This window comes from Streptococcus sanguinis SK1 = NCTC 7863 (assembly GCF_000194945.1).
In the GTDB taxonomy this organism is placed as follows: Bacteria; Bacillota; Bacilli; order Lactobacillales; family Streptococcaceae; genus Streptococcus; species Streptococcus sanguinis.
Map to the genome: position 1 here is coordinate 1,215,767 of NZ_GL878507.1, position 115,343 is coordinate 1,331,109.

Sequence of the window (115,343 nt, forward strand, 5' to 3'; positions counted from 1 at the left end):
GAAATAGCCCTGCTCCATCAGCTCCAGCACCTTAGGGAAAATATGCCGGTAAGCGATAATGCCCTTAAGCGATTTCTCTTGAATGGCAAATTCATTTGGATTAATGTTAGCTTCTCGTTCCCAGATAGAAACTACCATACATTCTCCAGCCTTGTGGACAGCAGCCAAAGCATGTCCCAGCACAACCGGCACCCCAGTCACTTCATAAGACACATCTGCCCCGCCACCAGTTAAACGCTGAATAGCAGCTACCACGTCTTCGCCTTCTTCTGGTCGCACAATGATGGCCCCAAGCTCCTCAGCCTTGGCTTGGCGCTCTGGAGATAACTCAACACCATAAATCTTAGAGGCACCGGCTGCCCGCAAAGCCTCAACTATCAAGAGCCCGATTGGCCCCAAACCGAAGACCACCGCAGTATCGCCCGTCTTAAGAGCTGACTGACGGACCGCGTAAACAGCCACAGCAGCTGGTTCTGTCAAGGCCGCCTGCTCATAGCTAAGACTGTCTGGAACTTTGTGAACAATGTCTCCGTCCAAAACACAGTATTTGGCAAAACCACCGTCTGCCGCCAAACCGACAAAGTTTAGATTGGGGTCCAGATTATAATCACCGACAAGATTATGCTTAGCCAAAATGGGCTCAACTGTCACCCGATCGCCAACCTTGACTCGTGTCACAGCACTGCCGACCTCAACAATTTCCCCAGCAAACTCATGTCCTAAAGTTACAGGCGCTTTCTGGCCAGAGTAGACATGCTCTGTTTCTGTCGGAATAAAAATCGGTCCGTCCAGATATTCATGCAAGTCAGTTCCACATATTCCTGTGAACTTGACCGCAATCTTGACTTGATGCGGTTTGACTTCTGGTACATCCACTTCTTCAATACGAACATCTTTAGCGCCATACCAACGCGCAGCATTCATTTTTGCCATAAACATACCTCACTTTATAATTTATTAGTTTCATTGTAAACCCTTTCAGAAATCTTGTCAAAAGATTAACAGAATCTCAGAAAAAAATTTTAATTTTAAAAATTTGATGCTTCTAATTATATCACTTTGTTTGTTATAGCATAGAAGAAAAAAATCAGTCACTTCTGACCGATTTTTTCTATGATTTAGAAACTGTTAAATTCCGCTCCTGCTGCAATTTTGGAATATTAACCCTCTATTTCAAGAAGTAAATAAGGTAAGCCTAAGATAGTCCCAAGAATTCCTAGCATAGCACGAATTCCAGAAGCTTTTACAAGTACTTTTTGGCCATTTTTTACTTGAATTTTATGAGACTTCATAAAACTTTGTCCAACCTGTAGCTCAATACTATCTCCCTCACATGACAGAGTTTTGCTTTCATTATTTGAAAGTTTATGTACAAGTTCACCATTAAGATATACCGCTACTTTTTGAGCAACGCCAACCATACCCGTATCACGCGTAATTGTAATTTCCGACATAACTAACTCCTTTGTTTTTATCTATCTTATTATATCAAATATCTAAATAAAATACAAAAACCAGCCTCACGACTGGTTTTCTACTTATTTCTATAATTTCTCCAACTCTTCATTAAGCAGTTTTTGCGCTACTTGTGGGTTGGCTTGCCCCTTAGTAGCCTTCATCAATTGACCGATCAGGGATTTAGCCGCATTCTTATTGCCGCCCTTATAGTCATTAATAGCTTTTTCATTGTTGGCAAATACTTCTTGGATGATTGGCAGAAGCTGGGCAGGGTCTGAGATTTGAATCAGGCCTGCTTTCTGTACATATTCCTTGGCAGAGCCACCATTTTTAGCCAGATGGACAAAGACCTTCTTAGCAATCTTAGAAGAAATCGTTCCGTCTGCAATCAGAGCAATCATTTCAGTCAGGTTCTCAGGTGTCAGCTCAATCTCAGAGATGGTCTTGCCTTCGGCATTGAGGTATTGAGCCACTTCCCCTTGGAGCCAGTTAGAGACAGCCTTGGCGTCACCGCCTGCTGCAAGAGCTGCTTCAAAGAAGTCTGACACAGCCTTCGTCGCTGTCAGCTGCTTGGCATCGTAGTCAGACAGACCGTAGTCGCCCACATACTTAGCCCGGCGCTCTTTTGGAAAGGCAGGCAGACTACTGCGTACTTGCTCAATCCAAGCATCCTCAATCTCAAAGATTGGCAGATCAGGCTCTGGGAAGTAACGGTAGTCCGCTGAACCTTCCTTCACCCGCATGAGCAAGGTTTCGCCAGTCGCTTCGTCATAACGACGGGTTTCCTGACGGATTTGACCACCGCTACGTAGAATTTCAGCCTGGCGTTTTTCCTCAAATGCTAGACCCTTGCGGACAAAGTTGAAGGAGTTGAGGTTTTTCAGCTCAGTCTTGGTACCAAACTCTTCCTGACCGTAAGGACGGATGGAAATATTGGCATCGACCCGCATGGAGCCCTCTTCCATCTTGACATCAGAAATGCCCGTGTACTGGATGATTTCCTTGAGGGCAGTCAGGTAGGCATAGGCCTCTTCTGGACTACGCATATCCGCTTCAGACACAATCTCAATCAGAGGCACCCCTTGACGGTTGAGGTCCACATAAGAGTAGCCATCGCTGCCGTGGGTATTCTTTCCAGCATCTTCTTCCAAGTGGGCTCGCTCGATACGGATTTTCTTGGTCGTGCCATCTTCTAGCTCAATCTCAATCCAGCCATTATAGCCAATCGGCTCATCAAACTGAGAAATTTGATAGGCTTTTGGATTGTCCGGATAGAAGTAATTCTTGCGGTCAAAGTGCATCTTCTGGTGAATATCCATGTTCAAAGCCAGAGCAGCCTTGATACCATAGTCGATAACACCTTTATTCATAACAGGCAGAACACCTGGGAAGGACCAGTCAATGATATTGGTGTTGGCATTGGGATCTTCACCGAAGTGAGCTGGAGCCGGTGAGAAAATTTTTGAATTGGTCTTCAATTCAACATGGACTTCCAGTCCGATAACTGTTTCAAAGTTCATTATTTTTCACCTCCAAAGATAACTGGCTGCTGTTTGTGGTAGTCAGTCGTTGCTTCAAATGCTGCGGCTGTCTGATAGATGGTCGCTTCATCGAAGTGGTTCCCAATCAGCTGCAGGCCAACAGGAAGACCATCTACAAAGCCAGCTGGGATTGAAATACCTGGCAGGCCAGCCAGATTGACTGGAATAGTCAACAGGTCAGCCAGATACATGGCCACTGGATCTTGGTTTTGACTGCCCAAGTCATAAGCTACAGTTGGTGCAGTTGGACCTAAGATCAAGTCGTATTTTTCAAAAACCTTAGCAAAATCTTGCATAATCAAGGTCCGAACCTGACCAGCTTTCTTGAAGTAAGCATCATAGTAACCAGATGACAAACTGAAAGTTCCCAGCATAATCCGACGTTTCACCTCTTCACCAAAACCTTCGCTGCGAGATTTGACATAGACATCTTCTAGATTTTCAATGCCTTCTGCGCGGTAGCCATAGCGAATACCGTCAAAACGCTGCAGGTTAGAGCTAGCTTCAGAAGAAGCAATGATATAGTAGACAGCCACGCCGTACTTACTATGAGGCAGGCTGACTTCTTCAACGATAGCTCCTAGGCTTTCCAAGTGCTTCGCCGCTGCCAGAATCGTTTCCTTGACCTTGCTGTCAATTCCCTCACCCATGTATTCCTTAGGCAGGGCAATCTTCATCCCCTTGATGTCTTGGCCAATCTTGCTGGTAAAGTCTGGCACTTCCTCTTGTGATGATGTAGAATCCTTAGGATCATTACCAGAAATAACATTCAGAAGCTGGGCATTTTCCTTCACTGTCTGAGAGAAAGGCCCAATCTGGTCTAAAGAAGAACCAAAAGCAATGAGACCAAAACGGGAAACCCGGCCGTAGGTTGGCTTGAGGCCGACTACGCCGTTAAAGGAAGCGGGCTGGCGAATAGAACCACCCGTATCTGAACCCAGTGATAGACGAACCTGACCAGAAGCAACAGCTGTCGCTGAACCACCAGATGAGCCACCAGGAACCTTGCTGCTGTCCCAAGCATTCTTAGTCGTCTTAAAGTAAGAATTTTCACTGGATCCACCCATGGCGAACTCGTCCATGTTGGTCTTCCCGACGATAATCATGTCCTTACCGTAAAGCTTCTCCACGCTGGTCGCATCGAAAATCGGTTTGTAATTGTAGAGTATCTTGGAGGCAGCCGTCGTCAAGATTCCCTTGGTTGAGATATTGTCCTTGACCGCAAGCGGAATCCCGCTCATAAGATTGTCAGCATCAATGCCCTTAGCATCCAGAACCGCAGCCTGAGCCAAAGCCTCCTCTTCGCTGACAGTAATGAAGCTGTCCACAGCTGCTTCACGTTCTTTGATGTCTGCCAAAGTTGCCTGAGTTAACTCTACCGCAGAAATTTCTTTCTTGACCAGCAAGTCATGCAGTTCTTCAATGGTCTTGTGATTAAAAGTCATTAGGCATCTCCTCCGTCATCTAGGATGGCAGGCACTTTGATGTAGCCCCGCTCTTTTTCAGGTACATTTTGGAAAAGCTCTTCCCGGTTCCAACCTGGCTGAGCCACATCTTCTCGCATATAGTTGATATTAGCAGCTACATTAGAAGTGAAAGGCACACCCTCCGTGTCCACTTCATTGAGCAATTCGACCATGTCGACAATCTTGGTTAAGGTCGTCGCAAACTCAGCAGTTTCTTCTGGTGAAAAAGCCAGTTTTGACAGCTTAGCAACGTGACTTACTTCTTCTTGAGTAATCTTCATCTCTGATTCCTTTCATAAGATATGTGAGCTTTAGCGACTAAAAATAACAATTTCTAGATGATATCTTTATTTCCAAGCTTCAGCTCACCTTTACTTTGACAAGCCAGGGACGCTGATTTATTTACCATCCGCTAGCTCTTTTCTTCAGCTTCTTCCTGCCATTCTTCAGGAATTCGCATCATTTCATTTTACCATATTTCAGGCTAATTCTTCAATTCCAAATGCAGTTCTTTGAGCTGTCTTTGGTCTACCAAACTCGGACTTTCCATCATAGGGTCAAAGCCAGTACCATTTTTCGGAAAGGCGATGACTTGCCGGATATTTTCTTCCCCAGCCAAAATCATAACCAAGCGATCTAAGCCCAGAGCCAAGCCGCCGTGTGGTGGGAAGCCGTATTCTAAGGCTTCCAGGAAGAAACCAAAGTCCCGTTCATAGTCTTCTTGGCTCATGCCTAAAAGCTCAAACATAGCTTCCTGAGCCTTCCGGTCATGAATCCGCAGACTCCCACCGCCAATCTCATAGCCGTTTAAGACGATGTCGTAAGCCTGGCTGCGGAATTGAGCTGGATCTTGGCCTTCTTCAAAGATTCCCTGGGTGAAAGGATGGTGCATGGCTTGATAGCGATTTTGGTCTTCATTCCACTCCAGCAGCGGCCAATCCACAACCCAGAGGAAATGAAGCAAACTCGGATTAATCAAATTCAAAGCTTTTGCGACTTCTATCCGCAGATGTCCCAAAGCTTCCTGAGCCCGACGCTGCTTAGCCATAACTAGCAGAATCAAATCTCCATCCTTGGCCTCAAAACGTTCCAGCAACTCCTGACTTTCAGCTTCAAAGGTACTAGCCAAATCACCAACTAACTGGCCATTTCCAACCTTTAGACTGGCGAAACGACTGCAGCCAAGTTCCTTCATTTCCTGGTAAAAATGACTGAGCTGTTTCTTGCTAAAAGCGCTAGCCGCATCGGGCACACAGATTCCCATCACTTCCTCTTGGTTGTCCAAAGCTTTCTTGATGAGAAGCGAATCATTGGACTGGCACAAATCTGTCAAACTCTTCAGCTCTAATCCAAAGCGTGTATCTGGCTTATCAGAGCCAAAACGGCTCATAGCCTCTTCATAGCTGATAGTTGGAAAAGCTTCTGTCAACTCTAAACCATGAGTTTTCTTAACAACAGCCTTGAGCATGGCTTCAACCAAAGCTCGGATTTCTTCCTCGCTGGCAAAACTCAGCTCTAAGTCCACCTGGGTAAACTCTGGCTGGCGATCGCCCCGCAGATCTTCGTCACGGAAGCAACGAACAATCTGATAATAGCGCTCGAGACCAGCTCCCATCAGTAACTGCTTGAGCATCTGCGGGCTCTGAGGCAGCGCATAGAATTGATTTTTAAAGACCCGACTAGGCACCAAGAAATCTCTAGCTCCTTCAGGAGTTGACTTAGTCAGATAAGGCGTCTCGACTTCCAAAAAGTCCAAACCATTCAAATATTCCCGAATGGTTGATGTGACCTGATGACGAAGTTTAAGGTTATGTGTCATCTTCTCACGGCGCAAGTCCAGATAGCGGTATTTCTGACGCAGGTCTTCCCCAGTATGAGCATGCTGGTCCAGCTCAAAAGGCAATGCCTTGCTGCTAGCAATAACCTCAATCTTCTCTGCCCTCAGCTCAACCTGACCAGACTTGATGGACTTATTGACAAAGCGTTCTTCCCGCTGAACGACTTGCCCCGTCACAGCAATGACATCCTCTTTGCCAATGTCTTCCAGCTTAGCAAAATCTTCAATCTCACCGCCAACGAAGACCTGAAGCAATCCCTCGCGGTCCCGCAATTCAATAAAGGCCAGCTTACCGTGATTGCGGATATTGGCCACCCAGCCAGTTGCGGTCATGGTCTGTCCGACCTGCTCTAAACCATAGTTTCCGATAAAAATTTCTTTCATGTTCTTTCCCTCTCAAATCAATTCGTAGCTCCACCCTGCTGTTCAGGATATTTGAAGCATTCTTCTACCATCTTCACTGGACCTACTGCAAAATAAAAAGCTTTCGTCTCTAAAACAGACGAAAGCCGTGGTACCACTGTTATTCACCGCCCTAAAAGGCAGCCTCTGAGCTCGTAACGTGAGCGACGTTTGTGCTTAATCACACAAAAGATTACGAAACATGTTTTTCGGTTTTTGCTTTCTTGGTGCTGCTCTCAGCTATCAGCACTCTCTGTGCAAGTCAGCAAGCCTACTCTGCTTCTCTTTTACTCTTAAATTGTATCTATTATAGTCGAACCCAGAACATTTTGCAAGTGGTTTAAGGCAAATTTGTGATTTTCCTCTGACAGAGAAGCCACAGCCGGTTCTACCACCTGAATCTGATAACCAAGATTATAGGCATCAATCGCTGTATGCAGGACGCAAATATCCGTCAAGACTCCAGTCAAAATGACCGTATCTACCTTTCTTTCCCGCAATCGAATATCTAAATCCGTACCGGAAAAGGCAGAATAATGGCGCTTATCCATCCAAAAGACTCGAGAGTCTGCTTGATGCTTCTCATAAAAATCAGCCAAAGGGCCATAAAGATTGCGACCGCTAGTTCCTTTGATATTATGAGGCGGAAACAGCTTGCTTTCTGGGTGAAAGGCATCATTATCATCATGGGCATCAATAGCAAAGAAGATATAATCACCTCGGTCAAAAACTGCCTTAGTTACTTGAGCAATGGCTTCAGAAATTGCCTGTGCTGGCGCTCCTGCTGTCAACTTGCCCTCATCTGCGACAAAATCAACTGTATAATCAATGGAAATCAGTGCTTTAGCCATTAGTAGTCCCTCTTTTTAATTTCATCAAAGACATCTGGAATCAGAACTTTCAGATAAGTTCCCTTCATTCCCAGTGAGCGGCTTTCAATAATCCCAGCACTTTCCAGCTTGCGCAAGGCATTAACAATCACTGAGCGGGTAATCCCGATACGGTCAGCAATGACAGATGCTGTCAGCTGGCCTTCATTGCCATTAAGCTCGCCCAAAATTGCTGAAACAGCTCTCAGTTCTGAGTAAGACAGAGTATTGACTGCCATGGTCACTGCCGTCCGGCGGCGGATATTTTTCTCATCCTCTTCCCTCTGGAAGTTAAGCAGCTGGATACCAACCACTGTGCTGGCAATCTCAACCAAAATCAGATCATCGTCCGCAAATTCCTTGTCATTACGCCAGATAATCAATGAGCCCAAACGAATCCCTGAAACATGAATGGGAGCAATGGTAGTCAGGCCATCTGGAAAATCATCCTTGGTCTCCACTGGGAAAATTGTCAAATCATGCGTAACCGGCAGATTAGCTTCCGTTTCATAAACCAGATTGGCTTCTTGGACATACTCCTCTGGGAAATTCTTATCTTGGAAAAAAGCTTCTACGCGGTCATTATTGGTCTTATAGCGCATGAAATAGCCTAGAAGACGTCCCTTGCTATTGATAATACAGGCATTGCAGTGGATAATATCAGCCAACTGACGCGTAATAGCATTATAGGGCAAATCTTCCTGCATCTGCTCCTCCGAGCGCTTCAGAATAGACGTAATTTTTCGTGTTTTTTCTAGTAAATCGGCCATATTTTTACCTCATATTTATTAGCTTCATTGTAACATAAAAGCCGTGAAATTTCAATAATTATCTGAAAATTTTTTATTGAAAAACAATTACATACAATTCTATAAAATAAAGAATTTTTCAAGTATATAACTTGATATATCAAGTTATATTAAACAAAAAACAGTCAAGAATTTGACTGTTTTTGATTGCTTTTGTTCTTTCTAATCAAGAGAACGTTTCTTGTAGAACAATTTCATAGCCATGAGCAGAAGCATTTGGCCTGCAAGAATGAGCCAAGAAGAGTTTTCCCCTGTCTTAGGCAAGGCATGACCTGAAGCAGCTACCTGCTTATGATTTCCAGGGCTAGCACTTCCAGCATTTCCAGTAGTTCCAAGAGCTGTATGCTGAGGATCTCCTACTTGTCCAGTAAGCGGAGAGCGAGCGAAGCGCTCCTCTGAGTGAGCCAAAACAGACTGATAATAACGAATATCTTCTTCCTTATTTTGCTCAGCATATGTTTGAGCTAGCAAGTCGTATGTCGCCTTAGCTTGTGCTTGAACCGCAGTTAAAACTGCTACTTTTGCTTCTTGATCTGTTTGAGCTGTAAGAGCTGCTTGGTAAGCAGCCTGAGCTGCGGCTAGTTTAGTTTTAGCCTGTTCCAAGTTTTCTTCTGCATTTTCAAGATTTGACAATGACTCTTTAGCCATTTGCAAAGCTGCTTCAGCATCTGTAACAGCTTTTTCAAGAGTAGTCTTTCTTTCTTTTGCTGCATTCAAAGCTGCGTCTAGCTGAGCCAACTTATCTGATTCAGTTTTTAGAGCTTCTTGAGCTGCGGCAACTGTCGCTTGAACAGCAGTCAGAGCTGCTTGGGCCTGAGTTAATTTCTCTGCTTTGGTCTTGTCATCCAAGTTTGAGTTTTGCAGGGCTGCTTGTGCTGCTGCTAAAGCCGCTTGATCAGCTGCCAACTTCTCTTGAGCTGCAGCAAGAGCTGCTTGGGCCTGAGCAGTTGCTGACTCACCTGCTTGAGCTTGTGCCTGAGCCAGTTGCTGATTGGCTTGCTCTAAGGCTGCAGCCTTCCGATTGTAAGTGGTTTGAGCAACTCCCTTAGACGCCAGAGCCAGTTGATTAGCCTTGAAGGCAGAGTCATAGGCAGTTTGAGCCTTAGCTACTTCCTGCGGATCTACTTTTGCTGTTGCAGCTTTGCCTGTAATCGGGCTGGCATTGAAGTTCTTTTTGCTGGCATATTTGACCTGATCTTCTGACACCATGGTGAAATGAGCCATAGTGATGTCGCTTTCCATTGAGAAATCAACACCCAGATAGTTTTTCTGGCGACCAGTATTGAGACCAGAGATAGAGGTAGCATGTAGCCATTCATAGCCATTAAACATGAATTCAACAACGGAATCATAGATTCGTCTCTTCATTTCAGCCACACTCATTTGGCCAGCTTTTTCTCTCCAAATATAAGCGTTTTCATAATACTGGAGACCTTTGCTCTCTTGCTCAGCACTTGTGGTCATTAAACCATATTCACGCGCTACGCGGTTAATTGCTTTAGCATCGTGATGGTATTTCTCCATCAAATCCCAGTTCCAGTTGTCTTTGCGATATTCTGTTGCCACCTTATCAGCGAAATCAATTGAAGATGGTGTTACAACTACTTCGCCTGTTCCCATCTGAGCACGCAGCTGGTTGATGAGTTCTGAAGCAAACTGTGAAAGTTCCTGACGAACATTCTGTGGAATATTGTTGGTATCAATCAAAGCTTTGCTATCTGTAGGATCTGCTACGTAACGATTGAGAGCCTTAGCATTGGCATTAAGTGCAGCCAGTCTATTTTGAATCTCATTAGTTTTTTGCTCTGATAAATTTGGTACGATTAGCTCTCTCAAGGCTGCAATGTATTCCGGAGTCATAGACACACGGTTTTTATTGCTAGAAGCTTCAGTAGTAATTTTTCCAGCTTGAGCCTTTTGCAAAGCCTGTTGAGCTTGGTTCAAGTCTGACTGTGTCTTCTCAGCCGCAGCAGTTTTTTCCTGCAAATTCTTCTGAGAAGCATCACGAGCCGTCTTAGCTTGAGTCTGGTTGGTCTGAGCTTTTGCAACCTCAGCCTGCTTCTGACTGTCAGTCTGACGAGCTGTAGCTACTTTTGCTTGAGCTGTTTCAACAGCAGACTGGTCAGCTGCCACCTTGTCTTGGGCTGCTTTCACATTTTTTTCTGCTTTAGCTGTAGCGTCCCCACTTAGGTTGGCCTGAGCTTCCTTCACGTCATTTTGAGCTTTAGCAAGACGTCCTTCTTGAGTTTTCGCTTGCTCTTGAGCGTCTTTAGTCTTGGCTGCCTGGGCATCGCGCTCAGCTTCAGCCGTCTTAGTTGCTTGGTCAGCTTTAGCCAATTCTGACTTGTTGCTGTCCACTTGAGCTTTTTGATTGCTCTCTTCTTGCTTAGCTGTTTCAATAGCTTCCGGACCAGCTTTATCAGCTGCCTCCTGTGCCCGGTTAGCTTCAGCTTGTGCTTGCTCGACCTGACTTTGAGCGGCAGCAGTATTTGCTTGAGCTTGAGCCAAATCAGCTTTCCCTTGTGCAACATTGCTGTCGGCTTCTTGTACAAGAGCCTGTGCAGCGTCTACCTGTTCTTTCGAAACAGATTCATCCTTCTGTGTGTTTTCTGCCTGTGGTTGGCTTTGACTAACGGGCGCATCAGAATAAGACTGATTATCAACTAATTGATCAGCCTGAACTCCTTCTGCGAGCACCAAAGACAATGCCGCTGCACTGACAGAAAAAGCACTAAGTGTCTTTTTCATTGTCAATATAATCTCCTCCACTTTTTCATCATTGTTAAAAACATTGACAAACACATTCTACCATGTTTATCTTCTGGAAGGAAGACGCTAACACATTTTTTTAAGCATTTTTGGACAGATACATAAAAAATGTTGGACAAATTCCTAAAAAATGTCGGTAAAAACGCCTATAATTTTTACCAACCGACCTCAAATTCGTTTTCCAGAGCATCTTGATTTTTTTATTTTTCAATTTAAAGACAGCCATAAGACTAAAAAATATGTAAGTTTGATAAGAAAAAGGCCGGAACCTTGTCCAGCCTTTTTGTAGCATCCGCTTATTAACGGCGATATTGGCGCAAGAAGCGCGTCATTTTTTCTTGGATTTGAGCTAGCTCATCTACTCGAGGCAGATAAACGATTCGAAAATGATCTGGGTCCTTCCAGTTAAAGCCTCGTCCATGGACGAGAAGGACTTTTTCCTGCTTGAGGAAATTGAGAACAAACTGCTCATCATCGTCAATGCGATACATGTTCCGGTCAATTTTCGGGAAAATATAGAGACCAGCTTTAGGTTTTACAGCTGACAGTCCTGGAATATCCTGAATAGCCTGATAGATGAAATTACGCTGCTCATAGATACGGCCACCTGGCAACAGCAGTTCATCCACAGATTGGTGACCGCCAAGTGAGGTTTGGACGACTTGCTGAGCCAAGACATTGGAGCACAGGCGCATGTTGGAGAGCATGTTTAACCCTTCGATATACCCCTTAACATGATGCTTAGGTCCAGATAGCACCATCCAGCCAACACGGAAGCCTGCAATGCGGTGCGACTTGGAAAGACCATTCATACTGACACAGAAAATATCAGGAGCCAGACTAGCCACAGACGTATGGACATTGCCGTCCATCACCATGCGGTCGTAGATTTCATCTGCAAAGATAATGAGATTGTTCTGGCGAGCAATTTCCACAATTTCCAGCAGAAGTTCCTTAGGATAAAGCGCTCCCGTTGGATTGTTTGGGTTGATAATAATGATAGCCTTGGTATTAGATGTGATTTTTGACTTGATATCGTCAATATCTGGATACCATTCTGCCTGCTCATCACAAACATAGTGAACAGCATTCCCACCAGCCAGACTGACTGCAGCCGTCCAGAGTGGGTAGTCTGGCATTGGTACCAGCACCTCGTCCCCATCATCCAGCAAGCCCTGCATGGACATGACAATCAGCTCGCTGACACCATTTCCCAGATAAATGTCATCAATATCTACATTAGGAAAATTCTTAAGCTGGCAGTACTGCATGATAGCCTTACGGGCTGAAAAAATCCCCTTGGAGTCAGAGTAACCCTCACTGTCACGCGCATTCATAATCAAATCATGAATGACCTCATCCGGAGCGGTGAAACCAAATTCAGCCGGATTCCCTGTATTAAGGCGGAGAATCTTTTCGCCATTGGCCCGCATGCGCATGGCTTCATCCAAAACTGGACCGCGAATATCATAGGCAACATGTTCCAGCTTGCTGGACTTGTCAAATTCTTTCATTCTTATTTTTCCTCTATTCATCAGAATGTTATCATTATACCACCAGAAAAAGCGATTGACAACAATAAAATAAACTCGCTTTTCATGTAATTAAAAAGAGAATTATAGGACAAAAAGTCCCATTCCTTTTCTAATCCCTCAAAGTAAAGGAATCTTTTTTGGCTTGCAATTTTCTGACAGCATTTCCATTTTATCTTTACTTTTTTTCTGAAAAGGGTTACAATAGAAACAAGAAAATAGTTGCAAATCACTCGGACGTTATGGACTGATTGATTTTTGTTCAGCCCAATCATTCTTTAAATGATGCGACGTCCTTTGCCGACCATTTTAGAGGAGGTAGCTCTATGACTCAGAAATATGAAAACATTATGGTTGCTGTAGATGGTTCTCACGAATCCGAACTAGCCTTTGAAAAAGGCGTTAACGTGGCTCTCCGAAACGGCTCTCGTCTCACCATCGCCCACGTCATTGACACCCGGGCTTTGCAAAGTGTCTCAACCTTTGATGCAGATGTCTACGAGGACTTGCAGGAAGATGCCAAAAAGCTGACAGCTGAGTTGAAAGAAAAAGCGCAAAAATCCGGTATCAAGTATGTTGATATTGTTATTGAGATGGGCAATCCCAAGACTCTCTTGGCTATAGATATCCCAGAAGAGCACAAGGTAGATTTGATTATGGTCGGTGCTACCGGTCTCAATGCCTTTGAACGGCTGCTAGTCGGCTCTTCATCTGAATACATCCTGCGCCACGCCAAGGTTGACTTACTAGTGGTCAGAGATCCAGAAAAGACTTTATAAAAACTAGAGCAGATGTGTAGTACACATCTGCTCTAGTTTTCTTCTTTCTGCTCTATGGTACGCTGGTAGGCCTGAATTTGTCGTTCCAGTTCTTCTTTGATTGCTCCTTCAGGAGCGTATTTATCTTCCCAGTCATCTGGTTTGAGGATTTTATGGGTGACGGGGTCAAAGTGAGCTTTTCCGTCTGGGAAAATTTTGCCCATATTGGCCCGATGGACAATATCGAACAGCTGCTCTGGATCTACTCCCATCAGGACAAAACTGCCATAAGTGAAGTATAGAGTATCAATCAGGGCATCTACCTGACCGACTAGAGAAACCTCAGCCTGACTCTTGGAGCGAACCTTGTCAGCAGCCTTGTCAAGCGCTTGATGGAGATAAGCTACAGAGCTATCAAAGTCTTCCTCTGAGTTACTAGCTGCTCGCAGAAACTCGACCAGCTCTTCTAGCTTAAAGCCTGCCCTATAGCGAGCGTCCTGAGGCGACCAAGCAATCGGCTCTTCCTGAGTGCTTTCATCCATGACACTATGGAACTCTTTTACCTTATTAAAGTGATGGTCGCTGCTGGTAAAGACCTTTTCCCTAGCTAGGATACCAAAATGCTCCAGAGCCTTGTGAATCCCATCCTGACTATTGCTGGTGGTTGTATGCTTGGCCACTTCCTTGACCGAGTTGGTTCCATTTCCCATAGCAATGGACAGGCCAACTCCCGATAACATTTCCAAGTCATTGTCAGAGTCACCAAAGGCCATGACCTGATGAATGTCAAAACCATATTCCTTGCCGACTCGGCGAATCCCCTCTAGCTTAGATGTATCTTTATTGATAATATCAACCGCATAGGGACTGCTGCGGGTAAATTTCAAATCAGGAAAGTCTGCTTCAATCTTACGGCTTTCTTCTGGGCTTGCCAAAATCAATGCTTGGTAAATCGGCTCCTGAATCAGCTGCAGGAGATCCTTTTCATGCTGGGGCAAGGCCTTGCTGATGACTTTATTAAAACCATGACTGACTGTTCTCGCCATTCTCTTAGGGATGAAGCGGCTAGTCCATTGGGAGAAAGGGCTCATTCCAAAGGACATAATCTTGGAGCCCAGCATAGCCTCAGCCGTCCCCAAGGAAATTTCTTTCCGATGCTTCTTAGCATAGGCGATTAAATCCCGCAAACTCTGCTTGTCAATAGGACTGGCAGAAATTACTCTGTCTCTTGAAAAAATATACTGGCCATTATAGGTCACAGCAAAGTCTAAGTCCAATTGCTCCATAAAAGGTTTGACAAAGAAAGGACCGCGGCCGGTTGCCAAACCGACCAATATTCCTTGCTCCTTTAAACTCTGAATAGCCTTTTCTGTAGATTTCAAAACCGTTCGACTGTCATTGACCAGTGTCCCATCGATATCGAAAAAGACGGCCTTTACTTCCATTGATTTTCTCATTCTTTCCTTTTATGATACAATAAATTATAACACAAAAACGACACACAATCACATGAATTTCAGAAAAGAAAAGCTGGAGTAAAATCTATGCAATAGAATTGAAAACTCTATGAAAATATAATGTAGTTTTTCAACTCTGCATTATGAGTACAAGGAGAAAAAGGATTTATGACAAAGAAAATCTTGGTCCTGCATACAGGAGGAACCATTTCCATGCAGGCTGACGGCTCTGGGGCTGTCGTTACCAATGCTGATAACCCTATGAACCATGTGACCGTTCCGCTTGAGGGGATAGAGACGGAAGTCATTGACTTTTTTAATATTCCCAGTCCTCATATCACGCCCCAGCACATGCTCAAGCTCTACCAGAAAATCAAAGCCAGTGCTGACCAATTTGACGGAGTGGTCATTACTCATGGGACAGATACTTTAGAAGAGACAGCTTACTTTCTAGATACTATGCAGCTGCCGAAGATTCCGGTCGTTCTGACCGGAGCTATGCGCAGTTCCAATGAGCTGGGGAGTGACGGAGTCTATAACTACCTGACAGCCCTACGGGTGGCTAGCGATGAAAAAGCTAGTGATAAAGGCGTACTTGTCGTTATGAATGACGAGGCACATGCTGCCAAGTATGTAACCAAAACCCACACGACCAATGTCAGCACCTTCCAGACGCCGACTCACGGACCGCTTGGCTTGATTATGAAGCAGGAAATTCTCTATTTTAAGACAGCGGAGCCTCGGGTCCGCTTTGACTTAAACAGCATCTCTGGTCTGGTGCCCATCATTTCAGCTTATGCTGGTATGAAGACAGAGCTTCTGGACATGCTGGATTTAGACAAGATAGACGGCCTCATCATAGAGGCATTCGGTGCTGGCAACCTCCCCAAGGAAGTAGCTGACAAACTGGCTTATATGATAGCTGACGGCTTGCCAGTTGCTCTGGTCTCTCGCTGCTTCAACGGAATTGCTGAGCCTGTCTATGCTTATGAAGGTGGCGGCGTTCAGCTACACCAGGCTGGCATCTTCTTTGTCAAAGAGCTCAATGCTCAAAAAGCCAGAATCAAACTGCTCATCGCCCTGAATGCTGGACTCAAAGGTCAAGAACTACGAGATTATATGGAAGGCTGAGAAAAAAATCCCTATTTATTTTCTTTAAATCAAAAAGTGCTAAGGTTGCTTAGCACTTTTTTGACTCATTCATATTCTAACACTGGGAAAACTTCATTGAATCGCTGGACTTAGAAGATAACCTCAAACAGAGACTCTAGAATTTCAAAAATATAATCACTTACCATAGGTCACCTTCATTTTCTGAGCTTGCTTAAATGTCTTCGGATAGTGGACTTTGATTGTAACTTTCATAGCTTTTACCTCGCTTATCATTCATTCTTTAAGAGCAAAAACGAAACTCTTGGAGTGTTTAGCTTCAAGTTTGGTATCTAATCTTTTTGTTCTTACTTGGATATAAGGATACAGCCCTAAACTTAAGAATCTCTTATAGATTTCTTAGGGAAAGCTTATAGTCAAAGAAATCCGGCAGCAATCCCTATCTACTATTTGAAACGAACAAGTCTTTTCAATTAAATACAAAAAAACTTCACCGATTGGGTGAAGCTTGTGATTGTTAGGAGATTTATGATGAAAAAATTCTAAATTATTCTTATTCTTTGAGTGGCTCATACCTCGCAAGTCTTCTAGTCTTCAAGCTTTGGTTACAGGATTTTAAGGGATGTTTACTTTGTCATTGGTCCTACCTCTTTCTTTGATTTGACAATAGTATAATCCCTCAAACTTAAAGCCTACTTATAAATAACTTGCAGGAAACTTAATCCAAAGAACTCTTAATCTAGGTAATCTCGCTTGTCCAAATGAAGAGCAATCAAGTGCCAACTAGGATCTGTCCGCCAGTTCGGATCAGCTGTAATCTGGCTGGCAACCTTTCTGGCTTCTTCTAAAATCGGATAATCTTCCACGATGTCTGCCACTTGAAACTCAGGAATACCAGACTGCCGAGTGCCAAAGATTTCTCCAGAGCCTCGCATTTTCAGATCCTCCTCAGCCAGCAGGAAACCATCAGTCGTCTCAGTCATGATTTTCATGCGGCGCTTGCCTGACTCCGTCTTAGGATTGGCAACCAAGACCGCATAAGACTGCTTGCTGCCTCGGCCGACGCGGCCTCTTAGCTGATGAAGCTGGCTGAGTCCAAAGCGGTCCGCATCCATGATGACCATCACCGTAGCATTGGGGACGTTGACTCCGACCTCAATGACCGTGGTAGAGACCAGAATATCAGTCCGTCCTTCCTTGAAGTCCTGCATAATCGCCTCTTTTTCCTCGCTCTTCATCTTGCCATGAAGCAGAGCCACTTGGGCCTGCTGACCAAAATAGGCTGTCAGTTCTTCTTCTAGGGCAATGGCATTCTTAAGATCCAGCGCCTCAGATTCCTCAATCAAAGGAGAAATAAAATAGGCCTGAGCTCCCTTATGAAGCTCTTTTTTAAGCCAGTCGAGGACGACTCCCAGCTGCTCATGCTTGACCCAGCGGGTGATGATAGGCTTGCGTCCTGCCGGCATCTGGTCAATGATGGAGACATCCATATCACCAAATGCTGTAATTGCAAGAGTTCTGGGAATAGGCGTCGCCGTCATCATGAGGACATCAGGATTGTCTCCCTTTTCCCGTAAAATCCGGCGTTGCTCCACCCCAAAGCGATGCTGCTCGTCAATAATGACCAAGCCCAATGCATGGTAACGGACTCCTTCCTGAATCAAGGCATGGGTTCCGACAATCATGTCCACCTGACCGTTTTCAATCGCTGCCAAGGTTTCCCGGCGCTCAGCTGCTTTCATCCCACCAGTTAGCAGGGCAAGCTTCAATTCTGGAAAAAGCTGAGCTAGGCTGTCAAAATGCTGCTCAGCCAAAATTTCTGTTGGAACCATCAGAGCTGACTGAAAGCCAGCTGTATAAACAGCATACATAGCCAAACCAGCGACTACTGTCTTTCCGCTTCCTACATCGCCCTGCAGCAGACGATTCATGTGTCCAGGCGACCGCAAATCCTGCAAAATCTCTGTCAGACTGCGCTCCTGAGCTGAAGTCAGTTCAAAAGGTAAGCTCTGCTTTTTCTCGGCCACAGCATCCAACTGCCAATCAATTTTTAATCCATTGCTGACAGCCTTGGTTTCTCTCTTTAAGACCTGCAGCTGCATTTGAAAATAAAAGAGTTCTTCAAATTTAACCCGCCGAAGAGCCTGCTTGTAGTCCGCCAAGTCCTTTGGAAAATGCATAGCCCGCACAGCCTCAACTCTGCTCACTAGCTGGTAGCGTTCCAGCAGGGACTGGGGCAGATTTTCCTCTAAGAGCAAGTCCAATCCCTGGTCAAAGGCTGTCTTAATCAGCTTGACCAGATTGGCCTGACTAATTCCCTGAGCCAGCCGATAGACAGGCTGCAAGTCGTCCTCTACCTGAGCCAGAAGTTTCATGCCAGTCAGACTAGCCTTGGCTTTGTCCCACTTGCCAAAGACGGCTATATTAGCTCCCACTTCAATCTTATCTGCCAAATAAGGCTGGTTAAAGAAATTAACTGCCAGAGCGACTTCTCCCTGCTTGATGGTAAAGCGCAGGCGATTGCGTTTGTAGCCATAATACTGGACATTGGCCGGAGTCACGACCTGACCAGAAACAACTGCCTTTTCTCCATCCTCCAAGTCTAGGACATTCTTACTCTTAAAATCCTCATAACGAAAAGGAAAATAAAGCAGCAAATCCTGCAAGGTTTCTAGACCCAGCTTGGTAAATTTTTCTGCTGATTTCGGTCCCACACCAGGCAGAACCGTCAAAGGTTGGTGTAAATTCATAATTCCTCTTTCAGTTCTGATACTGCTGCGATGCTAATATCGCAGACAGGGGGCCAAGCTAGAACATTATCAAATACTCCAAGCGGTTCCCTGCATTAATCTTCTTAGTCTTTATAGACCCTCGGTACACGGTCGCTAATTAAGCAAACCACCTCATAGTTAATGGTGCCACGTTTTTCTGCCACATCTGTCGCCGTAATGGTCTCCGCTCCGCTATTTCCAATCAACACAACCAACGTGCCAAGAGGATAAGCCTGAGGCAGACGCACTGTAATCTGGTCCATGGAAAGTCGGCCGACAATAGGGCAGCGCTGACCATCAATCAAGACATCAAAGCCCTGCATATCCCGTGTCCAACCATCCGCATAACCCAAAGGAATGGTACCAATCCACTCTTGAGACTGGCTAGTGTAGGTGGCTCCATAGCCAACATCTGCTCCAGCCTCAACTTCTTTGACATGCACCAATTCTGAGACCAGTGACAGAGCTGGCTTGAATTCGTAAGGAAGTTCTAAAACAGTTCCGCTAGGGTTGAGGCCATAAATGATGTCACCCAGCCGAACTGCATTTAGAACGGTCTCGCTGTGCCAGAGAGAGGTGGCGGAATTACTAGCGTGAACGAGAGGAGGCACACTGTCCAGCTCAGATAAGATTTGATGAAAACGAGCCAGCTGGGCTTCAAACTTATGGTGCTCCGCTTCATCTGCCGTTGCAAAGTGGGTAAAAATTCCCTCCGCGACAGCCCCAGCAGCCTGCAAGCGATGGATTGCCTCCTGAGCTTCCTGACTATCTCGAAAACCAATTCGCCCCATACCAGAGTCAATCTTGATATGAAAATTTAACCCAGTTAAATCTTCTTCAGCGTCTAAAGCTAGATCCAGCCATTCTAAACTGGCTACGGTCAGAGACACCTTTCCCTTTCTAGCTAGCGGAAGCGCAGCCAGATCTGATACTCCTAGCACCAGAATTTTTTTGCCAATGCCGGCTGAACGCAGCTCCAAAGCTTCATCGATATTAGACACACAAAAGCCATCTACAAGGGGCTCAATGTGCCTAGAAACCTCAATAGCTCCGTGGCCATAAGCATTTGCCTTGACGACAGCCCACTTCTCTGTCGTCTGAGGCAGATGGGCACTCAGTTGTCTAATATTAAAAGCAATGGCAGCTAAATCAATCACTGCCTTGCTAGGTCTATGCAGACTAGCTTTCATCATCTTCCTCCAAAATAACGCTGGCTGTAACTAGGCCAGCAGCATGGCTGAGCGAAATCCAAACCTTGCCAGTAAAAGGTGACCGGCTGAAATAAGGAGCTCCCTGACGATCATTTAAAATCTCCAAGTCCTGAAACCTGAGCTTACCGATGCCGGTTCCCCAAGCTTTAGAAAAAGCCTCCTTGGCAGCCCAACGACCAGCCAGAAATTCGATTTTCCGCTTGCCGGATAATTCCTCAAAACGAGAAAGCTCCGCCTCTGTCAGCACCTTCTTTGCAAAGCGGGCATTTTTCAGATAGGCTCGCTCAATGGCAGCCAACTCTTCTATATCAATTCCGTGTCCTTTTATCATATCATTCTCTGGAAAGGCGACAAAACTCAGCTGGGCCGCCAGCTGAGTTCGTCTTCACCCGACAGTTAGTCCTCTTTACAGGTCAAGACTGTCCCTTTCAATTTTCCTTATTTATCTAAAGTGTTGTAAATTTCTTCAATAAGCTGAACTGTATTGTCCCAGCCTAGGCAAGGGTCAGTGATGGATTTACCAAAGACTTCCGGCTCATTTTGCCGGCCGTCTTCCAGATAAGACTCAATCATAAAACCACGAACCGCTCTCTTAATCTTTTCGTTCCAATCCCGATTCAGCAAGGTCTGACGCACAATCCTAATCTGTTCCAGATATTGTTTGCCGGAGTTATCGTGATTGGTATCGATGACGATGAAAGGATTCTCCAAGCCCATTTTTTCATAGTAGGAAATGGCATCCAGCATATTTTCATAGTAGAAATTTGGAATGTTCTTACCGTATTCATTGGTCGCCCCACGCAGAATAACGTGAGCCAACGGATTCCCAGAGGTTTCTACTTCCTGACCGTGAAAAAGGAAAGTCTGCTTATTTTGTGCCGCATAGACAGCGTTAAACATAACCCCCAGATTGCCAGAAGTTGGATTTTTCATGCCGACTGGAGCGTCAATCCCAGACGCTACAAAGCGGTGCTCCTGGTCTTCAACTGAGCGGGCACCCACAGCATGATAACTGACCAAGTCGTCTACCAGCACAAGATTAGACGGATAGAGCATCTCATCAGCCGTCGTCAGACCAGTCTCTGTAATGACACGATAGTGCAACTGACGAACTGCCTGCAAACCATTGATAAGACTAGGAGCTTTAGAAGTATCCGGCTGGTGAACCAAGCCCTTATAGCCATCCCCATTGGTCCGCGGCTTAGCAGTATAGACGCGCATGACGATAAAAATCTTATCTGCGACCTTCTTCTGCAGCTCTGACAAACGGCGGGCATACTCCAGCACAGCCTCTTCATTGTCTGATGAGCAAGGACCAATCACCAAGAGAATACGCTCATCTTCCCCACTGAGAATCTCAGCTAGTTCTTGGTCTCGCTTGTTTTTATGAGTCAAGGCCTGACCAGTCAGTCTGGTTCTGGACTTAATCTGCTCAATGTCAATCTTCTGACCTTTTTCAATAAATGCCATACTATTTTCCTAATGTATCATAAATTTCACGAACCAGCTGTTCTGTATTTGCCCAGCCCAGACAAGGGTCAGTAATGGACTTGCCAAAGACTTCTGGTTCGTCCTGACGGCCGTCTTCCAGATAAGACTCGATCATAAAGCCCCGTACTGTAGCCTTAATCTTTTCATTCCAGTCCCGGTTAATCAGAGTCTGGCGAACGATACGAACCTGCTCCAGATACTGCTTACCAGAGTTATCATGATTAGTGTCAATGATGATAAAGGGATTTTCTAAGCCCATTTTTTCGTACTGGGCAATAGTATCCAGCAGGTTATCATAATAGTAGTTGGGAATGTTCTTACCGTATTCATTCAGAGCACCACGCAAGATGGCATGCGCCAAAGGGTTGCCAGACGTTTCAACTTCCTTACCAGCGAATAGGAAACTCTGCTTGTTCTGAGCTGCATAGATGCCGTTAAACATGACATTGAGATTACCAGAAGTCGGATTTTTCAATCCAGTCGGAAGATCCGCTCCACTAGCTACAAATCGGTGCTGCTGGTCTTCGACCGAGCGAGCTCCTACAGCCATGTAAGAAATTAAATCATCTACCAGAGGCAGATTTTCTGGATAGAGCATCTCATCAGCTGTGGTCATGCCTGTCTCGGAAATAACCCGATAGTGCAGATTGCGGACTGCCTTGATGCCGTTAATCAGACTTGGAGCGGCAGTCGCATTGGGCTGATGAATAAGCCCTTTATAGCCATCTCCGTTCGTCCGAGGCTTAGCAGTATAAACCCGCATGACCATGAAAATGCGGTCTTTTACTTCTTCTTGGAGAGCAGATAGACGCTTGGCATACTCTAGCACCGCTTCTTCGTTATCTGAAGAGCAGGGACCGATAACCAAGAGAATGCGGTCATCTTGACCACGCAGAATTGCTTCCAACTCTCGGTCACGCTTTTCCTTGCGAGCTAACATGTCGCCTTCTAGCTTAGCAAGTTGGCGAACTTCTGCCACATCAATGGGTTGACTAGTTGCTTTAAAGGTCATCTATTCTCCTTCTTTTATGTTTACTTTTTACGGCCGTGACAGTTCTTGAATTTCTTGCCAGAACCACATGGACAAGGGTCATTTCTCTTTACGTTAGACAGGTCTACATTCTCAGGCATATTTGGCGCCTTGGCAGAGATATTGCGGGTAGCTGTGGTATTGATAGCCCGATCTGTCCGAGGACGCTCTTGCTCATGAATCTGTGCTTTCATCATCAGACGAGTTACATCAAACTCAATAGAGCCAATCATGTCATTGAACATACGGAAGCTTTCTGCTTGGTATTCGACAACTGGATTGTTCTGAGCATAGCCACGCAGTCCAACAGCATTGCGCAGCTGGTCAAGGGCGTCGATATGGTCAGTCCACTTGCTGTCCACCACGCGCAGAATCAAGACCTTCTGGAATTCACGCACCGCTTCTTCATCTCGCAGCTTAGCAATCTGACTGTCGTAGACTTCCAATGCACGTTCAAACAGATAATCTTTGATTTCTTGGTCAGACTTGCCTTCCAAATCGCTATCAGAAATAGAATCTTCTGAAACCAAGTTATACTTAGCAAAGTTTAAAATTGCTTCAATCTTATCATCCTGATCAGAGTGGCTGCTTCCATCAACGATGCGGTTGATCGTCCGTTTAATCATAGCATGGATTTCAGGACTGAGGTCACGGTCAGCAGTAATGACATCGTGGCGCTCAGCATAAATAATTTCCCGCTGCTCACGCATCACGTCATCATACTGCAAGACTTGTTTCCGCGTATCGTAGTTATTTCCTTCGACACGCTTCTGAGCTGCCTCTACCTGACGGGTCAGCATGCCAGACTTGATAACAGAATCTTCGTCACTAAGGTTCATCCGATCCAAGAGGGCTTTAATGCGCTCTGAGCCAAAGCGACGCATCAGCTCATCTTCCAGTGACAGGTAGAATTGTGACTCACCTGGATCACCCTGACGGCCTGAACGTCCGCGCAGCTGATTGTCAATCCGGCGGCTTTCATGGCGTTCTGTACCGATAACGCAGAGACCGCCCAATTCGCGAACACCTTCACCCAACTTGATGTCGGTTCCCCGTCCGGCCATATTGGTCGCAATAGTAACCGCTCCACGTTGGCCGGCGTTCATGATAATTTGCGCCTCTTTATAGTGGTTTTTCGCATTAAGAACTTCGTGAGGAACCCCAGCTTCTACCAATTTCTTAGAAATATAATCACTGGTTTCAACCGCAACGGTACCAACCAGAACTGGCTGGCCTTTTTCATGACGCTCTTTAACATCCTGAACAACTGCCTTAAACTTAGAATCAATACTTGGGTAGAGCAGGTCAGAATGGTCAATACGTGCTACCGGACGGTTAGTTGGAATTGGGATAACACGAATGTTGTATGTTTCGCGAAACTCTTCTTCCTCCGTCTTAGCTGTACCTGTCATGCCAGACAGCTTCTTATACATACGGAAGAGGTTCTGATAAGTAATAGAAGCAGAAGTCTTTGTTTCTTCCTGAATCGGCACACCTTCTTTGGCTTCAATCGCTTGGTGGAGACCGTCAGAGTAGCGGCGGCCTTCCATTGTCCGACCAGTAAACTGATCGACAATCAGAATTTCCTGATCTTCACTGACCACATAGTCAATGTCAAGGAGCATGATGTAGTTAGCTCGCAGAGCATTGTCGATAAAGTGAGTCAGGGCAACATTTTCAATATCGTAGAGATTGTCCAGCTTGAAGTAGCTTTCTGCCTTGTCAATACCTGAATCAGACAGACCAATCGTCTTAGACTGAACATCGATGATGTAGTCGTCCTTATCCAGAGATTTGACATAGTGGTCAGCCATATGATAAAGCTGGTTGGTATCTGAAGAAACCGGTCCTGAAACAATCAGTGGTGTCCGAGCTTCGTCAATCAGGATTGAGTCCACCTCATCGACCAAGGCATAGTTGAGTGGGCGCTGTACCATGTTTTCAGCGCGGACTACCATGTTATCACGTAGGTAGTCAAAGCCGATCTCAGCATTGGTTGAATAGGTAATGTCGCAAGCATATGCTTCTTTCTTCTCAGATGGAGACTTAGCTGCCAGATTGATACCGACAGAAAGGCCAAGCCAAGAATAGAGTTCACCCATTTCAGTCGCATCACGCTCAGTCAGATATTCGTTGACTGTGACAACATGCACACCTTTTCCTGCAAGGGCATTTAGGTAAACTGGCATTGTCGCTGTCAAGGTTTTTCCTTCACCGGTACGCATCTCTGGAACGTCACCATGATGGAGAACGATCCCACCCATAACCTGTACCTTATAAGGGAAAAGACCTAACACACGCTTAGCTCCTTCACGGACAACCGCAAAAGCTTCAAATAAGAGCTGATCTAAACTTTCACCATCAGCATAGCGTTTCTTGAATTCTTCTGTTTTTGCCTGAAGTTCTTCATCAGACAAGGCCGCCATTTCGTCTTCATAAGCCAAGACTTTGTCAGCCATTTTTTCTAATTTTCTTAATTCACCTTTATCATTTTCAATGATAGTCTTTAAAATATTCGCCATTTTTTTCCTTACTATATAATAATCTTTCTGATTTTTAGAATGTTCTTTTCATTATAGCATGTTTTCCTATATCTTTCAAGAATGAAAAAAGCAAAAAAGCTTCATTAGACTGTGCTTACAGAACTGGAATATAACAGGAGATTAGAGGATAATTTGTGCATGATAAACTATGTGCTTTTCAATCTATATTTTCCCCTCTCAGTTTTGAGCAAACTTCAACACCTTAATTGTATCGCATTTGGATTTTTTAGGAGAATCTTCAATTTGCACCTGCATGGCGTGATTTATTGGCTAGAGTCTTATGGAACTAGACGGGCTGAAAGTTATATAAACGAAAACCAGCACCTAAAGTGTACCGACTCTAAAAAGCTAGATTTTTGTGTCTAACTTTTGTAGTGCAGTACAGAGGCACTGGTTTTTATATGGGGATACCATCCGTATTTCACTTCCCCTTAGTGGGGAATCAAACTATTGAATCCAATTGTTCAAACCTCCAACAAACTAGCCTTGCCAGTCAGCCGGATAGGTCACATAGATAAAGCGGGCCTTATCTCTGACAGAGAACTGAATGTCGCTGCCTTTAGGGATAAAGAGTACTTCGCCAGGGCCAGCTGTCATGACTTCGTCACCAACGATAATATCAAGACGCCCTTCAATAACATAGTCCACTTCATCATAGTCCAGATGCCAAGGGAAAGTTGTCTTTTCCATGGTCATCAGACCCAAGCCCAATCGTGGGCTTTCGTCTAAAGTCAGCAAGTCTCGTGTATAAACTTGATGACTCGCATCACCTGTATCCAAGCGATCTTCTGGACGAACATCTAGACCTGGCAGGGCGATAGAAGCCACTCCTGCCTTACTGACTTTCTTCCCGCCATCTTTAGTGGCTAATTCTTCCAATAAAATCTTACGAACCAATGTTTCTAGGTCAGAACGATTAATATCTGCCATACTTCATACCTCCAAGTCTAAGCTTCCTTTTTCGTTAAGAAGAAAGCCAGTAATACCGCTGTGATACCGCCGACAAATTTACCAATCATCATCGGCACAATCATTTCCGGTTTTTGACCAGCTGTGAAGCCTAGGTGATCTCCGATAACGAAGGAAGCAGATACGGCAAAGGCTACGTTGATAATCTTACCGCGTTTGTCCATATCCTTCATCATCTGGAACATGGCAATGTTATTAGCCAGAGAAGCTACCAAACCAGCTGCACCAACTTCGTTCATTCCTAGGGATTTTCCGATAGCAGAAAGCGGTTTGTTGGCTACCTTGGTAAAGACAGCTACCAGACCAAAGGCTCCAGCCAAGGTTACGGCAATCGTTCCGACAACTTCAAAGGCTTCCTTCAGTGTCTCAGCACCTTTTGGATAGAGGCTGATGAGCCATTCATTACCAGTCAGAAGCTGCGCTGCACCAAAGGCCAAACCAAGCGTTGCCAAGATAACAATAATCTGACCAAACACTTCAAAACCTTTAATCATGGCATTAGGTGCCAAAAGCAATCCTATGAAAATCAGAGCAGATACAATGATAATCGGGATAAGATTGACAACCAAGGTTCCAAAAGGCAGACCTGGTACGAAAAGTCCTCCGAGGAGACAGCCAATCGGAACAGTTACCAAACCGTATAGGATTCCGCGAGCCAAAAGCGGACGGTCATCTTTTTCGATAATACCCAAGGCAACTGGAATCGTAAAGACGATGGTTGGCCCCATCATAGAGCCCAGTACAAAGGCAGCAAAATTTCCTACCGCTGGATCCTGAGCCAGACTGAGAGCCAGAGGAGCTCCTCCCATATCATTGGCAATGAAGGTTGTCGCAAAAATAGACGGGTCAGCGCCCACCAAGCCATACAAAGGCACGACAATTGGTTTCAAGACATCCGCCAAGAGGGGAGCGATTACCATAATCCCAGCCATAGACAGAGCCAAAGCTCCCATAGCCATGATTCCTTCTTCAAATTTTTCACTTAGTCCTAGTTTGCCACCGATACATTTATCCACTGCACCGATCAGCATGAATAGCACCATGATATAAATGATAATTTCATTGATACTCATAACATTACCTTAGTTTCTAATATTCTTCATCACTGTGATAGTCAACCTTGTCAATGATAGCCACAACGACCATATCCACAGGGATATTCGTCTTATTTAGGCTCATCCGGGCAGAACTGCCAGTGGTTACCATTACTTGGTCTCCTTCGCCTGCACCGATGCAGTCGGCCACAATAAGCAGAGCTGGGTCACTTTGATGTTCATTTAGCTGCCGTTCGACCACTAAAAATTTCAAACCATTTAAATTTTCGTCTTTTCTAGTCGCCCAAAGGCTACCTTTTACTTTACCAACAAACATCTCTACCCACTCCTTTATTCTATGATTTCTATTTTTTGACGTTTTAGATAATCTCTCGCCAAGGCTGTCACAATCATTCCTTTTTCTATTTTAAAACTTCCATTTTCAGGTAAGCCCATCTCTCTCAGCCTCTTCTCTGTCAGCAAAACCGGCTTGCCCGGAGCCTTAGTCTTCGAGCTGACTTCTTCTGCCACCGCCCGTTTCACTTCCGGACGAGGCTCTTCAGCTTGATCACTTTCTAGGAGTGCTAAGAGTTGGCCTTCTTTATAAAATTGCAGACCGTAGCGAATCAGCTTTTCTCGCTGTCCCTGCAGTTCCTGATACAAGTACACTTTAGAAGATTGCTTGTACTGTTGAATAGCAAAGGCGTTGTCTGATACGAGGACTTTTTTGCCTTTCAAAAGACTCTTTAAAATGACTGCTTCCTCCACCGCTAAAGGGCAAAGGGATGAGAGTCTCAGAAAAGCATCAAAACCAAGTGTCTCAACAACAACAATCTCTGCTGTGCAAGAATCTTTTACGACTTGAAAGCCTTCCCCTTCTAATAAGTCAGGAATCTTATCGCCTCCAATGACGTATACTGAGGGTTTCTGAGGCTTTTGCTTCAACTTTTCCATCAGGCGGTCTGTAATCAAATCTACTAAATGATCTAGATTTTCCATTCTTTACCTACCTTTTATTTGCTCATACGACTTATTTCTTGATAATCCGTCCGCGTGTTCCTTTTTTGAAACCACAAGCATTGGCTTCATCGTAGTCGATATGCATATAGGTCGCAAACTTGGGACTAACACGGATAACCACATCATCAAAAATCAGCGGACGAGCACCTTCTACTCTGACTTGTACAATCTCGTGATTTTTTACATTCAGACGTTCAGCATCTTCCGGTGTCATATGAACATGACGCTTAGCTACTATCAGGCCCTTATCCAGACAAACTGCCTTGTCTCCATGAGCCAAGATGACACCTGGTGTTCCTTCGATATCGCCACTTTCGCGAATGGGTGCCTTGGTGCCCAGCTGCAAACAGTCTGTCAGGGAAACTTCTACCTGAGAATGTTTGCGAACAGGTCCTAGAATAACCACATTGTGAAAAGCGCCTTTTGGACCGACAACTGTCAGCCTTTCTTGACTAGCGAACTGGCCTGGCTGTGATAGGTCTTTTGCTTTTGTTAATTGATAGTTGGGACCAAACAAGGCTTCCAAATCTTCCTGACTCAAATGGACATGACGTCCGCTCGCTTCTACCTCAAATGACCCCTGCAATTCTTCCTGAACTTTATCAATTACTTTATTTACCAAATTTTCTAAAGTCATTGCTGTTCTTCTTTCTCTTGTTATTAGCTTGCTATCAACCAGAGCAAGACTTCAATTGATTTTAATAATTGAGAAACCTTACAAGCAAATTGATCTCTGTCACCATCAGCAGCCTGCTCCAATTCTTTGCGCAGGAGGGTCGTTTCGATATATGTTTCATAGCAATTCAGCTGCCAAGTCGGTTCTTGGTAACTCATCATGACCGTTTCTTGATCGAGCTGGCGACTGACCCGAATGGCCTGCAATTCTGCATTGCTAGGCAGGTCTGTCTGGTAATCAGAAATATCATCCAGAATATGATGGCCGACGATTTGTTCTACTATGTTCAATAGTTGGCCAACTTGCTCACACTTTTCATCCTGAAAAGCCTGATGCAATTCTCTCTGGTTCTTCAAAAAGCAAGTATAAAGTTTAGTCAGTCTAAATAGTCGTGGATACACAGCAGAGTCCTCAAGGTTTGTAATCGGCACCCTGATAGCATCAGCAGCTGAGGCTGTTTTCCCTTTGGTCTGACCTGAACAGATAATTCGAATATGGTGATCATTGAGAAAACCTCTGGCTGCTGGCGTCAGTTTTTCATCTTTGTTTAATTCAAAGACACCGTTATCAGCGAGAACGGATTCTCTATAAAGCTTTCTAATCTTAGCTTCTGTAAAAACTGACATGTATTCACATCCTTCTACTCCGTTGATACTCTGTGAAAATCAATCTGATACTCTCTGAAAATCAACATTTCTGTCTAGTATCGGGCTGCTGCCCATAAGCTTCATTTTCACTGAGTATTCTATTTGCCTCTGGGGCCTATATCAGTTCTAAACACTAGAATACAGGCCCTTTCAGCAAATATTTATCTGTCCCAGATTATTTGGGCAGAATGACTTCCACTTCAGCATGTGGACGTGGAATTACGTGAACTGAAATCAATTCACCAACATTTTCAGCTGCAGCTGCTCCAGCATCTGTCGCTGCTTTGACTGCGCCGACATCACCACGAACCATTACAGTTACCAAACCAGCACCGACTTGTTCTTTACCAATCAAAGTTACGTTAGCGGCTTTGACCATTGCATCAGCTGCTTCAATTGCGCCGACGAGTCCTTTTGTTTCTACCATTCCTAATGCATTTGCGTTTGCCATGTTTATTTCCTCCAATTATTTTCTTGTTTTTAATTTTATCCGAAAGTCTGTAATCTTATTCTTGATGAGGCAAGATTACTTCTACTTCAGCATGTGGACGTGGAATTACGTGAACTGAAATCAATTCACCAACGTTTTCAGCTGCAGCTGCTCCAGCATCTGTCGCTGCTTTGACTGCACCGACATCACCACGAACCAAGACTGTTACCAATCCAGCGCCGACTTGTTCTTTACCAACTAAAGTTACGTTAGCGGCTTTGACCATTGCATCAGCTGCTTCGATTGCGCCGACAAGTCCTCTTGTTTCTACCATTCCTAATGCATTTGCGTTTGCCATGATTGTATCCTCCAATTATAATGTTTAATATTGACTATTTTAGTTTTTCCAATACGCGTTGAACCAATAAGGTTACCAGTTCTTCTTCGTTTGATCCGTCAACTGCTACTGCTTTTGGTTCTTCCACTGCCATATTTTCTGCTTGTCGCAGGTCTGACAGTTCTGATGTACCGTAAGCTACACGACGGATATTGAAGAGATTGAGCGGGCTGACATTATCAGATGTCGCGCTGCCTCCCACAGCTCCACAACCCAAAGTAAAGGCTGGGAAGAGACCAGTCGTTGCACCGACACCACCTAGAGCTGCTGGCGTATTAATCAGCAGACGAGATACTGGTTTTTTCAGTGCAAATTCACGAATAATTTCTTCATTTTGACTGTGAATAGCAAGAGTGTGGCCTGCACCTTCGTGATGCAAAATCTTAATACTCAGCTCACAAGCTTCCAACCAGTCCTTGACAGTATAGAAGCCCAAGACTGGAGCCAGTTTTTCCATAGAATATGGATACTGCTTGCCGACGCCTGTTTCTTCTGCAATCAAGACCCGAGCATCTGCTGGAACTGAAATACCAGCTAACTCAGCAATCACTTGCGGTGTTTTACCAACCATTTTCGGATTCATCGCACCACTCGGCTGGATAATGAAGGAGCCTAGTTTCTTAGCATCTTCTGCTGGAACAAAGTAAGCACCTTGTTTCTTGAACTCTGCTACAACCTTTTCCTTCATATCTTCTTCGACGATGATAGACTGCTCAGATGCACAAATTACACCATTGTCAAAAGTTTTAGAATCCAAAATCTGACGAACTGCTTTTGGCACATCTGCTGTTCTTTCGATGAAGGCTGGACCATTACCAGGACCTACACCGATTGCTGGTGTGCCAGATGAGTATGCTGCTTTGACCATAGCATTTCCACCAGTCGCCAAAATCAGATTTGTATCCTTGTGTCGCATCAACTCATTTGTAGCTGCGATGGATACCCGATGAATCGCACTGATAGCTCCATCCGGACATCCAGCTGATTTAGCAGCTCTCTTGATGATTTCCACCGTTTCCTCAATACACTTAAGAGCATTTGGGTGAGGAGAGAAGACGATACTGTTTCCTGCCTTCAAGGCGATCAAAGCCTTATACATAACCGTTGATGTCGGGTTGGTTGATGGAATCAAGCCAGCAATGACACCGACTGGAACCCCAACTTCCAAGACTTTCTTTTCCTTGTCTTCGCTGAGAACCCCAACCGTTTTCATATCCTTGATTTCTTCAAGAATACCTTTGGAAGCAAGAGCATTTTTCAACACCTTGTCTTCCCAGCGGCCAAAGCCAGTTTCCTGAGCCGCCATTTTAGCTAGGCGTTCACGCTCATCATAACAAGCTTTCGCTACTACTTTTACAATGGTATCAATTTGTTCTTGACTCATTTTAGCAAGTTCTGCTTGGGCTTTCTTTGCATCCCGAATCAAATTCCTTACTTCCTGAATCGATACCAAATCTTTATCTTCTAAAAACATCCGCAATTACTCCTCTCCTATTGTTTCCATCAAAGTCTCAACGAGAAGTTTCTTATTAGCAAATTTGATTTCTTTCTTGCTGAGACGGATACCTTCTTGATGATAGGCAAGGCTGCGTAGTTCGACGACTTTTAGTTTTTCCAGTTCTTCTCTGGTGTAGGTCCTTGTCTCTCCTTCAAGCTTCTCTGCTGGTTCAGCCTTAGTTTCCTTTACAGGCTGAGGCTTTTCTTCGATTTTTTCTGAAGGGATTGTTTCCGCCGTAGAAGCAATCTCTTTTTTAACTGTTTTACTGTTTCTCTTTGGTACAAAGAGAAGGTCTGTCTGATTATCCAGCCTAGAAATTACATGGCTGGCCAGATAGTAAGGTTTATCTTGTACCAACTCAACTGCTGCATCAACCGCTGAGCGGACTGCACTGACATCGCCTATCAATTGAACCGTATTCAAACCAGCTTTGACCGTTTCAATATTAAGCAATGATACATTGGCAGCCTTCAAAGCCGCATCTGCCGCAACTACAGCACCTAGATAACCTTTTACTTCAATTAAACCTAGTGCTCTATCTGCCATTTAATCAACTCCTAATCAATAACTTTTAGGATCATTTGCTACTGCGATAACTGCATTCGCAAATGCGTCGCAGGCAGCTCGGCATGCTGACTGTGATCCGACCAGAAGTCCGCCGGCAAAGTTGGTTTCACTTGGTGGTCCGTAGAAGGCTCCAACCTGCACATCAGCCGCTTTCAAAGCCGCATCCAGTGCCACCATAGCTTCACCCGGTGGAGCAATCAAGTAAGCAATCGCTGTTCCTTCTTCTGCATTAGCCCCCTCTGACAGGTAAGAACCTGCACGAGAGATACAATGAGCAAAATAAGGAATACTGTCATCATCATTGGCACTGTAGAAGCTAGCCCCATTTTCGATTTCATAGACTGCTACATCCAGACCGCTGCGAACTTCTTCTGGGTTTGGACCAGCCAAGATACCGATGACTTCACCAGCCAGCTTAGTTGAAGCGTTGCCTGCACCAGCATACATACTGCGAGCATAGACCACTTCGACATCTGCTGCCTTGGTTGCTTCATCCAAGGCTACATAAGTGACATCATCACAGTCAGAAGTGATAATTCCCAGGCTTCTGTGATGTGGTTTAAGCTCCAAAGAAGCTGCCAAACCTGCATCCACGTTTGAAATCAGAAGGGCACTTAATACATTTGCACCTAATCGATCATTTTTCAAAGCCACTACCTCCTATTATTTCAAATCAATTCCTGATTTCTTATTATCAAGAATCTTCTTAATGATTTCTGCTACATAGGCTCCAGCTTCAACGGCTGGTGTTCCGCCTTTATGAATATTGGAAACAACAGTCCGTTTCGCTTCCGGCATACCAACTGTTGGCTTGTAAGCCAGATAAGCACTCATAGACTCAGCTGTTACCAGACCTGGACGCTCACCGACCAGCATACAGATAACTTCTGCACCAGTCAGCTCTGCGATTTGGTCCATAGCTGCAACCCGAGCATGCTTGATAAAGAGTACTTCACCAAAGTCCAGTCCGAACATTTTCAGACCTTGCTTCAGAGCTGGCAGGAAGTCTTTGACGTTAGCCTCGATAGCTGATGAACTAAGACCATCACCAACGACAATCTGAACTTTAGCATTAGGTTTGCATTTTTCCTTGATAATAGCCTGCTGATCTTCAGGGAAGACCCGGCCAAAATCTGGACGTGTCAAGTATTCATCTTTAGTAGTCGCCTTAGTCTGTACAGGAATGAAGCCCATTTCCTTGATAAAGTCATCTGATACATAGGAGAAGACCGCATCCTGAGCTGCCGCATGGTCTGCACGGAAACGCAAAACACTCTGTGTCTTGTAGCGATCGCCTGCTCGCCATAAGCCCAAACGTGCAGGAGTAAATTTCTTAATCTTCCGGTAGGCTTCTTCATTGATGGCATTAGGCACCAAGAACTGCTCCTGAATATCTACTTCCGTTATATCTGGAATGATGCCATCTTCAATCACTGAAGTGTCTTGTTTGACTTCTTCCTGCAGAGAAACTGTAGGTTCAGCTTCTTCCGAAACAGGAGGATTTTCAGCTTTATTTTGTTCAGTTGCTACCGTTTCTTTAGCAGCTGAGTCGCCGCCCATCTCATTTAACAATGAGCGAATCATTTCTTTTAATTGCAATTCATCCACAATGATTTCCTCCTTGCTAATTTGATTTCATAAAGATGGAGCCGTCTCCGCCGATTTCTGTCAGGTGACCATCTTCCATCAAGCCCATTTTTTCCATCCACTCTTCAAATTCCTTGATCGGACGTTTATTGAGAAGTGAACGCATGGTTGCTGTTTCATGGTAACCAGTTGTTTGATAGTTAAGCATGATATCGTCACCATGAGGAATCGCCATGATGTAGTTAACATTAGCTGCTCCGAGAAGAACCAAGAGATTTTCAGCGTCGTTTTGGTCAGCTTTCATGTGGTTAGTGTAACAGATATCACAACCCATTGAGATACCAGTTAGTTTGCCCATGAAGTGGTCTTCCAAACCAGCACGGATAACCTGCTTAGAATCGTAGAGATACTCAGGTCCAATGAATCCAACAACGGTATTTACCAAGAATGGATCGAAGCGTTTAGCGAAACCATAACAACGAGCTTCCATAGTCACTTGGTCTGCTCCATGGTGAGCATCAGATGAAAGTTCAGAACCTTGACCTGTTTCAAAGTACATGACATTCGGTCCAGCAGCTGTTCCCACTTTCAGAGCTGTATCCCAAGCTTCTTGAATGATTTTAGCATCAAAACCAAAGGCTTCATTTCCTTTTTCAGATCCAGCGATAGACTGGAAGACCAATCCTGTCGGAGCACCTTGATTCATGGCTTCTATCTGAGTAGTAACGTGAGCTAGCACACAGTGCTGAGTTGGAATCTTGTACTCTTCGATGAAGTCGTTAAACTTATGCAAGACGCGTTTGGTACTTTCTACTGAGTCATCTACTGGGTTCAATCCTAAGAGAGCATCCCCACATCCATAAGCAAAACCTTCCATAGTAGAAGCCATGATACCGTCTGGATCATCTGTGGTATGGTTAGGCTGAAGACGGGAGGAGAATGTTCCTGGCATACCAATCGTTGTATTAGCATGTTTGGTAATGATAATCTTATTGGCAGCGACAATCAAGTCCAAGTTGGTCATCAACTTAGCGACTGCTGCTACCATTTCAGAAGTCAACCCACGAGACAGCCACTGAATGTCTACGTTCTTAGTCTTGTTATCCAAGATCCATTCACGCAGCTCTTCTACTGTCCAATTCTTAATCTTTTCGTAAGTACGAAGATTGACATCATCAATGATAATCCGTGTTACCTCATCTTCTTCATAAGGAACTACTGGATTATTGAACAAATCAGATAATTTCAGCTGAGCTAGTACAACCTTAGCAGCAACGCGCTCTTCGGCAGATTCTGCTGCTACTCCCGCTAGCTGATCCCCTGATTTGTACTCATTGGCTTTGGCCAGCACTTCTTTTACGGATTTAAATTCGTAAAGCCGACCAAACAATTTTGTTTTCAAAATCATGGATTACTTCCTCCTTAGTGTAAATAAAAGTTTAATTAAACACCAATGTTTTCACGACAATTGGTAGGACCGATCCCTCAATGACTGGATTACCAATATCGATATAGTCGCCATTTTGAACATCCACTGAGTCAATGCAGACAAATGGATAATCCTTAGGCAACTGAGCAAAGAGACATTGACCTAGAACCTTGGCCATATCTTCTCTGACCACTACTAGCAGCGGAATTTTCTTTTCAATGCTTTCGCTCATTCCACTGACAATAGCCTCTGCGTATTCCAAAACCCGGGCGAAGCTTGGGCTTTTTTCTCCATTGATTGCCAAAGCCACCTGCTGGACTTCATTTTCCAGTGTGAACCAGGCTACCTTGTCCTTGATAATCTGCTGCAACCCCTCCTTATCCTCATGCTCATCAGAAGCTGCCAGTTTGAGAACTGGAATGTTCTTAATAGGAAGGATATCGGAGATGTAGGTAATGGTACTGCCGCTGACATCGGTCGTATGGCTGCCGGCTCCAACAACGGTTGCCCGAATGGTCTCAGCTGACTGGATGACTTTCTTTTGATCAAAAATCTTGGATTTTCTCAGCGCCCTGCCAAGCAGGATACCGATATCCCCATAGCGGAAATCATCCGCCGAGGTCGTTTCCAAGTATACTCCATCAGCTACACCACCTGAGAAAGATACACAGTGGAGATCATAGTTCAACTTGAGACCGTGGTTGGTCTGTAGAAGCTCATAGTAAGGACTGTGATTGTCAATTCCTACAGACTGTTCTAACACGGAGACCATTTCTTGAATCAGCCGATCCAAATCAGCCCGATGGACCGTTTCACCAACTGCCAACTGAAGTCCCTGCTCTGCAATGATCGTTTGCAGTTTTGGAGCGATATAGCTAATCCGCTGGGTCTGCGGATCGATTTTTATCAGCCGACCTCCGATATCAAAACATCCTGTATCAATCACATCTCCTTCTCGGAAGGCTGCCAGATTGGAAGTCCCCCCACCAATATCAATATTGACTACTGATGTATGATGCTCTTGAGAATATTGATGACTGCAGGCCCCTTTACCGGCGATGATACTCTCAAGGTCTGGGCCAGCCGTCGCAACGACAAAGTCACCAGCATAACCACTCAGTGCTTGGAGCACCTGGCTGGCATTTTCCTTGCGAGCCGTCTCACCAGTAATGATGACTGCTCCCATCTGAATGTCTTTTTTCTGAATGCCTGCTTTCGCATACTCATTCAGGACAAAGTTTTTGATCTTATCCACCTCGATCAAAAGTTGATCTGAAATTGGTGTGAAGATAATTTCACTTTTATAAAGAACTTTTTTATCTGTAATATAGACACGAGGAATAGTAAACACAGAAGCAATATTCTCGATGGTAAGCTCTGACAAGATCAGCTGTGTAGTGGCTGTCCCGATATCGAGCCCCACACTCAAAATTTTATCTGACATACTAAAAACCTCCAAAAAAAGACGCTCAAAGCAATGCAAACAAACAGAGTTCATTTACATTCTTCAAGCGTCATTGCTTTTTTCGACTGACATCATTGTTAGTCTGGTAATATTTATTTTTTAAAACGAATGGTCGTTGCCGTTCCCTCATGGTCTGAGTGGATAGACAAGGTTCCAAACAATTTTCCTTGGACAAAGCGCTCCACCAAGAGTAGACCCAGATGATTTTCAAAGGAATGCTCTTGATTGTAACCGCTACCATTATCCAGTACTTTTAAAGTTATTATATCATTTTTAAGTCCAACCTGCAAACGGATTTGCGGTTTTTCTGGATTTTTTTTGTCCTTAAAAGCATGTTCATAGCTGTTCTGCAGTAATTCATTGACGATTAGCGCCAGTGAAGTGGCCCGGAAAAACAACGCTGAACATTTTCGATAACTCTCTTCAGCAGATGCTCAATCTGAATGCTGTCATCCTGCTGAGAAGACAGGAGCTCGTGAGTCGCCGCTATGGAGAGCACACGATTCATACTATCGTTAAGAGCTTTTTTGGTGTCTGCTCCTGGACTTTGCTGAGCCTGTAGTCGCAGCAAGGAAACAACGGTTTGCAAGTTATTCTTTACCCGATGGTTCATTTCACGAATGGTAGTTGTATGGGTTAAGAGCTGCACTTCCTTTTCCTTGATATCTGTAATATCCTTACAGATCATGACCACATTTTCACTCTCAGCCAGCAAATAGCGTTTGACCAAAAAGCAATAAGTGCCATAATGTACCTCAACTTGGTGAGGTTTTTCTTGAGGGGCCTGTGGTCCCAGTTGCTGGATTTCTTCAAAAGTCAGACTGTCTAAGACTAGATTGCTGTAGTGCATTCCCTCAATCGAGTCCATATAGCCCAGCTTATGGCGATAAGAATCGGCAGCTGCTTGATTGAAATACTTGAGATAGCCCTGCTGGTCAAAGACCAGACAAGCTTCGTCAATATGATCAAATAAAACAAACTGCTCTTGAGCTGAAATCTCAGGAGTGCTCCGCAACCCAAAACCGCCGTCCTCTTTATCTAAAGAAAAGTGGTCCGGTAAAGTCTGGGGAGCATTTCTTTCGATAATCAGCGTTCCGATGACGCGCTCTTCTCTCACTATCGGAAAGACCGTCTGGTGGATGGCTAAGCCCTCCTGCGATCTGGCCGAAAGCCCAATCGAGGGAGCGCCCGTCTCCAAGGTCCGGATAACACCTGGCTCATTTTCCAGGTAAGCCATAGCACCTACGACCGAGTTTTCGTACAAGCTGAGCTTGCTTTCCGGCTTTTTATGAAAGATAACAATGGCATGTTCTGAAAAGATATTCTTTACGTCAATGAAGACATCTTCATTGGCATAAGCTGAGTTTTTCAATAATTCATCAGCCTGTTGGACAAGATGCTCGATATCAGCCTCATCCAAATTTGTCTGTTCCTGACAAAGCTGCTTTATCTTATCTTTATACATCATTACACATCATCTTGGAGCACCAGCAATTTGGCAATCTCAATCATCGGCACTCTCTTTTGCATACTAATTGTCCGAATGCGTTTGAAAGCTTCTGGCTCTGACAAATGATCACGAGCCATCAGCAAGCCTTTGGCCTTTTCAATCACAATCCGATCGTCTATCTTTTTCGACAGCTTGACCATTTCATTGGACATCTGCTGCAACTGACGGCCCTTCTCAATGCAGACCTCTACCATTGGAATCAAGGACTTGGCATCCAAAGGTTTAACCAAGTAAGCACTAATCCCATTAGTTTTGGCTTTTTGAACATAGTGTTCATCACTGTAGGCTGACAGTAGAATCACACTGTAGGCTAAAGCATCTTCGAGTATCTTCTTACCTGCTGTCAGGCCATCCAGAAGCGGAAGCTTGATGTCCATCATGACCAAGTCACAACGATATTTCTGACACAAATCAATAGCTTCAAAGCCATCGGACGCCTCAGCCACCACTTCATAATCAGCTTCTTCTAATATATTTCGGATATCTAATCTTACAATTGGATCATCATCAACAATTAGTATTCTGCCTTTCATACTTCCCCTCGACAGTTTGATTTTTTATGTCCGCGTTACGACAGTGCTGGAGAAGCCCAAAATCTCTTCCAGACCTTGTAAAACGGCAATGAGAGCTGCCTCAACAGAAGAAACGTCACCTGTCATCACGACAGAGCCGCTGAAACGATCCACAAAACCAACTTGAACATCCGCAGCCTTGGTCGCAATATCAACCGCAATGATAGCCGCTTCACTCGGAGTGATCGTCAAGATTCCAATCGCATCCTTGATTTCTGCCTGCAATCCCAATTTTTCAAAAATGACTTCATCAGGATTAGCGATAAGGTGCGCCAAGGTCACTTGTTTCCCAGGAACGTATTCCTGTATCATTCTTTGTTTTTCTTCCAATTTAGTAAACCTTCTTCATGATTTTAAACCTTCAGAAGTGTACTGCACGCTCTTAATAATTATACAATAATTTTGGCATAACAGCAATTCAGAGGATTAAAACGCTTTCTCTAATACTTTAAGCAGTTCTTCTGCCGTAGGGACGCGAGGGTTAGTCGGAGTACAGCCATCATGCAGAGCAGCTTCTGAAATTTCTACCTTGTACTGAGCAAAAGCATCTGCTTTCACACCATATTCTCTGAGAGAAGTTGGCATCTCCAACTTTCTCTGCAGCTTCTTGATAGCTTCAACCAGCTGTCTCACTCCTGACACAGGGCTTGAAGCACTGCATCCCAGTAGTTTGGCAATATCCTGATAGCGACTTGCTACAGTCTTGTCTGTCGCCTGCCGGTTCCGATTGTTGAATTCGATACCAGCATTATACTGAATGACATGGGGCATTAAAATACTGTTTAAACGACCATGAGGTACATGGAACTTAGCTCCTGCCGCATGTGCCAGACTGTGATTGATACCCAAAGAAGCTGTGTTAAAGGCCATACCAGCCAGAGTGGATGCTGCATGCATCTTTTCACGCGCTTCTACATCCTGACCATTTTTGTAGGCTTTAGGCAGGTATTCAAAGACCAGCTTGATTGCCTTTTCAGCCAAGGCATCAGAGAAGTCCGTAGCCTTGGTCGATACATAAGCTTCAATGGCATGGGTCAGCACATCCATTCCAGTGTCAGCCGTGATGTTACCAGGAAGTGACAGAACCAAATCCGCATCTAAGATCGCAACATCCGGAAGGATTTCTTTGGTCACTAAAGGATATTTGGTACCTCTCTCTGCATCCGTGATGACAGAAAAAGACGTTACTTCAGATCCAGTTCCGCTTGTCGTCGGAATGGCGATGAGAATAGCCTCTGAGAAAGCACCCTGCTTCTTGGCAAAATAATACATAGCCTTGGAAGCATCAATGGCAGAGCCTCCGCCAATAGAAAGCACAATACTGATTGGCTTGTCTCCTGCACTCTTGATACCAGCCACAACCGTTTCGATTGGCGGATCAGGCACAATATCCGTGAAAACAACAATATCATTGTTGTCATCAAAGTTGGCTAAAATAGCATCCAGCGTGCCAGATGTCTTCAAAAAAGGATCGGCAACGACTAAAATATGCTCGTTTTTATAATGGCTTAATTGCTGCAGAGCGCCCTTGCCCACATGCAATTCAGTCTTATAGGAAATCTTATACATCTTTTCTCCTTTCTGTTGTATCTATTTTTAAACAAAAAGAAACTATATGAAAATAAGACTGCTCCCCTACACACGTCACAGCATTTTCATATAGCTTCATTGCTTATTTATCTTCAGTACCCCTTTGTACTATATTGAATTATAACACAAAAGCGCTTTCATGGCAATAAAAAAGTCATTAATATAAGAAATTTTTAGTGCCGCATCTCACAGCAAAGGCAAGTTTATTTGAAGAATTAAATTTTTATTAAAATTTAGTTCATTTTCCTTGTAATTCCCTGTGAAAGGTGTTACAATCTAGTTACTAGGAAATTGATTTTAGTACTTTTAAGGGTATGGAAGTCTGGTGCAAATCCAGCGCGGTCCCGCCACTGTGATAAGCTTTTCAGCTTTAAGTCAGGTCTTTATTCTTAAATTTTAGTAGATTTCATGCCTCGATGTAAGGTAGTGATGTCAGTTTGGAACAAACATTTTAGCTTAGTTTCCATTATTGACTCTACGTTTAAGTACGTTAATTTTCTAAAGATGAGGTTTCACTTGTCTTTCTGCAAAGGAGCAGAGTCAATAATTGGAAAGCTAGTGCTAATCAACGAAGCTTAGCATAAAGATACGAAGATGTATAGGCGGCTTTCTTTTTTAGAACATCAAAATAAGTTCTGTCCTTCCAAGACTTGGTAAAGTCAATTTGGAAAGACAGAACTTTTTCTGTTTCTTTTTGTCACTGGCGTTTGCTTGCCCAACGCTCAACATCTGCCTTGGTGATATTGTGGAAGACCTTAGCACCTCTTTCATAGGCGATGTCTTCTTGATTTTTAGTAAAGTTGATTACTCGAGCCAAGGCAAAGAAGTAATCTGATAGACGGTTGACAAAAATCAGGACATTATTGTTAATTTCTGTAGTCCACATAGCCCCTACGATATGACGCTCTGCCCGTCTTGCAATGGTCCGAGCCACATGAATCATGGAAGCAATCTCGTCACCGCCTGGCAGGATAAATCTTTCCAGAGCCGGTGGAATTTCTGCGTAGGTATCAATCCTCTCCTCAATCCAGTCAATCAGTTGCTGATCGACCTTATAAGGGTAAACTCCCTTTGGTGTAGAGAGGTCTGAACCACAGTCAAAGAGATAATGCTGCAGCTGGAGCAGCTCATCTCTCAGCTTATCATCCTTGTCCAGCTTGGTAATGGTATAACCAATCCAAGAGTTAAGCTCATCAATGGTCCCGTAAGCATTAACCCGTTCTGCATCCTTGGCGACACTTTGACCGCCAACTAGCTTGGTCAAGCCCTTATCACCTGTTTTTGTATAGAGTTGCATATTTTTCCTCCTTTAAGTCACATTTTTGCGAATATCAACATAATCTTCTTCTTTCAAACTGCCTTCTGCAAAGGTTGGCATGTGCTCCATGGTATAAACAGCATTTTCCAGCAGAAAGAAAGCCAAAGGACAGCCCGAGCCTTCACCCAGTCGCATGTCCAGCAAAAGCATGGGCTCAAGTCCTAGAAAGTCACTGACCAGTCTGTAAGCAGGCTCCGTCGAAGCATGGGAAGCAAAGCTATAGTCCAAGACATGAGGAGTCAGCTGATGGGCAATCAAAAGCCCCGTCAGAGAGATAAGACCGTCCACTACACATGGCAGCTGATAGCGGGCACAGGCGAGATGAGTGCCTGCCATAGCCAACATATCTAGCCCACCAAGCTTAGCGGCCAGATCCAGAATATCTCCATAAGGAGCATGACGATCCAAACACTGCTGGATAACAGCTGTTTTATGAGCTTTCATATCCAGAGTCAGACCAGCTCCATAGCCTGTGACATCTTCTGCTTTGAGACCGAGAACTGCAGCAATAACAGCAGCTGAGGTGGTGGTGTTGCCAATCCCCATTTCTCCTGTTCCAAAGAGACGATAGCCGTCTTTGATTAAGGCCTCAGTCTTCTTGTAGCCGACTAGAATTGCCGCTATGGCCTGCTCGCGAGTCATGGCTGGATCCACAAGCATATTACGCGTCCCATGACAGACCTTGTCCTTATTTTCCTCAAAAATATCCTTCTTGCAGCCAATGTCTACCAGGCAGATGTCTGAACCTGCATGTTTGGAAATAGCACACAAGCCTGACTTCCCTGCTAGAATATTGCAAGCAACAGTATAGGTCGTTTCCTGAGGATTAGCAGAAACGCCTTCAGCCACGATGCCATTATCTGCCACGTAGACGAGAACAATCTTCTTCTCTAAATCAATGGGACCAGAAAACATAGCATGCAAGCGAGCATAGATAGTCTCGAGCTTACCCAAGGAGCCTGGCGGCTTTCCTAGCTGATCACAGTAGCGCTGGCCTTCTTGAAGTTTGTCTCTGTCTATCGGAAGAATCTGCTCAATAATTTTTTCTAAGTCTTTCAAACTAGTCTATCTCCTCCCTGACCGGCTGCACCCCTTCAAAAATAATCCTGCTCAAGGTCCGAGTCTGATAATAAGCCCCGCTGGCTGAGCGAGCTAGTTCAGCCTCTAGCTTGGGCAAGACTTCTAGCTGTCCCCTGCTCAGCAGCAGACCAACTAATGTGCCACTATGGGCAACATTGAGCCCTAAGCATTGGTATTTTTTTACCAAATTCAGTAATTCTTCCAGATAGGGCTTGGGCAGCCGTTGGTTATTCAACAAAGCACTATAGGTCGCTAAATGGCCAAGTTTTTCCAAACTCTTCTCCTGACAAGCCGCCTGAAAGAGAGGAAGCAAGCGCTTGGACTCCTCAAGCGGATAGCTAGGACTGTCCTTCATCCGAACCAAGTCAAGAGTTGTCACCATCTCCACAGGCTCCAAGATATAAACATAGAGCTCCGGTCGCCAGTCTGTCTGCCAGACCACTCGACCAGTCAGGGGATTAATGACCGTCCAGTCCGCAAAAGCCACCGAGTCAGTAGGCTCAATCTTGGCACAGAGACGCGTCAAATCCGCTGCTTTTAGAAGCTGCTTCTGCCCCAGAGCAGCTGCCTGCAGGCAGCTAACCATATCTGCTGTGCTACTAGAATAGCCCTTGCTGATAGGCAGGTCTGACTCCTGAACAAAAGAGAAAACATTGGACTCAGGCAGGAGCTCCAAAGCTCGCCTTACCTTTTCACCTTGGACTTGCCTTGCGAGAGACGAAGCTCCGTCCAATCTCACTCGACTGCGCTTCTCAATCCCATAGGAGAGCAGGACTTCCTGCTCTCCTACTAAACCTTGAAATAACTCACCGCAGGAACCTGGACAAGACACGATTCCCTTAGTCATAAGGAGCCTCTTTCGCCAAGACTTCTGTCAGACAAGCCAGAAGCTGTTCATTTTCCTGATGGCTGCGGATGGCTATACGGTAATGCCGGTCTGTCAGATCATGATAATTTTGACAGGAACGGATAAAAATCTTTCTCTGCCGAAGCTCCTGACGCAGGTCCAGCCGACCTAAATATTCAAAGAAGATATAGTTGACACTAGGCTTGACCGGCCGAAGCTGTGAAAATGCAGTCAGTCCTTGAAAAAGGAAATCTCTTTCTACTCGAAGCCACTGCTTGGTAGCTTCCTGATAGTCCTGATCCTCCAAAAGGACAGGCAGGGCCTGATCCGCCATGGCATTGACCGACCAAGGAGCGCGACTCCCCTCTATCTCATCAAAGCAAGTTGGATGGCAGCTAAGAGCATAGCCCAGCCTCAGACCAGGAATAGCATAAAACTTGGTCAGAGACCGCACCACTACTGCATTTGGATAGGTAGCCAGACATGATACGAAGCTATAGGACTCCTCATCGTCCAGAAAGTCCATAAAAGCCTCATCCAGTATCAAAAAGATTTGCCGCTCCTGCAGGTAGTCAGCTAACTTTTCTAATTCAGTACACCGAATCAGGGTACCTGTCGGATTATTGGGATTGCAGATGAGTACAGCGTCTCCTGCAGTCAGTGAATCCAAGGCCGGCAACATGTCAGCTAGATTCCACTCATAGGATGGAGAAGGAAGGCTAAAGCGCTCCACCTTGGCCTGCACTTGCGAAAAGGCTTTTTCATATTCCATGAAAGTAGGGCTCAGAGTCAGGACCGTTTTTGGACGCAGGAAGCGGGCCAGCTCATAAAAGACTTCTACCGCACCATTTGCCAACAGGACCTTGTCCTTTTCTAGTCCATGATGATGTGCCAAAAGCTCTCTGGAGCGACTGTAGCTGATGTCTGGATAATGAACCAGCCAATCAATGGACTCGGTCAGACAAGCCCTCAGCCGCGGAGAAATCCCCAAAGGGTTGATATTGGCACTGAAATCCAGACAGTCTTCTAGAGAAAAACCAAATTCCTCAGCCAAAGCTGCCGCATTTCCACCGTGCTCTACTTTCATAAATAGACATTCCTTCCTCGATTCCTTGTTAGAATCTAGTATACCATATTCGGCTTTTCATCCCTAGTCTGCCTCCAGATAAGCCTGGAGACGGTCAATTCCTTCATTTTCCGTCGCTGATATTTCAAAAATTTCCTTGGCTCCAGCTGCTTTCAGCTGCCGCCGTGCTTTTTCAATCTGCTCTTCCTTATCAGCCATATCAATCTTGGTGACAATGCCAATCACTTCTTTATTGAAGAGGGAAGAAAATCCTTGAGGAAAGGTCTGCATCTGATTGGAAGCCGCCACCAAGAGACCAATCACATCAGCCTCCGTTGCAGTCACGTTCAGAGCATTATAATACTTACGATGCTGGAGAAATTCTCCGGGCGTGTCAATGATGGCATCATAGAACTCAATAGCCTGAGTCTTAAAATAGCTTAGCTCCAAGCCTTTCAGTCGCTGGGTCAGAGTAGTCTTACCCACTCCGACCGGACCGACAAACATGATTTTTTTCATATTTTGCATCCATTCCTCTCTATGACAGGGAACTGCCTGCTATCTGCTTAGCTGGGCTTCCTTACTATCTAGTTTGATAGTTTCCCTGCCATTGAGCAGTACACCTTTATTTTCATCGCGGCCTTGCAGATAGTAAAGGGCATCTTCCTGGCCGTAAGTTTCAATTGCCTTAGTTTGCAAAAGACCGATTCCCTTGCTAGGATCTCTCAGAAGATTGAAGATGATACCCATTTGCAGTTTAGGGAAGTCCTTGAGCATAGCATAGTCACCATTACTGTCGCCGGCAATCAGGATTGGTTCTTGATTGTCATGATTGACAGCAATTAGCTTCTTGATGGTTTCTGTCTTGCCCTCACCCTGAGTCTGAGCATAGTTGGTATCGTATTCTGGCTGAATCACACCCTTATCATCCTTTTTCAGGCGCATACCAGTAACATTTTCTTTAGGAATATTGTAGCCATACTTAGAATTGCTAGCATAAGGGATAATCACATCGATATAAGACGCTGAGCAGATATAGACATCAATGCCGTTAGCCATCAGAGTCTTATAGAGATTTTGCATTTCCTTGACTGAGCGAACACCGCGCTTGAAGGTCACAGTGATTTGGCCTGACTCACCTTTCAAGCCTTCTGGACTTTCCCAAGTTTCAGAAGTTAGCTTGTCTTGAAGAGCCTGGTCAATAGACTTTTCAGATAGGGCTTGAACTTCTTCAGAAGTCATACCTGCATAGAGGTAGGTCACCCATGGATAACTGATGTCAGAGCTGAAGGTATCACCAATCGCTTCGTAAAGATAGCGGAGTTTAGCAGCAAAGTCTTGGTATTCATCGGTCTTTTTGACTTCTTCCAGAGACTTGTCTCCTTGCATTCCCTTATAGCTATTGTAAATAGCCGTGTAGTCAGAAAGCAAGTCAGCTGCAATCTTGTCAATGTTCACTGGTTCACCATCTTTGTTATGGAAATCCTCAACGAAATCGTCGCTTGGTATATTGGTCCGCACTGCTTGGTCAAATTCTTCCGGAGTCATCTTAAAGGCCAGATTTTCAATTTGATAGGTAAAGGTTGCTTCGCCAATGTCGTTAATGACTGTCGTATTGTCCCAGTCAAAGACGGCATAAGGTTTTTTATTTTTATCGTAGCTAGAGCTGGTGTTCCCATTTTCCTTGATGAGCTTGGTCAGACGGGCATAAAGCTTGTCTTCCCAGACGCCCTTATCCAAAGTCTTAGCCTTGTCCTTATCTGTTGTCTCCGTCTTAGCCGAGGATGACTCCGTCGTCGTCTTATTATTCCCCGCTTGACAAGCTCCCAGAAGCAAAGCCAAACTACAAAGCAGCACAATTCCTTTTGTCCGCATAGAAACAATCCTCCATAAAAAAATAATAGTGCGCAAAAAAATGGCAGAGAAAACCCCTTTGATTCTGAAACACTCGCTTCATTGCGATCAAATCAGGCTTCCTTGCCATTTTCTATACTGTTATTATATTATAAACTATCTGATTAACTTTGTCAATGAAGCGCTTTCAAATTTGTAAAAAATAAAGGCAGAGAAAAATTATTTCTCTACCTTAGCAAACTTTTAGAATATAAACGCTATAACTGTTTAACTACATAGGAGATATTCGGAACACCACTCAACTTTTTGTCAGCTACTAAAAACACCTCAAATCAGTTCATCACTTTTCGGATGCTTCCTTATATAAATAGCTGCATAAACCGCATCTACCATAACAGCTGTCAGCGTCAAGGTTAACAAAATTCCCAATAAAATACCAAAAGTATTCTGAATATAACCCGTTAGGAGAGAAGGAATGATTGTTGCCCCAGCAAAAGCTATAGCAAAATTATTCCACCATGTTTTCTTTCTATCTCCCTCTTTTACTTGATTAAAAGCCCAGACTTTCCCCTGATTCTTTGGGAGATAGTACCAAGCATAGAGGCCACAAGCAAAGATAAAAAGGAACATCATCAATATTACATAAAATGGAGTGAGAGGGGATTGATATATTCCCTCTATACTTTTTGAATCTCCTACTATTGCAAACATCAACATTCCGATAAAATTGATCCAAACTAATGCGCTCCAAGTAAGCAAAGCAATCAGAATATAGGTTAAAAATTTAAATCGATTGATTAGAAACTTAGAAAAAGCAAATAAAATACTTACCACATTAAGAATGATGCAAGTCAAAAATAGAATTTTAATCCATCCCTGACGACTTCCTGTTTCACCTATAAGGGCCCAGTAAAAGAAAAATGAGCAAAATGGTAAATTTATCCATGGATAAATCTTAATGTATCCTAAACTGACACCATCTGTAATCAAAGGACCATGGTATCTTTCTCTTTCTATATTAGTAATCTTCGCTTTATCTTTTCTATTTATCTTTACCATTAAAGAAACTAACCTCCTACTTTTTTAAGCAATCATTGCTTTTCTCAACTCTTCTTTTGCTTGTTGAACGATAAATAACTGTTCATTATCTTTGGCCAATTCCTCAAAACATGTCAGCGCCTTTTCTTCATCACGATTGAGCTGCGCATTTATGCCTTTGTAGTAAAGATTAAACAAATAAGAAAACTTATTTTTAGCAGGATGAGTCTCAAAAAAGGGATTGGGCTGTTTATTTATTACTAAATCATGAATCGCTTGCATTTCTTCTAGCAAAGAATCTTTGAGCTTTAAAAGGGATTTTCTATTGGTCGCCACTCCTTGCAAACGAGACAGCCAATATTGATACTTCTCTTCGTCTGCTAAATGAATAGAACACAGTATCAATTGTCTAAAAATCGTTAGCTGTCTAAAAGTTGTTACTTTCTCTAAACTATGATTTGAAATCGTTGTTTCTAATATACTCAGAGCATCTTTAAATCTTCCTTCGGCAAGCTCTATCCTACATTTTCTAAATGTAGTAAAATAGATAGTTTCCGTTGTTTTCCCAGGTTTGCAAATCCCTACAAAATATCTATAGGCATCTAAATCAATATCCTCTAAAAATAGATTATTGGTTCGGAGTGCCCATTGTATTTCTCCATAGATGTAATAGGCTAAAAGAAAAACAAAAGCTATCCAGTACCATACGCTGTCAGACTTTAATTTGAGCCATATATAAACTACAAAAATCCAGAAGGCAATACCAGAAAGAAGTTGATAAGTACTTTTTTTCTTCAATGCTTTATAGCGCTGTTCACCAGTTCCTTGTCTTTGCATCAGCTGACTCCTTCTATTATTTATTTTCTTTTGATTTCATATATTTATAGGATTCTCCATTTTCTTGAACAAATTGAGTTATACCATATAGCAATTTTATTGGTTTCCATATCATAATAATAGACTTTACCATTCTCGTGAAAAAGCATGATGTCAATCTTCATTTATTCTACTCCACTCTTTTTTATATTTACTTCTTGTTTTCTCCAACCTGTGAAAACTCGAGTATAGTTTAACAAAAGTGGCTGAAAAAATACAATATTGATGCCCACTAAAGAAATTATAGCATAAGCTGTTGGCAACTTGAATAAATAAGAAACAATTCCTATAGCTGCTGATACAATAGCTAGAATAGAGTTCGGTGCTTGTAAAACATTATTTCTCAGATTAAATTCTAGATGCTCAACTTTTGAGACAATTAATATCTGATAGATAAAATTTATCAGTTGGTGAGACGCACTTGCTAAAACAAATAATAAAAATACCATGAGATAGGATTTCTCAAAAAAGATAGAGCACCAAAATAGAATTTCAAAGTGAAGTAAGATACAAGAACCTGTGGGAATAAGTTGCAAAAATATAGATTCAGCTTTCTTTTGAAACAATAAGAAAGCTAATGCCATGGCAACAATATGAGCAGTCATAAAATAAATGACCAACAGATTCAACTGACGCATCTCGCCTGTTAAGAATATCCAAGCTATAAGTACTGGCAAAGCAAAAATTAGTTCTATTAGAAAAGATTTGTAAAAATCTGAATTATTTATTGGACTATAATCTATAATAATCATATTCAAAAAATCGTAATATTTTTTCTTCATTTCGCAGCTCCTGTATTGATATTTTTGTTTCTTCTAAGCTTCTCAGTATTAATTACTCTTATCCATTTTAAATCATTCTTGATAAACAATCCAGTTATAGAGGATACGTTTATATTTCCAGCTTCCCTCTTAATAAAAAAAGGGAAATCGTTTCTTAGACAATCCCCCTTCAATTCTACAATTTATCAGGCACTTGATTTCTCCAGCCTGTGAAAACTTGTGCATAGCCCAATAGATACAAGGGCGTCAATGCGATACTCAAGCCTACCAAAGCAATAATCATATAGAGTCCTGACAGCATAAACAGGCGAGTGATGACTGCTACTGCTGCTGACAGGCAGCACAGGACGATGGCGTGAATCTGCAAAATATTGATCTTTTGTTTCTGTTCAAAATATCTCAATTTTGAAACGATCACCATCTGATAGAGCAAATTAATCAACTGATAAGACAAGCTGAGTATGATAAAAATCATAAAAAATGCTAAGTGGTTCTCACCAAAAAAGATGGAGCCCCAAAAAAGCAATTCAAAATGAAGAAATAGGTAAGAGCTGGTCGGAATGAGCTGCAAGGCTTTGGTATCAAAAAACTTTTGGAAGAGCAAAAAGGCCAGAAACAAGATAAGCGCGTGAATGATAGTAAAATTCATGACCATCATGCTCAGGTGATGCATCTCACCGCGTAAGAAAATAGAAGCGATAAATACCAGTGAGATAAAAAATAACTCAATTAAACCAGCCTTATAAAAATCTAAGTTTCTGATTGGATTACAATCCGTAACAAGAACATTCAAAAATTCATAATATCTCTTTTTCATTTTGTAAACTCCCATTGTTTAACTTTATAAAATTTCCCCTAAACTTTGCGGAACTTTCTATAAAAAAATTCCACATTTCATTATATCATACAGTATATAGGCTAAGGAAGTCTTATAAAACTATAGGTATATCTCTATAGGATAGTTCCCTTTCTCAATCATTCGCCAAGTTGGCATTTTTCCGCTATAATAGAAAGGATGAATATCAAAGAAGAAATTATTAACTTAGCAAAAGACATTGGGATTTCTAAGATTGGCTTTACGACAGCGGATGATTTCGACTATCTGGAGAAGTCGCTGCGCTTGGCTGTAGAAGAAGGGCGAAATTCAGGATTTGAACATAAAAACATCGAAGAACGGATCAAGCCCAAGCTGAGTCTGGCTTCAGCCAAGACCATCATCTCTATAGCAGTCGCCTACCCCCACAAGCTCAAGCAGCAACCTCAGAAAACGGCCTATAAACGTGGGAAATTTACCCCTAACAGCTGGGGGCTGGACTACCACTATGTCCTGCAGGACAAGCTGGACCGGCTTGCCAAGGGAATCGAAGAGCTGACCGCTGACTTTGAATACAAGGGCATGGTCGACACGGGCGCCTTGGTCGATACCGCCGTAGCCCAGAGAGCAGGAATCGGCTTTATCGGCAAGAACGGCTTGGTCATCTCCAAGGAATTTGGCTCCTATATGTTTTTAGGAGAGCTCATCACCAATCTGGACATCGAGCCCGATCAGCCCGTCGACTACGGATGCGGAGACTGCAATCGCTGCGTGACAGCCTGTCCTACTTCCTGCTTGATTGGCGATGGCAGCATGAATGCCAAGCGCTGTCTGTCCTTTCAGACTCAGGACAAGGGCGTCATGGATCTGGAATTTCGCAAGAAGATTAAGACTGTCATCTATGGCTGTGATATCTGCCAAATTTGCTGCCCTTACAATAAAGGTTTGGACAATCCTCTGGCGACAGAGATTGACCCCGACCTTTCTCATCCAGAACTCCTGCCTTTCTTGGAGCTTTCCAACGGTCAGTTTAAAGAGAAATTCGGTCATGTGGCCGGCAGCTGGCGGGGGAAAAATATCCTGCAGCGCAATGCCATTATCGCTCTGGCAAATGCCAATGACCGCTCTGCCATTCCTAAAATGCTGGAAATTATCGACAAGGGGCAAAATCCGATTCATGTCGCTACAGCTATCTGGGCTCTGGGTCAGCTGGTGCGTGAGGTCCATCCGGAGATGATAGAACTGGTCATGGGCATCAAAAATCCGACCCCGCAAATCCAAGAAGAGCAAGACCGTTTTCTAGAGAAATTTGGCCTAGAAGAAAAGCTTGTGATAGAAAACTAAACCGCTGAGACCTAAATATCTCAGCGGTTTCTTTATTTTTCTTCTTGTTTGCGGATTTCTTTGATGATAGAGCCCATCTTGACTGACTCGTCGCTGAAATAGCGGTAAAGCCGGCCATCTCCATCTCCCATGTAGCTGATAGGAGAAAAACGATCACTGCGGAAAGCGTCATTCTCATCAATCAAGTCTTCATCAACCACGCGCCGAGTGACACGGGCGATGACATTGGTCAAGGCACCGCATTCGACCATATCCAGCACCTGACACTCAATGGACACAGGGCATTGGTCTACCAGCGGAGCATCCACCGTCTCGCCGATTGTGTAGCTGAGACCGGTCAGAGCAAACTTGTCCTTGCGGCTGTTGAAGCCAGCAATTTCAGACTCTTTGGTCAAATCCTTCTCAGGGACATTGACTGTGAATTGCTGGTGTTTGGTAATCTCTGTAATGGCATTTCCCTTAGTACGCATGGCAATAACCATCATGCTGCCCAAGGAATAAACCGAGCTTGAGGTCGAAATATTATAGCCGTGCACATCGTCCTTATAGCCTAAAAAGAAGACTGGAAAGCCGAAGTAAAGTTTTCTCGTTTCAAATGTACGTTTCATATATGTTCCTTTATTTTAAATTTTAAAATTGATCAGCTAGTTAAAATATTCATCAGCTAAAATGTCCCTTGTCGCCTATCAATTTTTTTGTCACGGGGTGACAAGCCTGGATAGGAAGCTCAAAGTCCTTTATCTCATCAACGATTTCTCCGTCTGCCATGACTAAAATCCGATGGCAGAGAGCATAGCTCAGCTTGAAGTCATGCGAGATGAAAAGATAGGTCAGCTGGTATTTCTCCCACAAATCATATAAGAGGCGTAACAACCTTCCCTGAACAATGGGATCCAAACCGCTCAGAGCCTCATCAAAGATGAGAATATCTGGCTTTAAGAGCAGGCCGCGGGCGATGCAAATCCGTTGGAGCTGGCCTCCACTGAGCTGGCGCGCTGGCTGAGTCAGATAGCTTTTATCCAGACCGACGTCTTCTAGAATGGCTTCTATCTCTTCTCTAGCCACATCTTTTGGCAGAGCCTCTGTCAAGACCTGCTCGACTGTAAAGTGTGGATTGACTGAATGGAGCGAGTCCTGAAAAACCAGCAGAATTCTCACGCCAGACTTTTTGACTGAGTAGGGCTGGCCATCCAGTAAGACCTGTCCTTGACTGGGCTTTTCTAGACCAATCAGCAATTTAGCCAGCGTGCTCTTACCACTGCCGCTCTCGCCCATCAGACCGATCATTTCACCCTTCTGGACGGAGAAGTTACAGTCTCTGACAACCATTTTACCATCGAATTTTTTAAAAACATGTCTACATTCCAGCATCTTGTCTCACCAACCGTTCGTATGGATTTCCTAAGATAAGGTCTTGGCTATAGGTCTGCGAAGGACTTTCGAGGAGCTTGGACACCGGCCCTTTCTCTATGATAGCCCCTTGGTACATGACAAGCATCTTGCCTCCAAGCTCCCGCGCCAAATGATAATCATGGGTCACTGTGATGAGAGTCTTGCCTTTAGCCAACTGCTCCTTTAAGATGAGGATAATCTGCTCTCGGTTATGGATATCCAGCGCTGAAGTAGGCTCATCCAAAATGATGGTCTCTGGCTCTAGGCAGAGCAAGATAGCCAGCATGACCCTCTGCAGCATACCGCCGCTGAGCTCAAAAGGATATTTTTTCAAAAGTTCTTCCTGCTCTCCCAGTCTGACTTCTTTCATAGAGGCCACGGCCTTAGCCAGACAAGCGCTTTTTGAAATCTTACTATGGCTGCGCAGGGTCTCCCAAAAATGACTTTGAATGGTCTGAAAGGGATTGAACATAGCCATCGGATTTTGAGACATATAGGCCACTTGACTGCCTCGCAGCTGCTGCCAAGCTTTGAGAGAATTTCGCTCCAAAGCCATGGTGCCGTAGTGAACTTCTCCTTGCAGGCTTAAAGATGAAGGTAGCTGCCCAATCAATATCTTGGTTAAGAGGGTTTTACCAGAACCACTCTCCCCAATGATGACCAGAGACTGACCCGCCTCCACTTCAAAGCTGATGTCCTGCAGAATGGTCTTTCCCTCAATCTGGGCTGTCAGTTTCTTTACAGCTATTTTTTCCATATCTGTTTCCAGCCTTTCTCTTCAAAGCATTCGGCAAATAGATTAAAGGCGACCACAGTCAGAAAGATAGCCAGTCCGGGCGCCAGCATCATCCAAGTTGCCGTTTGAAAATGGCTTCTAGCATCATGCAGCATCATGCCCCACTCGGTAATGTTGGGCTGGACACCGATTCCCAGAAAGGAAAAACCAGAAATCATGAGAATGATATTCCCAATATTCATGAGCACAATAATCAAAATAGGCTTGTAGATAAAGGGCAGGATATGGGTTTTGAGGATATGAATCTGAGAAAGTCCCATAGTCTGGGCAGAAATAACATAGGCTTCCTCTTTGGCACTCTTGACCAGATTGGCCGTCACCCTTGCATAGTAGACCCACTCTATGATGACAATAGCTAGAATCATATTGATCATTCCTTGCCCCAATATCCCAACAGTAGCTAGCGATAGCAGGAAGCTAGGAAAGGCAGAAATAACATTTGCAAACCATAAGAAGGTCGCTTCAGCCTTTCCCTGGTACCATCCGATTAGCAAGCCGACTGTGACACCGATGACCACTTCCAGCAGACTGATAGCCAAGGATAAAAAGAGAGAATAACGAGCCCCGTGCAGCAGACGAGACAAAATGTCCCTGCCCAGCTGATCAGTTCCCAACAGATGAACAGCGTCAGGCGCCATTAGTTTGTTTGAGATTTCTACATGCTGGGGATCAAAAGAGGATAGATAGGGAGCAAAGAGAGCGCAGATGAAGAGGGCCAGCAAAATGACACTTGAAAAAATAAATCGTTTAGACATTGCTCCTCCTTTTTCTGACTCTAGGGTCTATCCAGAGCGGCAGCTGCTGGGTTAGAATATTATTTCCCAAGAATAATAGGCCAAATAAAAGCATGCAGCACTGGATAATGGGCAGGTCCACAGACTGCAGCGCATCTACAAAGAGGGAGCCGACGCCATTCCAGGAGAAGACTTCTTCGACAATTAAGGAGCCTGTCAGGAGATAGACCAAGGTCAGGCTCAGGCCTGTCGCAATGGCTGGCAGGGAATTTCTCAAGAGATGATTCTTGACCAGGAAGAACTTGCTGACTCCGCGCAGGAGGGCATTTTCAACATGAACACTGTTCATCTGCTCCAGCACGGCCTTGCGGATCAAAGCGGTATATTGGCCAATCAATGACATACTGAGGGTCAGACTAGGAAGAATCAAGCTGCTAAGGTCCTGCTTGCCCGAAACGGGCAGCCATCTGAGCTGAACAGCAAAAATCACAATCAGCATGTAGCCTAACCAAAAGCTAGGCATGGAAACGCTGGAAAAGGATAGAAAACGAGTGACCTTATCAAAGAGAGAACCCTTGTAGACTGCACTAAAAATTCCCAAAGGAATGGACGTAAGCAAAATGAGAGCAAAAGATGTCAGGCTTAGAGAAAGGGTCGACTGGAAACGCTCCAGCACCAAGGGCAGGACAGGAACCTTTAATAGATAAGACGTCCCAAAATCCCCACGAAGCGCCTTTGTCAGCCAACCTAGATACTGCTGGGGCCAAGGTTGATTGAGGCCCAGATAATCTCTGGCTTTTTCCAAAGATTGAGGAGTCACTTGAATCTTAGATACCCTTAAATAATTTTCTGCTTGATCAGCTGAGGATAGCTTGGCCAAGAGAAAGGTCAATACTGATATCATCAACAGGGCAGCTAGGAAAGAAACTATTTTTTTTAATAAATCTTTTTTCATAGTCCTTAAAAGAAAAGGGGCGGCTGATAAGCATTTCAACTTAGCAGCACTACTCCCTTTATATTAAAATTTACAGTTATGAAGTCAGCTTTTATTTTTTCTCAATATAGCGCAGTGGGAAAGCATTTTCTTCTGGGGCAAAGCGCATGCCATCGAGTTCTCCCTTGCGATAGACGGAAACAACGGATTGGTAAGTGATTGGAATATAGATAGCTTCATCGTGGAGCATGGTGAGGACTTTCTTGTAGCCTTCATCGACTTTTGCCTCATCTGGTTCGACCAGAGTCGCCTTGATAATTTTATCAATTTCTGGCTTAGATGGCAGAGCTTCTAGGGAAACATTTTCTGGGTGGCCATGGTCAGCTGGTGAAGTCAGGGCAGTCATCCAAGCATGTGGATCCCAAGGTGCTCCCCAAGAATACGTCAACATCAGGTCAAAGTTTCCTGTCTTGGCATTTTCCCAGTAGTCATCTTCTTCCATCGCTTTGAGCTGAACATCAATTCCGATTTTCTTCCATTCTCCTTGGAAGTACTCAACCAAGTCCTTGTCTGTCGCCTTAGACGAGATATAAGGAACATTTAGGCTCAATTTCTTGCCGTCTTTTTCGCGGATACCGTCAGAGCCTTTCTTCCAGCCTGCTTGATCCAGCATTTTTTCAGCCAGCTCGATATCGTATTCATAGGGAGTCAGATTGGCGTCAGAGTGCGGTGTAGACTTAGAGAAGATGGTGTCAGCTGGTGTTTCTGTTCCGCGGAAAATGTCTTTCGCGATAGACTTCTTATCAACTGCATGGTTCATCGCCTGACGGACAGTCTTGTCTTTGAAGATTTCCTGCTTGGCATTCAAGAGCATGAGGCGGCTGGACATTGGTTGTGATACATCCGTTGTGTACTTGTCATCCTTGGCATACTTGGCAAAGTTATCCAGACCGATAACGCCATTTCCATATATCAAGTCAACATTGCCAGACTCAAACTCAAGAGCACGGGTTTGTGGATCTGGAATAATCTTGACCGTTACTTCTTTCAATTTAGGCTTTTCACCCCAGTAATTTTCGTTACGGGTAAAGGTAATGTACTCGTTTTGCTTCTTGTCTTTGACAACCCATTGACCTGTTCCGATTGGCTTTTTGAGGTTGTCCTTAGTCGTGTCATCTCCGTCAGGGAAGGCAGCATCAGCTATGAAGCGGATCGGACGAATCATTGATAAATCATAGAGAGTCGCACTGTAGGCTTGTTTGAGCTTAATCTCAAAGGTATGCTCATCTACAACTCGATAGCTTTCCAGCTGATTGGTGAAGTCAAACCAAGTGTGGTTTTTCTTATTTTCCTCTGAAAAGACAGTATCGAAATTCCGTTTGACATTCTCAGCATTAAAGTCAGAGTCGTCTGAGAATTTTGCCTTTCTCAGCTTGAAGGTATAGGTTTTACCATCTTCGCTAATATCCCAGCTTTCAGCTAAGGCTGGCTCGATTTTACCATTGTCACCGTAGCGGACTAGGCCTTCATAGACCATATCCTGAATGACAAATTGGTCTGGATTGTAGCGGTGAGGATTGACATCCCCAAAGTCCTCTCCCCAGACCATGGTGAGTTTGTCTTTCTCATTGACCTGTTTGGATGAGTTTGAGTTTTGCTGGCAGCCTACCAAGAATAAAGGCAGCAAGAGGACAACTAATAAAAATAATTTTTTTCTCATTTTTATTGAATCACTTTCTTGTATTCATATTTTTATGATCGCAGTCCCAAGAGATAAGGGGCTGCAGTTTGTGTTTTTTTGATGATTAACTCATGCGGTTGTACTTGCTGTTCAGAGCGTCTCCGAATTTGGTAAAGAGGAGAATGGTCAGAATCAGCAAGATACAAGGGAAGACCACAATCCAAGGGGCTTCCTGAATGTAAATCCGGCCGTCATTGATCATGGCTCCCCACTCAGGCGACGGTGCCTGTGCTCCCAGACCGACAAAGCTGAGACCAGCGATTTCCATGATAATGGTGCTGATGTCAAAGCTCATAGTCGTCAGAATCTGAGGAAAAAGACTGGGGAAATAATAGTTTTTCAGAGTCGTCCAAAAACTATTGCCATACATTTTCGAGGACTGGATATAGGGTTCATTTTTCAGCTGCAGGGTCATGGAACGCATCAGGTAGGCATACTTGGTCCAGGCCGTCAGGCAGATAGCGATGAGGGTTTGCTGGAGACCGATGCCCAAGATACTGACGATAGCAATGACCAAAATGATAGATGGGAAAGATTGAAAAGCAGTGATTACTAGCAAGATGAACTGGTCGAATTTCCCTCCAATGAAGGCGCTGGTCACCCCGATAAAGGAGCCCACCGCCGCAATCAGCATTAGAATCATCAGGGCTGGCAGAACTGTTTCCGCACCTCCGCTTACTGCACGCGCAAAGACAGACCGGCCTAGAGCGTCTGTTCCGAACCACTCACTGCTGCTCGGTCCTTGCAGGGCTTGTCCCAGATTGACCTTGGTCAAACTGTCACCCAAGAGACGAGGAGCCAAGGAGGATAGGACCAGGGCCAGGATGATAAGGCCGCCCAAGACTAAGAGTTTTCGATTGATTTTCTTATCCATACGAGCCCTCCTTGCTTGTTTTTAGTCTCTTCATGCGCGGCAGCAGTTTGGGATTTTCCTGAGCCAGTCGGACGCGAGGATTGAGCCAAACCGTAAGCAGCTGAAAGACTAGATTTACAGTCAAGACCCCAGCTGTAATAAAGAGGACCGCCCCCTGAATGAGGGGATAATCCCGCTTGGCAACTACTCCAATCAGCATCTTACCGATACCCGGCCAGGAAAAGAGATGCTCGATAATAGCTACACCACCCAAGAGCGAGCCCAGAGAAAGGCTGACCAAGGTGAGAAGAAAGGGCAGGACATTGTAAATCACGTCATGCAAAAGGATATGCCCCTCTCGAATCCCCCGACCCCGCGCACCTTCGACTTCTGGTGAATGCAGCACTTCTATCAGAGCGGTCCGCAGCTGCGGAATATAGCGAGTGGACATGATCATGGCCAGTGTTATGACTGGCAAGACTAAGCCCAGCTCATTGGCCGTTGCCTGAATGGGAAGCCAGTGCAGCTGAACAGAAAAGATCAGAATCAGGATAATCCCCATAACAAAGCTAGGAATGGCATTCAGAAAAGCCAGACCTGCCATCAAGAAGCGGTCAACCGGCTTTCCAGCATGGTAGGATGTGTAGAGAGCTGTCGGCAAGGAAATTCCCAGAGTTGCTAGCAGGGTATAAAAAGCTAGGTAGACTGTATTGGGAAAATAGAAAACAAGCTGCTCCCAGACCGAAGCTCCGGAATTATAGGTCACACCAAAGTCGCCATGGACAATCCTGCCCAGCCAGGCCAGATATTGCTCCATAAAGCTGCCATTCAGGCCCATTTCCGCCCGCTTGATTTCCAGCAGTTCCTTGGTAAAAGGAATTCCCTGAGCGTTGAGAATGCTCTCAGCCGGATCTCCCGGTGCTAGATAAACCAGTAAAAAGGAGATAAAGCTGACACAGAGCAGGATGAGGACGAATTGCAGAATCGTTTTGATAATAAATTTAATCATGCGCCTCCCTTTCAGATGTCTGGTAGCTTTCAGGCTTCTTGCTAGCTACGGCCAGCAGCACTTCGCCTTGGTGGACGACCAGGGTCGCCTTCTGGTAGAGGACCAGACCGTCTTCCTTGGCAGTCACCTTTTCTAAAATATTGCCATAGATATCACAGATTTCGCCGATGACCTGACCAGCCTGTACTGTTTGATTGGGCCGGACAAAGCACATCCAGCAGCCCGACCTCTGACAGGTCAGATAATAACTGTCATCAAAGATCAGCGGCGCCTGCTTATAATAGGGCATGATCCCTTCAAAAAGATAGCGGGCGACTTGCTTGACTGACTCCTTCATAGCCAGTACATCCTCTGGCAGACAGGTGCCATTTTCCCCCTGCTCCAGCAGGATGCTAGGCAAACCATAGTCCACCGAGGCAGCGTGATAAAGATTGCCGCAGTCTTGAGATTGATAGATTATCGGTGTCCCAGAAGCTTGCAGCATCTGATAGGACTTTTCCATCACCTCTGGATTTGCCCGCAGAGAATAGTAACCATGCGGTGTCAGCAGTTCTTCCCGATTGCCACTGTGCAGGTCAATGAGGAAGTCACTGACACTAAAGACCTGACTCTCAATCACAGACCGAATCTGATAGCTGAGGCTGGAAACTGGATCTTGGTCCTGAAAGATCCTGTTTAGATTGAGGCCGTCCTCAGGTACAAGCGTCGTCTCCCGAGCCCAGAAGCCGCTGACATTGACTGCATGCAGGAGGAGGACAGAGCCCTGAAAGTTAAAGTCCCATTCATGCGCTAAGTCCATCAGCGCCTTGACACCGACATATTCGCAGCCATGGACTGCCGCACAGATAGTTAGCAAGGGCTGGGAGGCCTGTCCTTTGAGCAGGGTGTACTGGATAGCCAGCTCATCTGTGATGGGCAGACTTCCTTGATAGCTGCTGCATGGAGCCATAGAGTTTAGTTCTTGTTTAATCCTCATCTTTATCCTCCCTGTACTGACTGAGCAAGAGCTTGGTATAGTCACTCTTGGGAGCAGAGACGACCTCTCGCATGCTGCCCTTCTCCTGCACGATTCCGTCCTTGAGGACGATCAAATCTTCCGCAAAATTGCTGACCAGAGCGATGTCATGAGAGATGAAGAGAAAGGAGGTCTGCGAGCGTTCCTTGATGTCTGCCAGCAGCTGCATGACTTCATACTGAACGGTCACATCCAGAGCACTGGTGATTTCATCGCAGATGAGCACATTGGGATTAATCAGCAAGGCACGGGCAATAGCTGCCCGCTGACATTCTCCTCCGCTCAGCTGGTGTGGCAGCCGCTGAGCAAGCTCAGGTGACAGACCAACTGAGGTCAGCAAGTCACAGATGGCCTGCTTTCTATCTGACTGCTGCTGATAGAGAGAGAAGTTTCGACAGACCTCTTCTAGGCTCTGCTGAATGCTGCGCTTGGGATGAAAGGTCGACTGGGGCTGCTGGGCGATGTACTGGACTCGAGCATAGTAGTCCCTGTCCTTGTAGGCAGCGACTGGCTTACCCAGTAGAGTCAGCTCCCCTTGGTCTGGCTTTAAAAAGCGGCATATAAGGTTGGCAATGGTACTCTTGCCAGATCCTGACTCTCCGACCAAGCCCATAGCTCGTCCCTTTTCTAAGCTAACATCAATATCAAAGACACCAATTCTCCGATTACCAATCTGACCATACTCGTAGGTCAGCTGGCGACCGACCAATACTTGATTCATAGCTCACCCTCTTCTCTAAACTCTGCCAGTTTTGGCACAGCCTTTAGCAATTTCTGGGTATAGGCCTGCTCAGGATGGAGGAGAACTTGATGGGCTGGACCACTTTCGACAATCTGCCCTTCCTTCATGACGACTACTTTTTGTGCCAGATGCTCAGCTACACTGATATCATGTGTGACAAAGAGAATGGCCATGTTTTCCTCCTGATGAAGCTTGCTCAAGAGATCAAGCAGCTTCATTTTCGACAGGACATCCAGAGCGCTGGTCGGCTCATCAGCCAGAAGCAGTTTGGGCCTGCTGGCTAGAGCTAGCGCCACACCGACCAGCTGCATCATACCACCGCTGAGCTCGAAAGGATACTTATTGACGACTTTTTCAGGCAGCAGTCCCACCATCTCTAGACATTCCTCCAAGGGACGGAGATTTGCTGCTTGCTGGCCCTGATTTTTCACCAAGTCCTGATAATGCTTTTTGATCTTACGGCGGTTATTGAAGCTGAGACTGGCATGCTGACTAATCCAGGCCACTTCTCGGCCTACAAAAGTCAGATAAATGCGGTGGTCCTGGGGCTGAATTTCCTGCCCCTCAAAGGTAATACTGCCCTCTGTTACTGTCAGCCCCCTAAGAGGGAGACCTAGCAGCATCTTGAGCAGGGTGGACTTGCCACTGCCACTCTCGCCCACAATCGAAAGGGACTCCCCCTCAGCAAGAGAGAGGGAGACCCGATCGAGAATGACTTTATCTGCTGACTGCACCAGCAGATCTTTCATTTCCAGCATGTTTTATTCCTTTGATAGTTTGTTGCTGACGTGATAGTAGTCTGTTGGATGGGATTCCAAACCAGAAACGGACTTGTCCATTACCAGAGCGACCTTGAAGAAGCCGATGATGGTAAAGCCGTAGTCCTTATCCATGATTTCTTGGATTTCCTTGCTGAGCTGATTACGCTTAGCTGGATCAGTTTCAGTCGCTAACTCTTCGATTTTCTTGTCTGCTTCTGGGTTGCTGTAGTGACCGATATTGGCTGTACCATTGGTCTTAACGGCACTGTTAAAGAAGGCATATGGATCACCGATAGGAGCTGCTACCACCGCGTAAGGTGTGAAGGCATAGTCCTTTTCACTGGCAACGGCACTGACTTCAACTTTCTTAATAGTCGCTTCGATTCCGACTTCCTTGAGTTGTTGTTGGCTTGCTTCTACAGCCAGCGGCATTTCAGGCAGACGAGTAAAGGACAGCAGCTCAATGCTGACTTTTTGACCGTCTTTTTCACGGTAGCCATCGCCGTCAGTATCCTTGTAGCCAGCTTCATCCAAGAGTTTTTTAGCTTTTTCTACGTTAAATTCATGGACACTCTTTTGCAGGGCAAAGGCAAATCCTTTAGGGAAAGGGCCAACAGCTGGCACAGCTGAGCCTTTAAAGAGGGATTCAGAGTAGGTCTTCTTGTCTACCAAGGTATCTAAAGCCTGACGGAACTTGTCATCTGCTACGTAAGGATTTTCAAAGTTATAGTAGTAAGCTAGGTAGCGGGAACCTTCTACTTCAGAAATTTTGTAGTTCTTATCGGAAGCATAAGTACTTAGATTTGCATAAGGCAGACCATAGACGGCATCAACTTCCTTAGACTTGAGGGCTGCAGAAATAGCTGTCGGATCAGAGAAGTATTTGATCTTCAGATTAGCAACTTTTGGCTTGCCATCCCAGTAGTCATCATAAGCCTTGAGCTCTGCTCCGCTCTCAGGAGTGTACTTGGTCACCATGTAAGGGCCAGTTCCGACAGGAGCCTTGTCAGATGCACTCTTGCCAGTCGTATCGACAATGGCGGAGTATGGCTCTGCCAAGAGATTCGCCATGATAGGTTGCACAGCCTTTGTCTTGATGGTCACGGTTTGACCCTCCGCAGAGATGCTGTCAATGCCCAGATCAGCAGCTGCCCGCTCACTCTTCTCAACCAGACGTTCTAGAGAAGCTTTGACCTTTTCACCGGTCATTTTTTCACCATTTTGGAAGACAACCTTATCCTTGAGGGTAATTTTCCACTCTAGGTCTGATACTGCTTCGATTTTCTCAGCCAACCAAGGTTTCACCTCAAGTTTGTCGTCCATCTTAAAGAGGGTTTCTCCCACTCCGTAACGGACCGTGAACCAGCCATTGTATTCCGCTGCTGGGTCAATATTTTCTGGAAATTGTGTATAGCCAATAGTCACAGTCTTGCTGTCACCATCGCCAGCAGGCTCGCTGGTTTTGCTAGGGTTTACACAGGAAGCTAGGGCTAGGCCTGCCAAGGTTAAAACCATTATTTTTTTTAAATATTTCATAAAATATTCAAATTCCTTTTCTATTTTGTAAACTACTTTTAGACGTTCTGTCCTAGTCAAATCTAAATACGCTTCGCTCTCTGTCTAAGGTGGTTCTATGTCCTGAAGATGAGAGAGCAGACGAGTGAAAAACAAATGATTGCTCATCCTCTTTCCTCCTTGGGGATGTGCTTGTCTTAATCTTTTCCTTCCAGATAGCTTCTAGCATCTTCGACAAAGGCAGTTGGCAAAGCCAGGTCAGCCTGCAACTCATCGCGATAAGTTCGGATGACTTCTTCCTCTCGGCCGGAGACAACCTTTTCAGCCCAGTCTGGGTCTAGGAGCAGGGCCTTGCCGAGGGCAAAGAGCGGAATCCCCGCATCCAATACTAGCTGGGCATCCTGCTTGGTCTTTATCTGACCGACACCAATAAGGGGTACTCTACCATTAATTTTTTTGATAATTTTCTGAATCACTGGCTCTGAGTCCTGAGAATCTCTGATAGACGAGCGCCAGACATCAGAGGTCGAAATATGTAGATAGTCCACTTGATGATAGATGAGCTGCTCCAGCAACTGCAGGGTGTCATAAAGCTGGATACCTGGCTCTTCAATCTCTTCTGGAGAAAAGCGGTAGCCAATCAGGAAGGGGCGGTCGGCCTCTTCTTTGACTAGTTGCTTGGCTCTTTTCAGCAAGGTCTTTGGAAAGCGCAGGCGGTTGTTAAGACTGCCGCCCCACTTGTCCTTACGAACATTGGAATGAGGAGAGACAAACTGCTGGATCAGGTAGGTATTGGCGCCATGAAGCTCGACTCCGTCAAATCCAGCCTGAATGGCCCGTCTGATAGCTGACAGAAAATCCTCTATCACCTGCTCCACTTCAGAATTCTTGAGCGCCCTCGGCTCTGCCAGATAGTCGCGCGGAGCCTTGACAGCGCTGGGTGCTACTGGCTGACCGTCAATCAAATCAGGCAGAACCATACGACCACCGTGATAGAGCTGAACAATAGCCAGAGCCCCTTGGTCCTTGATGGCCTTGGCCAGACGGCTAAGCCCCTCAATCTTATCGTCCTCGGCGCCGCTGAAGCTCTCCGCAAAGGACTTGCCCAGAGGATGGACATAGGTACTGCCAGTAATGACCATACCAACCGACCTAGACCGACGGGCAAAAAAGTCAATATCTGCCTGAGATACATAGCCACCGGGCTCACTAGCGCAGATGGTCATAGGAGCCAAGACAACGCGATTGCGCATGGCCTGGCCATTTTTAAAAGTGAATTCATCCTGAATCTGTGTATTCATCTGCTCACCTCTTTCCCAAGATAAATCATGTCGTTTGTTTTTAAATAATAGAGCCTTAGAGTAAGGTCGCCTGCCAATTCTGGTCCCGTTCTTCCAAGAGCAGCACTCGTCCTTGGGGGACATCAATGTTCCAAAAAACAGCCTCTCGGTCAACCAAATGCTGGTAAATCAAGCGAAGGACTCCCAAATGAGCCACTAAAGCGATTGACTCATCAGTCCTATCTAGCAGGCGGTCTGTTGCTGCCCAGACTCTGGTCTGAAAGTCTGAGAAAACTTCTGCCTCAGGAGGCGTGACCTCAAAGGGGGCCTCCAACCAAGCTTGCCAGACTTCTGGAAACGCCGCTTCAATCTCATCAGCTGTCAAGCCTTCCCATTGCCCAAAGCCTCGCTCGTCAAAATCAGCTATGGCCTGGACTTGCCTGTCTGGAAAAGCTAGCTGGGCTGTTTCCTGCGTCCGTTTGAGACAACTGGTGTAAATCACATCAACTGGGTGCTCCTGCATCAGTAGCGCCAGCTGCTTGGCGTCCGCTCGGCCTTGCCCGTTGATAGAGACATCATGGCTGCCATAGAAACAGCGCCTGCGGTTGTAGTCTGTCTGACCATGCCGCATCAGATACCATCTTTTCATCCTAGTACCACCAATCCTAAGAGATAGAGGAGCTGGGCAATTTCAACATAGGCCCCTAGCGTATCGCCTGTGTGGCCGTCAATTTTATTATAAACAAAACGGCGATAGCCGATTGCTCCCAGAAATACCAAGCCATAAGCCAGAAGGCCTCTCCAGCTGAAAACCAGCAGAGACAGGAGCAAGGGAAGAAGCTGGGCAAGCAGGATATGACTCGTCTTGCTGCCACTGAAGAAATTCCCCGAGCCGCCACCTTCTCTGGCATAGCTCATCCGGTAAAGCTGTAGGCTCAGACCGGCCTTGCCAATCATGGTCAGACTAGCCACGATAAACCAGCGAGGCTCTGGCAAATAAGTATAGAGAACCAGCATCAGAGCATAGTAGAGAATGAGTGCCAGTACGCCATTGCTGCCAATCCGACTGTCCTTCATAATCTCTAGCATCCGCTCCTTCTTACGGGAGGAGAAGAGACCGTCTGCCGTATCCGCCAGGGCGTCTAAATGAAAACCACCTGTCAGCAGAACATCAAAAGCAAGGGTCAGAACCCAAGCGACCATCCCTGGCAGGACTAGGCTCGTCAGGAAATAAAATCCACCTGAAATCAAGCCCAGCAAGAGGCCAAAGAGGGTCAGAAAAGGAAGTCCCAGTCGCAAGTAGGAGATATCCACTGCCTTTGGAATCACAATCCGGCTAAAAAATTGGGTATAGATAATCAATGCCTTTATCATTTCAACTGCTGAGCGAGGCCGCAGATGACTAGGTAAGCCTCACTCGCCTCCTTTGCAATCAGTTGGTTGATCTTGCCCTGCACATCACGGAAAAAGCGTCCTAGTCTGGTCTCTGGGACAATGCCCAGTCCAACCTCATCCGTTACAATCCAGCACTCAGCATCTGTCTGACGGATTGTGGATAGGAGCTCTTGCCATTCTTCTTCCAAAAACTGCAGCAGGAAAGACTGCTCCTGACGGCTGAGAAAGTGCTCCTCTGTCAGCTCCAGCTTGTCTGGAAAATGCTGGGCAATCAAATCAAAGAGACGATTGCTAGTCAGAAGGGTGGCACAATCCAGCAGGTAAACTGGATGCGACTGCTCTCGCAGCCAGTCGGCCAGCCCTGCATACTGCTCCTGAGTCGTCCAGGAAGCCGGCCGGCGTTCTTGGTGCAGCCGAATCCGCTCCTGCCATTCTGGATCTTCTCCTCGAGGCAGGCCGGTCGCAATATAGCAAACGCTCTCTAGGTCCGCTAGTCGCTCCTCCGCAAATGCCGACTTACCGCTTCTGGCACCGCCTGTCACTAACACAATCTTAGCCATTTGCTTCTTCTTTCATTGCTTGAAATGCCTGCTCGAAGGCTGCCAAGGTCTGGTCTAGATCCACTCTAGTATGGGCACTGGACATAAAGTTGGTTTCATACTGAGATGGCGCCAGATAGATGCCTTGTTCCAGCAAGAGACCGTGCAGTCTTGCAAACTGAGCATGGTCAGCCGCCTTAGAATCCTCAAAATTGCGGACCGGCTTCTGGCTGAAGAAGAAGCCAAACATGGTTCCCTTGGACACGACTTGCAGATTAATGCTGTACTTATCGGCTAGACTTCGTAAGCCATCACAGAGGTAGTTCGTTTTCTCTTCAATCTCAGCAAAGAGCTCAGGAGTCAGCTGTTTCAAGGTTTTGTAACCGGCCGTCATTGCGACTGGATTACCCGACAAAGTGCCGGCCTGATAGATGCTGCCCAGAGGCGCTACCTGATCCATATAGACGGCCTTGCCGCCAAAGGCTGCGACTGGGAAGCCGCCACCGATAACCTTGCCCAAGCAGACAAGGTCTGGCTCTGTCTGATAGAGGCCGACGGCCCCCTGATAATGAGCTCGGAAACCACTCATGACCTCGTCCACGATGAAGAGAGAGGCGTATTCCTGAGTGAGGGAGCGAATAGTACTGATAAAGTCCGCATCCGCAGGAATCAAGCCCATATTGCCAGCAACGGCTTCTAAAATGACACAGGCAATGTCATCTCCGTACTTTTCAAAGCAAGCCTTGAGAGCATCTTTGTCATTGTACGGCAAGGCCAGAGTTTCCCCAGCTACCTGAGCAATGACTCCGGCAGAATCAGCAATCCCAAAGCTGGCCAAGCCTGAACCAGCCTGAACCAAAAAGGAATCACTGTGGCCGTGATAGCAGCCGATAAATTTAACAATTTTAGATCGCTTGGTCACTCCACGTGCTACCCGAATGGCGCTCATGGTCGCTTCCGTTCCCGAATTGACCATCCGCATTCTTTCCATGAAAGGCAGACGCTCCTGCACCAGCTGGCCAAGAGCGATTTCTCTGGGACTCGGAGCACCAAAGCTGGTCCCCTCCCAAATAGATTCCTCAACTGCCGGCAACACATCCTTAGGAGCATGCCCCAAAATCATGGGTCCCCAAGACAGGACGTAGTCAATATAGCGGTTGCCATCGACATCATGCAGATAGGCTCCGCTGGCTTTTTCGATAAAAAGCGGATGACCACCCACAGCCTTAAAGGCCCTGACAGGACTGTTGACCCCTCCTGGAAAGAGCTTTTGAGCCTCTGTGAAATATTGGTTGGAATGTTCTCTCTTCAAGTTCGTCCTCCTTATCTAGAAAACTGCTGATTTTCCGCAGTCTCTATCCTTCTTTCAGATAACCGGCCGCATCTTTGGCAAAATAAGTGATAATCAAGTCTGCACCAGCCCGCTTCATACTGGTCAAGGTTTCCATGACAATGGCTTTTTCATTGATCCAGCCCTGCTGAGCTGCTGCCTTGACCATGGCGTATTCTCCACTGACATTATAGGTCACCAGAGGCAGCCGGGTTTCCTGGCGCAGCTCTCTAAGGATATCCAGAAAGGCCAGAGCCGGCTTAACCATGAGAAAGTCTGCTCCCTGCTCCTCATCGCTCTTGGCTTCTCTCAAAGCCTCCAAGCGATTGGCCGGATCCATCTGATAGGTCTTGCGGTCGCCAAAGGCCGGAGCACTCTCACCTGCATCTCGGAAAGGTCCATAAAAGCTAGAGGCAAACTTAATCGCATAGGACATGATGGGAATGTCTTCAAAGCCAGCCGCATCAAGCCCCTGACGGATAGCCGCCACAAAACCGTCCATGGCATTGGAAGGCGCAATGACATCTGCTCCAGCCCTGGCTTGGCTGACAGCGACTTCTGTCAGTCTAGTCAGAGACAGATCATTGTCCACTTCCTCCCCTCGCAAAATACCGCAATGGCCGTGACTGGTAAACTCACAGAGACAGGTGTCTGCAATGACGACCGTCTCAGGAAAATGCTTCTTGATTAGACGGATAGCTTCTTGGACAATACCATTTTCAGCTGAAGCCTGACTGCCTATTTCGTCCTTTTCTGACGGAATGCCAAAGACGATAAAAGCCCGAATGCCCAAGTCCACACATTCCTGCACTTCTGGCAGCAAATCCTCGAGGGAGAACTGATAAACTCCCGGCATGGAGGCTACTTCTTGCTTTTCAGTCAACCCTTCCTTGACAAACAAGGGTTGGATAAAATCATCCACAGACAGCTTGGTTTCTCGAACCAGCTGCCGCAGACCGCTGCTTCTCCTCAGTCTGCGATGTCTATAAAATTCCATGCTTCTTCTCTTCTTTCTTGATTATTTCCTTGACCATTTCCTCAACAGAAGGACTCTGGGGCTGGTAATCTACCCCATAGCCAGACTCCTTAACCGCCTGAGCCGTTGTCTGACCAATCACTGCAATCTGATGGCTAGATGCTAGATGGGGCTTAATAGCACAAAAACTCTGCCAAGCCGACGGACTGGCAAAGGTCCAAATCACATCCTCTTGGGACAGATAGGTCTCGAGCTGGTCCTGACCAGCAGGATTTGAGGTCGTTTCGTACATAGGCCAAGCCCAGACCTCATGGCCTGCTTCTTTTAATTTCTCAGCCAAACTGGGATTGGACAAGCTGCTTTGGGGCAGCAAAATCTTCTGCGTTGGCAGAGCCAAATCCAACCACTCCTGAATAAAGTCAAGACCATAGTGGCTGCTGGCCTGAAAATCACAGGCTCGGCCTAGCTTATCCAGCGCCTGACTGGTCTGCGGTCCAATGGTCGCAATCTGGAAGTCCGCTTTCAGATAGGGACTGAAAGCCTCTACTGCGACAGCACTGGTAAAAAAGACCCAGTCGACTTCTGGCAGAACTGCTTGAACAGCTTCTGGTAAGGGCAAAGACTGACAGCGAATGAGAGGGACATGGTGCGTCTCAAATCCTGCCTGTCTGATCTTTTCTAGCCAGGCAGAGTCCGGCGCCTGCTCTCTGGTAAAGATTATTTTTTTAACCATGGCATTCCTACTGCTCCCTTATCGGCTAACTGGCGCACAGCCTGCTCTGCCAATTGCTGGCCATCCTGACCTTTAAGGCTGACGAAGACACATTGGCCGTCCTCCTTGGCCAGCATGGCCTCTAGCTGATAGTCCTGACCGTTTTTCTGGGCAAAAGCAGCGATAGGGAAGGTGCAGTCCGCATTCATCTGAGCCAAAACTACCCGTTCAACTGCCACTTCAGCTGCTGTCTTCTCATCCTGAACAGTTGCCAACAGTTGCCGCAGCTCCTCATCCTCTTCCCGGCATTCCACTGCCAAAGCGCCCTGAGAAATAGCTGGCAGACAAAGACTGGTCTCTAACGGCTGAATGTGAAGACGGCTTTGGTCCAGCCAGCCCAAGCGTTTAAGTCCGGCCATAGCCAAGACAATCGCGTCGTACTCGCCTTCTTCCAGCTTCTTGATGCGGGTATCGATATTGCCCCGAAGTGGTTTGAAAGCCAAATCCGGCCTCTGAGCCTGCAGCTGAACCTGCCGGCGAATGCTGCTGGTTCCTATAAGAGCGCCCTCAGGCAGATCAGCCAGCGTCTGGCCAGCTTGACGGAAAATCAAGCAGTCCCGAACATCTTCTCGCTGACTAATCGCACCGAGTGCACAGCCCTCAGCTAGCTTAGCCGGCATGTCCTTGAGACTGTGGACCGCCATATCAATCTCACCAGCCAAGAGGGCTCGCTCGATTTCCTTGACAAAGACTCCCTTGCCACCAATTTCCTGGAGGCTGACATGGGTCAAGCGATCTCCTTTTGTGGTATAGGGAACGAGGACAAAATCCCGCTCTGGATGGAGCTTCTTGAGCTGGTCGACTAACTGCTGGGTCTGGGTCATGGCCAGCTTACTCTTGCGGGTTCCTACCTTAATGACCTTCATCTTTTCCCCTTTCTCTGTGCAAGCCAAATATCTTGGCAATCAAGGCAATGTCATAGTCCGAATGCTCTCCGACTGACAGCTCTTTGAGCTGCAAGATTGGCTCCTTCAAGACTTGGTTGATAATGCTCTTCATGTGCTTGGAAATCTGTTTTTGCTCCCGCTCGGTCAAATCTGGAATCTTGCGATTAAGACTTTCCATAGCCGAAGCTTGAGCTTCCAAAGCCTTATCCCTGATTTCCTGAATCAAAGGAATAATGCCCAACTGCTGACGCCAGTCAGCAAACTTGACCAACTCCTCATCAATCTCCAAAGCAATCCGACCGGCAATCTCCTGCCGTTCTGCCTTATATTGCTCCAGTTGATTGGTTAGATTTTCGATATTATAGAGCTTCAGAGACGAGCTCGGATAGCAGGAACGAGGCAGACAGAGGTCAAATACAATCGCACCCTCCTTAAGCATGGAGGGAAAGATAATGTATTCTTCCGTTTTAACCGCTGAAAAGACCACATCCGCATCCGCCAGTACTGCTTCCAATTCATCCCAGCCATGGGCAGATACCCTGTCCTCTGTCAGAAAAGGCTGAGCCTTGCTGACCGTCCGATTGAGCAGCATGACTGATTCGAATGGCCGCTGCAGAGCATACTTGGTCACCAGCTGACCAATCTCTCCCAAACCGATAAGAGCTACCTTTTTAGTGCTGTAATCCAGCCCCATTCGGTCCAATTTTTGGATAGCCGTCAGGCCGATGGAAATAGGCCGGTCATTGATTCGATAAGTATCATGCATGCGCTTGGCAAAGGTCAGCGCCTGCTTGAAAGCCTGATTGAGGACAATTCCAGTCGTACCAGCATCTTGTGCTGTCAGGAAAGCCTGCTTGAGCTGGCCCAAGACCTGACTTTCACCGACAATCTTGGATTCCAATCCGATAGAGACGCGCAGCAAATGCCGCAAAGCCTCATCTCCCTCACGAAAGACTAAATAGTCTTCCAGCTCCTTGACAGGAATCTGAAACCAGTCCGCCAAAAAATGCTTGGAATAGTAGCGGCCAGTATGCAGCTGGTCCACCACCAGATAGAGCTCAGTCCGATTGCAGGTCGACAGGATGATATTTTCCAAGATACTTTTTTCTCTTTTCAGGAGCTTCAGAGCTTTGAGCCCCTCCTGATCTGAAAAATGCGCTTTTTCCAAAATTGTCAGCGGCGTTTCCCGATGGGTCAAACCCACATATAATAGGTGCATGCTTCTTTCCTTCTTTTAAAGTTGGTCTAAAATTGCTTCTATCTTCTTGCGAATCTCCTTGGAACGGCTGGGCGAAAGACCGTTGGTCGAGATCATGACAGACACATCCTTCTTTCGCGCAATGGCTACATTGTAGAAGTCAGAAAAGGTCTTGTCGCCCGTATTGTTTACCAGCTGACTGGGTGCCGCATCCTCCATAATCTGACGGTTGACTTCCGCCTGATCTGTACAGGCAAAGACCAGTTTCGCACCTTCCAAATCACCAGTCCGGTAAGGTCTAGCTAGCCATTGGACCTCCGCCTGAGGAATGTCGGCATGCAGAGTCGGACTGACCACTGTCACAGCAGCCTGCTCAGCCAGCAGGGTCTTAATCTTCCGCGCTGCGACCTTGCCGCCTCCCACTACCACGACTTTCTTCTCTCTGATATTAATCATGACTGGATACATGCTAGCTTCTCCTATTTCTTTTCCCGAAAGATTTTTGCGCTGCGTTTGTAGACTGTATCTGGCTCCTCTAGGCGGTCATTGACCAATCGAGCCAGCACAAAAAAGTAATCCGACAGACGGTTGATATAAATCAATCCTATCTCATTGACCGCTTCATCTGCCTCTATAACAGCTACCATACGCCGCTCCAGGCGTCTGGTCATAGTACGGGCCACATGCAGGAGACTCGCAATCCGATGGCCGCCCGGGATGATAAAGCGGTCGATTTTCGGAGGAATATGCATATACTCATCCATCCGCTCCTCCAGCCAGCTGACATTGGCTGGCTCTTGCTTGTAGGGACGCAATTCCCTCGGTGTAGCCAAGTCGCTGCCGCAGTCAAAGAGATGCTGCTGGATTTCCTCGCATTCCAGACGCAGGTCATCCAAGATAGGATAGTCACGCATCTCAGATACGACATAGCCAAGATGAGAGCATAGCTCATCCATCGTTCCATAAGCTTCGACCCGAATATGGGTCTTGGATACTCGGTCCCCACCGTAGAGCCGTGTATAACCCTTGTCTCCGTATTTCGTATAAATTCTCATTTTTCTTCTCTGTTAATGATTTGATAAATCTGCTCCATATCCAAAGACTGGCGCAGGACGTCTGACAACTTATCATACTCTCTGTCTTTAAAGTCTTTGATACTGACAAGCTGGTCCTCTAGCGGCTCTAAGCCCTTAGCCAGACGAAGTTCATTCAGGTACTGACGAGTCCATTCTAGATTGTCAAAGACTCCATGAAGGTAGGTCCCTTGCACCTGCCCGCCATAAGCCACAGCTCCATCTGGACGCTCGGTTGCCTCACCATTTTGCTCCTTGATGATGGAAAATGGATCCAGACTATCCGCAAGCTGGGTTTCTCCCATGTGAATCTCGTAGCCCTCTAGCTCTTGCCCCTCATGCAGGGCTCTGACCTGTGTCGTCCGTTTGACCGGCTGAAGCACCGTCTCTGTCTCTAAAATACCCAGCCCGCTAATCTCCTCTAAGTCAGACTCAAGGTGCAGCGGGTCGCTAATCTTCTGCCCCAGCAGCTGATAGCCGCCGCAGATTCCAAAGATTCGCACGCCCTGCTCCAGACACTCAAGAATCTCGGCTTCAAGGCCAGACTCGCGCAGGTAGTTCATGTCTTCGATGGTGTTTTTGCTGCCCGGCAGGATCAAGAGATCCGGCCGACCAATCGCATCACCAGGCTGAACATAGCGGACAGAAACATCCGGCTGGATTTCTAGACTATGGAAATCCGTAAAGTTAGACAGGCGCTTGAGGCTGACAACTGCGATATCCAGACTCTTTCTGCTATCAAAGCGTCGGCTTTTCTGTACCAGGGCCACACTGTCTTCGCTGTCAATATCCAGCTGGGCATAAGGCACGACCCCGATAACCGGCACCCGAGTCAGCTCCTCAATCATGTCAATGCCAGACTGCAGCAGAGCCACATCGCCGCGGAATTTATTGATAATAACCCCCTTGATTCGCTTGCGGTCCTCAGGCGGCATGAGCTCAATCGTTCCGTAGATAGAGGCAAAGACTCCTCCCTTATCAATATCCGCCACTAAAATCACTGGCGCATCGACCAGCTTGGCCATGCCCATATTGACAATGTCTCGATCATTGAGATTGATTTCAGCTGGACTGCCTGCACCCTCAATGACGATGATATCATTCTCAGCGCCCAGCTCCTCATAGACTTTCTTAATCATAGGCAGGAGCTGCTGCTTGTATTCATGGTATTCGACGGCATCCATATCCCGCAGTACTCGTCCTAGAAAAACAACCTGTGACTTGCGGTCAGACGTGGGCTTGAGCAGGACCGGGTTCATGCGGACATCCGGCTCTTTGCCAGCTGCCTCAGCCTGAACAACCTGAGCCCGGCCCATTTCATCTCCTTTTTTGGTGATAAAGGAATTAAGCGCCATATTCTGCGACTTAAAAGGCACCACTTCTAGGCCATCCTGCTTAAAAATCCGGCAGAGACCCGCCGCTATAATGCTCTTCCCAGCATCTGAGGCAGTCCCCTGTACCATCAATGATTTGACCATTTTACATTTCCTCCTAGCTGCTCAAAGAAAGCAGCTTCATTTTCTGCCAGCGGCGTCTGGATAGTCTGATGAAGCTTGACAATCCAAGGTACAGCCAAGCCTGCCTCTACTAGCAGATCTCCCTGCTGGAAGAAATCAAACTTGCTGCCCTCCGCAATCAAATGCCCCTTCTGCAGCAGATAGGCATAGTCACAGCAGTCATACATCAGATCCATGTCATGGCTGGATACGATGATATTAGTTCCAGCCTGGACCAGCTTTTTCATGGTCGCTGCCATCTGGTCCCGCCCTTTAGGATCCAATCCTGCCGTAGGCTCATCCAGCAGCAGATACTTGGGCTGCAGGGCCAGCATGCCAGCAATAGCCACCCGCTTTTTCTGGCCATAGCTCAGATACTGCAGCGGTCTGTCCTGCAGATGAGAAATGTCCATCATCTCTAAAGCCGTCGCCACTCTGCTGGTTATCTCGTCTTCTTCATAGCCTAAGTTTTCCAAGGCCATGCCAATATCGTCCTTCACAATGGTATAAAAGAGCTGCTGCTCTGGATTCTGAAAGACCATATTGACATGCTGCCGATACTGGAACAAAGCCTTCTTAGAGTCGCCCACAGGCTGACCATCATATAAAATGCTGCCCTTCTGCGGTTGGAGCAGTCGGGTGATGATTTTCATGATGGTAGACTTACCTGAACCATTAACTCCCAGAATGCCGGTAATCCGACCTTCTTCAAAGTCCATAGAAATATCGTGCAGCGTTGGATTTTCGTCATACGAAAAAGAAATATTCTTTACTTGTAACATCTATGTTTCCTATCTACTTTCCATTATAGTATAAAAGCAGTCTTATTGTAAATGCGCTTTCATTATTCACTGTGCTCAGCATCAAATCTTAGCGTCAGTACTTCATTTAAATGCTGATTATCATCCAGCAGTTTGACAAAGAGAGTATTGGCTAATCTGCCCCAAGCTTGGTGTTGCTTCCTTTTATTGTAAAAGGAGAATTTCAAGTCCAAGGTATCCCGAATGGTCACAAACTCATAGAAGACCAGGAAAATGAAGCGATACATGAGGACAATCAAGTCTAGCAGTACCCGTGGAACATGCATAGCTTTAAAAAGCCGCAGCATCTGAGCAAAAGGCACCGTCAGGACAAAGAAATAAGTCGAAACCAAGGATGAATAGATGCGCAAAAGGATAAAAATGGTCTGCTGAACAGAGGATTGGCTGATGCCCAGATAGCCCTGACCTAAAGGCAAGGCCAGCAAGAGCTGCTCCTGACTGTTCTGATAGGTCAAGACAAAGGTCAAGAGACTAATCAGGATAAAGATACTGGCATGCAGATACCACTTCAGATAGCGCAGCCACGGAAGCCGAGCCACATAGCAAGTCAGAGGCGCCACCAAGACGATAAGTCCTAGCTGCAGACTCCTGACACCAGAAAAGCTAACAGCTAACAAGAGCAGATAGATGACAAATTTATAAGCAACCGGCAGATTTTTCAGCCGATTTTGATAGGCGTATTTATCAATCGCAAACAAGTGGAGAGCTCCTTTCTAGCTTTGTTTTTACCATACCCCCAGTACAGAGCAGCTCCGGTCCCAAATAGGCTTAATCGCTATCAAGAACCAGAGCTCGCTCATACTGTTGAAGGCTTTTATTTATGTTCAGAGTTTTCCTTTTGTTGGCCTTGCTTTTTCCCTTTGTGGTAGCCAATGACATAGAAGATAATCCCCGCTCCAATACTACCTTGCAGGGTGAAGAGCAGACTTTCTACTTCCGGACCTGCTGGCTCAAAGATTGGTGAAAACCAAGGCTCATAGTCCTTTTGGATAGAGCTAATGGTTTTTTCAGCAGCGTCATCTGTTCCACTGTATTCCACACCCTTAGGTGCAAAGATAAAGGCAGCTAGAGTGACTGCTACTGCAGCCAAGATTAAGATGAGATTCTTGTATTTTTTCATTTGAACAGACCTGCTCTTTCTTTGACATTTTCTGAGATTAAGTTATAGAGGACAACCGTCAGCAATCCTTCTACGATAGCGATTGGAATTTGAGTGGTCAAGAAGACACCCATGAACTTCAGTGCAGAACCAACAAAGCCGCTGTTAGCATCTGGAAAGACCAAACCGAGCTGGATAGAAGTTGTCGCATAGGTCGCCAAGTCAGCAATCACAGCACAGATAAAGATAGAAACCGGTGTAGACAGCTTGATGGATTTAGCAAACTTGTAGACAAAATAACCGACAAATGGACCAACCACTGCCATTGAGAAGGCATTGGCACCCAGAGTTGTCAAGCCGCCGTGAGCTAAGAGAAGGGCTTGAAAGAGCAAACAGATGGTTCCCAAAACGCTGATAACGGACGGACCAAACATAGCTGTCCCCAGACCAACCCCAGTCGGATGCGAGCTAGATCCTGTAACAGACGGAATCTTCAAAGAAGATAGGATAAAGATAAAGGCACCAGACAAGGCCAGCATGGTCTTGGAATTTGGATCCTCTGCAACGATTTTCTTGATGCGCATCAAGCCTACTACAAAGAAAGGCAGGAATACGGCGAACCAGAAGATACACCAAAAGAGTGGAAGATAGCCTTCCATGATATGCATAGCTGACACAGACTGGGTACTGAGTACCGCTAAAATAGCCAGCAAGGCCACAAAAGTTACTTTTTTATTTTTCAATAGTTTCATATTTTTTTCCTTTACTAAGAACCTAAGCTCAAAAGGATGAATGTTTATCCATGAACATGGGTTCTGATATTAAAAAATCTTCTTTTTCACGAGGAAGGTAGTAAAATAAGGCAGCTTGGTTTCTGGTGTGATTCCTTCGAGGCCCAGCAAAGTCTGCTGCTTATCCGTCGAAGAATTGCTAACCATGAAAGTCTGCTGCAAGAGACCGAGCTTTTCTAGCAGGGGCAGGACAGTATCTAGGTGATTGGCCACCTTCATCAGCACAATCGAGTCATGCAGCTCAAGCGCCGCCTCAATCTTCTCAGCAGAAGCCGTAGCCGGCATGACCGCTAGAGACTCCTCATCCATTGTCAGAGGCTGACCTAGCTCAGAAGCCATGCTGCAGAAAGAGGTGATACCAGGGATGGTCTGACAGTCAATTTCCTTTTCCAGCAGGGCCAGCAGATAGCTATAAGTGCTGTAGACCATGGGGTCACCCAGTGTGATAAAGCCGACATTCTTGCCTGACTTGACATCCTCTGCGATTTCAGCAGAGATGGCCTGCCACTGGACTTCTTTGGTCGAATTGGAACGGACCATAGGGAAATGCCGCTGCTTGATTTCCAGATGCTCTTTCAGGTAGGGCTCTGCAATACCTAATGCAAAGCTCTTGCTCCCCTTCTTAGCCTCTGGTGTATAGAGAATATCTAAGTCTTCCAAAAGCCGACTGGCCTTGATAGTCACTAGCTCGCTATCACCTGGCCCCACACCAATTCCGTAAAATTTTGCCATTCCTTCCTCCTATTCGATGATTTCTTCTAAATGCTGGATGTAGAGCTGCTGAACATCAGGATATTCGCCCAGACCGACCAGATGGGCCTTGACCTCATATCCCTGCTCCTTGAAGAAGTGATACCAAGAACCTTCCTCATCTGAGCTCATATCATTGGTCGCATGGTCGCCCGCTACCAGCATGAAGGGTGCCAGATGCACTTCTCGGACGCCCTCTTTCTTCAGTTCCTGCTCAATCAGCTCAACCGGAGGATAACTCTCTACACAACCGATATAGACTGAGTTTCCTTTCATCATATGATCCAAGGCCGCATAAGCTGTAAAAGCATAATGCTGACTGCCATGGCCCATCAGAACTGTTGCTGTATCCTGCCCCTCATGGCCGTACCGTTCCAGCAGAATATCCTTGACAGCCTCATAGTCTTCCTGACTGTTGAGCAGAGGCTTGGCAACGACTAGCTTTTTAAAAGCCGATTCAAACTCTTTGGCTTGGGCGAGAATCTTTTCGTACTCGCTACCCAAAATGACATGGAGAGGCTGGATATAGACCTCTTCAGTGCCCGCTTCCAAGAGCTGCTCTAATATCTCTTTGACCGTAGGAATATCTAGCCCTTCCTGCTTCTTAATCCGCCGTCTAACGACATTTGAGGTAAAAGCTCGGTGGACTGGATAGTCTGGAAAATGTTCCTGAATAGCCTGCTCACAAGCCTCAATTGTTTTACGTCTGGTCTCGGGATAGGTCGTTCCGAAACTGACTACTACTATAGCTTTACTCATGACCTGTATCCTTTCAGAGAATTTCCCTACATTTGTCAATGATGGAAGCAATAGTCGTTTCATCTGTCTCAACAATCTTCCTAAAGCCTGCTTCCTCTAAAACAGCCCGCGTGCTGGCACCCATGACAACGATTGGAACATCCTTCCAGTCATATCCAGCTTCTTGACTGGCTGCCACAAAGTTCATGGCCGCAGCAGAGTTCGGAAGACAGACCACTTCAATCTCTGACCAATTGTCACTGCTAATCTGACTGTCAAAGGCCAGCCTGTGGCTAGCAATAATCGGCAGCGAATAGAGTTCTGCCAGACTGGCTTTCTTATGCTCAGCTGTCAGAATATACCAGTTGCCGCCTTCTTTTTCAAGAGCAGCTGCAAAATCCGCATCCGACTGCTGAGGCGTCATTCGATCCAGCACAATACCGCTCGCTTCAATAGACTTAGCCGTATGATGACCAATAGCCGCAAAGCGGATGTGCGGCAGACTGCGCAAGTCTTTGCCTGCCTTGCGGAGGGATTTCAAGAATAGCGGCCAGCTCTGCATATCTGCAAAGAGGAGACCATCTACCTGCTCCAAATCCGGCAGCTGCAATTCTAACTCTTCAACCAAATCTCGAGCTGGGAAAGTAGTCAGTGCAGCTCCAGCATCCTTGAGCAAGCGAGGAAGTCTGCCCGTCTCTGACTGCTGGATGAAGATTTTACGGCCGAAAAGCGGCAGATTCTCATGGAAATTCAGCTGCTGTCTATAGGCCACGACATCACCTACCACGATGACACTCGGTGCCTTAAAGTCTTCAGCTTCTGCTAGTTCGACTATGTTACCCAAGGTTCCGTCCACCGAGCGCTGCTGAGGATGGGTTCCCCATTCAACGATGGCGGCTGGCTTGTCCTTGCCATAGCCTCTAGCCGTCAGCTCTTGGACGATGGAAGGCAGATTTTTCATGCCCATGAGGAAGACCAAGGTTCCTTTAAGCTCAGAAATTGCTTCCCAATTAAGCATTTCTGTCTCATCCTTGAGATGGGCTGTAAAGACATGGAAGCTAGTCGCTACATCCCGATAAGTCATAGGAATCCCTGCATAGGTCAAACCAGCCACAGCAGAGGTGATGCCTGGCACCACTTCAAAGTCCACACCAGCTTCTACCAGCTTGACTCCTTCTTCTCCGCCTCGACCAAAGATATAGGGATCACCGCTCTTGAGGCGGACTACCCGCTTGCCCTGACGGGCTTTTTCGATGAGAATCTTTTCAATCTCTTCCTGTCGGATGCAGGGCTGGCCTGGCTTTTTGCCGACATCAATCTTTTCGCAGTCAGACTTTAGATGCTGAAAGAGTTCCTGATTGACCAAGCGGTCAAAGACCAAGACATCTGCTTCTTGAAGCCGTCTCTTTCCTTTGAGGGTCAACAATTCCGCATCGCCTGGACCTGCTCCCAGTAATGTTACTAAACCGGACATTTTTTCTCCTTTTATTAGCTATTTTGTCAGATAAGCCTCTAGCTCTTCTAAGTTAGAAACCATCTGCGGATAGGCCACAATTGGCCGAGAGATGATAATGCAGTCCATCCCCAGCTCTTGACAGCCGTCAATCTTTTCACGAATACCACCAACTGTCCCACTTTCCTTGGAAACAAAGACATCTGCTCCCGAGCGCAGCAAGAGCTCTTTATTACACTCTTTGGAAAATGGAGCCTTAATCGCATCAATCTGATCCGCTACCAGTCCCAGCTGCTCACAAGCCAGAAGCACTTCCGAAGTTGGCAGAACACGAACGACAATCCGCTGCTCTGGCAGCCCCTTGACAAAGAGCGGCAGGGTCTTGCTGCCCGTTCCCAGATAGACTGTCTTGCAGCCGCGCTTGGCAATCTCATCAATCGCTTCTTGGGTCGAATGCACCACGATGGCCCCGCTCAAATCCAAGGTCGCCTGACGCTCAAAGCGCAGGTAAGATACACCAGCCATCTCTGCCGCCCGAATGGCTTCCTTGGACACAATGTCCGCAAAAGGATGGGTCGCATCAATGATTTCATCCACATCATTCTCTTTGATAAAGGCAACCATGTCCTCGGCTGTCAGACGGCCCTGAATGACCGGCTGGCCGTATTTGGAAGCCAAGTGCCGGCCGTAGTCTGTGACAACAGAGCTAGTCACATCAATCTTCAAGCGGTCAAGCACTTCTAAAATAGCGGTGCTGTCGGATGTCCCTCCCAGCAGTAATTTCATCATAAAGTATATCCTCGAGGTGTGATCATGCGTCCGTTTTTAACATAAGTTTCTTTGTTACCAACGATAACGATTGTCGTCATATCTACCAAAGTCTCATCCAGGTCTTTGATAGTCGTCAAGATAATTTCCTCATCCTTACGGCCAATGTCCTTACCGATACCGACAATAGTATCCTCTGACTTGTACTCAGACATGATAGAAAGTGCTTTTGTCAGATGGTCTGGACGCCCCTTACTCCGAGGGTTGTAGAGGCAGACTACAAAGTCACCTTGAGCTGCGGCATGCAGACGCTTCTCAATCATTTCCCAAGGCGTCATCAAGTCACTCAGACTGATATGACAGAAGTCGTTCATGAGGGGAGCTCCCATAACTGCAGCAGCACCCAGACTAGCTGTGATACCTGGAACCACTTTAACTTCTACATCACTGGCATCTCCCAGCAATTCTAAAATCAAGCCAGCCATTCCATAGACTCCGGCATCTCCACTGGAAACAACTCCGACATTTTTGCCAGTCTCTCTAGCCAAATCAATAGCCTTTTGACAACGGTCGATTTCCTGGCGCATTCCATTCGCTACGAGCTCCTTGTCCTTGACCAAATCAAGAATCAACCGCATATAAGTCGAGTAGCCGACGATAATTTCACAATCGGCTATAGCAGCCAATGCTTCTTGTGACATCAATTCTTCTTTACCTGGGCCTAATCCGATAACGTATAACATATATTTTTTCTCCTTTATGGGTATGATAAATTTTATAAGGGCAGTTGGTTCATAAGACCGTCTGCTCTTTTTGATTTACTTTTTGGTTATTGCTTTTGCAAGCGCATAGGTACAGCCGTTCTTGGCAAAGCGCTCTGTCAGGACTTGACCCTGACTGGCCAGATCTGCGCTGGCCAAGGCGACACTGCCGACTCCGACTGTCTTTTTGACAAATTCTGACTGAGGATAGCGGTCTGCTACGACAGACAGCTCCTCCTTGCTAAAGGTCTCAAAGGGACAGCCCAATTCCTCAGCCAAGGCCAGAATAGCAGCTTCATCCTTCTTGACATCAATGCTGACGATTTTGGAAATCTCACTGGCAGAAATCCCCTGCTGCTGACAAAATTCCTCAAAGCCTTCTCGGAAGACAGCAGGAGCCACATCCTTTCTAGCACCAACTCCTAAGATATAGGGTTGAGGATAGATGAGAGCCAGATTTTCTCTTTGAATGTCCTTTTTTTCAGTAGTCAGTAGAATCAGCGGTTCCGTTCCCTTGAGAACAGCCGCAAGTCCTTCCTCATCCACCAGAGTCAGACCGCGAAGGTCCGTAACCCAGTCCTTTTCCTGATAGAAATAGACTTTTCGGCCGCTGCCTAGATAGCTGTTGAAAGGTTTGATGAATTCTCTCAATTCCGGTCGCCAGCCATTGACCGACTGAGCCAGATTGTCCAAGGCTGTGACATTTTGCACATCTGTTGCTGTCGTGATAACAGGATTTGAACCGAGCAATTCTGCGATGTCTAGCGTCACTTGATTTGCTCCGCCTAGATGTCCACTCAGCAGGCTGATGACATTCGTCGCTTTCTCATCCATAACAACCACTGCTGGATCGCTCGCCTTGTCTTTCAAGACCGGAGCAATAGCTCGCACAACTGCACCGATAGCCATGATACAAATGAGAACATCCACTTCCTGAAAGAGCTGACCAAGCGCCTCAATCACACGTCCTTCGATGGCAATGACCCTGTCATCTGTCAAGCGAGGCGTCGTATAGATAGGGATTTCCTTGCCCAGCTTTTCTCGCAGAGTCAGAGCCAAGTCCTTGCCGACCGCTGTCACTGTTGCGATTGCGTAGCGAGGTTGAGAATTACTTGGCATGGCTGCTCTTCCCCCGTCTAAACTCATGCTGGAAATCCGCATGGTAGAGCTTGGAATAGTAGAATTCCTGACCTAAAAAGTCACCGACCAAAATCAAAGCTGTCTTTCTAATCTTAGCTTCCTTGACCTTCTCAGCAATGTTAGTCAAATCGCCAAAGACCTTCTTTTCATCCGGCCAAGTCGCCTTGTAAATGACAGCCACAGGCGTTTCAGGAGGATAGCCACCCTCGATTAGCTCGCTGACGACCTTTTCGATGCCTTGAACGGACAAGAAGATGGCCATAGAGGTCCGATGCTGAGCATAGCTTTTCAGAGATTCCCTATCTGGCACAGGCGTCCGGCCGGCCATCCGAGTAATGATGAGGCTTTGAGAAATCTCTGGCACGGTGTACTCTGCCCCGATACTGGAAGCAGCTCCCAGAAAAGAGCTGACACCCGGCGTACAGTCAAACTCTATATCCCGCTTCTTCATCTCTTCGATCTGCTCTCGAATGGAGCCGTAGATGGAGAAATCTCCCGTCTGCAGGCGGACTACATCTTTACCAGCCTTGACTCCAGCTTCCATGACATCGATGATTTCCATCAAGTGCATACTGGCGCTGTCGTGAATCTCAGCTCCTTCCTTACAGTAGTTCAGCAAGTCTGGATTGACCAAGGAGCCTGCGTAAATGACCACATCAGCCTCAGACAGCTGCTTGTAACCTTTGAGCGTAATCAGCTCCACATCACCTGGGCCTGCTCCAACAAAATGTACTTTGGACATCAATTAGCCTCTCTTTCTTTTTTCTTACAGGAAACGATAATGGTCGGATTCTGAGGCTTAAAGTAGTGCCCCTTACCTATAGCTGTCCAGCGACTAGCCTGAACTGATACAATCTCTAAATCCTCCCAGTCCATCTGCTCCGCTATTTGAGCTGCTTCCAGAGCATTCTCCAGCAGGATAAAGTTCAAGACCAACCGACCGCCCGGCTCCATGAGCTGGGCACACCAGTCGAAAATCTCCTGCATGTTGCCCCCTGTCCCTCCGACAAAAATGGCATCAAAGCTGCCTTCCAGCTCAATCGGAGCCAGTCCTTGATGGAGACGGACATTGTGGCAGCCAAAGTGCTGGATATTCTCCTGCGTCAAGGCCACCGCGTCTTCATTGCGCTCAACCGCCACCACTTCCAGTTCTGGATAGGTTCGGGCTGCCTGAATCGTGACACTGCCAGTGCCAGAACCGACATCCAGCATACGCTTGGCTCGATGCAGCTCCAACTTATCCAAACTGATGGCTCTGACTTCTTCCTTAGTCATAGGGACTTTAGCCCTGATAAATTCCGAATCCCTCATCTAACACCACCACTACATTCATTTCATATTCTCTGTCTTCTACCTCACTCGCAGGCAGAATGGTAATACGCTCGTCTTCATAACTCAGCTGCTCACCGATGACCAGCACCTTATCCAAACCTCTTTTAACGGCCTCTTGAGCAATTTCGTAGGGGCCAACTTTCTGATCCGTCACCATAAAGACTTTTGACAAACTCATAATCAAGTCAAAGTTAGGCACCTTAGCATGACTGCTCGTCAGATAAGCGTCGTTCATAGGCAGGGCAATTCTGCTGGCCAGATACTGCATGGCGCTGATACCCGGCGAGATGACCACGCGCCCCTTGAACTTCTCTGACAGCCATTTGCCCAAACCGTAAATCAGAGGGTCGCCTGAGGCCAGATATAAAATTTCCTCATTCTCACCAAAGCTCTCCAGCAATTCTGCTAACGCAGCTAATTTTTTGGGAGGGACCAAACCCTTATCCCGATAAGCAGGTGGTAAAATTTCCAGATGCCGCTCGCTGCCCAAAATGCGGTCAGCCTTTTCAAAGTAGGCTTCCTGTCTCAGAAGACCATAGCTCGGATCTCCCGGACCAATTCCGATAACATAAATCATGTCCATTCCTCCTTTATCTGCTCTAAAGGCTGAGTTGATGCCAGATAGCCTTCCTCAGTCCCAAAGACGACCACTTCAATATTGACTTTTGGCTTACGGTAGCGAAGCAGACGCTCACTTCTAGCCTTAATCTTATCCGCCAATACCTGATAGACACCCTCATAAGAAAATTCTTTAATGGCTGTTCCAGCTGCCTCGGTCGTCAAGCACTTGTCAACCTTTTCCAGCAGCTCAATAGGCGCCCCCATCAGGGCTAGATTAGCCACCAGCGTTTCCATACGGGCATCCGAGTCCTTACTATGAGTAGAGAAAATACCAGCCGCCACTTTGACAAACTTGCCCATGTGACCGATCATCAAAACCTTGGTAAAGCCGATTCGCTGGACTTCTTTTAGGACATGGCCGACAAAGTTACTCATATTGACGATGCGCCCAGCTGGAATCCCCACAGTATTAGTCGCAAAATCTTCACCGTAATTCCCCGGCACCAAGACGACTGAGCGATGCCCTTGATTGTAGAGCATGGTTAACTCGATCGTGATGGATGCCTTCCAGCTATCCTCGGACATTGGATTAACAATCCCTGTCGTTCCCAAGATTGAAATGCCACCGACAATGCCTAATCTGGAATTGTAGGTAAGCTTGGCCGTTTCTTCTCCTCCGGGAACGGAAATGATGACCCGTGCTCCACAATTGGGGCCGATAATCTCACGGACATGCTGCTCAATCATCCGTCTAGGAGTTGGATTGATGGCTGCCATGCCGACATCACAGGCCAGCCCCTTCTCGGTCACGCGCCCGACGCCCTGACCACCGTCAATCTCGATTTCCTTCTGATCTGGCAGAAGAGTCACGGTCGAATAAATCAAGAGTCCGTGCGTCGCATCCGCATCATCGCCGCCATCTTTTTCAATGGCCGCAGTCGCCTCTTCTGGTCCAAAGGAAGGATTGTGAACATCCATGGTCACTTCCACACCTGAAGCCGTATGAACAGTGACCTTTTCTTCTCTTTCCTGATTTAAAATCATACTCAATGCTGCAACAGTCGCTGCCGTTGCACAAGTACCAGTTGTAAAACCTTTTCTTAATTTCTTTCCATTGACATAAGCGTATTCATCCATCATCAGCCCTCTCCTTTCTCCGGAGCCTGCTTTTTATCTGAAACACTGTAACGTTCATAGTCTGTAGTGTCGAGCTTGAGCTGGTAGAGGATGGCATTGACCACAGCTGCTGCGATGGTACTGCCGCCCTTTTGTCCCAACGCTGCGATAGAAGGCACCGAACTTTCATGCAGTTTGAGCTTGGATTCTGCCGCTCCGACAAAGCCGACTGGAACCCCGACAACTGCATCCGGCTGCAAGCTTCCCTCTTCAACCATATCCAAAACCTTAAAGATGGACGTTGGAGCATTCCCGAAGACAAAAAGTTTTGGACCATCCACTTTAGCTGCATATTCTACAGCGGCCATGGAGCGAGTAATTCCCTTTTCCTTAGCTTCCTGAAAGACTGCTGGCTCATTGACCAGACAGCGATAAGAAACACCTAGATCATCCAGCAATTTCTTATTAAAACCGCCCAAGACCATGGTTGTATCTGTAAAAATGGTGCCCTTGTTTCGGAGGACGTAGAGAATCTTCTCAATAACCTGATTGGAAAACTTGATATTGTAGAGGTAGTCAAAGTCTGCACTGGTAAATACAACCCGCTTGAGCACTGCCTCTTCAAAAGGATCCGAAAAATGAATATCTGGATGCTCTTGGTCAATAATTTCCTGAATCTTGCTGAAACTAGCTTCTTCAATCTTATGCGCTGCTTTTAGATAGGACATCTAGTTCTTTCCTCCTTCTTTACTGGATGGTGTAGAGTAGCGGACATAGTCGTCCGTCACCACTTCTCTCAGCTGGTAGATAATGGCATTGATAATAGCTACTACAATCGTGCTGCCGCCTTTTCTGCCGAGATTGACAAGGGCCGGAAGACCTGACTGAAGCAGTTCTTCTTTTGACTCTTCGACATTGATAAAGCCGACCGGAACCCCAATCACTGCATCTGCTTCTACCAATCCCTGCTCTGCCAGCTCAATCAAATAAGACAGAGCCGTAGGAGCACCACCGAAAGCAAATACTTTAGGACCTTCAATCTTAGCTGCTATTTCAACAGCTGCCATAGCTCTGGTAATCTGCTTTTCCTTGGCCAGCGCAACTACTTCTTCATCGCTAATCAAACAGCGGTAGCTCACACCCAGCTGGTCAAGCACGCGCTTGTTAATCCCATTGAGAGAGATATTGGAGTCCAGCAGGATAGTCCCCTTAGCTCTGATTACTTCTTCTATTTTTTTAAGGACATCATGCTCAAAGCGCATAGTATAGAGATAATCGAAATCTCCCGTCGTATGAATAGCCCTCTTGATAATGGATTCTTCCATTTCCGAATGGAAGACATAATCAGGATCTTTTTCAGTAATCATAGACTGAATAATTTGAAAACTCTTTTCCTCGATAGAGGAAGGATTTTGGATATATGTCATAGTATACTCCTAGAAATATGCTTGCTTTACTAAATAAAAAAGAGTGAACAAGATTAAACCTGTCATGGTGCTTGTATAAAGCAGAGAGATAGCCGTCTGAATATCATCCGCCGCAACCGGTCTGGAATCCTCTCCAATGGTCGGCTTCTCAATCAGCTCTCCGTGATAGACGTGCGGTCCGCCCAGCTGAATGCCCAGAGCTCCAGCCACAACCGCCTCTGAAAAAGCACTGTTGGGACTAGCATGCTGGTAGCGATCCCGCCAGCCAATCCGCAGGGCTCCTTTGACATCCAGCAGTAAAATCTGACTGCTGAGAATCAAGAAAAACCAAGTCAAACGCGCAGGAATCAGATTGGCCAGATCATCCATCTTGGCAGATATGAGACCGATTTTGCGGTATTTTTCCGTCTTATAGCCTACCATGGAGTCCAAGGTATTGATGGCCTTATATGTCATAGCTAGAATGGGGCCGCCTAGAAAGAGGCAGAGCAGAGGGCCGATAACCCCGTCACTGGTATTTTCAGCCACCGTCTCAATCGTCGCCTTGCTGATTTCCTCTGGTGTCAGCTGGGAAGTTTCACGGCCGACAATCATACCAACTTGCTTTCTAGCTTCTTCCAAAGTGCCAAACTTGAGCGTATGGTAAACCTTTTGGGCCTCAAAAGCTAGACTCTTAGCCGCTAGACTAGCATAGGCCAGATAGATCCAGACGAGCCAGTAGAGGACGGGATGAACCAGACCAGCCAACCAGAGCAACCCGTAGCTCACTCCCAGCGCCAGTCCAACTGTTGTCAGCCAGAGGAAAAAGCCAAATAGATAGGGCGAAAACTGCCTTTTCTCCTGCAAACGCATACATAGATAAATATAGGAACCCATCCACTTAACTGGATGAGGCCAGCTATAGGGGTCGCCAATCAGCCAGTCCAGTAAAACGGCCAAAAAAATTGCAATGAGTGTCATATCAGTTCGCCTCTTTGATATAATTCAGCCAGTTGGCCAGCAGCTGCTCATCCTGATAAAAATGAACATGCAGGTAGCTAGCAAAGGTCCGGTCCTTTTGATAACCGCCTGTCCAGGCAGCTACGACCTGACCGTCTCTAACCTTCTCTAGCTTGAGGACCGTATCTTCCTCCGTCTCAAATATTGAATGGTGAAACTCATGTCCTCTGACTGCCGTACCTTTAGGACCAAAAAGACTGTCTACCTGCGTTTCTGCTTGGCAATAACCAAAGCTTTTCAAGCCAGGGGTCATCAGGCTCTTGCCCTTGAAAATACCGACCATTTCATAGACCTGCCCCTCTACTTCCAGCAACTCTCCCAGATACATGAGGCCGCCGCATTCTGCATAGATTGGCCGGCCCTGCTCGTGAGCTTTCTTAACCGAAGCCCGAAAGTCAGCATTTACCATCAGCTCCTGAGCGTAGACTTCTGGAAAACCGCCGCCAAAATAATAAGCATCTGCTGCTGGCAGTTCCTTATCTTTCAGAGGGCTGAAAGGTACCAGCTGGACATTGAGCTCTCTTAGAAAGTCTAGATTATCTTCGTAGTAAAAGTGGAAAGCATCATCCAAGGCATAGGCCAAAGTCAAGGGCTGATCGTTGCGGATATGAAAAGGATTGGTCATCTGCTTATCGGGAAGTTCTGCCTTTTCCAGCAATCTATCTAGATTTATATACTTGGCTGCTGCCGCTCCCAATTCCTCAAATCGACGGTCTAAATCATCCATTTCTACGTCAGGGATTAGACCCAGGTGACGTGATGGCAGCTCTGCTGTTGCATTCTTAGGCAGATAGCCCAGCACCTCCACATCCGTGTAACGCTCAATGGCGCCCTTGATGAGTTCATAGTGATTCTGTGAAGCTACCCGATTGATAATGGCCCCAGCAATATCCAAATCCGGATCAAAAGTCGCAAAGCCATGGACCATAGCAGCCGCTGAGGTGGATGTAGCTTTCCCATCAATAATCAAGACAACCGGAATTCCCAACTTCTTAGCAACAGAAGCAGAGGACGCACAGTTCTTGTCTGTTCCCAGACCATCAAAGAGCCCCATGACTCCTTCGACTACTGCCACATCCGCATCTCCATGCCATTTGTAGTAGGACCAAGCCAGACTCTGATCGTCCGGTATCATAAAGCTGTCCACATTCCGCGACGGTCGCTTGGTAATCCGACTATGATAAGCTGTATCAATATAATCAGGTCCTACCTTATAAGGCTGAACCTGATAACCTCTGTCTGCCAGAGCTTTCAAAATCCCTAGGGTAACTGTGGTCTTTCCGACACCGCTGGAAACACCAGCTAGCATAAATTGCTTCATCGCTTTACTCCAGATTCGCTGATAAAAAAAGTACTACAAAAAAAATAAGGAATTTTTATTTTTTTTGTAGCACCGTTGCTCACTTATATGTAGAGCAAACACCCCGTTGTGTTCGCTTCCAGTTCTTATATTAAATTTATTTTAATATAAAGCATAAAAACTGTCAAGTTTTTGATAGAGCATCTGCGAAAAAAGTCAGGATTTTAGAGCGTCTTCACTGAAAATTGAGCATTTTTTACAATTCTGTTAAATTTAAAAAAACATCAGAAAAACGAACATTCCTGATGTTTTATTTGAGCATCAACCTGCATCTTCCTCTACAAATTGACTATTATAGAGGTCCGCATAGAAGCCATTCTGATTCATGAGTTCATCATGGTTGCCCTGCTCGATGATATTTCCATCGCGCATGACCAAGATAAGATCCGCATTACGGATAGTAGACAGACGGTGGGCAATGACAAAGGAAGTCCGGCCTTCCATGAGTTTGTCCATCGCCTTTTGAATGAGCTCCTCCGTCCGCGTATCGACTGACGAAGTTGCTTCATCCAAGATCAAGAGCGGCGCATCTTTGAGCAGAGCACGAGCGATTGTCAACAGCTGCTTCTGACCGACCGATAAGTTGACCGTGTCATCCAGCACCGTATCATAGCCCTGCGGCAGAGTCATGATAAAGTGATGAACACCGACCGCCTTCGCTGCAGCGATAACTGCTTCATCTGTCACATGCTTCTGATTGTAAATCAAGTTCTCTCGGATAGTTCCTTCAAAGAGCCAGGTATCCTGCAAGACCATTGAAAAGGCATCGTGAACCTCGGAGCGTTTCATATCCTTAATATCTATACCGTCAATGCTGATACGCCCTTTGTCAATTTCATAGAACTTCATGAGCAGATTAACGATGGTCGTCTTACCAGCACCCGTTGGGCCGACAATGGCAATCTTCTGTCCGGCTTTGGCCTGGGCTGAGAAATCATGAATGATTGTCTGGTCTGGCTTGTAACCGAAGAAGACATCTTCAAAGGCAACATCTCCCTTGACAGCAGTAAGCTGCTGCTCTTTATGCTGGTCGTCTTCCATCTCAGGCTCAGCCAGAAATTCAAGGACACGAACCAGTGCTGCACCAGCCTGCTGCAAGACGGTGATACCTTGGGCAATCTGTGACAAAGGCTGAGAGAAAGTCCGCACATAAACCATAAAGGCGACGATAATTCCGATACTAATAGAGCCATTAATCGCCAGAGCAGCACCGACTAAAATAACCAGCACATAAGCAAAATTCCCCGTAAAGAACATGAGCGGCATCATCATGCTAGAGATAAATTGAGACTTCCAAATACTGTTATAGAGATTGTGATTAAGAACTGCAAAGCGCTCCTTAGACTGCTCAATGGCATTATAGCTGGTAACAACATTATGACCGGAGTACATCTCCTCCACATAACCGTTTACCGCAGCCAGATCGTTTTGTTGGGCGGTGAAATACCCCTGAGACTTGCCCATGATGAGCCCGACAAAAACAAAACCTAATACAGTAGCCAAGATAGTTACCAAGGCCAAGATCCAGTTCATGAAGAACATAGTCAAAACCACAGCCACCAAGAGCAGGCTGGCAGAGATAACGTTACCTAGACTCTGGTTGAGGGATTGGCCGACCGTATCAACGTCATTGGTCACGCGCGACAGAGTATCCCCCTGAGAATGACCATCGAAATAGCCCAACGGCAGCTTGTTAATCTTCTCCGCAATGGCCGTCCGCAGCCGCTTAGAGAAATACTGGATAACCGTACTGATGATAAAGGACTGCCCGTAGTTGAGCAGGGCTCCGACTGCATAGAGCACGGTCAGCAGAAGGGCAATCTCAGACACAGCTTTTAAATCAATGCTGGTAGCCAAACCTTCAGAAATGAGATTAGTAATTTCTTTTAATTTATTTGGCCCATAGACCGTGATAATATTTGACAAGACAGCTCCCACAAATGCCAAAGTAAGAGGAAGCTGGAAGCCTTTGAGATAAGGCCGTATCTGGCTAAATAATGAAGGCTTCTTATTTTCCATTTTCTAATTCCTCCTTGGATAGTTGTGAGTAGGCAATTTCTTGATAGACTTCGTTGCTGGACAAAAGCTCTCGGTGGGTACCTTGACCAACCACCTTACCAGCATCCAAGACCAAGATTTGATCCGCATCCATGATAGTAGAAATCCGCTGTGCCACAATCAGCTTAGTCATATCCTGCGTCCGCTCAGCCAGTTCCTTGCGCAAAATGCGGTCTGTCTTATAGTCTAGGGCTGAGAAGGAATCATCAAAGATGAGGATTTCTGGCTTACGAGCCAAGGCTCTGGCAATGGCCAAACGCTGACGCTGGCCACCAGAGAAGTTGGTCCCGCTTTGAGCCACTTCTGCTTTCAGCCCTTTTTCCTTCTCTTGGACAAAGGGCTTAGCCTGTGCTAGATCAAGAGCCTCCCACATTTTCTGCTCATCCAGCGGGCTTTCTTTGCTTTGACCGAAGTCCAGATTGCTCTCGATATCGCCAGAGAAAAGCACAGCCTTTTGCGGGATGTAGCCGACCTTACTATGCAGATCTTCCAGCTGGTAATCCTGAACATTGACGCCATCTACCAAAATCTCTCCTTCAGTCACATCATAGAAACGAGGAATGAGATTGACCAGCGTGGATTTCCCTGAACCGGTTGAACCGATAAAGGCCACGGTATCACCAGCCTGCGCTGTAAAGCTAACATGCTCAATGACCGCTTCTGAATTCTTGGAATAGCGGAAAGACACATCTCGAAAGACCACCTCTCCCTTGCTATCCGATGCTGCCTTAGGATGTTCTGGACTGGTGATAGAAGAATGCAGGTCCAGTACTTCATTAATCCGGCCAGCGGATACAATGGTCCGAGGCAGGACGATGAAGAGAGCACCCATGAGCAAGAACCCAATCACAATCTGCATAGCATAGGACATAAAGACGACCATATCACTGAAGAGTGGGAGACGCTCCTGCAGCCCAGCCTCCTGGATCAAATAAGCACCAATCCAGTAAATCGCCAGTGTCAAACCGCTAGAAATCCCCATCATAACTGGATTCATCATGGCCATCAGACGACCGATGAAAAGATTGAGTCGGGTTACTTCATCATTGGCTGCCGCAAATTTCTCATCCTGATAATCCTCAGCATTGTAAGCCCGGACCACGCGAATCCCAGTCAGACTCTCTCTAGTGACACTGTTTAGCTTATCGACCAAGCGTTGCGCAACTGACTGTTTGGGAAAGGCCAATGTCACCAAAACTACTGTCAGCAGGATATTGACTATAACAGCAATAAGAACTGCTATCAGCCAGTTCTCGGACTTGCCAATAATCTTGGTCATGGCCCAAATCGCCATAATCGGTCCCCTGGTCACCACCTGAAGCCCCATGGTAATTAAGGTCTGTACCTGGGTAATATCATTTGTCGTCCGAGTCAGCAGACTAGGGATTGAAAATTTCTTAATCTCCGTCTGCGAATAGTCTAGCACACGGTTGAAAATATCGCTCCGCAAGCTCTGGGTAAAGCTGGCTGCTATACGAGCGGCAAAAAAGCCAACCACAATAGCTGACAGCAAGCTAGCAAAAGACAGGCCGATCATTTTCAGACCTGGCTCCCACAAATCTGCCAAACCAGTCCCTGGTGTTTGCAGCAACTCTGTAATCGTCGAAATATAGGTTGGAACTTCTAATTCCAGATATACCGTTAGGAAGGTGAAGAGCACACTGAGAACAATCATGCTCACTTCCCTTACCGTCAGCCGTTTAAATAACTTAAACATCTTTGCCTCCATTTTCTAAACTTTCGATATTCTGATAAAACTTGGCCATGACTTGAGAAAAAATCAGCAGTTCCTGCTCAGAAACACCATTCAAAATAGAAAGGTTCATTTCATCAAAAAAGTCACGGATTTTTTTCATTCTTTCCTGCGACTGCGGAGTGAGACGGATATATTTAGCCCGCTTGTCTGTCTTGCCCATTTCCAGCTTGATAAAGCCATTCTTCTCCATCCTTTTCATTAAGTTAGAGGCCACCGATTTGGAAATATCCAACTCCTGCTCAATATCCTTGATAAGGGTATCCTTCCCCTCTTCCATACGACAGGCGACAATATGCAAGACCTGCCCCTGAGGCCCAGCCATGGACTCAATCCCTTGCTCCTTGGCAAGCTTTTCCGCTATGAGATGAATCTTTCGTCCAAAACGCTTCAATTCCAGTAAAGGCTTATCCATACCTGTATCCTTTGTAAAAATAGTTTTCGTGAGAACTATTTTAACACAAGAAAAAAGAAAGTCAAGAAAAAAGTTTCCATGAGAACTATTTTTTCAACAAGAAAAAAAGCGAAGAAAATTTCTTCACCCTTCCTTTCAAACTGACAAACAGCCTAAAAATTGATTGGTCCCGCATTAAAATTTTGAAGAAGAAGCGAGGAATAGAGCCCCTCCAATGATAAGGAGAATGCCTGCAATCCAGCCTATAAATGGAATGGGCGCGATGTTGCTGCTTCCGACGATAAGGAGGACGCCCGCTGCGACACTGAAACGCATTTGACCTTTGTAATAAGCCAAGGAAGTAATTCCCAAGCCCAGAGCTGCCAATTTAATCACCGCTCCCAGTAAATTCAGGCCAGAATCACCTAGTAGGGCTGAAAAAGGAACAAAAAAGATATTCGAGAGCAGCAAAATAGTCCCTCCAATCAAACCAACCAGACCGCTTATCAGTGCTAAAGTTTTTGTTTTCATTTACATCTTGCCTCCTTCAATATTATTCTGCTAATTATCTCTAATTTTAGACATTTTTTGCAATTTTGTCAAATTTTTCTAAATGATAATCCCTTCCAAATGATCCAATTCATGCTGGCAGATTTGGGCAGGCAGGCCTTTCAAGGTCATGGTCTGCTGCTGCCAATGTTTATCCAGATAATCAATTGTGATTTCCTGATAACGTTGGGTAGGACGGCTTCCAACCAAGGACAGGCAGCTCTCTTCTGTCTGATAAGGGCCTGACTTAGAGCGCAGCACCGGATTAAACATGACTACCGGCACCAAACCATATAGAAAGATAATGACCCGCTTACGGACACCAATCATATTTGCTGCGAGCCCTATACAGTTTTCTCGATTGGCCTGCAGAGTATCCTGCAAGTCTTGAGCCAGATAAAGGTCTTCTCTGCTAGCCCGCTCAGACAGCTGCTGCAGAAAGAAAATATCTTTGACAATTGCTTTTTCCATTGCTTTCCCTCATAGAGAAGAGCCTGATAAATCAGACCCTATAAGCTTATTTTGCGTGGCGTTCACTAACTTCTTTAGCCAGTACAAAGTTGCCCAGCGTTGCGGAGCCATTTCCAGCCACAGCCGGTGTCACGATATAGTCACGAACATCAGGAACTGGCAAATAGCCATTCAGAAGAACTGTGAATTTCTCACGAACTCGATCCAGCATGTGCTGCTGAGCCATAACTCCGCCACCAAAGACGATGACATCTGGACGGAAAGTCACTGTCGCCTGAATAGCCGCCTGAGCGATATAGTAAGCTTGAATATCCCAGACAGAACTATTGAGTTTAATATTTTCCCCACGAACTCCGGTCCGTGCCTCTAAGCTTGGTCCAGCCGCCAATCCTTCCAAACAGCCATTGTGGAAAGGACAAACGCCATTGAACTCTTTTTCTACATCCATAGGGTGCTTAGCCACATAATAATGCCCCATCTCTGGGTGGCCTGTCCCCCCTACAAATTCGCCTCGCTGGATAGCACCAGCACCGATTCCTGTCCCAATCGTATAATAGACCAGATTTTCAATACGGCCGCCAGCATTGTTGCGAGCTACCACTTCACCATAAGCTGAGCTATTAACATCCGTCGTGAAGTAAATGGGCACATTGAGAGCTCGGCGCAGAGCACCAACAATATCTACATTAGCCCAATGTGGCTTAGGCGTAGTCGTGATAAAGCCGTAAGTCTTTGAGTTAGGGTCAATATCAATCGGCCCAAAAGAGCCTACAGCCAGACCAGCTAGATTGTCAAAACGAGAAAAGAACTCAATCGTCTTGTCTAGCGTTTCAATAGGTGTGGTTGTTGGAAACTGTGTCTTTTCAACAACTTCAAACCGTTCATCGCCTACAGCACAGACAAACTTAGTGCCGCCCGCTTCCAAACTTCCATACAATTTTGTCATTATAAATCCTCTTTTAAAATTTGATTTCTACTCTATTCATTATAGCATATCTCTTGCAGACTTCTTGCTAAAAATAGTCTTTTTAAAGCTTTTTCAACAAGACTGCACTTATGACATAAAAAACGAACAAAAACTGATTTGTTCGTTTTCTAAATTCCATTAGGCTTTCACTTCGATAATTGCGTCACCTTTAGCAAGTGCTCCTTCTGCTACTGGAGTCACAGAAGCATAGTCAGCTGTGTTGGTAACGATGACCATAGTCGTATCATCCAGACCAGCGGCTGCAATTTTCTCAGCTTCAAATGTTCCCAGAACATCGCCAGCTTTGACCTTGTCACCTTGAGCAACCTTTTGGTCAAAGCCTTCGCCGCCCATAGATACTGTGTCGATTCCGACGTGAATCAGAATTTCAGCACCATTAGCTGTCTTCAAACCATAAGCATGGCCAGTCGCGAATGCAATCGTAACTTCTGCATCGGCCGGAGCATAAACCACACCTTCGCTAGGCTTGATAGCAATTCCTCGTCCCATCGCTCCGCTAGAGAAAACAGGATCATCAACATCGCTCAAAGCTACTGCCTGACCAACAATTGGAGAAATAATTGTTTCATCTTGGAGGGAAGCTGGCACATTACCAGTTGTTTCTTCTTCAACTAGTTTTTCAGTTACAGCTGCTTCAGTTACAGTTTCTTCATCTTCAAAACCAAACATATAAGTCAAAGCAAATCCAAGCGCAAATGATACAGCTACCATGAGGAGATATTGTAAGAGTTGTCCATTACCGATGTAAAGCATTGTACCAGGGATGATAGTGATACCATTACCAGTACCGGCAAGTCCAAGGAGAGATGCCAAGCCACCACCAATTGCACCAGCAATCAATGAAAGGAAGAATGGTTTGCGGTAACGTAAGTTAACCCCGAAGATAGCTGGCTCTGTAATACCAAGGAAGGCAGAAAGAGCAGCTGGGAAAGCAAGAGTTTTAAGTTTAGGATTTTTAGTTTTCACACCAACAGCAACGGTTGCAGCACCTTGAGCTGTCATAGCTGCAGTGATGATAGCATTGAATGGGTTAACGTGGTCCGCAGCAAGCAATTGTACTTCAAGTAAGTTGAAGATATGGTGAACACCTGATACGACAATCAATTGGTGAACTCCACCAATCACCAAACCGCCTAAACCAAATGGTAAAGCAAGGATTGCTTTTGTTCCAAACAAAATGTAGTTTTCAACAACGTGGAATACTGGTCCTATGATGAAAAGTCCAAGGATAGACATTACAAAAAGTGTAACGAATGGTGTCACCAAGAGATCCAAGACATCTGGCACAACCTTGCGGAGAGCTTTTTCAAACTTAGCTCCAACGACCCCGATAATGAAGGCTGGAAGAACGGAACCTTGCAAACCAACAACCGGGATGAAGCCAAAGAATTTCATGGCAGTCACTTCACCACCAGATGCTACTGCCCAAGCATTTGGAAGCGAGCCAGACACTAGCATCATACCAAGGACGATACCAACAGCTGGATTTCCACCAAATACACGGAAGGTTGACCAAACAACCAAGCCTGGTAATATAATGAAGGCTGTATCCGTAAGAATTTCTGTATAGGTCTTCACATCATCTGGAAGCGTCATCCCAAGAGCGTTTAAAAGTCCTCGAACACCCATGAAGAGACCTGTTGCTACGATAACTGGGATGATTGGTACAAATACGTCACCAAATGTACGAATGGCGCGTTGGAACCAGTTTCCTTGCTTAGCAGCTTCTGCTTTCATGTCATCTTTTGATGAGGTTGGCAACCCTAAGGCTACAACTTCGTCATAGATTTTATTAACCGTACCGGTACCAAAGATAATCTGGTACTGGCCTGAGTTAAAGAAAGCACCCTGAACTTTTTCCAGATTTTCGACAGTATTTTTGTCGATTTTACCCTCATCTTTAACCATCACGCGCAAGCGAGTCGCACAGTGAGCCACACTGTTGACATTCTCACGTCCGCCAAGGGCTTCGATGACTTTTTTTGCAATGTCAGTATTATTCATTTGCAAAAATCTCCTTATAAATATTTTTAACTTTTTGAAAGCGATTTTATCACCTTTACGAATATTATTTTACCATGATTCAAAAATATGTCAAGCGTTTTGCAGAAAAAATATTTTTTCACTGTTAAATGTTGATTTTTCATCGGAAAACGTTTACTATAGTAATAAGAAATAATATGATTCGGAGGACAAAAGATTGGCTTGGACGACTGAAAAACGCTACAAACGCTATGAAGACTGGACTCAGGAAGAGCTACAGCACATCAAAGAAAACATCGCTAAATCTCCTTGGCGGGCTAACTACCATGTGGAGCCTCAGACGGGTCTGCTCAATGATCCCAATGGCTTTTCTTATTTTGACGGCAAGTGGGTGGTTTTCTACCAAAACTTTCCTTTCGGAGCAGCTCACGGTCTCAAGTGCTGGGTCCAGATGGAAAGTGACGACCTAGTTCACTTCACGGAAACTGGTCTTCGAGTGCTGCCAGATACTGCTCTGGACAGCCACGGCGCCTATTCTGGCTCTGCCATGCAGTTTGACGACAAGCTCTTTCTCTTCTATACTGGCAATGTTCGTGATGAAAACTGGGTGCGTCATCCTTATCAAATCGGTGCCTTGTTAGATAAATCAGGCAATCTCAAAAAAATTGACAAGGTCTTGATTGAGCAGCCTACTGAAGCGACCGACCACTTCCGCGATCCCCAGATTTTCAATTACAAAGGGCAGTTCTATGCCATTGTTGGTGGGCAAAATCTAGACAAACAAGGCTATGTCAAGCTTTACAAGGCTGTTGATAATGACTATACCAACTGGGAAGTCGTTGGCGATTTGGACTTCGCCAATGACAAGACAGCCTATATGATGGAGTGTCCTAATCTAGTCTTTATCAACGACCAGCCAATCCTGCTCTATTGCCCTCAAGGCTTGTCTAAGGATGTACTAGATTATGGCAACATTTATCCAAACATGTATAAAATAGGTCAATCGTTTGACACAAATAACGTTACTTTGATTAATCCTAGCCCTATCCAAAATCTGGACTACGGTTTCGACTGCTACGCGACCCAAGCTTTTAACGCACCTGACGGTCGTGCACTGGCTGTCAGCTGGCTAGGCTTGCCTGATGTGGAATACCCATCTGACCGCTTCGACCATCAAGGAGCCTTCTCCCTCGTCAAGGAATTAACCCTGAAAGACGGCAAGCTCTATCAATACCCCGTGCCTGCTATCAAGAATTTGCGAGCAGAGGAACAACCTTTCGCTGCTTTGGTAGAAAGCAAGAATAGCTACGAACTAGAGTTGAATCTCGCTGCGGACACTGAACACGAACTCGTCCTCTTTGCAGACAAGGATGGCAAGGGGTTACTCATCAACTTCGACCTCAAGGCAGGTCAAGTGACCGTTGACCGCAGTCAGGCTGGTGAGCCATTTGCTCTGGACTTTGGAACCAGCCGAAGCTGTAATATTGACAAAGAAGCAACGAGCGCTACTATCTTCATCGATAAATCGATTTTTGAAATTTTCATCAATAAAGGAGAGAAAGTATTTTCCGGCCGTGTCTTCCCAAGAGAAGACCAGACAGGTATTGCTATTACCAAGGGCAATCCAACCGGTACTTACTATGAATTAGATTATGGTCGCAAAGCTAACTGATGTAGCAAAACTTGCAGGAGTCAGCCCCACAACTGTTTCCCGCGTCATCAACAGAAAGGGCTACTTATCCGATAAAACGATTTCTAAGGTTGAGGCAGCCATGCGAGAATTGGCCTACAAGCCCAACAATCTGGCGCGCAGCCTCCAAGGTAAATCAGCCAAGCTAATCGGACTCATTTTCCCCAATATCAGCAATGTCTTTTATGCAGAATTGATTGACAAGCTGGAGCATGAGCTCTTTAAACAGGGCTATAAAACCATCATCTGCAATAGTGAGCATGATTCTGACAAGGAGCGTGAATACCTTGAGATGTTAGAAGCCAACCAGGTGGACGGCATCATTTCTGGCAGCCACAATCTAGGCATCGAGGACTACAATCGCGTGACCGCTCCAATCATTGCCTTTGACCGCAATCTTTCGCCGGATATCCCTGTCGTCTCCTCAGACAACTATGGTGGCGGAGTGCTAGCGGCTCAGACCTTGGTCAAGGCTGGAGCTCAAAACATCATCATGATTACTGGTAATGACAATTCCAACTCACCAACCGGCCTGCGCCATGCTGGCTTTGCTTCCGTCCTGCCTGACGCACCGATTATCAATGTATCCAGTGATTTTTCTCCTGTCCGAAAGGAAATGGAAATCAAGCAAATCCTCAGTCAAACTAAGCCCGATGCTATTTTTGCTTCAGATGATTTGACAGCCATCTTAATTATGAAAGTAGCTCAGGAGCTGGACATCCAGATTCCCAAAGATTTGAAAATCATCGGCTACGACGGCACCTACTTTGTGGAGAACTACTACCCACAGCTGGCAACAATCAAGCAACCGCTGAAAGATATTGCCTGCCTCTCTGTGGACCTACTCCTCAAAAAAATTGCTGGCCAAGAAGTCCAAACAACTGGCTATTTCCTGCCAGTCAGTCTCTTGCCTGGTAAGAGTGTTTAACGCAGATATAAAGAAAAAGCCTGATCGGCTTTTTTTTATTATATCAAACATCTATCCTTGATTATCACAGCTAATACTTCAATCATCTTCGTGAGGCTAGGACTATTTAAAAGCTATGGAAGACCTTTTAGATCTGAGCCTAGAAACAAGGATTACGAAGCTACAAATATTCAATGTTTAGTTCTGTCCCACCGTCCTGACAAATTCGACAATATGGCCGCCACAATTATGAATCAGCTCATAGTCGTGTGTCACCAAAATGACTAGTTTGCCTGCTTGGCCCATCTGATGCAGGTCCTTGATCATCTGATCCATCTGAGGGCGACAGAGGCCACTGGTTGGCTCATCTAAGATGACAATAGGCTTATCTGAAACCTTGGCCATCGCTAAGAGAAGCCGTTGCTTTTCACCACCCGACAAACTCTGAGGATGGCGGTCTTTCTTATCTAATAACCCGACCTGAGCCAAGGCCGCTTGCTTAGCAGTAGCATCATCGCTGACTATAGAAATTTCCGACCAGACCGACTCAGTGAAGAGCTGGTAGTTGACATCTTGCATGACCATACCGATCCAATCATAGCTAGGCTTGACAACCTGCCCATGAAAGAAGGTCTGCCCCTTGAAAGACTTGATTAAACCACAAAGCGAGCGTAGAAAGGTACTCTTGCCCACCCCGTTTTGCCCGATGATAAAGTGAATCCCCTGATTTAGAGAAAGATTCATATCAAAAATCTGCTTTCGGCCATAACTGTAAAGATAGTCTTGAGCCACTAGTGCCTGATTCGAGTCAAAATTCTTATCTGTCATCTGTTTGACCTGATAGTCCAATGCTTGCAAGTCTGCTTTTTCAATCCTGCTCAGACTGCGTAGCCGATGCTGGCCAATAAAAGCAGCATCCAGCTCCTCTGGCAGGTAGCTTGTTGCCCGATTCCCCTCTAGCAAAACAAACTGATCCATTATCTCCCGTAGGTAATATAGTCGATGCTCAGCGATAATAATAGTCTTGCCCAGAGACTTAAGCTTAAGCAGGACTTCCTTCAGTCTCTCAATAGCATCGCGATCCAGAGAGGAGGACGGCTCATCAAACATATAGATAGCATTGTCCATACAGGCTACGCTGGTAATGGCTAAGAGCTGTTTCTCTCCGCCTGACAGCGTGAAAATATCTCGATCCAGTAACTGTTTCATCCCTAACAGTTCCGTATAATAATCAATCCGCTCCAAGATTTCCTCGCGTGGCAGATTACGATTTTCCAAGGCAAAGGCCATCTCATCGGTCGAGTTGGTCGCATAAAACTGAGTCTTGGGATTCTGAAAAACGGTCGAAATGAAACGGCTGCGCTGAGCCAAATCCAACTCCTGCAACTCCTGTCCCTTGTAAATCAGACTGCCCATTAGCTCTGCTGGCTGAAAATGCGGAATAATGCCATTGATTGCCTTGAGCAAGCTGCTCTTACCACTGCCAGAAGCTCCGCTGATTACCGTTATCTGCCCTGGCTCAAACCGCAGATTGACCTCCTCCAAAATTGGTCCGTCATAAGAAATAGTAAACTCTTTAAACTCAAGCATAGCGACTCCAAATATCTAAGGCTAAAACTGCCAACATCAGACTCAGACATAGATAATCCTGTATGTGCATCTTAGTCTGGGACAGGCTAGAACGCTGACCGCCGACAATCAAACCTCGCGTCATGGCTGAAACGGCCACATCATCTGCCGTCCGTGTCAGACACATAAGGAGGGGAACATAGCGGTATTCTATCATTCGGACTGGCTGGCTGAAAAAGGTTTTGCCGGTCAATCCATGTAGATACATGGCATCCTTGACCTGATGATAGTCTTCCTTGACAGTGTAGAAGAAACGAAACATGACCGAAATCGGAATAATCAGACTATCAGACAGCTTCATCCTTTGCAAGGACGCCACCAAGTCACTCATAGAGGTAGTCAAAAGACTATAGCGCCCCATCATCACTCCCGGCGCCATCCTCAAGACCACCATGCTCATAAAGAGAAAAATAGCTTCTAAAACTGAAGAAGACAGTCGGTGCAACAGAAAAATCTGCATCAGGATAGCAAGCCCTAGCAAGACCAAACCTTTGAGAGCTTCCACATACTTTCTCTCCAGCAAGAGCAAGAGATAAGGCAAAGCAGATAGAAAGACCACGACTGGAAAGTAATGATGGCGCAGATTTCCCAGCAACAAGATATAGGAAATAACCACTGTCATAGCTATTTTGCTTCTAAAATCCAGATTCATCGGCGCCCCCTATGCCATCCCAGATTGACTAAAATGCTTTTTCAGCATCTTGATGCCAATCGTGCAGCCCAGATAAGCACCCAAGGCACCTAAGAGCAAAACCGGAAAGAATGACCAATCTGGCAAGACACTGAACATCTGCTCTGCAAATTCCTTGCCATAGCCTTGATCGATAACCTTTTGCATGTAGGCATCACGCGTCAAATAGATGGGTAGGAGATTAGCACAGGAAGAAAGACTATAGGCAACATAGGCCCAACGGGCATGCTTGATACTGCGATAGTCACCGCGCTTCAGGATGTATTCACCTAAAAGAGCAGCTAGGACCGTTCCCAGCACAATCAAAATCGTGTGCCCTGTTGCTACAAAGACTAGAGCCGACACCAACCCCATAACCAGTACCATGCCAAAACGACGAATCTTGGTACTGTAAAGCATGAAAAGAGGACCAGACATCAGGGCGCCGAAAAAGGGAACAATCGGCATAGTAATGGGTAAAAAACCAATCATACCAGATACAAAGCTCACGATAACAATGAGCAAGGAAAAGAGACCGGCATTGACCAGATCCTTTACAGAAAAAGATGCTTGTTTCATTAGGAAAACCTCCGTGTTTCATCAAAAAGCGTGCTTGTACTTAAAGTTCTCAATCAACTGCGCCGTTTCTACCAGCTCTTGGTATACACTGGAGACCTGCAGCAGCTCATCATGACGGCCAATGCCATCCACCTGACCGTCTTTTAAAACGACAATCTTATCCGCATTCTCGACAGACTTGAGGCGATGGGAGATGATGATGACCGTCTTGTCTTTCAGCAGAAGACTGAGACTTTCTTGAATTAATTTTTCGTTTTCAATATCGAGTGATGAGGTGATTTCATCCAAAATCACAATAGGCGCTTGCTTGAGCAAGGCACGCGCAATCGAAATCCGCTGGCGCTCGCCGCCTGATAGCTTGGCTCCATTTTCGCCAATTAGACTGTCATAACCTTGCGGCAGCTGCTTGATAAAGCCCTGACAGTTGGCCATGCGAGCGGCTTCTTTGACCTCCTCATCCGTAGCCGTTGGCCGACCAAGGCGGATATTCTCCAAGACAGAAGCATCGAAAAGAATAACATCCTGAAAGACAATTGAGATCGAATCAAAGAGCGATTGGGTGCTGATATCCTGTAGCTCCTGACCATCGATATAAATATGCCCTTCTTGGTAATCATAGAGTCGGGAGATGAGCCGTAGCAAACTGGTCTTTCCGCAGCCAGACGGCCCGACCAAGGCCGTGATTTCATTTTGCTTGGCAGTGAAACTGACCTTTTGTAGAACAGGCTGATCCAGCTTGTAGGCAAAGCCAACATCTACTAGCTCGATATCAAAGTTCTTAAGTTCCTGCTCTCTTCCTGCCTGCTTGGATGCTGTATGCAGCTCCTTGATCCGCTTAACAGCAGAGTCAATATAGAGAATCTCTGCCACATTCATATAGAGACCTTCCATACCATCAATAATCTTAATAGTAGCCAGAAGGTAGCCCAGAAAATAAAGTAATGGAAGCCGGCCTTGCGCTAAAAGATAAGAACCAACCAAGACGACCAACCCCAAGGTCAGGCGCAACCCTACTCCAGCTGCTAAGATTGGCAGACCTTGCAGAATCTCTGTCTTTAGGTGGATACGCTCACTCTCTTCCATCTGCCTGTAAAGTTTTTGGCTCAGCGATGGACTAAGATTGTAAGCCTTAATCTCCTCCTGTAGCTCAATCGCCTCCTGAAAACTCTCTGAATTGTCCCGCAGCTGCTGCCAGTAACGGCCCGAAGCCCGCTTGGGCAGCTCCTTAGATAACCAAATCATAGCCGCAATAAAGAGCAGTGGAAGAATGATGCAAAGTCCCATTATCGGATTGCCTAGAAGCATCATCAAGCTAGCTAGGACAAAGAAGAAGACAAAACCAATTGTTTTGGAAATCGCATGACTCAGGGCGTGTTCCAGTCGCTCTACATCACTCATGATAGTCTGAGACAGATCGGACAGGTCATGACTGGAAAAGTAGGATAAGGGCAGACTTTGCAGACTTTCCGCAATATCTGTCCGAATATTGGCGCTTTCCTTGTAGGTCGTGGTATAGGTGGCATTGTAATCCAGATAGATAATACTATAAAGGACCAAGACAATCACTAAACCTCCCTGCAAGAAGATCCATGGCGAGGCCAGCCGCCCAGTCAAAACTCCCTGCAAGTAAAACATAAAGAAGAACATTGGCAGCATTTGAGCACAAAAGCCAAAAAAGGAAACCAGACAAGCCCTGAAAAGGTGCTTGGCACCGGACGGTGTTAGGGAAAATAAATTTTGCAATTTTTCCATCAAGAGACCCTCCATTCGTCAGCGCTGGCGTAGAGTTCTTTCAGATGCTGATAGAGACTGCCCTTGACAGAGAGTTCCTCATCCTTACCCCGCTCGATAATCTTGCCCTTCTCAATGACTAAAATTTCGTCCACTCCCTTGATAGAGCTCAGACGATGAGCAATGATGATGACCGTCTTATGCTCTATTAGATGCGCAAAGGCCTGCTGAATCTGGTATTCATTATTGACATCTGTAGAGGCCGATGCCTCATCCAAAATAATCAGCTGAGCATCCTTGAGAATGGCTCGAGCAATAGCCAGCCGCTGCATTTCGCCACCCGATAAATGGACGCCTTTGGAGCCGATAACGGTCTGCTCCCGCTCAGAAAATTTATCCAGAATATCTTGGCAGCAGGCCAATTCCAGAGCCCGCATGACTTCCTGATTGCTGGCTGCAGGATTACCTAGCTTGACATTATCAAAAATAGACTTCTTAAAAAGCTTAGACTGCTGAAATACAAAGGCAATCTGCTGCATGGCCGCTTCCTGACTGTAGGACTCTAGAGGCTTGTGCCCCAGCAGAATCTGGCCGTTAGAAGGCTTATAAAAACCGGCAATGAGCTTAGCAATCGTTGACTTACCGCTACCGCTGGCTCCCACCAAAGCATAAACCTTATTTGACTCCAAATGAAAAGATAGTTTCTCCAAAATTAACTGGTCTTCCTCATAGCCAAAGGATACCTCTTTGAACTCCACACTGGAATCCAGCAATTGGCTCTCCTGTCCCTGATAAACCTTGCTATCGGTCATCTCAGTATAAAGATGCTCGATCTTATCAATCACCTGGATGGCCTTGTACTGGTACATGCCCAGATACATGACCCGCATAAAGCAAGTAAACAGCAGACCAATGACTGAAAAGAGAAATAGAAAAGCAGGTAGCAGACTGAGATGCTGACTAGCAGGCAGAAAAAAGACAAAACCCGTAATCAGAAATAAAATATAAGAAGCAAAGAGCACCTGAAAGCTGACGTATGCCTGACGGCAGGTAAAAGAATAATCTAACGCCGTGTCTGAATACTCTCGGATAGCTTGGGACAAAGCTTTAAAAGAGTCAACTGAAGTCTTGAAAATCTTAATCACCTGCATACCACGAACGTATTCGACAGTGGCGCTGTTCAGATTTTCCAGCTTCTCCGAATAAAGCTGCATGAGCTCCTCCTCCCCAATCATGCCCTTGACCAGCCAAGCTCCAATAGCAATCAAAACAAGTAGCAGCAAACCCAGCAGCGGATGTACCGCAAAACTCAGACCGATAATCATCAAAGGCGTTACCACCACTCCGACATTATCAGGTATGAGATGAGCAACAATCGTATGCGTCTCCGCTGCATTATCATCAATAATCTTACGAGTTTTTCCCGAGCTGGATTGGTCAAAAAAGGAAAAGTTAGAATCCATGAGGCCATCAATTCCCCGCTTGCGCAGATTGGTCTCTAAACGAAAAGCCACCACGTGAGCAAGAAGGCCTGATCCTGTATATAGGAACGAAGCGACCAACATCATAGACACTACCGTAACGGCTGTCGGAAGGCTAGCTTCGGTCTCTTGAAAACGAATAACCTTCTCCAAAAACTGATAAAGCACATAAAGCGAGCCCACCATCAGCACAGAAGACAAGGTCGAACAAATGATAGCAAGATAAGCCAGACCTTTCCGCTCTGGAATGTAAAAAAATAGTTTCTTATACACTGAAAACATCGAAATCACCTTCTCCTACTTGTCAAAACAAAGTCAATCATATATACTGAAATTACTACTAATATTTTACCATTCTTAAAAATGAACAACAATCAATATTAAATTTTATGACGAATTGTAGTATTTGGCTAATCGTGGCAAGGAAGGACATTTGATGAGCAAAGATTTTGAGAGCATTTTATCGTATAGCAACTACACTCTACTAGAAAACTGCCAGCGTTTCTCCTCCCACGGCAAGACCTACTTTGTTGATAAGGAAGAGATGGAAGGATTTTACTGGAATTACGAAACAGACTATTTCCGCATCAACATTCATGATTCCTTTATCAAAAGAGACACTTTTTTCACCATGGATTTGAAGGAATTCCCAGATTTCTTAGCCTTTTCCTCCTATATGAAAGCTGCCCATGGAGAGTGCTTGTCTCCCTACAAAGCTCTGCGCAGCAAATCTAGCTTTATCATTCTCAATCAAAAGCAGTCTGTCCGCTTCTTGCTAAATGGCCAAACTCCTTTTCAAACGGTGGAAATTGACTTTAAACGTCAGATGATTGAAGACTACCTGATGACCCAGTACCAGCTAGATCTAAGGGAAATCAGTGATATTTTCACAGAATCTCACAAGTTCAATGCTGGAAAGCTGGAAAAAATCGCAGACGAGCTCTTGCATTACCATGTCAACTCTATCGGAAGTGAACTTTTCTATGAGATTAAGGCCAAGGAATGGCTCAGTGTCATTATCAATGAGTACTACAACCATCAGACAGCAAGCCCTCTGAATGCTGAAGACGATCTGGCTCTCGGCAATGTCAGCAGATATATTGATGACCATTATGCATCCAATATCCCGCAAGACCTGTTGGCCAAAATTGCCATGATGAGCAAGACAAAGCTGAAAAATGCTTTTAAGCTAAAATACAATATGACCATCACTGAGTACACGCAGCGCCGGCGTATAAGTATGGCCGAGCAGCTTTTGAAAACGCCCCATCTCAGTATCAAGGATGTCGCTCTCACCGTTGGCTACCAGTCACACAGCCGCTTTTCCTCCCTCTTCAAAAAATATATGGGCATCTACCCATACGAGATCCGAAACCGGCACCAACCAACCAACGAGAAAAGCTGTGCCCAATGTCAGCACACACTCTGTATACACAAGACTGAGTAAGGGAATGGTCGTTTAATTCAATTTTTTCCTTTGTTGACTTGAAACTAAAGGACTTAACCGCTGACAAAGTTGAGCAGAAAATAAAAATTTGAATCCATTTATGATGACACTCTGCATTAAAAAACGCATAAAATCATAAAAGTGTTGATTCTATGCGTTTTTGCTATCTAAATTTTTTATCTATCCCTTTTATCTACAGCCTCCAAAAGCTCCGAAGAGACATCGAATCTGATGTGATTTGAGGTGTATCAGATAAAAAGCAGAACTCCTTACTGTTTCTTTCTGAGAATCAGCACTCCTGCTAGGAAAGCAAGGAAGCCACCTAAAAGTGCCAGTAGGGAAGTGCTTGTTCCCGTTTTTGGCAAGGTTTTTTCTGTTTGGCTAGCCGCTTCTTTTGTCTTAGGAGCAAGAGGAGCTTGCGCATCCAAGGATAAAGCCTGAGGCTGAGCCTTGGCTACAGAAGGGGCAGACAGCTGCTCTTCTTTAGTTGTTGGATCTTGGGATTTTTCTTCCTGATCGGGGTTCGCTTTTCGAAGTCGCAAAATTGTCGCTGTCAACGGAGCTAGGGCTAAACCATTGCTGTTTCTGGTGACACCTGCTGGATCAGAAATGGCTGTCACTCCTGCGGTATTGCCATCTGCCACAACCTCTGCACCTGCCAGATGCTTGTAGGCTTCACCAAAGTTGAATTGTCGTTCCTTGGTGTCTGCATTGACAAAGATAGCATAAATATCGCCATTTGACGCTACCACTTGGTAGCCGAGTACAAGGTCTTCTTTCTCAATACCATCCTTGCCAGGCTGGGTGATGAGGGTCACATTTTGCTCCACTTCATCTTTAGAGCTGCGGGTAAAGGCATCTGTTGATTTCCGCAAGGCAATCAAGCCTTTCATATAGGCACGGCTCTTGGCATTTTCAGGGAACTTCTCTGAATCAGTCGCCTTGGTCCAGTCAAAGTGGTTGACCGCGTCGCTCGAATCATAAGAATCATGAATGAAGTACGGATAGTCAAACGGCGTGCCGTCTTCATTGGTCAACAAATGCGCTTTGTTTGGAACCTTGTCTTCGGAGACAGGATATTTATAGGCAGGATCACGGAATTGCTTGGTCCGGCCGTACTCTTGACCAGAGTGGATAAATGGTGTCCCTTGCGAAGTCAAAATCATCAGATTTCCCAGACGTAGGCGGCGATGAATCTCTTGATTATTGGCAGCCACTGCCGGATCTTTCTTGATCGACTGGGCAATGATATCAAAGAGCGTCAGATTATCATGGGCTGCGATGTATTGGATCACATCCCCTGGGCTATCCGCCTCAAAATTGGTTGGCTGCGCCTTGATGTTTTTAAAGACATTTTCTACACTGCGTTTGCCACCTGTGATAAAGGCTGGTGTTCCCTCATTTGGATAACCTGATTTCAAGGTGTTGCGAATATCATCTGAGAAGACCGCTACTGTGTCTGTTGACTTCATCCAAGATTGGTCAGCCGGCTGGACAGCTTTATTTTCATCACCTGTATAGGTCTTCCAGCCCTCACCCAGCATAATGAGATTTGGGTTGAGCTTCTTGGCTTCCTCAAAGGCTTTTTGGATGGACTCAGCATCGTGGTCCCCCATCATATCAAAGCGGAAGCCATCTACCTTGTACTGTTCTGTCAGGTACTTGATCGAATCCACCAAGACCCGTCTGCTCATATAGTGAGTAGTACCCAAGCGGCCGCCACCAAAGCTGGTTCTCGGTGTGCCATCCGCATCCATAAAGTGGTAGTAATTGGGCTCCAAATCCTCAAAGATAGAGGTCTTAGCCGTATGATTATAGACCACGTCCATGATAACACCCATGCCATGCTTATGAATTTCATTGACAAGGTTTTTGAATTCCTCAATGCGCTTGGCTGGATCTGTCGGTGCGCTAGAGTACATACCTGTCAGCGAGAAGTAGTTTTGCGGGTCATAGCCCCAGTTATAGTTGCTGTTGCTAGAAGCGTACTTGTCCATGCGCTCAGCATTTTTCAGCTCATTTACAAAGTAATAACTTAGAACTGGCAAGAGCTGAACGTGGGTCACTCCTAAGTCTTTCAAATAATCCAATTTCTCAATGAAAGCTGAGAAGGTTCCAAATTGAGATTTCAAATCCTTTGAAATAGCTGGATCAGAGGTAAAGTCACGAACGTGCGCCTCATAAATCAAGGCATCTTCCCGCTTCTTGAAGTTCGGAATTGTAGCATAGGTCAGGTCTTTCGGTCCATATTCACTTGGATCTACAAAGGCTGCCTTAGCAATCTTGTAGGCATCCCCCTTGTCCGCATCTTCACTGTTCCAAGCTGCTAAAGACTTGGCATAAGGATCCAGCACAAGAACCTTTTTGCCACCGCGAGTAATCTCATAATGATAGAAATATCCACGATAGTCTGAAATCCCCAGACCGCTCTCAGGCGTCAAGCTGCTGGTCCATGTGCCAGACTCACCTTTCTGCATAGCCAGACGCCCAATGACCTTATTCTGTTCTTCTTTGTCATAGACCACCAAATCAACTTGGTCCGCACTCGGTGACCAGAAGGTTAGATCCACTTGTTTGCCCACCTGAGAAACACGTGCTCCCAAATCACCATCATACTTGTAGATACTATCCTTCAGCTGCCAGTTCATGCTGGTTTTGAATTGATCATTGCCATATTTGATAAGATAAGGTGACTGAGCTTGGTTGAAATCACCGATGAATTTGGCACTTTTAGTCTTAGGATCCAGAACTACATCTTTAACAGCGACTTCATTGCCATCTTTGTCCGTAATCTTTAAATTCTTTAAAATATCTTCTTTTTTAGCACTCTCTAGTGTAGAAAAGCTGGCCTCGATCTCGGTCAAGCCAATATGCTGGGCTCCTATCATACGAATATCGTTGACAAAGTAAGGGTTGGTATAAACTGTCGGATCCGCATCACGCAAGAAAATCTGGCTATTTTTCTCCAAATTAGCGAAATTATAATCCTGATTTTGAATCTTCACATCATCTCCTGATTTGCTTTCGTCTAGAAGCAAAAAGCCAATCATCTTAGCAGCATCTTTCAAAGGGACATCTACATAGCGACCATATTTCCCAGTCTTCTCAAAGTCCACTCCGTCAGGCCAATTCTTGCTTGGGTTTTGGACATCTCCCCAGAGCCAGAGCGACTTCTTATCATACTGGCCATCTGTACGATAGTAGTTGATCCGTACCATCCCTTTTTTCAAAGGCTCATAAGTATGAGGTTGATAGTCCGTATCAAACCAAACCTCATTCATCTGAGGACTGAGTAGCTCGACCGTCTTGTCACCTGTAATATTTTGCCCTGCTGTATTATTGATTAGAAGGCTGATTTTGCTTCTTTTCTCAGCCATTTTAACATCAAGGTAATAACCATAGTCATCTTCTTTAGCAGTTGCAAAGCTAGTCGCTCCGGTTGGCCAACCTCCCTTTTGGCTAGAAGGTGTCTCGACATCGTCCCAAGTCCACAAGCCCAAGCTGTCTAGATTTTGTGAAGGCAGGGTTTTGAAATGAAAGCGAATATTGCCCTCTTCGATAGCATCTTTCGCCGAAGCTTGCGGCTGACTAACTGGTTCTTGCTTGTCTTTTTCACTTGGATTTGCTGCTTCTTGACCAGCTGCTTCTGAAACTGCACTAGCTGGAGCTTGATCTGCCACTACACCAGTTGGAGCAGCATGCTCTGTGGCTCCCGCTCCTGAACTACCTGCCTCTCCAGTTTTTTCTTCATCTGCTGACTTAGGTTGGGCTGCCGCATTTGCATCAGAGACTGCTTCTGTTGCTGGGCTGGTAGCTGTGCTCGCCTCATCCGCTTGGACTAGCTGAGCATTCCCCAGTAGGAATCCTGAGGCAATGACAACAGAGGCTACTCCTACTTTTAAGCGACGGATGCCGAAATAATGACGCTTTTCCCCCATCCGAGACTGTAGGTGATAGTTATTTTTCATAAACAGAAAACTCCTTTATTTTTTCTTATAGAGAACATCTATGCAAACGTTTTCTGTATTTATTATACCGATTCTTTTTAAACTTGTAAAGGCTTTCAAGAAGAGTTTTTCTCACTCAGATACTTCATGCTCTCTGGGCGGAATTTGATGATTAGGATGAACTATTTCTGGTTTAAACCACCTTTGACAGTTATGAACCACCTTAAAAACGGATGACTTGTACACAACTTTTCCCTTATCATTAGGTCTAAATGCAGACTTATTTTGCTAAAATTAAAAAAATCCGAGATCAACTCAGAGAAAATCAAAAACTGATTTTCAAAGAGTATCATCTCGGATTTTTTGTTATCTTTCTGGCTCGCAATGAGACTGTATAGTAAAAACAAACATAGAGAACGATTACGAAAGCTAGCAGAGCTTCTGCATGACTTAGCCAAACAAGCCATGTCCAACCTAGATAATCAAGTCCCAGTTTCAGGGCAAAAGCTGTATTGACAAGGGGAAAGGTCAAAGCTGACCAGCTAAGCTGAGGCCCCAGTCGGAAAATACGAGGTAAAAGGCATAGAACCAGGAGATAAAAGGCCTGCGATAAGAGGAGCAGCAAGGCGACAAACCAACCTTCAGCATCAGAACCAGCTAAACGAATATAGCTTCCCAGCAGGAGCGAGAAAGGTGCACAGTAAATGGCCCACTGCGGCTTTAAAGTATCTGGCAGCCTTTGTGCCCGCCTAGCCTTGTAAAATAAGGGATAGAGAATCAAACTCAGTAGCAGAGCAAAAAACCAAGCTAAATAGCCCAAAAACGGCTGATGAACTACACCCTGAGTCAAGCTTGCCATGGCCAATCCAACATATAGGACCGTCCAGCTCGGGGTCAAAGATAATCCCTCGGTCTTAAGCACATACTTCCAAGTAAAGATAGCTATTAGAAAAATATGCAGCAGCAAGGCTATATACCAAAGAAACTGGCTCACCAAAAATAAGCCAAGCTTGCTTAGGTAAGCAGCAAAGAGCATACTAGCCATAGGATAAGTCGCAAAGCTCGATAAGAAAGGTGGCTTTTGCAAATCCTGCCGATAGTCTGCAAATGACAGCACTAAAGCCAGTGTCAGATAAAACCAAAGTATCAAAGCTAGACCATTCAAGAAGTGGAAAAAGATAGAATGGTAGTTCAGTAACAGATTAGCTAGGCCAAACAGGCCAAGAATCAACCCAGATAAAAGAATGGGCGGTCGTTTGCTGTTCACGAAGCAACTCCTTTATAGTAATATATCGAAGCCCCTTTTCAATGACAATCAAACGTTTGTTTGCTATCATTTCTATGAAACTTCTAAAATATGCCGTAGCTGGACTGCACTCGGTGAGACAATGGGAAGAAATGCTCCTTCGTTCCAACGACGGATAAAGCCAGAAGTCGAATTACTCAAGTATCCTCTGCCTCCACTAGCCTGCAGCTCCAAGAGCAGACTTTGAGCTACCACATCAACTATATCAATTCGCAGCTGGAAGAGCTCCTTAGGACGCTCAACAAAATAGCCAGACTGGAGAAGACCTCTATAGAGCTGTTCCTGGATTTCAGTCAGAACAGCCACTTGCTCCTCCCACTCCTCTCTCAAAATAGAGCGGACTGACAGATTAGCTTCGACCTCCTCCAGCGATTTCTCTGCTAGGCCAAGAGCCAGACCAAACTGATAACCGAGAAAAGCTGGGCGATTTTCTGCCAAAAAGTCCTGGGCATCTTGAGCAAGAATCCATTCCTTTTGCAAAGGTACATGATTAAAGGTCAGGGCAGCTGTATTTCCCCCTTGCAAGGATACAAACTCTAAATCCGCTGAACGGGAGAAATTCTCTGCGTCAGATGGTACAGCCAGAACCAGCGGCTGACGGCTCCCGTCTTCGAAACCGGCAACAAATATGCTGAGGAAACGATCCGCGCGAGCATTGGTTACCCAAGGCAGACGCCCCTTCAGATAAAGCTTCCCGCCTGCTTCCACGATAGAGACATTTAACTCCTCTAGATCCGACAAGAATTTAACGGCATTGGACAGGGCTGTCGCACCTGCATATTCTCCTGACAGGAGCCCTTCCAAATAGTGGTCTCTAAAGTAGGGATTAGGAGATTTTAAAATGTTATCAATAAAAGTCCTTTGCCCCCAAGAGATAAAGGAAGCGGTCAAGGAATGGTGAGCCAGCTCCTTGAGCACTTCAATCACATCGGTATCATTGCCACCTCGGCCTCCCAGCTCTTCTGGAACGCCAACCCGAAAGGCTCCTTCTGCGGCGATACGCTCAATCAGTTGATTACCCGCTGCACAGGATTCTTTGTCAATCTGATCAGCGTGGTCATCCAACCAGTTGATAAACTCTTCTGAAAAAAATGTCATTTGCCACCTCCTCAAAGACTAGGCATAAGGCTGCAATTCCGGATTAATTGGCGTGTTGGCCAGATTATTGGCATAATTGCAGAGGGTTGCAAGGCTAACACCTAGAACCACATCCAGGGCATTCTCATGCGTATAGCCCGCTTCTAGGAAATCTGCCAAGGCTTCATCTCCGACCCGTCCCTTGGTATTGATGACAGCAATGGTAAATTTAGCAAGTGTATCTAACTTCGGATCTGTATCAATCGGAGTACGATTGCGCAGAGCCTCCAAAAGATCATCATTCATTTGAATCTGCTTGATTGAAAAAGCTGTATGACCCGCTACACAGAAAGCACAGCCATTAGTAACTGCAGCCGTTATCTGCACTACTTCACGCTCAGTCGGTGTCAGGCTGTTACGACGGTTGATGGCTCCAACCGTCCGATAAGTTTCTAAGGCCGTTGGCGCATTGGCTAAAAGACCTATAAGATTGGGAATGTAGCCACCGTTATCTTTTTGAACAGTTTCCAGGACTTCTTTTACCTCAGTTGGTGCGGACTCAATCGTGTGGATAGTAAATTCTGACATATGAAACCTCATTTCTTTTAATTAGAAACTATCTTAACATAGGACGAGTGGCTTGTATAATATATATTTTATATAAGTCCTATAAAGAGAATATAATGCGATTTTTCAAACTAAAATATCTTTCCCTCGTAAGGTAGCTCCACATCAATTCCAAACAAGAATCCGAAACGAGAAAAAGAAGCCTTTTGGCTTCGATTTTTTAATATTTCCTGAATCGCTGGTAGCGATTTTCCAGTAATTGCTCCAAGGGCAGCTGAGACAGACTATCCAACTCAGCAGCGATTTCTTCTTTCACTGCAGCCAGTAATTCATGATTGTTAAAGCCTCTTTCAGGAATAACCTTATCTACCACTTCCATCTGCAAGAGCTCGTGTGAAGTAATTTTCATTAGCTCTGCCGCTTCCATAGCGCGGCTGCCGTCTTTCCAGAGGATAGAAGCAAAGCCTTCTGGACTGAGAACTGCATACATAGAGTTTTCCAGCATCCAGACCTTATCCGCTACAGCCAAAGCCAAGGCTCCGCCAGAGCCACCTTCACCAATAATAATAGCAATAATCGGTACTTTGAGATTGCTCATTTCCATCAAGTTACGGGCAATAGCTTCCCCTTGGCCACGCTCCTCAGCACCGACACCAGGATAAGCACCTGCCGTATTGATAAAGGTTACCACAGGACGGCCAAATTTTTCCGCCTGCTTCATGAGACGCAGAGCCTTGCGGTAGCCTTCCGGATGCGGCTGACCAAAGTTTCGGCGCAAATTATCCTGCAAATTGCGTCCCTTTTGAATACCTACCACCGTCACAGGCTGACCCTTTAGCGTCCCAATACCGCCAATCACTGCACCGTCATCTCGAAAAGAGCGATCTCCATGCAGCTCGACGAAGTTATCAAAAATTCCTTGTGCAAAATCCAGCGCAGTCAAACGAGCCTGATCACGCGCTTCTTTAATAATCCGAGTGATTTTTGTCATGCTTGACCTCCATGGAATGCTAATAAGGTAGCAAGTGTATCTCTCATATCACCACGCTTGACGATGGCATCTACAAAACCATGCTCCATGAGAAATTCAGCCTTTTG

At 45.7% G+C, this 115,343-nt stretch carries 110 protein-coding genes, 1 pseudogene and 1 riboswitch (2 of these 112 running past the window's edge); of the genes and pseudogenes, 6 read left to right on the top strand and 105 right to left on the bottom strand.

Annotated elements, in window-relative coordinates:
• The 10 genes from HMPREF9378_RS05145 to HMPREF9378_RS05100 form a co-directional block, all read right to left on the bottom strand.
• Positions 1-933, bottom strand: partial view of a 2,3-butanediol dehydrogenase gene (locus tag HMPREF9378_RS05145; RefSeq protein WP_023915824.1) — the 5' portion only. 114 nt of this gene lie to the left of the window's left edge; the window shows 933 of its 1,047 coding nt (coding positions 1-933); its start codon is at positions 931-933; its stop codon lies beyond the left edge, outside the window.
• Positions 934-1,160: 227 nt separating this feature from the next.
• Positions 1,161-1,454 (bottom strand): hypothetical protein, encoded by a 294-nt coding sequence (locus tag HMPREF9378_RS05140; protein WP_002901038.1) that lies wholly within the window; start codon positions 1,452-1,454, stop codon positions 1,161-1,163.
• 90 nt (positions 1,455-1,544) lie between these two features.
• Positions 1,545-2,978, bottom strand: a complete 1,434-nt coding sequence (gene gatB, locus HMPREF9378_RS05135; protein ID WP_002901040.1) for an Asp-tRNA(Asn)/Glu-tRNA(Gln) amidotransferase subunit GatB — start codon at positions 2,976-2,978, stop codon at positions 1,545-1,547.
• Positions 2,978-4,444 carry an Asp-tRNA(Asn)/Glu-tRNA(Gln) amidotransferase subunit GatA gene (gatA, locus tag HMPREF9378_RS05130; protein ID WP_002901041.1) on the bottom strand — a complete coding sequence of 489 codons (1,467 nt, stop codon included), beginning with the start codon at positions 4,442-4,444 and terminating at the stop codon, positions 2,978-2,980. The genes gatB and gatA overlap by 1 nt, the downstream gene beginning before the upstream one ends.
• Positions 4,444-4,746 carry an Asp-tRNA(Asn)/Glu-tRNA(Gln) amidotransferase subunit GatC gene (gene gatC / locus HMPREF9378_RS05125; RefSeq protein ID WP_002896305.1) on the bottom strand — a complete coding sequence of 101 codons (303 nt, stop codon included), beginning with the start codon at positions 4,744-4,746 and terminating at the stop codon, positions 4,444-4,446. Before gatC ends, gatA begins: the two co-directional genes overlap by 1 nt.
• A 203-nt stretch (positions 4,747-4,949) precedes the next feature.
• Positions 4,950-6,686: an aspartate--tRNA ligase gene (aspS, locus tag HMPREF9378_RS05120; RefSeq protein WP_002913840.1), complete on the bottom strand. Its 1,737-nt coding sequence runs from the start codon at positions 6,684-6,686 to the stop codon at positions 4,950-4,952.
• A gap of 311 nt (positions 6,687-6,997) precedes the next feature.
• Entirely contained in the window at positions 6,998-7,555 is a 558-nt protein-coding gene (locus HMPREF9378_RS05115; protein ID WP_002913844.1) for a cysteine hydrolase family protein, read from the bottom strand.
• Complete coding sequence (gene codY, locus HMPREF9378_RS05110; RefSeq protein WP_002896308.1) at positions 7,555-8,343, bottom strand: GTP-sensing pleiotropic transcriptional regulator CodY; 789 nt, start codon at positions 8,341-8,343, stop codon at positions 7,555-7,557. The genes HMPREF9378_RS05115 and codY overlap by 1 nt, the downstream gene beginning before the upstream one ends.
• Positions 8,344-8,544: 201 nt before the next feature.
• Positions 8,545-11,130 carry an SEC10/PgrA surface exclusion domain-containing protein gene (locus tag HMPREF9378_RS05105; protein ID WP_080557347.1) on the bottom strand — a complete coding sequence of 862 codons (2,586 nt, stop codon included), beginning with the start codon at positions 11,128-11,130 and terminating at the stop codon, positions 8,545-8,547.
• Between the two features lie 320 nt (positions 11,131-11,450).
• Positions 11,451-12,665, bottom strand: coding sequence for a pyridoxal phosphate-dependent aminotransferase (locus tag HMPREF9378_RS05100; protein WP_032908228.1), 1,215 nt, complete (start codon positions 12,663-12,665; stop codon positions 11,451-11,453).
• A 344-nt stretch (positions 12,666-13,009) separates the two neighbouring features.
• Here HMPREF9378_RS05100 and HMPREF9378_RS05090 point away from each other — a divergent pair, with 344 nt between their 5' ends.
• Positions 13,010-13,462, top strand: coding sequence for a universal stress protein (locus HMPREF9378_RS05090; RefSeq protein ID WP_002901046.1), 453 nt, complete (start codon positions 13,010-13,012; stop codon positions 13,460-13,462).
• A gap of 32 nt (positions 13,463-13,494) precedes the next feature.
• Here the strand turns inward: HMPREF9378_RS05090 and HMPREF9378_RS05085 are convergent, their stop codons facing one another.
• Positions 13,495-14,886 (bottom strand): Cof-type HAD-IIB family hydrolase, encoded by a 1,392-nt coding sequence (locus tag HMPREF9378_RS05085; protein ID WP_023915817.1) that lies wholly within the window; start codon positions 14,884-14,886, stop codon positions 13,495-13,497.
• Between the two features lie 180 nt (positions 14,887-15,066).
• Here HMPREF9378_RS05085 and HMPREF9378_RS05080 point away from each other — a divergent pair, with 180 nt between their 5' ends.
• Positions 15,067-16,029, top strand: a complete 963-nt coding sequence (locus HMPREF9378_RS05080; RefSeq protein WP_002901048.1) for an asparaginase — start codon at positions 15,067-15,069, stop codon at positions 16,027-16,029.
• A 713-nt stretch (positions 16,030-16,742) separates the two neighbouring features.
• On the opposite strand, the gene recG is transcribed toward HMPREF9378_RS05080, so the two are convergent.
• The 34 genes and pseudogenes from recG to HMPREF9378_RS04910 form a co-directional block, all read right to left on the bottom strand.
• Positions 16,743-18,758: an ATP-dependent DNA helicase RecG gene (gene recG / locus HMPREF9378_RS05075; RefSeq protein ID WP_002913848.1), complete on the bottom strand. Its 2,016-nt coding sequence runs from the start codon at positions 18,756-18,758 to the stop codon at positions 16,743-16,745.
• A 104-nt stretch (positions 18,759-18,862) separates the two neighbouring features.
• On the bottom strand, positions 18,863-19,969 hold the full coding sequence (gene alr / locus HMPREF9378_RS05070; protein WP_032911203.1) for an alanine racemase: 1,107 nt from the start codon (positions 19,967-19,969) through the stop codon (positions 18,863-18,865).
• Entirely contained in the window at positions 19,959-20,321 is a 363-nt protein-coding gene (gene acpS / locus HMPREF9378_RS05065) for a holo-ACP synthase (RefSeq protein WP_002913852.1), read from the bottom strand. The genes alr and acpS overlap by 11 nt, the downstream gene beginning before the upstream one ends.
• Positions 20,322-20,428: 107 nt before the next feature.
• Positions 20,429-21,460 carry a 3-deoxy-7-phosphoheptulonate synthase gene (locus HMPREF9378_RS05060; RefSeq protein WP_002913858.1) on the bottom strand — a complete coding sequence of 344 codons (1,032 nt, stop codon included), beginning with the start codon at positions 21,458-21,460 and terminating at the stop codon, positions 20,429-20,431.
• A gap of 1 nt (position 21,461) precedes the next feature.
• Positions 21,462-22,493, bottom strand: a complete 1,032-nt coding sequence (locus HMPREF9378_RS05055) for a 3-deoxy-7-phosphoheptulonate synthase (protein WP_002901054.1) — start codon at positions 22,491-22,493, stop codon at positions 21,462-21,464.
• A gap of 20 nt (positions 22,494-22,513) precedes the next feature.
• Positions 22,514-25,033, bottom strand: coding sequence for a preprotein translocase subunit SecA (gene secA / locus HMPREF9378_RS05050; RefSeq protein WP_002913860.1), 2,520 nt, complete (start codon positions 25,031-25,033; stop codon positions 22,514-22,516).
• 501 nt (positions 25,034-25,534) lie between these two features.
• Positions 25,535-25,984 carry a cupin domain-containing protein gene (locus HMPREF9378_RS05045; RefSeq protein WP_002896350.1) on the bottom strand — a complete coding sequence of 150 codons (450 nt, stop codon included), beginning with the start codon at positions 25,982-25,984 and terminating at the stop codon, positions 25,535-25,537.
• A gap of 17 nt (positions 25,985-26,001) precedes the next feature.
• Entirely contained in the window at positions 26,002-27,096 is a 1,095-nt protein-coding gene (locus HMPREF9378_RS05040) for an ethanolamine utilization protein EutH (protein ID WP_002901056.1), read from the bottom strand.
• Between the two features lie 16 nt (positions 27,097-27,112).
• A complete protein-coding gene (locus HMPREF9378_RS05035; RefSeq protein WP_002896356.1) occupies positions 27,113-27,394 on the bottom strand; it encodes a EutN/CcmL family microcompartment protein in 282 nt (93 codons plus the stop codon).
• A gap of 14 nt (positions 27,395-27,408) precedes the next feature.
• On the bottom strand, positions 27,409-28,056 hold the full coding sequence (locus HMPREF9378_RS05030; protein ID WP_002901057.1) for an ethanolamine utilization protein: 648 nt from the start codon (positions 28,054-28,056) through the stop codon (positions 27,409-27,411).
• Between the two features lie 31 nt (positions 28,057-28,087).
• Positions 28,088-28,714 (bottom strand): ethanolamine utilization phosphate acetyltransferase EutD, encoded by a 627-nt coding sequence (gene eutD / locus HMPREF9378_RS05025; protein WP_002896361.1) that lies wholly within the window; start codon positions 28,712-28,714, stop codon positions 28,088-28,090.
• Positions 28,715-28,737: 23 nt separating this feature from the next.
• The gene (locus HMPREF9378_RS05020; protein ID WP_002901058.1) at positions 28,738-29,379 is read right to left on the bottom strand and encodes a hypothetical protein; all 642 of its coding nucleotides are present in this window, start codon (positions 29,377-29,379) and stop codon (positions 28,738-28,740) included.
• 196 nt (positions 29,380-29,575) lie between these two features.
• Entirely contained in the window at positions 29,576-29,851 is a 276-nt protein-coding gene (gene pduA, locus HMPREF9378_RS05015) for a propanediol utilization microcompartment protein PduA (RefSeq protein ID WP_002896373.1), read from the bottom strand.
• Positions 29,852-29,906: 55 nt separating this feature from the next.
• Positions 29,907-30,188, bottom strand: coding sequence for a propanediol utilization microcompartment protein PduA (gene pduA, locus HMPREF9378_RS05010; protein ID WP_002898203.1), 282 nt, complete (start codon positions 30,186-30,188; stop codon positions 29,907-29,909).
• 34 nt (positions 30,189-30,222) lie between these two features.
• On the bottom strand, positions 30,223-31,701 hold the full coding sequence (locus HMPREF9378_RS05005) for an acetaldehyde dehydrogenase (acetylating) (protein WP_002913861.1): 1,479 nt from the start codon (positions 31,699-31,701) through the stop codon (positions 30,223-30,225).
• 6 nt (positions 31,702-31,707) lie between these two features.
• Positions 31,708-32,271, bottom strand: a complete 564-nt coding sequence (locus HMPREF9378_RS05000; RefSeq protein WP_002901060.1) for a BMC domain-containing protein — start codon at positions 32,269-32,271, stop codon at positions 31,708-31,710.
• A 15-nt stretch (positions 32,272-32,286) separates the two neighbouring features.
• Positions 32,287-32,940 carry an ethanolamine utilization microcompartment protein EutL gene (eutL, locus tag HMPREF9378_RS04995; protein ID WP_009659835.1) on the bottom strand — a complete coding sequence of 218 codons (654 nt, stop codon included), beginning with the start codon at positions 32,938-32,940 and terminating at the stop codon, positions 32,287-32,289.
• 15 nt (positions 32,941-32,955) lie between these two features.
• The gene (gene eutC, locus HMPREF9378_RS04990; RefSeq protein WP_002901062.1) at positions 32,956-33,900 is read right to left on the bottom strand and encodes an ethanolamine ammonia-lyase subunit EutC; all 945 of its coding nucleotides are present in this window, start codon (positions 33,898-33,900) and stop codon (positions 32,956-32,958) included.
• Positions 33,901-33,916: 16 nt separating this feature from the next.
• A complete protein-coding gene (locus HMPREF9378_RS04985; protein WP_002901063.1) occupies positions 33,917-35,287 on the bottom strand; it encodes an ethanolamine ammonia-lyase subunit EutB in 1,371 nt (456 codons plus the stop codon).
• A gap of 31 nt (positions 35,288-35,318) precedes the next feature.
• Complete coding sequence (gene eutA / locus HMPREF9378_RS04980) at positions 35,319-36,752, bottom strand: ethanolamine ammonia-lyase reactivating factor EutA (protein WP_002901064.1); 1,434 nt, start codon at positions 36,750-36,752, stop codon at positions 35,319-35,321.
• 113 nt (positions 36,753-36,865) lie between these two features.
• Positions 36,866-38,241, bottom strand: a pseudogene (locus HMPREF9378_RS0110935) (histidine kinase N-terminal domain-containing protein).
• Entirely contained in the window at positions 38,241-38,816 is a 576-nt protein-coding gene (locus tag HMPREF9378_RS04975) for an ANTAR domain-containing response regulator (protein WP_002898214.1), read from the bottom strand. Before HMPREF9378_RS04975 ends, HMPREF9378_RS0110935 begins: the two are co-directional and overlap by 1 nt.
• A gap of 24 nt (positions 38,817-38,840) precedes the next feature.
• Entirely contained in the window at positions 38,841-39,185 is a 345-nt protein-coding gene (locus HMPREF9378_RS04970) for a BMC domain-containing protein (RefSeq protein WP_002898216.1), read from the bottom strand.
• Between the two features lie 96 nt (positions 39,186-39,281).
• Positions 39,282-40,424, bottom strand: a complete 1,143-nt coding sequence (locus HMPREF9378_RS04965) for a 1-propanol dehydrogenase PduQ (RefSeq protein WP_002901066.1) — start codon at positions 40,422-40,424, stop codon at positions 39,282-39,284.
• 310 nt (positions 40,425-40,734) lie between these two features.
• Positions 40,735-40,883, top strand: a riboswitch (adenosylcobalamin (AdoCbl) riboswitch).
• 259 nt (positions 40,884-41,142) lie between these two features.
• A complete protein-coding gene (locus HMPREF9378_RS04960; protein ID WP_002896396.1) occupies positions 41,143-41,742 on the bottom strand; it encodes a cob(I)yrinic acid a,c-diamide adenosyltransferase in 600 nt (199 codons plus the stop codon).
• Between the two features lie 12 nt (positions 41,743-41,754).
• On the bottom strand, positions 41,755-42,822 hold the full coding sequence (gene cobT, locus HMPREF9378_RS04955; protein ID WP_002901067.1) for a nicotinate-nucleotide--dimethylbenzimidazole phosphoribosyltransferase: 1,068 nt from the start codon (positions 42,820-42,822) through the stop codon (positions 41,755-41,757).
• 1 nt (position 42,823) lies between these two features.
• A complete protein-coding gene (locus HMPREF9378_RS04950) occupies positions 42,824-43,690 on the bottom strand; it encodes a GHMP family kinase ATP-binding protein (protein WP_002901068.1) in 867 nt (288 codons plus the stop codon).
• Entirely contained in the window at positions 43,683-44,777 is a 1,095-nt protein-coding gene (gene cobD, locus HMPREF9378_RS04945; protein WP_002913864.1) for a threonine-phosphate decarboxylase CobD, read from the bottom strand. The genes HMPREF9378_RS04950 and cobD overlap by 8 nt, the downstream gene beginning before the upstream one ends.
• A 63-nt stretch (positions 44,778-44,840) precedes the next feature.
• On the bottom strand, positions 44,841-45,275 hold the full coding sequence (locus tag HMPREF9378_RS04940; RefSeq protein WP_011836561.1) for a EutP/PduV family microcompartment system protein: 435 nt from the start codon (positions 45,273-45,275) through the stop codon (positions 44,841-44,843).
• A gap of 39 nt (positions 45,276-45,314) precedes the next feature.
• Positions 45,315-46,631 (bottom strand): HAD family hydrolase, encoded by a 1,317-nt coding sequence (locus HMPREF9378_RS04935; protein ID WP_002901070.1) that lies wholly within the window; start codon positions 46,629-46,631, stop codon positions 45,315-45,317.
• A gap of 306 nt (positions 46,632-46,937) precedes the next feature.
• Positions 46,938-47,669 (bottom strand): hypothetical protein, encoded by a 732-nt coding sequence (locus tag HMPREF9378_RS04930; RefSeq protein ID WP_002901071.1) that lies wholly within the window; start codon positions 47,667-47,669, stop codon positions 46,938-46,940.
• 24 nt (positions 47,670-47,693) lie between these two features.
• Complete coding sequence (locus HMPREF9378_RS04925; protein WP_002901072.1) at positions 47,694-48,485, bottom strand: hypothetical protein; 792 nt, start codon at positions 48,483-48,485, stop codon at positions 47,694-47,696.
• A 164-nt stretch (positions 48,486-48,649) separates the two neighbouring features.
• Positions 48,650-49,306 carry a hypothetical protein gene (locus tag HMPREF9378_RS04920; protein WP_002901074.1) on the bottom strand — a complete coding sequence of 219 codons (657 nt, stop codon included), beginning with the start codon at positions 49,304-49,306 and terminating at the stop codon, positions 48,650-48,652.
• A 175-nt stretch (positions 49,307-49,481) separates the two neighbouring features.
• Positions 49,482-50,138, bottom strand: a complete 657-nt coding sequence (locus HMPREF9378_RS04910) for a hypothetical protein (RefSeq protein ID WP_002901077.1) — start codon at positions 50,136-50,138, stop codon at positions 49,482-49,484.
• 183 nt (positions 50,139-50,321) lie between these two features.
• Here HMPREF9378_RS04910 and queG point away from each other — a divergent pair, with 183 nt between their 5' ends.
• Positions 50,322-51,464, top strand: coding sequence for a tRNA epoxyqueuosine(34) reductase QueG (queG, locus tag HMPREF9378_RS04905; RefSeq protein ID WP_002901079.1), 1,143 nt, complete (start codon positions 50,322-50,324; stop codon positions 51,462-51,464).
• A 32-nt stretch (positions 51,465-51,496) separates the two neighbouring features.
• Here queG and HMPREF9378_RS04900 read toward each other — a convergent pair whose 3' ends face one another.
• The 49 genes from HMPREF9378_RS04900 to HMPREF9378_RS04660 form a co-directional block, all read right to left on the bottom strand.
• Positions 51,497-52,072 (bottom strand): flavin reductase family protein, encoded by a 576-nt coding sequence (locus HMPREF9378_RS04900; protein ID WP_002901082.1) that lies wholly within the window; start codon positions 52,070-52,072, stop codon positions 51,497-51,499.
• A gap of 52 nt (positions 52,073-52,124) precedes the next feature.
• Positions 52,125-52,835: an ABC transporter ATP-binding protein gene (locus HMPREF9378_RS04895; RefSeq protein WP_032908911.1), complete on the bottom strand. Its 711-nt coding sequence runs from the start codon at positions 52,833-52,835 to the stop codon at positions 52,125-52,127.
• Positions 52,822-53,613 (bottom strand): ATP-binding cassette domain-containing protein, encoded by a 792-nt coding sequence (locus tag HMPREF9378_RS04890; RefSeq protein ID WP_002913866.1) that lies wholly within the window; start codon positions 53,611-53,613, stop codon positions 52,822-52,824. Before HMPREF9378_RS04890 ends, HMPREF9378_RS04895 begins: the two co-directional genes overlap by 14 nt.
• On the bottom strand, positions 53,601-54,407 hold the full coding sequence (locus HMPREF9378_RS04885) for an ABC transporter permease (RefSeq protein WP_002913867.1): 807 nt from the start codon (positions 54,405-54,407) through the stop codon (positions 53,601-53,603). The genes HMPREF9378_RS04890 and HMPREF9378_RS04885 overlap by 13 nt, the downstream gene beginning before the upstream one ends.
• On the bottom strand, positions 54,400-55,341 hold the full coding sequence (locus HMPREF9378_RS04880; protein ID WP_002901090.1) for an ABC transporter permease: 942 nt from the start codon (positions 55,339-55,341) through the stop codon (positions 54,400-54,402). The genes HMPREF9378_RS04885 and HMPREF9378_RS04880 overlap by 8 nt, the downstream gene beginning before the upstream one ends.
• Before the next feature lie 91 nt (positions 55,342-55,432).
• Entirely contained in the window at positions 55,433-57,040 is a 1,608-nt protein-coding gene (gene nikA / locus HMPREF9378_RS04875) for a nickel ABC transporter substrate-binding protein (protein WP_002901093.1), read from the bottom strand.
• 85 nt (positions 57,041-57,125) lie between these two features.
• Positions 57,126-57,935 (bottom strand): ABC transporter permease, encoded by an 810-nt coding sequence (locus tag HMPREF9378_RS04870; RefSeq protein WP_002913868.1) that lies wholly within the window; start codon positions 57,933-57,935, stop codon positions 57,126-57,128.
• Entirely contained in the window at positions 57,928-58,923 is a 996-nt protein-coding gene (locus HMPREF9378_RS04865) for an ABC transporter permease (protein ID WP_002901097.1), read from the bottom strand. The genes HMPREF9378_RS04870 and HMPREF9378_RS04865 overlap by 8 nt, the downstream gene beginning before the upstream one ends.
• Positions 58,916-59,899, bottom strand: coding sequence for a M14 family metallopeptidase (locus tag HMPREF9378_RS04860; RefSeq protein ID WP_002901099.1), 984 nt, complete (start codon positions 59,897-59,899; stop codon positions 58,916-58,918). Before HMPREF9378_RS04860 ends, HMPREF9378_RS04865 begins: the two co-directional genes overlap by 8 nt.
• Positions 59,889-60,659 carry an ABC transporter ATP-binding protein gene (locus HMPREF9378_RS04855; RefSeq protein ID WP_002901101.1) on the bottom strand — a complete coding sequence of 257 codons (771 nt, stop codon included), beginning with the start codon at positions 60,657-60,659 and terminating at the stop codon, positions 59,889-59,891. The genes HMPREF9378_RS04860 and HMPREF9378_RS04855 overlap by 11 nt, the downstream gene beginning before the upstream one ends.
• Positions 60,656-61,438: an ATP-binding cassette domain-containing protein gene (locus HMPREF9378_RS04850; RefSeq protein ID WP_002901103.1), complete on the bottom strand. Its 783-nt coding sequence runs from the start codon at positions 61,436-61,438 to the stop codon at positions 60,656-60,658. Before HMPREF9378_RS04850 ends, HMPREF9378_RS04855 begins: the two co-directional genes overlap by 4 nt.
• Before the next feature lie 3 nt (positions 61,439-61,441).
• A complete protein-coding gene (locus tag HMPREF9378_RS04845; protein ID WP_002901104.1) occupies positions 61,442-63,037 on the bottom strand; it encodes an ABC transporter substrate-binding protein in 1,596 nt (531 codons plus the stop codon).
• A gap of 116 nt (positions 63,038-63,153) precedes the next feature.
• Positions 63,154-64,257: an NADH-dependent flavin oxidoreductase gene (locus tag HMPREF9378_RS04840; RefSeq protein ID WP_002913869.1), complete on the bottom strand. Its 1,104-nt coding sequence runs from the start codon at positions 64,255-64,257 to the stop codon at positions 63,154-63,156.
• Positions 64,258-64,312: 55 nt separating this feature from the next.
• Entirely contained in the window at positions 64,313-64,885 is a 573-nt protein-coding gene (locus HMPREF9378_RS04835; RefSeq protein ID WP_002913870.1) for a histidine phosphatase family protein, read from the bottom strand.
• The gene (gene cobS / locus HMPREF9378_RS04830) at positions 64,882-65,610 is read right to left on the bottom strand and encodes an adenosylcobinamide-GDP ribazoletransferase (RefSeq protein ID WP_002913871.1); all 729 of its coding nucleotides are present in this window, start codon (positions 65,608-65,610) and stop codon (positions 64,882-64,884) included. Before cobS ends, HMPREF9378_RS04835 begins: the two co-directional genes overlap by 4 nt.
• Entirely contained in the window at positions 65,607-66,191 is a 585-nt protein-coding gene (gene cobU / locus HMPREF9378_RS04825; protein WP_002901109.1) for a bifunctional adenosylcobinamide kinase/adenosylcobinamide-phosphate guanylyltransferase, read from the bottom strand. Before cobU ends, cobS begins: the two co-directional genes overlap by 4 nt.
• The gene (gene hemL / locus HMPREF9378_RS04820) at positions 66,184-67,482 is read right to left on the bottom strand and encodes a glutamate-1-semialdehyde 2,1-aminomutase (RefSeq protein WP_002901111.1); all 1,299 of its coding nucleotides are present in this window, start codon (positions 67,480-67,482) and stop codon (positions 66,184-66,186) included. Before hemL ends, cobU begins: the two co-directional genes overlap by 8 nt.
• A gap of 43 nt (positions 67,483-67,525) precedes the next feature.
• Positions 67,526-68,497 carry a porphobilinogen synthase gene (gene hemB, locus HMPREF9378_RS04815; protein ID WP_002901113.1) on the bottom strand — a complete coding sequence of 324 codons (972 nt, stop codon included), beginning with the start codon at positions 68,495-68,497 and terminating at the stop codon, positions 67,526-67,528.
• Positions 68,484-69,209 (bottom strand): uroporphyrinogen-III synthase, encoded by a 726-nt coding sequence (locus HMPREF9378_RS04810; RefSeq protein ID WP_002901114.1) that lies wholly within the window; start codon positions 69,207-69,209, stop codon positions 68,484-68,486. The genes hemB and HMPREF9378_RS04810 overlap by 14 nt, the downstream gene beginning before the upstream one ends.
• On the bottom strand, positions 69,194-70,114 hold the full coding sequence (gene hemC / locus HMPREF9378_RS04805) for a hydroxymethylbilane synthase (protein ID WP_002901116.1): 921 nt from the start codon (positions 70,112-70,114) through the stop codon (positions 69,194-69,196). Before hemC ends, HMPREF9378_RS04810 begins: the two co-directional genes overlap by 16 nt.
• Positions 70,101-71,354: a glutamyl-tRNA reductase gene (gene hemA, locus HMPREF9378_RS04800; RefSeq protein ID WP_002901117.1), complete on the bottom strand. Its 1,254-nt coding sequence runs from the start codon at positions 71,352-71,354 to the stop codon at positions 70,101-70,103. Before hemA ends, hemC begins: the two co-directional genes overlap by 14 nt.
• Positions 71,355-71,369: 15 nt before the next feature.
• Positions 71,370-71,801, bottom strand: coding sequence for a precorrin-2 dehydrogenase/sirohydrochlorin ferrochelatase family protein (locus HMPREF9378_RS04795; protein WP_002901118.1), 432 nt, complete (start codon positions 71,799-71,801; stop codon positions 71,370-71,372).
• Between the two features lie 11 nt (positions 71,802-71,812).
• Positions 71,813-72,388, bottom strand: a complete 576-nt coding sequence (locus HMPREF9378_RS04790; RefSeq protein ID WP_002901121.1) for a cob(I)yrinic acid a,c-diamide adenosyltransferase — start codon at positions 72,386-72,388, stop codon at positions 71,813-71,815.
• Positions 72,385-73,884 (bottom strand): cobyric acid synthase, encoded by a 1,500-nt coding sequence (locus HMPREF9378_RS04785; RefSeq protein WP_002913872.1) that lies wholly within the window; start codon positions 73,882-73,884, stop codon positions 72,385-72,387. Before HMPREF9378_RS04785 ends, HMPREF9378_RS04790 begins: the two co-directional genes overlap by 4 nt.
• Positions 73,869-74,684 (bottom strand): energy-coupling factor ABC transporter ATP-binding protein, encoded by an 816-nt coding sequence (locus HMPREF9378_RS04780; protein ID WP_002901125.1) that lies wholly within the window; start codon positions 74,682-74,684, stop codon positions 73,869-73,871. The genes HMPREF9378_RS04785 and HMPREF9378_RS04780 overlap by 16 nt, the downstream gene beginning before the upstream one ends.
• 62 nt (positions 74,685-74,746) lie before the next feature.
• The gene (locus HMPREF9378_RS04775; protein WP_002901127.1) at positions 74,747-75,421 is read right to left on the bottom strand and encodes a CbiQ family ECF transporter T component; all 675 of its coding nucleotides are present in this window, start codon (positions 75,419-75,421) and stop codon (positions 74,747-74,749) included.
• Positions 75,422-75,537: 116 nt separating this feature from the next.
• Positions 75,538-75,843, bottom strand: coding sequence for an energy-coupling factor ABC transporter substrate-binding protein (locus HMPREF9378_RS04770; RefSeq protein WP_002901129.1), 306 nt, complete (start codon positions 75,841-75,843; stop codon positions 75,538-75,540).
• Entirely contained in the window at positions 75,840-76,574 is a 735-nt protein-coding gene (locus tag HMPREF9378_RS04765) for an energy-coupling factor ABC transporter permease (protein WP_002901131.1), read from the bottom strand. The genes HMPREF9378_RS04770 and HMPREF9378_RS04765 overlap by 4 nt, the downstream gene beginning before the upstream one ends.
• Before the next feature lie 69 nt (positions 76,575-76,643).
• Positions 76,644-77,345, bottom strand: a complete 702-nt coding sequence (locus HMPREF9378_RS04760) for a cobalt-factor II C(20)-methyltransferase (RefSeq protein ID WP_002901133.1) — start codon at positions 77,343-77,345, stop codon at positions 76,644-76,646.
• 9 nt (positions 77,346-77,354) lie between these two features.
• A complete protein-coding gene (locus HMPREF9378_RS04755; protein WP_002901135.1) occupies positions 77,355-78,122 on the bottom strand; it encodes a sirohydrochlorin cobaltochelatase in 768 nt (255 codons plus the stop codon).
• 13 nt (positions 78,123-78,135) lie between these two features.
• Positions 78,136-79,575, bottom strand: a complete 1,440-nt coding sequence (cobA, locus tag HMPREF9378_RS04750; protein WP_002902472.1) for a uroporphyrinogen-III C-methyltransferase — start codon at positions 79,573-79,575, stop codon at positions 78,136-78,138.
• Positions 79,576-79,593: 18 nt separating this feature from the next.
• On the bottom strand, positions 79,594-80,343 hold the full coding sequence (gene cobK / locus HMPREF9378_RS04745; protein ID WP_002901138.1) for a precorrin-6A reductase: 750 nt from the start codon (positions 80,341-80,343) through the stop codon (positions 79,594-79,596).
• Positions 80,340-81,065, bottom strand: coding sequence for a precorrin-3B C(17)-methyltransferase (gene cobJ / locus HMPREF9378_RS04740; RefSeq protein ID WP_002896461.1), 726 nt, complete (start codon positions 81,063-81,065; stop codon positions 80,340-80,342). The genes cobK and cobJ overlap by 4 nt, the downstream gene beginning before the upstream one ends.
• Positions 81,066-81,140: 75 nt before the next feature.
• Positions 81,141-82,202 carry a cobalt-precorrin 5A hydrolase gene (cbiG, locus tag HMPREF9378_RS04735; protein ID WP_002901140.1) on the bottom strand — a complete coding sequence of 354 codons (1,062 nt, stop codon included), beginning with the start codon at positions 82,200-82,202 and terminating at the stop codon, positions 81,141-81,143.
• Positions 82,192-82,965 (bottom strand): cobalt-precorrin-4 methyltransferase, encoded by a 774-nt coding sequence (locus tag HMPREF9378_RS04730; RefSeq protein WP_002901141.1) that lies wholly within the window; start codon positions 82,963-82,965, stop codon positions 82,192-82,194. The genes cbiG and HMPREF9378_RS04730 overlap by 11 nt, the downstream gene beginning before the upstream one ends.
• Positions 82,965-83,534, bottom strand: coding sequence for a decarboxylating cobalt-precorrin-6B (C(15))-methyltransferase (locus tag HMPREF9378_RS04725; RefSeq protein WP_002896464.1), 570 nt, complete (start codon positions 83,532-83,534; stop codon positions 82,965-82,967). The genes HMPREF9378_RS04730 and HMPREF9378_RS04725 overlap by 1 nt, the downstream gene beginning before the upstream one ends.
• Positions 83,506-84,138: a cobalt-precorrin-7 (C(5))-methyltransferase gene (locus tag HMPREF9378_RS04720; protein WP_002901143.1), complete on the bottom strand. Its 633-nt coding sequence runs from the start codon at positions 84,136-84,138 to the stop codon at positions 83,506-83,508. The genes HMPREF9378_RS04725 and HMPREF9378_RS04720 overlap by 29 nt, the downstream gene beginning before the upstream one ends.
• On the bottom strand, positions 84,129-85,256 hold the full coding sequence (cbiD, locus tag HMPREF9378_RS04715) for a cobalt-precorrin-5B (C(1))-methyltransferase CbiD (RefSeq protein ID WP_002901144.1): 1,128 nt from the start codon (positions 85,254-85,256) through the stop codon (positions 84,129-84,131). Before cbiD ends, HMPREF9378_RS04720 begins: the two co-directional genes overlap by 10 nt.
• Positions 85,256-85,960 (bottom strand): cobalt-precorrin-8 methylmutase, encoded by a 705-nt coding sequence (locus HMPREF9378_RS04710; RefSeq protein WP_002901146.1) that lies wholly within the window; start codon positions 85,958-85,960, stop codon positions 85,256-85,258. Before HMPREF9378_RS04710 ends, cbiD begins: the two co-directional genes overlap by 1 nt.
• On the bottom strand, positions 85,961-86,659 hold the full coding sequence (locus tag HMPREF9378_RS04705) for a cobalt-precorrin-8 methylmutase (protein WP_002901147.1): 699 nt from the start codon (positions 86,657-86,659) through the stop codon (positions 85,961-85,963).
• Between the two features lie 9 nt (positions 86,660-86,668).
• Positions 86,669-87,619: an adenosylcobinamide-phosphate synthase CbiB gene (gene cbiB / locus HMPREF9378_RS04700; RefSeq protein ID WP_002913874.1), complete on the bottom strand. Its 951-nt coding sequence runs from the start codon at positions 87,617-87,619 to the stop codon at positions 86,669-86,671.
• Position 87,620: 1 nt separating this feature from the next.
• Entirely contained in the window at positions 87,621-88,979 is a 1,359-nt protein-coding gene (locus tag HMPREF9378_RS04695; protein WP_002913875.1) for a cobyrinate a,c-diamide synthase, read from the bottom strand.
• Positions 88,980-89,279: 300 nt separating this feature from the next.
• Positions 89,280-91,037, bottom strand: coding sequence for an ABC transporter ATP-binding protein (locus tag HMPREF9378_RS04690; RefSeq protein WP_002913876.1), 1,758 nt, complete (start codon positions 91,035-91,037; stop codon positions 89,280-89,282).
• Positions 91,027-92,793, bottom strand: a complete 1,767-nt coding sequence (locus HMPREF9378_RS04685) for an ABC transporter ATP-binding protein (RefSeq protein ID WP_032911207.1) — start codon at positions 92,791-92,793, stop codon at positions 91,027-91,029. Before HMPREF9378_RS04685 ends, HMPREF9378_RS04690 begins: the two co-directional genes overlap by 11 nt.
• Positions 92,786-93,244, bottom strand: a complete 459-nt coding sequence (locus tag HMPREF9378_RS04680) for a MarR family winged helix-turn-helix transcriptional regulator (RefSeq protein ID WP_002913878.1) — start codon at positions 93,242-93,244, stop codon at positions 92,786-92,788. The genes HMPREF9378_RS04685 and HMPREF9378_RS04680 overlap by 8 nt, the downstream gene beginning before the upstream one ends.
• Before the next feature lie 174 nt (positions 93,245-93,418).
• On the bottom strand, positions 93,419-93,754 hold the full coding sequence (locus HMPREF9378_RS04675) for a hypothetical protein (RefSeq protein WP_002903845.1): 336 nt from the start codon (positions 93,752-93,754) through the stop codon (positions 93,419-93,421).
• Between the two features lie 78 nt (positions 93,755-93,832).
• Entirely contained in the window at positions 93,833-94,243 is a 411-nt protein-coding gene (locus tag HMPREF9378_RS04670; protein ID WP_002913879.1) for a peptide deformylase, read from the bottom strand.
• A gap of 46 nt (positions 94,244-94,289) precedes the next feature.
• Complete coding sequence (gene scrK, locus HMPREF9378_RS04665) at positions 94,290-95,189, bottom strand: fructokinase ScrK (RefSeq protein ID WP_002907200.1); 900 nt, start codon at positions 95,187-95,189, stop codon at positions 94,290-94,292.
• Between the two features lie 159 nt (positions 95,190-95,348).
• The gene (locus HMPREF9378_RS04660; protein WP_002913880.1) at positions 95,349-97,235 is read right to left on the bottom strand and encodes a sucrose-specific PTS transporter subunit IIBC; all 1,887 of its coding nucleotides are present in this window, start codon (positions 97,233-97,235) and stop codon (positions 95,349-95,351) included.
• A gap of 196 nt (positions 97,236-97,431) precedes the next feature.
• Here HMPREF9378_RS04660 and HMPREF9378_RS04655 point away from each other — a divergent pair, with 196 nt between their 5' ends.
• Both HMPREF9378_RS04655 and HMPREF9378_RS04650 read left to right on the top strand, forming a co-directional pair.
• Positions 97,432-98,886 carry a sucrose-6-phosphate hydrolase gene (locus HMPREF9378_RS04655; RefSeq protein WP_002913881.1) on the top strand — a complete coding sequence of 485 codons (1,455 nt, stop codon included), beginning with the start codon at positions 97,432-97,434 and terminating at the stop codon, positions 98,884-98,886.
• Entirely contained in the window at positions 98,867-99,832 is a 966-nt protein-coding gene (locus HMPREF9378_RS04650) for a LacI family DNA-binding transcriptional regulator (protein ID WP_002913882.1), read from the top strand. The genes HMPREF9378_RS04655 and HMPREF9378_RS04650 overlap by 20 nt, the downstream gene beginning before the upstream one ends.
• A gap of 177 nt (positions 99,833-100,009) precedes the next feature.
• Here HMPREF9378_RS04650 and HMPREF9378_RS04645 read toward each other — a convergent pair whose 3' ends face one another.
• Genes HMPREF9378_RS04645 through HMPREF9378_RS04625 form a run of 5 tightly spaced genes read right to left on the bottom strand, consistent with a single transcriptional unit; the run spans position 100,010 to position 106,183 of the window.
• Complete coding sequence (locus HMPREF9378_RS04645; RefSeq protein WP_002901159.1) at positions 100,010-101,401, bottom strand: ATP-binding cassette domain-containing protein; 1,392 nt, start codon at positions 101,399-101,401, stop codon at positions 100,010-100,012.
• Complete coding sequence (locus HMPREF9378_RS04640) at positions 101,394-102,092, bottom strand: energy-coupling factor transporter transmembrane component T (protein WP_002901161.1); 699 nt, start codon at positions 102,090-102,092, stop codon at positions 101,394-101,396. Before HMPREF9378_RS04640 ends, HMPREF9378_RS04645 begins: the two co-directional genes overlap by 8 nt.
• A 9-nt stretch (positions 102,093-102,101) precedes the next feature.
• Positions 102,102-102,689 carry an MptD family putative ECF transporter S component gene (locus HMPREF9378_RS04635; protein ID WP_002901162.1) on the bottom strand — a complete coding sequence of 196 codons (588 nt, stop codon included), beginning with the start codon at positions 102,687-102,689 and terminating at the stop codon, positions 102,102-102,104.
• A 21-nt stretch (positions 102,690-102,710) separates the two neighbouring features.
• A complete protein-coding gene (locus HMPREF9378_RS04630; protein WP_373276229.1) occupies positions 102,711-104,444 on the bottom strand; it encodes an ABC transporter ATP-binding protein in 1,734 nt (577 codons plus the stop codon).
• Positions 104,441-106,183: an ABC transporter ATP-binding protein gene (locus tag HMPREF9378_RS04625; protein ID WP_002901164.1), complete on the bottom strand. Its 1,743-nt coding sequence runs from the start codon at positions 106,181-106,183 to the stop codon at positions 104,441-104,443. The genes HMPREF9378_RS04630 and HMPREF9378_RS04625 overlap by 4 nt, the downstream gene beginning before the upstream one ends.
• A 154-nt stretch (positions 106,184-106,337) precedes the next feature.
• Between HMPREF9378_RS04625 and HMPREF9378_RS04620 the strand changes: the two genes are divergently transcribed.
• Positions 106,338-107,348 carry a helix-turn-helix transcriptional regulator gene (locus tag HMPREF9378_RS04620; protein ID WP_002901166.1) on the top strand — a complete coding sequence of 337 codons (1,011 nt, stop codon included), beginning with the start codon at positions 106,338-106,340 and terminating at the stop codon, positions 107,346-107,348.
• A 269-nt stretch (positions 107,349-107,617) separates the two neighbouring features.
• On the opposite strand, the gene HMPREF9378_RS04615 is transcribed toward HMPREF9378_RS04620, so the two are convergent.
• The 6 genes from HMPREF9378_RS04615 to accD all read right to left on the bottom strand — a co-directional run.
• Entirely contained in the window at positions 107,618-111,316 is a 3,699-nt protein-coding gene (locus tag HMPREF9378_RS04615) for a pullulanase (protein WP_002913883.1), read from the bottom strand.
• A gap of 328 nt (positions 111,317-111,644) precedes the next feature.
• Positions 111,645-112,562, bottom strand: coding sequence for a TDT family transporter (locus tag HMPREF9378_RS04610; protein ID WP_002901170.1), 918 nt, complete (start codon positions 112,560-112,562; stop codon positions 111,645-111,647).
• A 72-nt stretch (positions 112,563-112,634) separates the two neighbouring features.
• Complete coding sequence (locus HMPREF9378_RS04605) at positions 112,635-113,699, bottom strand: acyl-CoA dehydrogenase family protein (RefSeq protein WP_002901171.1); 1,065 nt, start codon at positions 113,697-113,699, stop codon at positions 112,635-112,637.
• Positions 113,700-113,717: 18 nt separating this feature from the next.
• Positions 113,718-114,266 (bottom strand): carboxymuconolactone decarboxylase family protein, encoded by a 549-nt coding sequence (locus HMPREF9378_RS04600; protein WP_002911788.1) that lies wholly within the window; start codon positions 114,264-114,266, stop codon positions 113,718-113,720.
• Between the two features lie 199 nt (positions 114,267-114,465).
• On the bottom strand, positions 114,466-115,236 hold the full coding sequence (locus tag HMPREF9378_RS04595; protein ID WP_002901173.1) for an acetyl-CoA carboxylase carboxyl transferase subunit alpha: 771 nt from the start codon (positions 115,234-115,236) through the stop codon (positions 114,466-114,468).
• A protein-coding gene (gene accD, locus HMPREF9378_RS04590; RefSeq protein WP_002901174.1) for an acetyl-CoA carboxylase, carboxyltransferase subunit beta crosses the window boundary here: on the bottom strand, positions 115,233-115,343 show its end. It continues 753 nt past the right edge of the window; 111 of the gene's 864 nt are visible here — the last part of the coding sequence; its start codon lies off the right edge, out of view; its stop codon occupies positions 115,233-115,235. Before accD ends, HMPREF9378_RS04595 begins: the two co-directional genes overlap by 4 nt.

Coding starts and splice junctions, on each gene's coding strand:
- HMPREF9378_RS05140 (WP_002901038.1), bottom strand. CDS start 1,454: ATGTCGGAAATTACAATTACGCGTGATACGGGTATGGTTGGCGTTGCT.
- gatB (WP_002901040.1), bottom strand. CDS start 2,978: ATGAACTTTGAAACAGTTATCGGACTGGAAGTCCATGTTGAATTGAAG.
- gatA (WP_002901041.1), bottom strand. CDS start 4,444: ATGACTTTTAATCACAAGACCATTGAAGAACTGCATGACTTGCTGGTC.
- gatC (WP_002896305.1), bottom strand. CDS start 4,746: ATGAAGATTACTCAAGAAGAAGTAAGTCACGTTGCTAAGCTGTCAAAA.
- aspS (WP_002913840.1), bottom strand. CDS start 6,686: ATGAAAGAAATTTTTATCGGAAACTATGGTTTAGAGCAGGTCGGACAG.
- HMPREF9378_RS05115 (WP_002913844.1), bottom strand. CDS start 7,555: ATGGCTAAAGCACTGATTTCCATTGATTATACAGTTGATTTTGTCGCA.
- codY (WP_002896308.1), bottom strand. CDS start 8,343: ATGGCCGATTTACTAGAAAAAACACGAAAAATTACGTCTATTCTGAAG.
- HMPREF9378_RS05105 (WP_080557347.1), bottom strand. CDS start 11,130: ATGAAAAAGACACTTAGTGCTTTTTCTGTCAGTGCAGCGGCATTGTCT.
- HMPREF9378_RS05100 (WP_032908228.1), bottom strand. CDS start 12,665: ATGAAAGAATTTGACAAGTCCAGCAAGCTGGAACATGTTGCCTATGAT.
- HMPREF9378_RS05090 (WP_002901046.1), top strand. CDS start 13,010: ATGACTCAGAAATATGAAAACATTATGGTTGCTGTAGATGGTTCTCAC.
- HMPREF9378_RS05085 (WP_023915817.1), bottom strand. CDS start 14,886: ATGGAAGTAAAGGCCGTCTTTTTCGATATCGATGGGACACTGGTCAAT.
- HMPREF9378_RS05080 (WP_002901048.1), top strand. CDS start 15,067: ATGACAAAGAAAATCTTGGTCCTGCATACAGGAGGAACCATTTCCATG.
- recG (WP_002913848.1), bottom strand. CDS start 18,758: ATGAATTTACACCAACCTTTGACGGTTCTGCCTGGTGTGGGACCGAAA.
- alr (WP_032911203.1), bottom strand. CDS start 19,969: ATGAAAGCTAGTCTGCATAGACCTAGCAAGGCAGTGATTGATTTAGCT.
- acpS (WP_002913852.1), bottom strand. CDS start 20,321: ATGATAAAAGGACACGGAATTGATATAGAAGAGTTGGCTGCCATTGAG.
- HMPREF9378_RS05060 (WP_002913858.1), bottom strand. CDS start 21,460: ATGGCATTTATTGAAAAAGGTCAGAAGATTGACATTGAGCAGATTAAG.
- HMPREF9378_RS05055 (WP_002901054.1), bottom strand. CDS start 22,493: ATGACCTTTAAAGCAACTAGTCAACCCATTGATGTGGCAGAAGTTCGC.
- secA (WP_002913860.1), bottom strand. CDS start 25,033: ATGGCGAATATTTTAAAGACTATCATTGAAAATGATAAAGGTGAATTA.
- HMPREF9378_RS05045 (WP_002896350.1), bottom strand. CDS start 25,984: ATGGCAGATATTAATCGTTCTGACCTAGAAACATTGGTTCGTAAGATT.
- HMPREF9378_RS05040 (WP_002901056.1), bottom strand. CDS start 27,096: ATGAGTATCAATGAAATTATCATTTATATCATGGTGCTATTCATGCTG.
- HMPREF9378_RS05035 (WP_002896356.1), bottom strand. CDS start 27,394: ATGTTTGTTGGTAAAGTAAAAGGTAGCCTTTGGGCGACTAGAAAAGAC.
- HMPREF9378_RS05030 (WP_002901057.1), bottom strand. CDS start 28,056: ATGGAAAATCTAGATCATTTAGTAGATTTGATTACAGACCGCCTGATG.
- eutD (WP_002896361.1), bottom strand. CDS start 28,714: ATGACTTTAGAAAATTTGGTAAATAAAGTAATTGATAAAGTTCAGGAA.
- HMPREF9378_RS05020 (WP_002901058.1), bottom strand. CDS start 29,379: ATGTCAGTTTTTACAGAAGCTAAGATTAGAAAGCTTTATAGAGAATCC.
- pduA (WP_002896373.1), bottom strand. CDS start 29,851: ATGGCAAACGCAAATGCATTAGGAATGGTAGAAACAAAAGGACTCGTC.
- pduA (WP_002898203.1), bottom strand. CDS start 30,188: ATGGCAAACGCAAATGCATTAGGAATGGTAGAAACAAGAGGACTTGTC.
- HMPREF9378_RS05005 (WP_002913861.1), bottom strand. CDS start 31,701: ATGTTTTTAGAAGATAAAGATTTGGTATCGATTCAGGAAGTAAGGAAT.
- HMPREF9378_RS05000 (WP_002901060.1), bottom strand. CDS start 32,271: ATGGCAGATAGAGCACTAGGTTTAATTGAAGTAAAAGGTTATCTAGGT.
- HMPREF9378_RS04985 (WP_002901063.1), bottom strand. CDS start 35,287: ATGATTTTGAAAACAAAATTGTTTGGTCGGCTTTACGAATTTAAATCC.
- eutA (WP_002901064.1), bottom strand. CDS start 36,752: ATGTCAGATAAAATTTTGAGTGTGGGGCTCGATATCGGGACAGCCACT.
- HMPREF9378_RS04975 (WP_002898214.1), bottom strand. CDS start 38,816: ATGAAAGGCAGAATACTAATTGTTGATGATGATCCAATTGTAAGATTA.
- HMPREF9378_RS04965 (WP_002901066.1), bottom strand. CDS start 40,424: ATGTATAAGATTTCCTATAAGACTGAATTGCATGTGGGCAAGGGCGCT.
- HMPREF9378_RS04960 (WP_002896396.1), bottom strand. CDS start 41,742: ATGCAACTCTATACAAAAACAGGTGATAAGGGCTTGACCAAGCTAGTT.
- HMPREF9378_RS04950 (WP_002901068.1), bottom strand. CDS start 43,690: ATGACTAAGGGAATCGTGTCTTGTCCAGGTTCCTGCGGTGAGTTATTT.
- cobD (WP_002913864.1), bottom strand. CDS start 44,777: ATGAAAGTAGAGCACGGTGGAAATGCGGCAGCTTTGGCTGAGGAATTT.
- HMPREF9378_RS04940 (WP_011836561.1), bottom strand. CDS start 45,275: ATGAAAAAAATCATGTTTGTCGGTCCGGTCGGAGTGGGTAAGACTACT.
- HMPREF9378_RS04935 (WP_002901070.1), bottom strand. CDS start 46,631: ATGCGGACAAAAGGAATTGTGCTGCTTTGTAGTTTGGCTTTGCTTCTG.
- HMPREF9378_RS04930 (WP_002901071.1), bottom strand. CDS start 47,669: ATGGTAAAGATAAATAGAAAAGATAAAGCGAAGATTACTAATATAGAA.
- HMPREF9378_RS04925 (WP_002901072.1), bottom strand. CDS start 48,485: ATGCAAAGACAAGGAACTGGTGAACAGCGCTATAAAGCATTGAAGAAA.
- HMPREF9378_RS04920 (WP_002901074.1), bottom strand. CDS start 49,306: ATGAAGAAAAAATATTACGATTTTTTGAATATGATTATTATAGATTAT.
- HMPREF9378_RS04910 (WP_002901077.1), bottom strand. CDS start 50,138: ATGGGAGTTTACAAAATGAAAAAGAGATATTATGAATTTTTGAATGTT.
- queG (WP_002901079.1), top strand. CDS start 50,322: ATGAATATCAAAGAAGAAATTATTAACTTAGCAAAAGACATTGGGATT.
- HMPREF9378_RS04900 (WP_002901082.1), bottom strand. CDS start 52,072: ATGAAACGTACATTTGAAACGAGAAAACTTTACTTCGGCTTTCCAGTC.
- HMPREF9378_RS04895 (WP_032908911.1), bottom strand. CDS start 52,835: ATGCTGGAATGTAGACATGTTTTTAAAAAATTCGATGGTAAAATGGTT.
- HMPREF9378_RS04890 (WP_002913866.1), bottom strand. CDS start 53,613: ATGGAAAAAATAGCTGTAAAGAAACTGACAGCCCAGATTGAGGGAAAG.
- HMPREF9378_RS04885 (WP_002913867.1), bottom strand. CDS start 54,407: ATGTCTAAACGATTTATTTTTTCAAGTGTCATTTTGCTGGCCCTCTTC.
- HMPREF9378_RS04880 (WP_002901090.1), bottom strand. CDS start 55,341: ATGAAAAAAGATTTATTAAAAAAAATAGTTTCTTTCCTAGCTGCCCTG.
- nikA (WP_002901093.1), bottom strand. CDS start 57,040: ATGAGAAAAAAATTATTTTTATTAGTTGTCCTCTTGCTGCCTTTATTC.
- HMPREF9378_RS04870 (WP_002913868.1), bottom strand. CDS start 57,935: ATGGATAAGAAAATCAATCGAAAACTCTTAGTCTTGGGCGGCCTTATC.
- HMPREF9378_RS04865 (WP_002901097.1), bottom strand. CDS start 58,923: ATGATTAAATTTATTATCAAAACGATTCTGCAATTCGTCCTCATCCTG.
- HMPREF9378_RS04860 (WP_002901099.1), bottom strand. CDS start 59,899: ATGAGGATTAAACAAGAACTAAACTCTATGGCTCCATGCAGCAGCTAT.
- HMPREF9378_RS04855 (WP_002901101.1), bottom strand. CDS start 60,659: ATGAATCAAGTATTGGTCGGTCGCCAGCTGACCTACGAGTATGGTCAG.
- HMPREF9378_RS04850 (WP_002901103.1), bottom strand. CDS start 61,438: ATGCTGGAAATGAAAGATCTGCTGGTGCAGTCAGCAGATAAAGTCATT.
- HMPREF9378_RS04840 (WP_002913869.1), bottom strand. CDS start 64,257: ATGAATACACAGATTCAGGATGAATTCACTTTTAAAAATGGCCAGGCC.
- HMPREF9378_RS04835 (WP_002913870.1), bottom strand. CDS start 64,885: ATGAAAAGATGGTATCTGATGCGGCATGGTCAGACAGACTACAACCGC.
- cobS (WP_002913871.1), bottom strand. CDS start 65,610: ATGATAAAGGCATTGATTATCTATACCCAATTTTTTAGCCGGATTGTG.
- cobU (WP_002901109.1), bottom strand. CDS start 66,191: ATGGCTAAGATTGTGTTAGTGACAGGCGGTGCCAGAAGCGGTAAGTCG.
- hemB (WP_002901113.1), bottom strand. CDS start 68,497: ATGGAATTTTATAGACATCGCAGACTGAGGAGAAGCAGCGGTCTGCGG.
- HMPREF9378_RS04810 (WP_002901114.1), bottom strand. CDS start 69,209: ATGGTTAAAAAAATAATCTTTACCAGAGAGCAGGCGCCGGACTCTGCC.
- hemC (WP_002901116.1), bottom strand. CDS start 70,114: ATGAAGGTCATTAAGGTAGGAACCCGCAAGAGTAAGCTGGCCATGACC.
- hemA (WP_002901117.1), bottom strand. CDS start 71,354: ATGCACCTATTATATGTGGGTTTGACCCATCGGGAAACGCCGCTGACA.
- HMPREF9378_RS04795 (WP_002901118.1), bottom strand. CDS start 71,801: ATGTATCCAGTCATGATTAATATCAGAGAGAAGAAAGTCGTGGTAGTG.
- HMPREF9378_RS04790 (WP_002901121.1), bottom strand. CDS start 72,388: ATGAGAATTTATACGAAATACGGAGACAAGGGTTATACACGGCTCTAC.
- HMPREF9378_RS04785 (WP_002913872.1), bottom strand. CDS start 73,884: ATGGTCAAATCATTGATGGTACAGGGGACTGCCTCAGATGCTGGGAAG.
- HMPREF9378_RS04780 (WP_002901125.1), bottom strand. CDS start 74,684: ATGTTACAAGTAAAGAATATTTCTTTTTCGTATGACGAAAATCCAACG.
- HMPREF9378_RS04770 (WP_002901129.1), bottom strand. CDS start 75,843: ATGAAAAAATACAAGAATCTCATCTTAATCTTGGCTGCAGTAGCAGTC.
- HMPREF9378_RS04765 (WP_002901131.1), bottom strand. CDS start 76,574: ATGAAACTATTGAAAAATAAAAAAGTAACTTTTGTGGCCTTGCTGGCT.
- HMPREF9378_RS04760 (WP_002901133.1), bottom strand. CDS start 77,345: ATGGCAAAATTTTACGGAATTGGTGTGGGGCCAGGTGATAGCGAGCTA.
- HMPREF9378_RS04755 (WP_002901135.1), bottom strand. CDS start 78,122: ATGAGTAAAGCTATAGTAGTAGTCAGTTTCGGAACGACCTATCCCGAG.
- cobA (WP_002902472.1), bottom strand. CDS start 79,575: ATGTCCGGTTTAGTAACATTACTGGGAGCAGGTCCAGGCGATGCGGAA.
- cobK (WP_002901138.1), bottom strand. CDS start 80,343: ATGATGAAATTACTGCTGGGAGGGACATCCGACAGCACCGCTATTTTA.
- cobJ (WP_002896461.1), bottom strand. CDS start 81,065: ATGTTATACGTTATCGGATTAGGCCCAGGTAAAGAAGAATTGATGTCA.
- cbiG (WP_002901140.1), bottom strand. CDS start 82,202: ATGCCAAGTAATTCTCAACCTCGCTACGCAATCGCAACAGTGACAGCG.
- HMPREF9378_RS04730 (WP_002901141.1), bottom strand. CDS start 82,965: ATGTCCAAAGTACATTTTGTTGGAGCAGGCCCAGGTGATGTGGAGCTG.
- HMPREF9378_RS04725 (WP_002896464.1), bottom strand. CDS start 83,534: ATGAGGGATTCGGAATTTATCAGGGCTAAAGTCCCTATGACTAAGGAA.
- HMPREF9378_RS04720 (WP_002901143.1), bottom strand. CDS start 84,138: ATGGACATGATTTATGTTATCGGAATTGGTCCGGGAGATCCGAGCTAT.
- cbiD (WP_002901144.1), bottom strand. CDS start 85,256: ATGATGGATGAATACGCTTATGTCAATGGAAAGAAATTAAGAAAAGGT.
- HMPREF9378_RS04710 (WP_002901146.1), bottom strand. CDS start 85,960: ATGTCCTATCTAAAAGCAGCGCATAAGATTGAAGAAGCTAGTTTCAGC.
- HMPREF9378_RS04705 (WP_002901147.1), bottom strand. CDS start 86,659: ATGACATATATCCAAAATCCTTCCTCTATCGAGGAAAAGAGTTTTCAA.
- cbiB (WP_002913874.1), bottom strand. CDS start 87,619: ATGACACTCATTGCAATTTTTTTGGCCGTTTTACTGGACTGGCTGATT.
- HMPREF9378_RS04695 (WP_002913875.1), bottom strand. CDS start 88,979: ATGAAGCAATTTATGCTAGCTGGTGTTTCCAGCGGTGTCGGAAAGACC.
- HMPREF9378_RS04690 (WP_002913876.1), bottom strand. CDS start 91,037: ATGGAAAATAAGAAGCCTTCATTATTTAGCCAGATACGGCCTTATCTC.
- HMPREF9378_RS04685 (WP_032911207.1), bottom strand. CDS start 92,793: ATGTTTAAGTTATTTAAACGGCTGACGGTAAGGGAAGTGAGCATGATT.
- HMPREF9378_RS04680 (WP_002913878.1), bottom strand. CDS start 93,244: ATGGATAAGCCTTTACTGGAATTGAAGCGTTTTGGACGAAAGATTCAT.
- HMPREF9378_RS04675 (WP_002903845.1), bottom strand. CDS start 93,754: ATGAAAACAAAAACTTTAGCACTGATAAGCGGTCTGGTTGGTTTGATT.
- HMPREF9378_RS04670 (WP_002913879.1), bottom strand. CDS start 94,243: ATGGAAAAAGCAATTGTCAAAGATATTTTCTTTCTGCAGCAGCTGTCT.
- scrK (WP_002907200.1), bottom strand. CDS start 95,189: ATGACAAAATTGTATGGAAGTTTGGAAGCGGGCGGCACTAAGTTTGTC.
- HMPREF9378_RS04660 (WP_002913880.1), bottom strand. CDS start 97,235: ATGAATAATACTGACATTGCAAAAAAAGTCATCGAAGCCCTTGGCGGA.
- HMPREF9378_RS04650 (WP_002913882.1), top strand. CDS start 98,867: ATGGTCGCAAAGCTAACTGATGTAGCAAAACTTGCAGGAGTCAGCCCC.
- HMPREF9378_RS04645 (WP_002901159.1), bottom strand. CDS start 101,401: ATGCTTGAGTTTAAAGAGTTTACTATTTCTTATGACGGACCAATTTTG.
- HMPREF9378_RS04640 (WP_002901161.1), bottom strand. CDS start 102,092: ATGAATCTGGATTTTAGAAGCAAAATAGCTATGACAGTGGTTATTTCC.
- HMPREF9378_RS04635 (WP_002901162.1), bottom strand. CDS start 102,689: ATGAAACAAGCATCTTTTTCTGTAAAGGATCTGGTCAATGCCGGTCTC.
- HMPREF9378_RS04625 (WP_002901164.1), bottom strand. CDS start 106,183: ATGTTTTCAGTGTATAAGAAACTATTTTTTTACATTCCAGAGCGGAAA.
- HMPREF9378_RS04620 (WP_002901166.1), top strand. CDS start 106,338: ATGAGCAAAGATTTTGAGAGCATTTTATCGTATAGCAACTACACTCTA.
- HMPREF9378_RS04615 (WP_002913883.1), bottom strand. CDS start 111,316: ATGAAAAATAACTATCACCTACAGTCTCGGATGGGGGAAAAGCGTCAT.
- HMPREF9378_RS04605 (WP_002901171.1), bottom strand. CDS start 113,699: ATGACATTTTTTTCAGAAGAGTTTATCAACTGGTTGGATGACCACGCT.
- HMPREF9378_RS04600 (WP_002911788.1), bottom strand. CDS start 114,266: ATGTCAGAATTTACTATCCACACGATTGAGTCCGCACCAACTGAGGTA.
- HMPREF9378_RS04595 (WP_002901173.1), bottom strand. CDS start 115,236: ATGACAAAAATCACTCGGATTATTAAAGAAGCGCGTGATCAGGCTCGT.